Raw genomic sequence first — 115,343 nt, 5'->3', positions numbered from 1 at the left:
CTTTCACTACGGCTTTGCAGTTGCACGCGCGGCTTTTCAAAGTTGTAGTCACGCAGGGTAACCACGCTGGTACGGGTCTCCACGCGCACGTTGAAACGCTGGATCGCCGGCGCGCCTGCCGCCATGCCGCTGCCCGGCAGGTACAACGTCGGCGTTGCCAGACGCGGGAACACCGTTTGATCGTCGCCGAACACCAATACGTGGCCTTCGGGACTGTGCTGAAAGTGGTAATGAATGCCGACCTCGGCACACAGGCGCTGGATGAACGCCAGATCGCTCTCGGCGTACTGCACGCAATATTCACGCACCGGGTAGTCGCTGCCGAGGCGGAACTCGAACGCATCGCGCAGGATCGCGTGATCCTTGAGGATCCGCGCAACGATCTGCGGCACCGTTTGATGCTGGAAGATCCGCTGATTGATGCGGTGCCCGAGGTACGTCAGACGCGGGACCAGGCTCAAGTGATAGCGAGTCAGACGTTTCCCGGAGTCGCCCTGCCCGACCTGATAAATCTGACCGTGAACACCGGAACCGTCCGCGTCAAAACTCAGAAACGCCTGACGGTGCAGCAGGCTTTCGAGGTCCAGATCGGGCCGTTCACTGACCAGTTCCAGTTCGAAACGATAGGGTTGGCTGATGGCTTCCTTGCCCGTGAACTCAAGGACCTTGAGGTCAAGTTGGGCGCCTTCGAGGGTCAACGTGAAACGCGGTTGATTGGCAGGCGCGAACATCCGATGTGTCTCTGCAGAATGAGGGCGGGCGATTCTGCATGAGGGACAAGGAGGGTTGGGTGAGTGACGGGAAAATCAGATTTTCCCTACTTTTTCTGTCGAAAAAGCCTTCGAATATCGGCGCATCCAACTACAGACACAGCCCTCAAAACCACCACCACTTGTAGGAGTGAGCCTGCTCGCGATAGCGGCATATCTGTTAAAAGAATGCTGACTGGTACTCCGCTATCGCGAGCAGGCTCACTCCTACAGGGGTTTGTGGTGAATCAGAGAAATCACAGGCACAAAAAAACGGCCCGCCTCCTTTCGGAGACGGGCCGTTTTTTGTGAGCCGAAGCTCAATGCATCACTTGTTCAGGTGGAAATCTTTTTCCGCCGCTTCGAAGCGCTGCACCATGCCAGTGGTTGGCGAGCCGAACTTGCTGACGATGTAGATCGCCAGGCTGGCGAAGATGAAGCCCGGGATGATTTCGTACAGACCCATCACTTCCCAATGTTTCCACGCCACAACGGTGATCGCACCGACAAGGATACCGGCCAGTGCGCCATCGCGAGTCATGCCTTTCCAGACGACCGAGATCAGCACCACCGGACCGAACGCAGCACCGAAACCGGCCCACGCGTAGCTGACCAGACCCAGCACATGGTTTTTCGGGTTGGCTGCCAGTGCGATGGCGATCAGCGCGACCACCAACACCATGGCGCGACCGATCCAGACCAGTTCTTTCTGAGAAGCTGTCTTGCGGATGAACGCTTTGTAGAAGTCTTCAGTCAGGGCGCTCGAGCACACCAGCAACTGGCAGCTCAGGGTGCTCATCACTGCAGCCAGAATGGCCGACAGCAGAACACCGGCAATCCATGGGTTGAACAGCAGTTTGGCCAGTTCGATGAAGACGCGCTCGTGGTTTTCAGTCACCGGACCTGCAACTTCCGGGTGTGCCGAGAAGTAGGCAATACCGAAGAAGCCCACAGCCACGGTGCCGCCCAGGCACAGGATCATCCAGGTCATGGAGATGCGACGGGCATTGGCAATCGACTTCACCGAGTCAGCCGCCATGAAACGCGCCAGGATGTGCGGTTGACCGAAGTAGCCCAAGCCCCAGCCCATCAGCGAAATGACGCCAATGAAAGTGGTGCCCTTGAGCATGTCAAAGTTGCTTGGGTCCTGTGCTTCGATCGCCAGGAACGTGGTGTCGACGCCGCCAGTGGCCAACAGGACGATGATCGGCGTAAGGATCAGCGCGAAAATCATCAGGGTGGCTTGTACGGTGTCGGTCCAGCTCACTGCGAGGAAACCGCCGACGAAGGTGTAGGCAATCGTCGCCGCAGCACCGGCCCACAGCGCCGTCTCGTAGGACATGCCGAAGGTGCTTTCGAACAGACGGGCACCGGCCACGATCCCAGATGCGCAATAAACGGTGAAAAACACCAGAATCACGATCGCCGAAATGATGCGCAGCAGGCCGCTTTTGTCTTCGAAACGGCTGGAAAAGTAATCCGGCAGCGTCAGGGCGTCACCGTTGTGCTCGGTCTGCACGCGCAGACGACCGGCGACGAACAGCCAGTTCAGGTAGGCACCGACGATCAGGCCGATGGCGATCCAGCTTTCGGACAGGCCGGACATGTAGATGGCACCCGGCAGGCCCATCAGCAACCAGCCGCTCATGTCGGAAGCACCGGCAGACAGAGCCGTCACGACGCTGCCGAGGCTGCGGCCGCCAAGAATGTAGTCGGAGAGGTTGTTGGTGGAGCGATAGGCCATGAAGCCGATCAGCACCATTGCTGCGATGTAGATCACGAACGTGATCAGTGTTGGATTGCTTACGCTCATTAAGTTACGCCCTGGCTTTGTTTTTATGTAGCAGCGGTGATGAATCGCACACAAACGACGACGTTTGGCAGACGAATCGGGATCCCGCGCATTTAGGACTGATGTTTCCCCAGGAAAGCCACCAGCCGATGCATCGGGTATTCCCGGTTGCACCTTGGGCGCGAATGCTATGCAACAAAGTAAAATAGGTGCAACCAGTTTCTCGAGAATAAGTTGCACCTAGTCGGATATACCCACAAATAAGCGTTTTTTGCTCCCTTTTAACGCAGTCAGAACGCTTTGCTAGAAGCAAACGCACCAAGCAAGTGCTGCACTCGAGTACCAGAAAATAATTCCTGATGAGGCGTTTATTTTTCCGACAAAAAAGGGTTGCACCCGGTTGCACCTCTTTCGGCGCACGGCTAATCTTGCCGCCAGCTGATGCCACGCAACTGTGGCAACCATGAGGATAAAAATATGGCTACCACCACCCTTGGGGTCAAACTCGATGACCCGACCCGCGAGCGCCTGAAGGCTGCCGCGACCTCGATTGATCGCACACCGCACTGGCTGATCAAGCAGGCAATTTTCAATTACCTGGAAAAACTCGAGGGTGGTGCAACCCTGACCGAGCTGAACGGTTTGACCGCCAAGGACAGCGATGACGCCGGCGAAGTCCACACCGATCACGCCCATCAGTGTTTCCTCGAATTCGCTGAAAGCATCCTGCCGCAATCGGTGCTGCGTGCTTCGATCACTGCCGCTTACCGCCGCCCTGAGCCGGAAGTGGTGCCGATGCTGATCGAACAGGCGCGCCTGCCGGCACCGATGGCCGAAGCCACCAACAAACTCGCCGCGACCATCGCGGAAAAACTGCGTAACCAGAAAAGTGCCGGCGGTCGTGCAGGCATTGTTCAGGGTCTGCTGCAGGAATTCTCCCTGTCGTCTCAGGAAGGCGTAGCCCTGATGTGCCTGGCCGAAGCGCTGCTGCGTATCCCGGACAAAGGCACTCGTGATGCGCTGATCCGCGACAAGATCAGCACCGGCAACTGGCACCCGCATTTGGGCAACAGCCCTTCGCTGTTCGTCAACGCGGCCACTTGGGGCCTGCTGCTGACCGGCAAACTGGTGTCGACCCACAACGAAGCCGGCCTGACGTCGTCGCTGAGCCGCATCATCGGCAAGAGCGGCGAGCCGATGATCCGCAAGGGTGTCGACATGGCCATGCGCCTGATGGGCGAGCAGTTCGTCACCGGCGAAACCATCGCCGAAGCGCTGGCCAACGCGAGCAAGTTCGAAGCCAAGGGCTTCCGCTATTCCTACGACATGCTCGGTGAAGCGGCACTGACCGAGCACGACGCGCAGAAGTACCTGGCGTCGTACGAACAAGCCATCCACTCGATCGGCAAAGCCTCCCACGGCCGTGGGATTTATGAAGGCCCGGGCATTTCCATCAAGCTGTCGGCACTGCACCCGCGTTACAGCCGTGCGCAGTACGAGCGGGTGATGGACGAGCTGTACCCGCGCCTGCTGTCGCTGACCCTGCTGGCCAAGCAATACGACATCGGCCTGAACATCGACGCCGAAGAAGCCGACCGTCTCGAACTGTCGCTGGATCTGCTCGAGCGCCTGTGCTTCGAGCCGCAACTGACCGGCTGGAACGGCATCGGTTTCGTGATCCAGGCTTACCAGAAGCGTTGCCCGTACGTGATCGACTACGTGATCGACCTGGCTCGTCGCAGCCGTCATCGCCTGATGATCCGCCTGGTAAAAGGCGCGTACTGGGACAGCGAAATCAAACGCGCCCAGGTCGAAGGCCTGGAAGGCTATCCGGTCTACACCCGCAAGGTGTACACCGACGTTTCCTACATCGCTTGCGCGCGCAAACTGCTGTCGGTGCCGGAAGTCATCTACCCGCAGTTCGCCACGCATAACGCCCACACCCTGTCGGCGATTTACCACATTGCCGGTCAGAACTATTACCCGGGGCAGTACGAATTCCAGTGCCTGCACGGCATGGGCGAACCGCTCTACGAGCAGGTTGTCGGCAAAGTTTCCGAAGGCAAGCTGAACCGTCCGTGCCGTGTGTACGCACCGGTCGGCACCCACGAAACCCTGCTGGCGTACCTCGTGCGTCGTCTGCTGGAAAACGGCGCGAACACCTCGTTCGTCAACCGCATCGCCGACCAGTCGATTTCGATCCAGGAGCTGGTGGCCGATCCGGTGGCTCAGATCGAGCAGATGGCGACCGTGGAAGGTGGTTTCGGCCTGCCGCACCCACGCATTCCGTTGCCGCGTGACCTGTACGGTTCCGAGCGCGCCAACTCCTCGGGCATCGACATGGCCAACGAACACCGTCTGGCCTCGCTGTCCTGCGCCCTGCTCGCCACCGCGCACAACAACTGGAAAGCCGCACCGATGCTCGGTTGCGCCTCCAGCAACGAAGCCCCGGCCCCGGTGCTGAACCCGGCCGATCACCGCGATGTGGTCGGTCACGTGCAGGAAGCCACCGTCGCAGACGTCGACAACGCGATCCAGTGCGCCCTGAACGCCGCGCCGATCTGGCAGGCTACCCCGCCCGCCGAGCGCGCCGCGATTCTGGAACGCGCCGCGGACTTGATGGAAGGCGAGATCCAGCCGCTGATGGGCCTGCTGGCCCGTGAAGCCGGCAAGACCTTCGCCAACGCCATCGCCGAAGTCCGTGAAGCGGTCGACTTCCTGCGTTACTACGCGGTGCAGGCGCGCAACGATTTCAGCAACGACGCCCACCGCCCACTGGGCCCGGTGGTGTGCATCAGCCCGTGGAACTTCCCGCTGGCCATCTTCAGCGGCCAGGTCGCTGCCGCACTGGCTGCCGGTAACCCGGTACTGGCCAAACCGGCTGAGCAAACGCCGCTGGTTGCCGCGCAAGCCGTGCGCCTGCTGCTTGAAGCAGGTATTCCGGAAGGCGTACTGCAACTGCTGCCGGGTCGCGGTGAAACCGTCGGTGCCGGTCTGGTCGGTGATGAGCGCGTCAAAGGCGTGATGTTCACCGGTTCCACCGAAGTCGCGCGTCTGTTGCAGCGCAACATCGCTGGCCGTCTCGACAGCCAGGGCCGTCCGATTCCGCTGATCGCCGAAACCGGTGGCCAGAACGCGATGATCGTCGATTCTTCGGCCCTGACCGAACAAGTCGTGATCGACGTGGTGTCCTCGGCGTTCGACAGCGCCGGTCAGCGTTGCTCGGCTCTGCGTGTGCTGTGCCTGCAGGAAGATTCTGCTGATCGCGTCATCGAAATGCTCAAAGGTGCCATGGCTGAAAGCCGTCTCGGCAATCCTGAGCGCCTGTCCGTGGACATCGGCCCGGTGATCGACGCCGAAGCCAAGGCTGGCATCGACAAGCACATCCAGGGCATGCGCGATAAAGGTCGCAACGTGTACCAGGTGGCGATCGCCGACACTGAAGAAGTCAAACGCGGCACCTTCGTCATGCCGACCCTGATCGAACTGGAAAGCTTTGACGAGCTGCAGCGCGAGATTTTCGGCCCAGTGCTGCACGTGGTTCGTTACAAGCGCAAAGAGATCGATCAACTGATCGCTCAGATCAACGCTTCCGGCTACGGCCTGACCCTCGGCGTGCACACCCGGATCGACGAAACCATCGCCAAGGTGATCGACAACGTCAACGCCGGTAACGTCTACGTCAACCGCAACATCGTCGGTGCCGTGGTCGGCGTGCAGCCATTCGGCGGCGAAGGCCTGTCGGGTACTGGCCCGAAAGCCGGTGGCCCGCTGTACCTGTACCGCCTGCTGTCGACCCGTCCGGCCGATGCGATCGAACAATCCTTCGCTCGCGGTGATGCTGTCGTCGCCCCGGACGTGCGTCTGCGTGATGCCATGAGCAAACCGCTGAACGCCTTCAAAGCCTGGGCCGAGAGCAACAAATACGCCGATCTGAGCGCCCTGTGCGTGCAGTACGCCGCCCAGTCGCAAAGCGGTATCACCCGCGTGCTGGCCGGCCCGACCGGCGAGAAGAACAGCTACGCGATCCTGCCGCGCGAGCACGTGCTTTGCCTGGCGGACGTCGAAGGCGATCTGCTGACCCAACTGGCGGCGGTATTGGCTGTCGGCGGTTCGGCAGTGTGGCCGGAGTCCGACATCAGCAAGGCGTTGTTCGCACGACTGCCGAAGGACGTTCAGGCGCGGATCAAGCTGATCGCCGACTGGAACAAGGACGAAGTGGTGTTCGATGCAGTCCTGCACCACGGTCATTCCGATCAGCTGCGCGGCGTCTGCCAGCAGATCGCCAAGCGTGGCGGTGCAATCGTTGGCGTTCAGGGCTTGTCCCAGGGCGAAACCAACATTGCGCTGGAGCGTCTGGTGATCGAGCGGGCGTTGAGCGTTAACACGGCTGCGGCGGGTGGTAACGCCAGCCTGATGACCATCGGTTAATACCGATAATCGGGCCGCCGCAATGGCCGCCCGGTACGCAATACCCCTGTGGGAGCGGGCTTGCTCGCGAACGCGGTCGATCAGTCGACATCAATGTTGCCTGACACACCGCATTCGCGAGCAAGCCCGCTCCCACATTTGATTAGTGGCACCCCCGCCTCTCCATCACTCCCATCAATCATCCTGTTCAGCCTTTATTCGCACGCCTAGACTCGGCCCAACCCCAAATTTCAGGTAGGCCGCCATGTCCGAGACGCTGCTCAGTTCCCGCAATCTGGCTTTCGAGCTGTATGAAGTCCTCGATGCCGAAGGCCTGACCCGGCGTGAGCGCTTTTGCGAGCACAATCGCGAAACCTTCGACGCCGCCATCGGCACCGCGCGCAGCATCGCCGAGAAATACTTCGCGCCGCACAATCGCAAGGGCGACGAGAACGAGCCGCGCTACGAGAACGGCCAGGCGGTTCTGATTCCGGAAGTGAAGCCGGCCGTGGATGCTTTCCTCGAAGCCGGCTTCCTCAACGCCGCGAGAAGTTTCGAGGCTGGTGGCATGCAATTGCCGACGCTGCTGTCGCAAGCGTGCTTTGCGCACTTTCAATCGGCGAACGCGGCAACCACTTCGTACCCGTTCCTGACCATGGGCGCGGCCAACCTGATCGAAAGCTTCGGCACTGACGAGCAGAAACAGCGCTTCCTGCAGCCGATGATCGACGGCCGTTTCTTCGGCACCATGGCCCTGACCGAACCGCATGCCGGCTCTTCGCTGTCGGATATCAGGACTCGCGCGGAACCTGCGTCCGACGGCACTTATCGGCTCAAGGGCAACAAGATCTTCATTTCTGGCGGCGATCACCCGCTGTCGGAAAACATCGTGCACATGGTGCTGGCCAAGCTGCCCGACGCACCACCGGGGGTGAAGGGCATTTCGCTGTTCATCGTGCCGAAATTCCTGGTCAACGATGACGGCAGCCTCGGCGCGCGCAACGATGTGCTGCTGGCCGGGCTGTTCCACAAGATGGGCTGGCGCGGTACCACGTCCACCGCACTGAACTTCGGCGATAACGGCGAGTGTGTCGGCTATCTGGTGGGCAAGCCGCATCATGGGCTGAGCTACATGTTCCAGATGATGAACGAAGCGCGGATCGGCGTCGGTATGGGCGCGGTGATGCTCGGTTATGCCGGGTATCTGTATTCGCTGGAGTACGCTCGCGAACGTCCGCAAGGTCGTGTGCCGGACAGCAAGGACCCGAGCACAGCGCCGGTGGCGATCATTCAGCACGCGGATGTCAGACGCATGCTGCTGACGCAAAAATCCTACGTCGAAGGGGCGTTTGACCTCGGTCTGTACGCGGCGCGGCTGTTCGATGACACCACCACGCTGGCAACCGAAGCCGAGCGCAAACAGGCCCACGAGTTGCTGGATCTGCTGACGCCGATCGTCAAATCGTGGCCATCGGAGTTCTGCCTGAAGGCCAACGAACTGGCGATCCAGATTCTCGGCGGTCACGGCTACACCCGCGAATACCCGGTGGAGCAGTATTACCGTGACAACCGCCTGAATCCGATCCACGAAGGCACCCACGGCATTCAGTCGCTGGACTTGCTCGGACGCAAACTGGCGCAGAACGGCGGCGCGGGGCTCAAGCAACTGATCCGCCTGATCGCCAACACCGCCGAGCGCGCGACCGCGCACGAATCACTCACCGAGTTGCGTGAGCCGCTGGAGAAACTGGTGGCGCGTCTGCAAGTCGTGACCATTGGGCTGTTGACTGATCTGGCGCAGGGCAAGGTCAACAGCAGCCTGGCGAATTCGGCGCTGTACCTGAAGGTGTTCGGGCACACGGTGATTGGCTGGCGCTGGCTGGAGCAGGCGATTCGCGCCGAAGAAGGATTAGCCAATGGCAATGCGGCGGATGCCGACTTCTATAAGGGCAAGTTGCAGGCGGCGCGGTATTTCCTGACGTGGGAAGTGCCGGCTTGTCACCATGAACTGGCGTTGCTGGAGGCGCGGGATGATACGTGCCTGGCGATGCAGGATGCGTGGTTCTGATCAAGCCGTTGAGTTACCCACTCACACTTAAAACATTTGCGCACCTGTCAGGCTTTACAGGTGTGCAAATCAGGATCTGGCGATAGGCTGTTTTCGCCTGACATGTAGTTTGCCCGGCAAGTATGGAATTGAAGTACACCTTCCACTCCGAGAGGCAGACACATCATGAGCAGCAAAACGCTCGAAGAACGATCCATCAAGCTTCCGGGGATTGTGACCGAGGACTACTGCATTCTCGCTTCCACCTCAGCCACGTCTCTGCGCAACGGTACGGTCTGGACGAATAAGGATTCAACCGTATCCACTGTCATCAGCAAAAATCATCAACGATTATCGGATGAACAGAGCCTGATCAGTATCGTAATGGCTCCAGGCGATAACGAGCTTGGTACTACAACTACCGCAACGGCAATGTTTGAAGTGACTTCTGTGGGCGATCACTATTTATCGACACATCGCGTCACCTTCAAGGACTTCACCCACACGCAAGACAATCAATGGAATGCTACGGTGTACGGCACGCCACTGCTTAATGACACGTCAGAATCGTTAATCGACCCCTATGTCATGCTCAGCGAATATCAGTTTTTCATGGCGGCCAGAGTCAATGACAACGTGAAAGATGAGGGCAGCCAGGAGCGCGTCAGCAAAAAAACCTACACAAAGTTAGCCAACAATCTTTACATCAATGAAATTGTGACCCCTTATAAGACCTATCCCAACTCCCAGTCTTTCAACAACGACGACATGTTCAGAACATTGGCGTCAGACGATCTCTACGTTGATGAGTCAGCAGAGTGGTTGGTCAAGGAGAAACTGGTTTACTACTTGCTTACCTTGGGCGGAATCGACTTTTACGGTAGAGAACTCCGCCTGATAAAAGCTGCGCGATAATTCGCCCGACGCGCCTCAGCCGGCGCGTCGAACCGAAAAAAAACGCTATCAATTTAATCGAAACCCACCCATCTGCCGCGCCAGATCATCCGCCAGTCTCTGCAACATCTGGCAGTCTTCGCGACAAGCCCTGACCTCCCCCGCCGTCGCCCGCGCCAGGTCGGAAATCCCCTGCACATTGCGGTTGATCTCTTCAGTCACCGCCGACTGCTCTTCCGTCGCCGTCGCCACCTGATGATTCATGTCGCTGATGCGCTCGACCTGCCCGGTAATGGCCGTCAATGAAGCGCCAGTACGCTGGCTCGACTCAACCCCGGTCCCCGTCGCGGCCTGACCGGTACGCATCGACGACACGGCGTTTTCTGCGCCCTGCTTGAGGCTGCCGATCATCTGCTGAATCTCGTCGGTGGACGCTTGGGTCCTGCGCGCCAAGGTGCGCACTTCATCGGCCACCACAGCGAACCCGCGCCCCATGTCCCCGGCCCGCGCCGCTTCGATGGCGGCGTTGAGTGCCAGCAGGTTGGTCTGCTCGGACACCCCGCGAATCACCGCCAGCACCGAGTCGATTGATGCCACCTGATGCGCCAACTCACCGACCGCGCCAGCCGCCACGCCAATCTCATCGGACATGCTTTCGATATGACGGATCGAGCCACCGACCACTTCCCGCGCCTGCAGCGCTTCGTCCCGTGCGGTTTGTGAGGCAAGTGCGGCGTTGCCGGCGTTCTGTGCGATCTCCTGCACGGTCAGGCCCATTTCATGCACCGCCGTGGCGACCATATCGGTCATTTCCTGCTGACGGCCGGAACGCTCGGCGGTGTTTTCCACCACTCTGGCCACTTGGCCGACAGCGGTGCGCAGACGTTCGCTGGTGGTCAGCACCTCACCGATCATCCCGCGCTGGCTGTCGAGGAATCGGTTAAAGCCCCGGGCCAGATCGCCCAGCTCATCGGCGCGGCTGGAATCTAACCGATGGGTCAAATCTCCACCGCCGCTACCGATTGCTACCAGCGCGGCTGTTACCTGACGAATCGGCCGCACCAAACCTTGCGCCAGCCACACCACCAAGGCGAGGCACACCAGCGCCACCGCCAGACCGATGCCACCACTCATCCACATCGCTTTGCGGGCTTCGGCATAGATCTGCGACTGCGGCACTTCGGCCACCAGGGTCCAGCCAAGATCGCGCAACGGCAGGCTGAAGACGAGGAAGTCTTCGCCGTCCCTTTGGAAGCTGCTGTTCACGGCAACTTTTTGACCCAAGACGTTTTGCGCAGCGCTGGCGCCGATCTGCTCGCTCAAGGTGCGCTTGCCGCTGTATTGCGCTTCAGGATGAACCTGGATCAAACCGTCAGAACGCACGAGATAGACCTTGCCGCGCTCACCGAAGCTGAAGTTGTGGATCAGCTCCGACAGCTCTTTCATGCTCAGGCCAAGCCCTGCCACGCCGACCACTTTGCCCGCCTGCTCGACCTTCAGATCGATGAACAGCGCCAATTCTCCGGTAGCACCGTCGTTGTCGATATTCAGGGTGCGGGGCTGGTTGCTGTCGAGGAAGGAATAGAACCAGGCATCGGCCGGCTTGGCGCGGCTGAGAGTGCGGTCCAGGCCTTTTTCGGTGACGTAGTGATTGGATTCGGCGCCGATGATCAATGCGGTGAAGGCTTTATGTTCGGCGCGGATACCTTCCAGATACTGCGCGAAGGCCGCCGTTTTTCCGCTGTCTTCACCCGAGGCCAGCCAGTCGCGCACCATCGTGTTGCTGGCGATGTCCTTGGCGGCGGTCAGTGGCTGAACGAGGATGCGTTCGATGTCATTGCGCGTCGCTTCGATGCTCGACGGCAGCGCTTGTTCGACCAGATAGCTCTGGGCGAGGCGGTTGACCACCAGGGTATAAATGCCAACCACGATCAGGATGCTGAACAGCAGGGCGGTGCCCATGCTGAGAATCAGCTGCCATTGAATACTGCGTCGCCACAACTGCATGGAGCACCCCCAAAGAATAAGTGGCCGAAACAATGCAACAGCCGTGCCGATTGTATACAACTCAATCGACAATCTATTCTTTGGTTGTGCGCAACCCCATCAACCCTGATTGATGGTCTTGGCGATGGTTTCGACCGTGGCGCTGACTTGCTCTTGGTAACGGTCGAGTTCTTCCTGGTGCTGCTTCTTCATTTCGATCTGCTGCGAGCACAGATTCATGGCTGCCAGCACCAGCAAGCGGTCACCGATCAGCGTCGGGTATTTGCGTTTGGTGTCGGCCAGTGCGGCCTTGAGCATCAGTGCGGCGTCCAGCAGGGTCTGTTCTTCCCCGGCCGGTGCCTTGATCGAATAGTCCTCCCCGAGAATGGAGATGACTTTTACCCCTGCGGTGCCGTGGTTCATGCGCTGACAGGACCTGCGTTGACGCGATCAACCAGGGCCTGGATGCGCGCTGCGGTGGCGCCGTGCTTCTCTTCCTGTTCCATCAGGCTCAGTTGCAGGCTTTCGTTTTCATCCTTGGCCTGGGCCAGTTCCGTGGACAGGGTCTGGTTGGTTTGCGTGAGGGTCTGGTTCTGTTGCACCAGGTCGCTGACGAGCTGTTCCAATTGGCTGAGGGATGCTTCCAACATTTTGATCTTCCAGGCGTTTTTCAAAGGGCGCGTACGATAAAGAAAAGTCACTGCGGATGCCAGGGTTAAACCGGCGCAAGGCCTTGATTTTCCTGGCGGCCGACCGTTCTTGCGAGTTTTAAAGACTGCGATCTGCCGATCTGGTTCCTGCACTTCGTCGCCCAGGCCCTTATGCGACAAATACGCACACTGCCTCAAGACTTTAGTCGTATGACCGATAAGTCATCCATACAGCAGTCTCAGCCCGCATGGATGCGGCCCTTTTTGGTATCACGCCATGTCCCTTCGCAATATGAATATCGCCCCCCGGGCGTTCACCGGTTTCGCCCTGATCGGCGGCCTGATGCTGATCCTCGGCGTGTTCGCCTTGAACCAGATGAGCAAAATCCGCGGCGCTGCCGAGAACATCACCACCAGCAGTGTGCCGAGCATCAAGAACCTCGACGAGTTCACGCAACTGACCCTGCGCCTGCGGGTGCTGTCGTACCGTTTGCTGGTCAACCGTGAAGCGGACGTGCAGCAGAAAACCGTCGAGCTGCTGGAGATGCGCAACCAGCAGATCCGCGCCGCCCAAACCGCCTATGAGCCGCTGATCGTCAGCCCGCAGGAGCGCGCCGCGTACGATCAGTACGTGCAGTTGCTCGGCCAGTACCGCCAGATCGAAGACCGGATGAAAAGCCTGTCGCGCAACAATCAGGTGGACGAGTTGCGCAACCTGCTGAACACCCAGTTGCTCGACAACTCCGAGGCGATGAACAGCGTGCTCAACCGCCTGATGCAAATCAATGGCCAGCAGATCAGCGAAACCAACCAACAGGCCGCCGAGCAATACTCCTCGGCATTCAATCTGGTGGTCACCCTGCTGGTCGTCGCCACTGGCCTGACGTTCCTGTTCGCCTGGCTGCTGACCCTCAGCATCACCAAGCCGATCTCGAAAGCGCTGGACGCGGCGGAAACCATTGCCGAAGGCAACCTGACCCAGCCGATCCACGTTGACGGCACCGACGAAGCCGGGCGCCTGCTGGCGGCCATGGCCAAGATGCAATCGAAACTGCGCGACACCCTGCAGCGCATCTCCGGCTCCGCCACCCAGCTGGCTTCCGCTGCCGAAGAGCTGAACAGCGTCACCGACGAAAGCGCCCGTGGCCTGACCCAGCAGAACAACGAAATCGAACAGGCCGCCACCGCCGTCAACGAAATGACCAGTGCCGTGGAAGAAGTCGCACGCAATGCGGTAAGCACTTCGGAAGCCTCGAAGAACGCCACCACTTCGGCGGGCGACGGCCGTGACCTGGTACAGGAAACCGTCAGCGCCATCGAACGCATGAGCGCCGATGTGCAGAGCACTGCGACCCTGATCGGTGATCTGGCGAACGAATCCCGTGACATCGGCAAGGTGCTAGACGTGATTCGCGGCCTGGCCGATCAGACCAACCTGCTGGCCCTCAACGCAGCTATCGAAGCGGCACGTGCCGGTGAAGCCGGGCGCGGTTTTGCCGTGGTGGCGGACGAAGTCCGTGCCCTGGCACACCGCACCCAGCAGTCGACCAGCGAAATCGAGCGGATGATCGGCAGCATCCAGAGCGGCACCGAACACGCCGTGGATTCGATGCGCAACAGCACCGAGCGCGCCGAATCGACGCTGAACATCGCCCGTGGCGCCGGTCTGTCGCTGGACACCATCAACACCGCGATCGTTGAAATCAACGAGCGCAACCTGGTGATCGCCAGCGCTGCCGAAGAGCAGGCACAAGTGGCCCGCGAAGTGGATCGCAACCTGGTGAACATTCGCGACCTGTCGGTGCAGTCGGCCACCGGCGCGAATCAGACCAGTGCGGCGAGCAACGAGCTGTCGCGCCTGGCGCTGGATCTGAACAATATGGTTGGGCGGTTCAGCCTTTGATCTAAAAGCAAGATCAAGAGCGCCCCATCACCCCAACCCTCTCCCCCTAAAGGGGGCGAGGGGGAAAGGGAGCAGATCTTCGTGCTTTTCAAAACCTGAGTTCGACTCGCTATTTCAGGTCGATGTAACTCGAGAGAGCCACTCGGTCAGTCCCCTCCGCCTCCGGGAGAGGGCCAGGGTGAGGGCAGCGATCTCAAGCCGAACCCAAATCTGCATCCCCCACTGAAAAACCTTTTTGACAGCATCACATTTCAACAGGTTAGAATCGCTGGCACGCAGACTGCATGGTCAGTTTGTGCCCGTCTTTACGCTTCTGGAGTACTGCCTTTGAATGCGACGACCATCAACAGCCTGTTCTTGATCGGCGCGTTGCTGGTAGGTGCGAGCATTCTTGTCAGCTCACTTTCTTCCCGTCTCGGCATCCCCATTCTGGTGATCATTCTCGCGGTTGGCATGACCGCCGGGGTCGATGGCGGCGGGATCATTTTCGATAACTATCCCACGGCCTACCTGGTCGGCAACCTCGCACTCGCAGTGATCCTGCTCGACGGTGGCTTGCGCACCCGGGTCTCGAGTTTCCGCGTGGCCTTGTGGCCGGCGCTGTCGCTGGCGACGGTCGGGGTGCTGATCACCACCGGGCTGACCGGCATGGCCGCTGCGTGGCTGTTCGACCTGAACCTGATCCAGGGCCTGCTGATCGGCGCTATCGTCGGCTCCACCGACGCCGCAGCAGTGTTCTCGCTGCTCGGCGGCAAAGGCCTCAACGAACGGGTGACCGCCAGCCTGGAAATCGAGTCCGGCAGCAACGACCCGATGGCGGTGTTCCTCACCGTGACCCTGATCGACATGCTCGCCAGCGGCCAGACCGGCCTGCACTGGAGCCTGTTGACCCACCTGATCCGCGAGTTCGGCATCGGCGGCGTGATCGGTCTGGGCGGCGGCTGGCTGATGCTGCAACTGGTCAACCGGATCAACCTTGCCACCGGCCTCTATCCGATTCTGGTGATCGCCGGCGGCCTGGTGGTGTTCGCCCTGACCAATGCCCTGCACGGCAGCGGCTTCCTCGCCGTTTACCTGTGCGGTCTGGTGATCGGCAACCGTCCGGTGCGCAGTCGTCACGGCATCCTGCACATGCTCGACGGCATGGCGTGGCTGGCACAGATCGGCATGTTCCTCGTGCTGGGGCTGCTGGTCACCCCGCATGACCTGCTGCCGATCGCCCTGCCCGCCCTCGGCCTGGCACTGTGGATGATTCTGTTCGCCCGGCCGCTGTCGGTGATTGTCGGCCTGCTGCCGTTCAAGGCATTCCATGGCCGCGAGAAGGCGTTTATTTCCTGGGTCGGATTGCGCGGCGCGGTGCCGATCATTCTGGCGGTGTTCCCACTGATGGCCGGGCTGCCGAATGCGCAGCTGTACTTCAACCTTGCGTTCTTCATCGTGCTGGTGTCGCTGTTGGTGCAGGGCACGAGCCTGCCATGGGTCGCCAGACTGTTGAAGGTAACGGTGCCGCCAGAGCCGGCGCCGATCTCCCGTTCCGCGCTGGAAGTGCACATCACCAGTGAGTGGGAACTGTTCGTCTACAAGCTCGGCGCGGAGAAATGGTGCATCGGTTCGCCCCTGCGTGAACTGAAAATGCCCGAAGGCACGCGCATCGCCGCCCTGTTTCGCGGTCAGCAACTGCTCCATCCGTCGGGTAGTACGGTGCTGGAAGTCGATGATTTGCTGTGTGTTATCGGCCATGAACACAACCTGCCGGCCCTCGGCAAACTGTTCAGCCAGGCGCCGCAACGCGGTCTGGATCTGCGCTTCTTCGGCGACTTCGTACTCGAAGGAGACGCCCAGCTTAAAGCGGTTGCAGCGCTTTACGGGTTGCCTGCCGAGGGCATCGATCCGGACATGACCCTGGGTGCGTTCATTGCCCACAAGGTCGGTGGTGCACCGATCGTTGGCGACCAGGTAGAGTGGAACAACACCCACTGGACGGTCGCGGTCATGGACGGGAACAAGATCGGCAAAGTGGGCGTCAGATTCCCCGAAGGAAGTCGCCCGGGCCCCGGGCTCTTCCTCTAAACTGCGTCCACTATCACTTGCTTGACCGGTCTCTATGCCTACCCTGCGCTCCTTCTTTTTCGCGGCCCTGCTGGGCCTGAGTCTTTCCGTCGGCCCGCTGTACGCCGCCGAACCGCCGTCCAGCGAAGCCGTGCAGGCCAGCCTGGACAAGCTTACCGACAGCAAACTGCCCGAGGCCGACAAGAAGGCCCTACAAACAGTCCTGCAAAACACGCTGAACCAGCTCAACAACCGGCGTGACTATGAGCAGAAGCTGATCGATCTCAAGCAACAACTGGCCACCGCGCCGAAGCAGACGATCGAGAACACGCGTGAGCTGGCGCGACTCAAAGCCACTGCCGTGGTGCCGGTGGCGCAACGCTTTACCAAGGAAAACATTCAGCAGCTGGAACAGATGCTCACCGAGCGCTCGACCCAGCAAAGCGATCTGCAAAAAGCCCTGGCCGACGCCAACAGCCTGATCATCACGGCCCAGACTCGCCCGGAACGCGCCCAGGCAGAAATCGCCAGCAGCCAGACGCGCATCCAGCAGATCAACGGCATCCTCAAGACCGGCAAGGACAGCGGCAAAACCCTGAGCGGCGAGCAGCGCGACCTGCTCAATGCCGAGCTGGCGGCGCTCAATGCGCTGATCCCGTTGCGCCGCCAGGAACTGGCCGGCAACAACCAATTGCAGGATCTGGGCAACAGCCAGCATGACCTGCTCTCGGAAAAATCCGATCGCTTGGACCATGAGATCCAGGAACTGCAAACCCTGATCAACCAGAAGCGTTTGACCCTGTCTCAGGAAACCGTGACGCAGCAGTCGATCGAGGCCCAGAAATCGGGCAGCAGCACCCTGCTCGCCACTGAAAGCGCGGCCAACCTCAAGCTCTCCGACTACCTGCTCAAAAGCACTGACCGCCTCAACGAGCTGACCCAGCAGAATCTGCAGACCAAGCAGCAACTGGACAGCGTGACCCAAAGCGACTCGGCCCTCGACGAACAGATCAACGTGCTCAAGGGCAGCCTGCTGCTGTCGAAGATTCTCTATAAGCAGAAACAGGCGCTGCCGCGCCTCAAGGTCGACCGCGACCTCGCGGATCAGATCGCCGACATTCGTCTGTATCAATTCGAGATCAACCAACAGCGCGAACAGCTGAGCAATCCAACGACTTACGTCGACAACCTGCTGTCCACCCAGCCGCCAGAGCAGGTCACGCCACAGCTTCGCAAGAGTCTGCTGGAGCTGGCCAACACCCGTGTCGATCTGCTGGAGCGGCTGAGCCGCGAACTGAGCGCGATGCTCAATGAATCGATCACCCTGCAACTGAACCAGAAACAACTGCTGAGCACCGCGCAAAGCCTGCGCGCGACCCTGGACGAGCAGATGTTCTGGATTCCCAGCAACAAGCCGCTGGACACGGAATGGATTCGCAGCGTCCCAGAGCGGCTCAAGCGCCAGATCGACACGCTGCCGCTGGCGTCGAGCCTGAGCGAGCTGACCGACGGCCTGACCCAGCGCCCGCTGCTGTTCCTGCCGCTGGCCTTGCTGATCGGCGCCCTGTTGTGGCGGCGCAAGGCGCTATACGCGCGGTTGAACAAGGTTCACCAGGACATCGGTCACTTCAAGCGTGACAGCCAGTGGCACACGCCGCAGGCGATCCTGATCAACATTCTGCTGGCGATGCCGGTCGCCCTTGGCCTAGCGCTGTGCGGTCTGGCCTTGCAGATCGACGCCCGCGGGCAGAACGCCAACATGGGCGCAGCACTGCTGCAAATGGGTCAGGCGTGGCTGGTGTTCTACACCGCCTACCGGATTCTCTCGCCAGGCGGCGTGGCCGAGTTGCACTTCCGCTGGGACAAGCCGCAGGTCGAGTTCCTTCAGGGCTGGATCCGGCGCCTCGGGCTGGTGGTGATGGCGCTGGTAACCGTGGTGGCCGTCGCCGAGCTGCAACCGGCGGCGCTGGCCGACGACGTAATCGGCATGCCGGTGGTACTGACCTGCTACGCCCTGATGGCGTGGCTGCTCAGCCGCCTGCTGATCAGCAGCCCGGCCCACGAAAACACCTCATTGTTCCGCAAGGCTGTCGGTGTGATGTTCACCCTGCTGCCGATCGCCCTGTTCGTCGCGGTGTGCTTCGGCTACTACTACACCGCGCTGAAACTCAGCGACCGGCTGATCAACACCCTGTACCTGCTGATGTTCTGGCTGGTGATCGAAGCCACCTTCGTCCGTGGTCTGGCGGTCGCCGCACGCCGTCTGGCCTACCAGCGCGCGCTGGCCAAACGTCAGGCGGCCAAAGAGGCCGGCGACGGCGAAGCGGTGATCGAAGAGCCGACGCTGGACATCGAAAAGGTCAACGAACAGTCGCTGCGTCTGATCCGCCTGGCACTGCTCGGCGGCTTCATCGCCGCGCTGTACTGGGTCTGGGCCGACCTGATTTCGGTGTTCTCGTACCTCGACAACATCACCCTCTACGAATACACCAGCGGCACCGGCGCCAACATGAGCATGGTGCCGATCAGCATCGGCGACATGCTCGGTGCGCTGATCATCATCGGCATCACCTTCGCCCTGGCGCGCAACCTGCCGGGTCTGCTCGAAGTGTTCGTGCTGTCGAAACTCAACCTCGCGCAGGGCAGTGCCTACGCGACCACGACGTTGCTGTCGTATGTGATCGCCGGCGTCGGTTTCGTCTCCACCCTGTCGACCCTCGGCGTGAGCTGGGACAAGTTGCAATGGCTGGTGGCGGCGCTCTCGGTGGGCCTCGGTTTCGGCATGCAGGAGATCTTCGCGAACTTCATCTCCGGCATCATGATCCTGTTCGAACGCCCGGTGCGGATCGGTGACACCATCACCATCGGCAACCTCTCGGGCACGGTGAGCAAGATCCGCATCCGTGCCACGACCATCACCGACTTCGACCGCAAGGACATCATTGTCCCGAACAAGACGTTCATCACCGGGCAACTGATCAACTGGTCGCTGACCGACACCATCACCCGGGTGACGCTGAAACTCGGCGTGGATTACGGCTCCGATCTGGATCTGGTCAAGGAACTGCTGCTCAAGGCTGCCCGGGAAAACCCGCGTGTTCTCAAAGAGCCCGAGCCGCACGTGTACTTCCTCAACTTCGGCGAAAGCACCCTCGATCATGAGCTGCGCATGCACGTGCGTGACCTCGGTGACCGCAATCCGGTGATCGACGAAGTGAACCGCTTCATCAACCGCGAGTTCAAGAAGCAGCACATCAACATCTCGTTCCGCCAGATGGAGGTGTACCTGAAGAACCTCCACGGTCAGGAATACAAGTTGGTGCCGGTCGAGGACGACAGCAAAACCATCGTCCCGATCAGCGGCGAACAAAAACCGCTGCAAGAGCCGCCGCCAGCCAAACTCGACTAACCGGTCTAATCCCAGCAGAATGCTCGGACATTCTGCTGGAGCCGGCCCTTGAAAGCCCTCGACGAACTGACCTTCGACAATCGCTTCGCTCGCCTGGGCGATGCGTTCTCCGCCCACGTGCTGCCCGAACCGATCGACAACCCGCGTCTGGTCGTCGCCAGCCCGGCGGCCATGGCCTTGCTGGATCTCGACCCGGCGACCGCCGAAACCCAAGAGTTTGCCGAACTGTTTGGCGGCCACACGCTGTGGGCCGATGCCGAGCCACGGGCGATGGTCTATTCCGGGCACCAGTTCGGCGGCTATACGCCGCAACTGGGCGATGGCCGAGGCTTGCTGCTCGGCGAGGTCTACAACAACGCCGGCGAGCACTGGGACCTGCACCTCAAGGGCGCTGGGCAAACACCGTTTTCGCGCATGGGCGATGGCCGTGCGGTGCTGCGTTCGTCGATCCGCGAGTTCCTCGCCTCCGAAGCGCTGCACGCGCTGAACATTCCGTCTTCGCGAGCGGCCTGCGTGATCGGCTCCGACACCCCGGTGTGGCGCGAGAGGCAGGAACGCGCGGCGATGGTGCTGCGTCTGGCGCCGAGCCATATTCGCTTCGGCCACTTCGAGTATTTCTATTACACCAAGCGTCCCGAGCAGCAAAAGCAGCTCGGCGAGCACGTGCTGGCGATGCATTTCCCCGAGTGCCTGGAACAACCGGAACCGTATCTGGCGATGTTCCGCGAGATCGTCGAGCGCAATGCCGAACTGATCGCCAAGTGGCAGGCCTACGGCTTCTGCCACGGGGTGATGAACACCGACAACATGTCGATCCTCGGCATCACCTTCGACTTCGGCCCGTTCGCCTTCCTCGACGATTTCGACGCCAACTTCATCTGCAACCACTCGGACGATCAGGGCCGCTACTCATTCAGCAATCAGGTGCCGATCGGCCAGTGGAACCTCAGCGCCTTGGCCCAGGCCCTGACACCGTTCATCAGCGTGGAAGCCCTGCGCGAAACCCTCGGCCTGTACCTGCCACTGTTCCAGGCGCATTACCTGGACCTGATGCGCCGCCGCCTCGGCTTCACCACCGCCGAGGATGATGACCAACAGCTCCTGGAAAACCTGCTGCAACTGATGCAGAACAGCGGCGTCGATTACACGCTGTTCTTCCGGCGTCTCGGCGAAGAGTCAGCGGAAAAAACCGTCGCCCGACTGCGCGATGACTTCGTCGACATCAAGGGCTTCGATGCCTGGGGCGAGCGTTATGTGGCCCGGGTTGCACGCGATGGGGAGAACGATCAAGAACAACGCCGCACGCGGATGCATGCGGTCAACCCGCTGTACATCCTGCGCAACTATTTGGCGCAAAAGGCTATCGACGCCGCCGAACAAGGCGACTACTCAGAGGTCCGCCGCCTGCATGCAGTGCTGAGCAAGCCGTTCGACGAGCAGCCGGGGATGGAAGGTTATGCCGAGCGGCCGCCGGAGTGGGGCAAGCATCTGGAGATCAGTTGTTCGTCTTGAAACACCTTAGACAAATACGTCTACAGGTAGCTTGAAAAATTCGGCCAGCCAGCGAACCTGCCGCAAATTTAACTGCCGCTTGCCGCTCAGGATTTCCGAAACAACTGACTGAGTACCGACCCCGGGCAAATCGCTCTGGGTCAAACCATGCTCACGCATCAAATATCCCAACACCTCATGACCTGGTGGTTTAGGTGCCGGATGATGCGTGCGATCCCACTCTTCAATCCAGTCACCAATGATATCCACCAGACTCATCAGTGGATGGGACTCATCAACACCGGTCATCTCGAGCAATTCGTCAAGCGCCCGAACCAGCATGTCGTAATCGTCTTCGTTTTTCGGCTTGCGCAGCAACGGCGAGACGAACTCCCAGTGCTCGGCGGCTTTTTTGATCAGAACACTCATGTCTTTCCTTCCTTCCATCTGCCGCAATCGTATTCGCGGTGATCCAACAAATGTTTGATGTAGAGCTTTTGAGCTCGATATCTGACGTATGCGATCAACCTCAGCTTATTACCGCCAATATCGAAAACATGAAACTCCCCCACTTTATCGACGGCGGGGAACAGAGCCCTCATCGCCGCAAAGTCCGAAGGTTTGCCTCCTTTCGCCACCTCTAGCCAGTGATCCAGTGCGGTGCCTGCATTGGGCCACTTGTCCTTCGCTTCCCGTATTCGTTTTTCGGTGATGACATGCATGCAACATCCTTATCGCATTTTGCTATGGAGAGTTAATCACAGATCAAAATTATCGCAAGTTGCGATAGAGGCAGATAGACCAACGGGCTCGCCTGGTATGTTTCAGCCTAGGTCTCAAGTCGAAAACCGCGTCATTGAAAATATGAGCAAACGTCTCCAACTAGGGTTTATCGCCCTTCACTGGACCTCGTTCATGACCAACCCACTCCTCATCCCCTGCCCCGCCTGCAACGGCCTCAACCGCATCCCCGCCGAACGCCTGGGTGATCAGCCGAAGTGCGGGCGCTGCAAATCCACTGTGCTGCTGAGCAAGCCATTCGAACTCAAGCAAGGCGACTACATCAGTCAGATCAAGGGTGATCTGCCGCTGTTGGTGGACGTGTGGGCGGACTGGTGCGGGCCATGCAAGTCGTTCGCACCGGTGTTCGAACAGGCTGCTGCGCAGTTGGCGGGCAAGTGCCGACTGGCCAAGCTCGACAGCGAAGCCAATCAGCAGTTGTCGGCGCAGTTGGGGATTCGTTCCATTCCGAGCCTTATTCTGTTCAAAAATGGCCGCGAAGTGGCGCGCCAGAGCGGGGCGTTTCCGTTGCCACAGTTGATGGCATGGCTGCGCAGCCAAGGTATCTGACACACCCGAAAACCCACTGTGGGAGCGGGCTTGCTCGCGAAGAGGGAATGTCAGTCAGCCCATCTATCAACTGACAGAATGCCTTCGCGAGCAAGCCCGCTCCCACAGGGGGATCAGGCGCGTCTCAGAGCGTCAGGCAAAGCGTGTGCCGAGTGGGGCGTCCGTTGCCGCAGTTGATGGCGTGGCTGCGCAGCCAGGGTATCTGACACACCCCAAAACCCACTGTGGGAGCGGGCTTGCTCGCGAAGAGGGAGTGTCAGTCAGCCCATTTCTCAACTGACAGAATGCCTTCGCGAGCAAGCCCGCTCCCACAGGGGGATCAGGCGCGTCTCAGAACGTCAGGCCGAGTGGGGCGTCCGTTGCCGCAGTTGATGGCATGGCTGCGCAGCCAGGGTATCTGACACACCCCAAAACCCACTGTGGGAGCGGGCTTGCTCGCGAAGAGGGAGTGTCAGTCAGCCGATTTATCAACTGACAAAATGCCTTCGCGAGCAAGCCCGCTCCCACAGGGGGATCAGGCGCGTCTCAGAGCGCCAGGCCGAGTGGGGCGTCCGTTGCCGCAGTTGATGGCGTGGCTGCGCAGCCAGGGTATCTGACACACCCCAAAACCCACTGTGGGAGCGGGCTTGCTCGCGAAGAGGGAGTGTCAGTCAGCCCATCTATCAACTGACAGAATGCCTTCGCGAGCAAGCCCGCTCCCACAGGGGGATCAGGCGCGTCTCAGAGCGTCAGGCAAAGCGTGTGCCGAGTGGGGCGTCCGTTGCCACAGTTGATGGCGTGGCTGCGCAGCCAAGGTATCTGACACACCCGAAAACCCACTGTGGGAGCGGGCTTGCTCGCGAAGAGGGAGTGTCAGTCAGCCGATTTATCAACTGACAAAATGCCTTCGCGAGCAAGCCCGCTCCCACAGGGGGATCAGGCGCGTCTCAGAGCGTCAGGCAAAGCGTGTGCCGAGTGGGGCGTCCGTTGCCGCAGTTGATGGCGTGGCTGCGCAGCCAAGGTATCTGATACACCCCAAAAACCCACTGTGGGAGCGGGCTTGCTCGCAAAAAGGGAGTGTCAGTCAGCCGATTTATCAACTGACAGAATGCCTTCGCGAGCAAGCCCGCTCCCACAGGGGGATCAGGCGCGTCTCAGAACGTCAGGCCGAGTGGGGCGTCCGTTGCCGCAGTTGATGGCGTGGCTGCGCAGCCAGGGTATCTGACACACCCCGCTCCCACAGGGGGGCCAGGGTATCTGACACACCTGAAACCACTGTAGGAGTGAGCCTGCTCGCGAAGAGGGAGTGTCAGTCAGCCCATCTATCAACTGACAGAATGCCTTCGCGAGCAAGCCCGCTCCCACAGGGGGATCCATGCGTAATTCGAGGTATCAGGCGTCTTCGAGCAGGTTATGCAGCTCGACGAATTGCTGCGTCAGCTTGTGCCGCGGGTCGAGGTGGATCAGCGGCGTGCTGGCCTGGTGCGATTCACGCATGCGCACCGAGCTGCTCAGATACACCGGCAGCACCGGCAAGCCTTCAGCGATCAACTCATCAAGCATCTGCTGCGGCAGGCTGGCCCGAGCCTGGAACTGGTTGACCACAATGCCTTCGACTTCCAGGCCTTCGTTGTGGTCTTCCTTCAACTCTTCGATCTCCGCCAGCAACCCGTACAGCGCCTGCCGCGAGAAGCTGTCGCAATCGAAGGGAATCAACACACGATCGGCGGCAATCAATGCCGACACCGCATAAAAATTCAGTGCGGGCGGGGTGTCGAGATAGATCCGGTCGTAATCTTCTGACAACTCGTCCAGCAACTTGCGCAGCTTGTTGATCTTGTGCTTGGCCTCAAGCTTGGGCTGCAGATCAGCCAGTTCGGCGGTGGCGGTGATGATGTGCAGGTTGTCGAACGGGGTTTCGTAGATATCCGCCTGATTTTTCTTCGAGAACGGCCCTGAAGACAGGGTCTGCTTGAAGAAGTCGGCAATGCCCATCGGAATGTCATCCCCGGTGAGCCCCGTCAGATACTGAGTGGAGTTGGCCTGGGCATCGAGATCCACCAACAGCGTGCGATAGCCCTCGCTGGCGCTGACCGCCGCCAGATTGCAGGCAATGCTGGATTTGCCCACGCCACCTTTCTGATTGAACACCACGCGCCGCATGACAAAACCTCCGTGTATCAAAGAATGACCGAGTGTAGATGCGCGCAGCTCGGCTTCGCTACCTCCATGGACGCGGACTACAGAGTCAGGTGCAAATATCCCCATGGTGATGGAGCAAAAACGGCCATTGATCGTCGGGATGCCCGACAGACAAACCGCTGACGACCCGGATAATGGCCAAGTGACATTTTTTCCACGAACTATTCGGTACATTCAGCTGCGCAAAATGTAACCAGCATTTGCTACACACTCGTCGCACCGGGATAATGCGCGCCACCCGAACGTCAGGCGCCACGCTGCGTCCGGTAACGTCAGCACAGCCCGGCTGCGGCTTTGGCGACTCAACGCGTCAATAAAAGCCCGCAGGGGCGGGATAAATGTCCGTGATCAACTTCAACATCGCCCAATGGCGCGCGTGGGCTCCAGGGCTCGACAGCGTGGACGCCTGGCAGGCCTGGAGCCGACAGCCGGTTGTGCTCCAGAGCAGCGATGCCGCGCCCGATGTGTCGTTCCTCCCGGCCATGCAACGCCGGCGCCTCAGTCGCCTGGCGCGGATGGCGTTCAGTGTTGGCTGGCCGCTGGCCGACGGACGGGAAAACCTGCCGCTGGTGTTTGTTTCGCGGCACGGCGAAACCCCGCGCACCTTCGAAATCCTCAGCGATCTGGCCAAGGACGAACCGTTGTCGCCCACCCAGTTCAGCCTGTCGGTGCACAACGCGATCATCGGCCTGTGGTCGATCATGCGCGGTGAAACCAGCGAAATGACCGCCCTCGCGGCAGCCGGCGATGGCCTGGAGCACGGCATGCTTGAAGCCGCGGCCCTGCTCTACGAAGGCGCTCCGGCAGTGCTGCTGATCATCACCGAAGAACAGCCGCCCCAAGCCTACTCGCAGTGGATCGACGACGTGCCTTTTCCCTATGCGCTCGGTTTGTTGATCACCCCCGGTACCGACTGGCGGCTGACCCTGAACAGCGGCACAGAAGCAGTGTCCAAAGCGCACTGGCCGCACGCGCTGAATCTGTTGCGTACCCTGCTCGGCCAGCAACCCCATTGCCAACATGCCTGGAAAAATCGTGTATGGACCTGGCAACGCAACCCGTGACCGAGAAAAACCGCGACGCCTACTACTGGCGTCTGCTGGCCACCGCCGCGAGTTTCGCTCTGTTCGGGCTGGGCGGGCTGTGCCTGCGCCTGTTGGTGTTTCCGTTGCTCGGTTGTCTGCCCGGCGATGCGCTGAAACATCGCCAGCGCGCACGGCAGACGGTCAGTCGGCTGTTCTGGTTTTTTGTGCGGTTCATGGCCCGTACTGGCGTGCTGACCTACGACATTCAAGGGGCGGAACGCCTTGGTCGCCCGGGGCAGATGATCATCGCCAACCACCCGTCGCTGATTGATGTGGTGTTCCTGATCGGCCTGGTGCGCCAGGCCAATTGCGTGGTGAAGAAAAGCCTGTGGGAAAACCCCTTCACCCGTGGCCCGCTGCGCAGCACCGAGTACATCAGCAATGACGGCAGCATGGACATGCTCGACGCCGCCGCCGAGTCCCTGCAGAACGGCCAGACCCTGATCATTTTTCCCGAGGGCACGCGCACCCAGCCAGGGCAGGCACCGGCCTTTCATCGGGGGGCCGCGGCGATTGCCCTGCGCGGTGCGAAAATCCTGACTCCGGTGGTTATCAAGGTCAGCCCGACCACCCTGACCAAGGCCGAACCCTGGTATCGGATCCCCAGCCGCCGCGTGCACTTCAGTTTTCGTGTCGGGGCCGATATAGACCCACAGACTTTCGCCACGCAGGGGCCGGCACCGCAGGCCTCGCGCAAGCTCAACGATTATTTGCACTCTTACTTCATTAAGGAGCTCGCCGAAGATGAGCGATCTGAATAACCCGGGCCTGGTGCGCGACATCAAACTGCTGATCATCGATGCCCTGGGCCTCGAAGACATCAGCGTCGACGACATCGGCGACGAGCAGACCCTGTTTGGCGAAGGCCTGGGCCTGGATTCCGTCGACGCGCTGGAACTGGGTCTGGCGATCCAGAAAAAGTACGGCATCAAGATCGACGCCGACGCCAAAGACACCCGTAACCACTTCACCAACGTGGCGAGCCTTGCGGCGTTCGTCACGGCAAAACAGGCAGCTTGAGACCGGACCATGCAAACTCGTGACGATATTTTCAACACCCTGCGCGATGCCCTGGTCGAGCTGTTCGAACTGGATCCGGCTCGCGTGAGCCTGGAGTCAAACCTGTATCAGGATCTGGAAATCGACAGCATCGATGCGGTCGATCTGATCGATCACATCAAGCGCCAGACCGGCAAGAAAATCGCCGCCGAAGAATTCAAATCGGTGCGTACTGTCGGTGACGTAGTCGAGGCGGTCTACCGTCTGGTTCAACCGGCCGCATGAGCCGATTGATCGGCCTCGGCCTGCTGCTGGCAGGTCTGCTGTACCCCTTTGCGGTGTATTTCGGCATGGAGCACTTCGCCCCGTGGCAGTTCGGGCTGCTGCTGGGCAGCCTGTGGCTGGCGCGCGCGCTGACGGGCGAGCGCAAGCCCGGCAGCCTGTGGATGGCCTGTGTGGCAATCACGTTCTGCCTGTTGCTGGCCCTGTTCGACAGCCCGCTGTTGCTGCGTTGGTACCCGGTATTGATCAGCAGCTTCATGCTGGTGCTGTTCAGCCTGAGCCTGAAATACGGCCCGCCGATGGTCGAGCGCCTGGCGCGGATCCGCGAGCCGCAACTGCCGCCCGAGGCGATCCGCTACACCCGCCAGGTCACCGTGGCCTGGAGCGTGTTTTTCTTCTGCAACGGTTTGTGCGCCGCCCTCCTGACCCTGTGGGCGCCGCTGAATTGGTGGATGTTGTACACCGGCCTGATCTCCTACGGATTGATCGGCCTGATGTTTGCCATTGAATGGCTGATACGACAACGGGTAAGAGGCCGTAAATGAACTGGAAAAAACTTGAGCACCTGTTGCTCAAGGCCCTGCCAGGGCGAGTGATCACCGACGCTCCGGCGCTCGACCACGCGCAACTGCACGAACAGGCGTTGAGCGTCGCCGCCGGCCTGCAAGCACGCGGCGTGCAGCGCATGGCGGTGCATCTGGACGATGCCGCCGACCTCGGCATCGCACTGCTCGGTGCATGGCGCGCGGGCGTCAGTGTGTTGCTGCCGGCGGATCTGCAAGCGCAGACCCGTCAGCGCTGGTCGAGTGAAGTCGACCTGTGGCTGACCGATCAGCCCGCTGATGTGCACTTGAACGACCTGCTGCAGCCGCCCCTGCCCGGCGCTGAACTGGATCTCGAGCAGTGCCGCCTGAGCCTGTGCACCTCCGGTTCCAGCGGCGAACCCAAGCGCATCGACAAGACCCTGCGCCAACTGGCCAACGAGGTCGAGGCGCTGGAACAACTGTGGGGCGCCGATCTCGGTGAAGCGTGGATCATCGGCAGCGTCGCCACACAGCACATCTACGGTTTGTTGTTCCGCGTGCTGTGGCCGCTGTGCGCCGGGCGTCCGTTCGTGCGCAAGCAACTGGCGTTTCCGGAAGATCTGCAACGCGCCAGCCGCGAACACCCGGCCTTCGCCTGGGTCGGCAGCCCGGCCCTGCTCAAACGCATGGGCGACAATCTCGACTGGCCAGCCCTGAGTGCCGTGCGCCGGGTGTTTTCCTCCGGTGGCGCATTGCCGGCAGATGCCGCGCAAAGCCTGCAACAACGCTTGCAACAGTGGCCGACGGAAATCCTCGGCAGCTCGGAAACCGGCGGCATTGCCTGGCGTCAGGGCACAAATCTATGGCAGCCGTTCACTGGCGTCGCACTGACTCAGGACCGCGACGGTTCGCTGTTGATCGCTTCACCGTATCTACCCGCCGGACATGTCGAACACACCGCCGACGCTGCGCGCATTGCCGCCGACGGTCGTTTCGAATTGCTGGGTCGGCTGGACCGCATCGTCAAACTCGAAGAAAAACGTATTTCCCTGCCCATGCTTGAACAAGCCCTCGTCGCCCACGACTGGGTCGCCGAAGCACGGCTGGGCGTGGTCCAGGAAAACCGCGCAGTCCTCGGTGCCCTGTTGGTGCTCAGCGAGAACGGCTTGTTCGCCTTGCGTGAACACGGCCGCCGCAGTCTCACCGAAGCCCTGCGCAAACACCTGAGCCAACATTGCGAAGCCCTGGCCCTGCCGCGTCGCTGGCGTCTGCTGCGGCAATTGCCGATGAACGCGCAAGGCAAACTGCCTCAGGCCGAAGTCGATGCCCTGCTGCTGGCGCCACGGCCCAAGACCCCAGAAGTGCTGGAGCAGGTCGAAACCGACGGCGAATGGAGTCTGCAACTGAGCGTGCCGCCGGATCTGGCCTACTTCAGCGGCCACTTCCCCAAGGCCCCGGTCTTGCCCGGCGTCGTGCAAGTGGAGTGGGCGTTGAACCTCGGCCGCCAATTGCTGAACCTGCCCGGCGCATTTGCCGGCATGGAAGTGCTGAAATTCCAGCAACTGGTGCGCCCCGGCGATGAAATCCAGCTGCACCTGCGCTTCGATTCTGAGCGCAGCAAGTTGTATTTCGCTTATCGCAATGACACGGCGACGTGCTCAAGTGGGCGGATTCTTTTGGATGTAGAGCATGATTGACCCTGGTGAGTGCTGCGCACTCAATCGCGAGCAGGCTCACTCCCACAGAAACCGCGATCTCATGTGGGAACGAGCCTGCTCGCGAAGCGGTCATTGCAGTCTTCCTGTGGAGAATCGGTATGCATAACCCTTGCGCCGTAATCCCGGTCTACAACCACGAAACCGCGATCGGCACTGTCGTCGACGCCCTGCTCGCGCAACACCTGCCGTGCATTCTGGTGGACGACGCCAGCACACCCTCCTGCGCAAAGGTGCTCGATGCGCTGGCCGAGCGCGACAATGTGCACCTGGTGCGCCTGACCCTCAATCAGGGCAAGGGCGGCGCGGTGATGACCGGTTTGCGCGAAGCGGCGCGCCTGGGGTTCAGCCATGCCTTGCAGGTCGACGCCGACGGTCAGCACGACTTGCACGACGTCGCGCGTTTCATCGAGGAGTCCCGCGCTCATCCGGACGCGATGATCTGCGGCTATCCACTGTTCGACGAAAGCGTGCCCAAGGGCCGTCTGTACGCGCGTTATCTGACCCACGTGATGGTCTGGATCAACACGCTGTCGCTGCAGATCCGCGATTCGATGTGTGGTTTTCGCGTGTATCCGCTGGCCCCGACACTGGCGGTGATCGACTCGGCTCGGGTCGGCAAGCGGATGGATTTCGACTCGGACATTCTGGTGCGCCTGTCGTGGCGCAATCAGCCGATGCGTTGGCTGCAGACCAGCGTGCATTACCCGCTGGACGGCGTTTCGCACTTCCGTCTGTTCCACGACAACGCGCTGATTTCCAGTATGCATACCCGGTTGTTCTTCGGCATGGTGCTGCGCCTGCCGCTGATCCTCTGGCGCCGGTGGCGGACATGAGCATCGAGACCGACAAGAAGCACTGGGCCGACCGCGAGGAGCGCGGCAGTTTCCTGCTGATGAAATTCACCGCGCTGGCCGCCAAAGTGCTTGGCCGGCGCCTGCTCAGTCCGTTGCTGTATGGCATCGTCCTGTACTTTTTTCTGTTCGGCCGTATCGCCCGACGCAGTGCCTGGCAATACCAGCAGCGTCTGGCCGACTGGAGCCAGCGCGACGATCTGCGCCCGAGCCACTGGCGGGTATTCGGCCAGTTCATGGCGTTCGCCGATTCGTTGCTCGACAAGCTCGACGTGTGGAACGGCAAGATCCGCATCGAGCAGATCGAAATCATCGACCCGGCACTGCTGCGCAATCAGTTGCGCGGCAGTCGCGGGCAATTGCTGGTCGGCGCGCACCTGGGCAACCTCGAAGTCTGTCGGGCGCTGGCAGAGATCGGCGAAAAGGTCACCATGAACGTGCTGGTGCACACCAAGCACGCCGAGCAGTTCAACCGCTTGCTGGGCGAGGCCGGGGCGACCAATCTGCGCCTGATTCAGGTCAGCGAACTGGACCCGGTGATCATGCTGCAACTGCACGAACGCCTGGAGCGTGGCGAATGGCTGGCGATTGCCGGCGACCGCGTGCCGCTGCACGGCGGGCGCAGCGTCACCGTCGACTTTCTCGGCCACCCGGCCCCCTTCCCGCAGGGGCCGTGGCTGCTGGCCGGATTGCTCAAATGCCCGGTCAATTTGCTGATGTGCCTGAAACAACCGGACGGCCACTATCGCCTGACCCTCGAACCGTTCGCCGACAGCGTGGTGTGGACACGCCGCGAGCGCGAGCAGGTCATTCATCAGTGGGCCACCCGCTATGCGCAGCGCCTGAGTCACTATTGCCTCGAAGCCCCGCACCAATGGTTCAACTTTTACCCTTTCTGGAAGACCGATGACGACGCCAACCCATGAGCCGGTAACCTTCGGCGAACGCCCTTTGCGCATCGAAGACGTGCTGGCCCTGGCCAACCGTCAGGCGCCCGTGCAGTTGCAGAGCGACGCCGCTTACCGCGAACGCATCGCCAAGGGTGCGCGGTTTCTCGATTCGCTGCTGGACAAGGAAGGCGTGATCTACGGCGTGACCACCGGTTACGGCGATTCCTGTGTGGTCGCAGTGCCGCTGCATCACGTCGAGGCGCTGCCCCGTCATCTGTACACCTTCCACGGTTGCGGGCTGGGCAAACTGCTCGACGCCCAGGCCACCCGTGCCGTACTGGCCGCGCGTTTGCAGTCGTTGTGCCACGGCGTGTCCGGAGTGCGAATCGAACTGCTGGAGCGCCTGCACGCGTTTCTTGAACATGACGTCCTGCCGCTGATTCCGGAAGAAGGTTCGGTGGGTGCCAGCGGCGATCTGACGCCGCTGTCCTACGTCGCCGCGACCCTGTCCGGTGAGCGTGAAGTGATGTTCCGTGGCGAGCGCCGCCAGTCCGCCGATGTGCACCGCGAGCTCGGCTGGACGCCATTGGTGCTGCGCCCGAAAGAAGCGCTGGCCTTGATGAACGGCACCGCGGTGATGACCGGCCTTGCCTGCCTGGCCTTCGCCCGCGCCGACTATCTGCTGCAACTGGCCACACGCATCACCGCGCTCAACGTGGTCGCGCTACAAGGCAACCCGGAACACTTCGACGAGCGTCTGTTCGCCGCCAAACCGCATCCGGGACAGATGCAGGTCGCCGCATGGCTGCGCAAGGATCTGGCGATCGACGCCCCGACTGCGCCGCTGCACCGCCTGCAGGATCGCTACTCGCTGCGCTGCGCCCCGCATGTGCTCGGCGTGCTGGCCGACAGCCTGAACTGGCTGCGTTCGTTCATCGAAACCGAACTCAACAGCGCCAATGACAACCCGATCATCGACGCCGAAGCCGAGCGTGTGCTGCACGGTGGGCACTTCTATGGCGGGCACATCGCCTTCGCCATGGACAGCCTGAAAAACCTGGTGGCCAACGTTGCCGACCTGCTCGACCGGCAACTCGCCTTGCTGGTCGATGAACGTTACAACCACGGTTTGCCGAGCAACCTGTCCGGCGCCCCGGCGGATCGCGCGATGATCAACCATGGCTTCAAGGCCGTGCAGATCGGCACCAGCGCCTGGACCGCCGAAGCGTTGAAAAACACCATGCCGGCCAGCGTGTTCTCACGCTCCACCGAGTGCCACAACCAGGACAAGGTGAGCATGGGCACCATCGCCGCCCGCGACGCAATTCGCGTACTGGAGCTGACCGAACAGGTGGCTGCCGCCACGTTGCTCGCGGCCAATCAGGGCGTCTGGTTGCGGGGTCGCGATGAAGACGCACGTGCGCTGCCACCTTCTCTGGCCGCCATGCACGAAGAGCTTGCCAGGGACTTCCCGCCGGTCATCGAGGACCGCGCACTGGAAGGCGAACTGCGCCTGTGCCTGCAACGCATTGCCGAGCAACACTGGAGGCTGCATGCGTAGCGCCGGAGTGCTGCACGCCGACACGGAAATCCTCGTGCCGTTCTTCGACATCGACACCATGCACGTGGTCTGGCACGGGCATTACGTCAAATACCTGGAGGTGGCGCGTTGCGCGCTGCTCGACCGGATCGGCCACAACTACACGCAGATGTCCGAGTCCGGCTATGCCTGGCCGATCATCGACTTGCAACTGCGTTACGTGCGTGGCGCGGTGTTCGGCCAGCGCTTGAACGTGCGCGCCAGTCTGGTGGAGTGGGAGAACCGGTTGAAGATCAATTACCTGATCACCGACCTGCAGAGCGGCGAACGCCTGACTCGCGCCAGCTCGGTGCAAGTGGCGGTCGAGATCAGCAGCCGCGAGATGCAACTGGCCTCACCCAAAGTGTTCACCGATGCGGTGCAAAGGATGCTGCGATGAACCTGATCTGCAAATGCCTGGGTGCGATGGCACTGCTCGCGGTATCGAGCCTGGCCAGCGCCTTCGACCTGCAACAGCTAAGTGAGCAACTGGCGAAACCGGACGTGATTCACGGCCGGTTCATCCAGGAAAAACACCTGCGTGCCCTGCCCCAGCCGTTGATCAGCAAGGGCAGCTTCGTCCTGGCGAAAAGTCACGGCCTGCTCTGGTTGCTCAAGACCCCGCTGCAACAGGACTACCGCATCACCGGCAACGGCATCGCTCGCCGTGACGGCAACCGTTGGCAGATGTTGCCGAACAAGAGCGCCGGGGCCGAGCAGAACCGCTTGTTCCTCGCGGTACTGCAAGGTGACAGCAGCGGCCTGCAACGGGATTTCGAACTGGCCCTGAGCGGCGACGCACAGCAGTGGAAACTGACCCTGACCCCGCGCTCGTTGCTGCTCAAGCAAGTGTTCAACCGGATCAACATCGACGGCGGTGAGCTGGTGCAGACCATCGAACTGCTGGAAACCCAGGGCGACAGCACCGTGTTGCGCATGCAGGACAGCACCGCAAGCCAACCGTTGAGCGATACGGAGCAACATGACTTTGCCGAGTGAACGCAGGCTGCCGTGGCTGTTTCTGATCCTGCTGCTGGCGGTCGTCGCGCTGGCCGGGTGGCAGTGGCGCGACGGTGCGCCGCTGTCGGCCAACCTCATGGAACTGGTGCCCGGCACCCACCCTGACGCCCTCGAACTGCGTGCCGAACAGCGCATGCAGGAACCGCTCAACCGGGAAATGCTGGTGCTGGTCGGCCACGCCGATCGCCAGCAGGCGGTCGCCATGGCACAAACCCTGGGCGAGCAGTGGCAAGCCAGCGGTCTGTTCGAAAAGGTCCAGTGGAACCTGCAAGCCGACCTCCCGGCCCTGCGCACGCAACTGCTGCAAGGACGTCTGGCGATGCTCTCGGCGGATGACCGGCAACTGCTGAGCGAACATCCTGACGCGTTTATTCAGCAACGGGTGCAGGCCCTGTTCGACCCGTTCACCGGTTTCAGTCTGGTGCCGAGCCAGGATGACTGGCTGGGCCTCACCGGACGCATCCAGAACAGCCAGCCGAAGCACGGCGCGGTGCAGCTGGACATCGGCAGCGGCGTACTGGTCGCCGACGCCGACGGCAAGAGTTGGGTGCTGTTGCGCGCGCGCACCACCGGCAATGCCTTCGACATGAACCTGCCGCTGAAAGTCGCGGACTTGCTCCAGCACAGTCGCGAGCAGGCGGCGAAAGCCGACGTGCAACTGCTGGCCGCCAGCGGCCTGCTCTACGCCGCCAACGGTCAGCAACAAGCCACTCGCGAAATGACCTGGGTCGGCGGCGGCGCCACCCTTGGCATTCTGTTGCTGCTGCTGTTGGTGTTTCGTCGCTGGCGGGTGTTGCTGGCGTTTGTGCCGGTGCTGGTGGGCATGTTGTTCGGTGCGGTGGCCTGCGTGGCGCTGTTCGGCCACATGCATGTGATGACGCTGGTGCTGGGTTCCAGCCTGATCGGCGTAGCAGTCGACTACCCGCTGCACTATCTGTCGAAGAGCTGGAGCCTCAAACCGTGGCGCAGTTGGCCGGCCTTGCGCCTGACGCTCTGCGGGCTGACCTTGAGCCTGATCACCAGCGCCATCGGTTATCTGGCGTTGGCCTGGACGCCATTCCCGGCCCTGACGCAGATCGCGGTGTTCTCTGCCGCCGGATTGCTCGGCGCTTACCTGTCGGCGGTGTGCCTGCTGCCGGCCCTGCTGAAAAACGTCGAGCTGCTTCCCGCGCAATGGCCGCTACGCCTGGCCGAACGCCTGGTGAAACTGCGCGAAACCCTGCTCGAACACGTGCGCACGCCGGTGCTGCTGGCGCTATTGATCGCCTTCTGCGCCGGCGGTCTGGTGCAACTGCAAAGCAAGAACGACATTCGTCAGTGGGTCGGCGCGCCGCAACGCCTGACTGACGAAGCGCAAACCATCGCGCGCATCACCGGCTATCAACCGACCAGCCAGTTCTTCCTGGTGCGCGGGGCCAATCAGCAGGAATTACTGGAGCGTCAGGCCGCGTTGAGCGAGCGCCTGCAACAACTGGTCAACCTCGACAAACTGCAAGGTTATCTGGCCCTCGATCAACTGCTCAGCCCGCCGAGCCAGCAACAGCAGGTTCGCGAAGCACTGCGCAAACTGCCGCAATACTGGCAGCCATTGCAGGACCTCGGCGTACCGCTCGCCGAGCTGCAAAGCGAGCTGCAACAATTGCAGAATCTGCCCGCCGAGGACATCGACGCGGCACTGGCCGGCCCTCTGGGCGAGCCTTACCGCACGCTATGGCTCGGTCCGACCGCTGACGGCGTGGCGGCGATGACCAGCCTGCAAGGCCTGAACAACCCGGCGCTGCTGCGGGTGCAGGCACTCGACTTGCCGGGGGTGATGCTGGTTGACCGCCTTGGCGAGTTGAACGAGGTGTTCGCCGCGACTCAGATCAGCGCCGCCGAATTGAAACTCGCCTCCTGCGTGTTGATCGTGCTGGTACTGATCGTGCCATTCGGCTTCGGCGGCGCGCTGCGCATCGTCGCCCTGCCGCTGCTGGCGGCGCTGTGCAGCCTCGCCAGTCTCGGCTGGCTCGGCCAGCCGCTGACCCTGTTCAGCCTGTTCGGCCTGCTGCTGGTGACGGCCATCAGCGTCGATTACGCGATCCTCATGCGCGAGCAGGTCGGCGGTGCCGCTGTCAGCCTGCTAGGCACCTTGCTGGCGGCGCTGACGACGTGGCTGTCGTTCGGTCTGCTGGCAGTGTCCAGCACACCGGCGGTGAGCAATTTCGGTCTGGCGGTCAGCCTCGGGCTGGCCTTCAGCTTCATCCTCGCGCCGTGGGCCGGGCGTCACGCCCACAGCGCCGTCGTCGCGGAGCCCACAGCGTGATGGTCGCCGGCTTCTGGCTGATGGCCCTGGCGCTGTTCGCCGTGGCGACCCGCATCGGCCGGCATTTCGGCCTGATCCCGATCGTCAGCCAGTTGCTGCTGGCAAGCTTCGGTTTGCCGCTGTTGATGTACTTCTGGATCGAACCGGGCTGGCAACTCAGTGGCCCCGCGCTGATTGCACCGGTGTGGCTGAAAGACCTCTACAGCCTGAGTTTCGCGCTGTTGCTGGGGCACATCCTCAGCGATGTGATCGACCTGCGCCTGGATCGCCAGAGCGTGAAAATCGCCGTGCCGAGTTTTGCCGTGCCGTTCACCTGTGGGCTGGTGGTCGCCTGGTGGCTGCTGCCGGCACAACCGTGGCTGAATTCACTGGCGATCGGTCTGGTGTTCGCGATTACCGCAATCCCGGTGCTGTACCTGTACCTGCGCCACATCGACTACCCACCTGCCGCCACGCGGCGTCTGGTGCAGACCGCGATCCTGATCGACCTGACCTGCTGGACACTGTTCGGCCTCGCTCAGGGCAGCCTGCATTTGAACAGCCTGTTGCTGCCGCTGGGGTTGGCGTGTGTGCCGGTGCTGCTGCACTTGTTGCGCGTGCGTCGACCGCTGACCTACAGCCTCGGCTTCTTCGCGCTGCTGGTGCTGGCCGAGCACTACAAGCTCAACGCACTGATTGTTGGCATCGGCTACCTGTTGTGCATGGCGTTGTTGAAAGTGCCATTGGTGCTGCCATTGCCGGCGCTGTGGATGAGCCGTTTGCAGACGTGGATCGCGATCCCGCTGATCCTCACGTTCGGCATCGTGCAGATCGACGTGCACAGTGCCCTCGCCAGCCTCGGCGCGGTGCAATGGGCCGCCCTGCTACTGTTGCCGATCGCCAGTAAACTGCTCGGTAACTGGCTCGGTCTGGGCTGGGCCGGTGCATCGTTCGAAGGTGCCAGCCGCTGGCGCGAAAGCGTGCTGCTGAACATCCGTGGCCTGAGCGAAATCGTCTTTCTCAACCTGTTGCTGCAACAACAGCTGATCAGCCCGGCGCTGTACTTCGCGCTAATGCTGATGGGCCTGATCGCGACGCTGTTGCCGGCCCTGATCGGCCTGCATCGCGCGCCCCTGAAACACACCGCCACCGCGCCCGGGAGTTCACGTGCCAACCGTTGAAATGCAACGTCGTCAGGTAGTGATCATCGGTGCCGGCCCGTCCGGCGCCATCGCCGCCGCCCTGCTCCAGCGCAAGGGCCACGATGTGCTGGTGATCGAGCGCCAGCACTTCCCGCGCTTTTCCATCGGCGAAAGCCTGCTGTGTCATTGCCTGGACTTCGTCGAAGAGGCCGGCATGCTCGACGCCGTCAACGCCGCCGGGTTCCAGCGCAAGACCGGCGCTGCGTTCGCCTGGGGCGAGCGCTACAGCGCGTTCGATTTCAGCGACACCTTCAGCGGTGGCAAGCCGACCACTTTCCAGGTGCAGCGCGCCGATTTCGACACGCTGCTGGCTGATCAGGCGGCGCTGCAAGGTGTCGAGATCCGTTATGGCGAGGTCATCGTCCGCGTCGATTTCAACCGGGCCAAACCGCAGCTCGACGTGCGGCGCGAAGACGGCAGTGAATACCGCGTCGAAGCGGATTTTGTGCTCGACGCCAGCGGTTACGGTCGCGTGTTGTCGCGCTTGCTCGATCTTGAAGCACCGTCGAATTTCCCGCTGCGCCAGGCAGTGTTCACCCACGTCGAAGATCACATCGACAACCCGGCCTTCGACCGCGAGAAAATCCTCGTCACCACCCATCCAGAGCACCGCGACATCTGGTTCTGGACGATCCCGTTCAGCAACGGTCGCTGCTCAGTGGGCGTAGTGGCTGCCGCTGAGCACTTCAACGGCCGTGATAGCGATCTGGACGCTTGTCTGCGCGGCTTCATCGCCCAAACCCCAAGCCTCGCCGGCGTGCTGAACAACGCCGTGTGGGACACCCCGGCGCGCACCCTCGGCGGTTATGCGGCCAACGTCAAAACCCTGCACGGCCCGGGCTTCGCCCTGCTCGGCAACGCGGCGGAATTTCTCGACCCGGTGTTTTCCTCCGGCGTGACCATCGCCATGCGCTCGGCGAGCATGGCCGCCGCGGTGTTGCACCGTCAGTTGCAAGGCGAAGCTGTTGATTGGCAGCACGAGTTCGCCGCGCCGCTCAAACGCGGGGTCGACACTTTTCGCTGCTACGTCGAGGGCTGGTACGCCGGCACCTTCCAGGACGTGATTTTTCATGAAGACAGCCAGGCGGACATCCGCCGGATGATCTGCTCGATCCTCGCCGGTTACGCGTGGGATGAACGCAACCCGTTCGTCAGCGAAGCGCGCCGCCGGCTGAAGATGATTTCCGAACTCTGTGCAAAGGACGCCCCATGAATTACTTGAGCGACAGCTACGTCGAGGAAACCCGCTTCGGTTTCTGGTTCCTGCGCAGCCACACCTGGCAGCACCATGTGTTGCGCGTGGCGATCAACGACCTGCGCGGGCTGTTCAGCGAGTCACTGCCCGCCAATCCGGTACTGCTGGATGCCGGCTGTGGCCAGGGCAAGTCGTTCCGGCATCTGCGCCAGACCTTCGCCCCACAGCGTTTGATTGGCATCGATGCGGACCCACACAGCCTTGAATTGAGCGCTGCAGAAGCGGCGCGCCAAGGTTTCGACGTCGAGCTGATCGGCAGCGACTGCGCCACGCTCAACGTGGCGGACGCCAGTGTCGATCTGCTGTTCTGCCACCAGACCTTTCATCATCTGGTCGAACAGGAAAAGGCCCTCGCCGAGTTCTATCGTGTGCTCAAACCGGGTGGTTACCTGCTGTTCGCCGAGTCCACCGAGGCCTACATTGATACTTGGGTGATCCGCTGGCTGTTCCGCCATCCAATGCATGTGCAAAAGAGCGCGGCGCAGTATCTGGAGATGATTCGCCAGCAGGGTTTCGAGTTCGCCGAGCGCAATGTCTCGTACCCGTATCTGTGGTGGAGCCGGTCGAAAGATTTCGGCTTGCTGGAGCGGTTTGGATTGCGCCGGCCAAAACCGTTCGGCGAGCGCGAAGAAACGCTGGTGAACGTCGTCGCGCGTAAACCGCTTGAAGGTGGTCTCTGATGTACCACAATCGATCAGCACACATTCACACCTGTGGGAGCGGGCTTGCTCGCGAAAGCGGTGGGTCAGCTTGCATTGATGCCGGACGTGCCGACGCCTTCGCGAGCAAGCCCGCTCCCACAGGGTTTGGGGTGTGGCTGGTAATGGTGATATCTGCCCTGTTGCTCAGTGCCTGCGCCAGCCAGGCTCCGCTACCCGCGAGCAGTCCGACTCTACCGCTGCCGCTGCAGTTGCACATCGAACGGCAACAAGCCGACCAACGTCAGGACTGGCTTCTGGTGATTCAGCGCGAAGGCCCCGGCATCCGCTGGTCGATGATGGACCCGCTGGGCATTCCCCAGGCCCGTCAGCAACTGGTCGATGGGCACTGGCAGGCCGACGGGCTGCTGCCGCCCAATCCGGAAGCCCGGGAGCTGTTTGCCGCTTTGCTGTTCGCCCTGACGCCGTCCGGCGAGCTGCTGCGCAATTATCCCGCCGCGCAGCAACAGGCCGGGCAACGCTCGCTGCCGCCGCGCTGGGCCATTCGTTATGCACAACCGTTGAGCTTCGAATTGAACCTGCCCCAAGGCCCGCACTATCGGGTTTCTCCCCTCGGTGAGCCGACGCCATGACTGCCTACCTCAATGCCCTCGGCGTGATCTGCGCGCTGGGCCGCGACAAGCAACAAGTCGCGCACAACCTGTTTGCCGGTGATTGCTCGGGCATGCGCCACGAGTGCGGCTGGGTCGCCGGGCGTGAGTTGCCCGTGGCGGCGGTGCACGCTGAGCTGGCGGCCATTCCAGCCGAACTGGCCGACCAGAGCAGCCGCAACAATCAACTGCTGCTGGAAGCCGCGCTGCAGATTCGCGCTGACATCGACCAAGCGATCCAGACCTTTGGTCGCGAGCGCATCGGCGTGGTGCTCGGCACCAGCACTTCGGGCATCGACGAAGCCAGCCGTGGTCTGGCGCACTACCTTCGCGAACAGCAGTTCCCCGCCGAATACGATTACCGTCAGCAGGAACTCGGCGCCCCGGCGAATTTTCTGGCCGACTGGCTGCAACTCAGCGGCCCGGCCTACGTGATCTCCACCGCCTGCACCTCCAGCGCCCGGGCGCTGATGAGCGCGCAGCGCCTGCTCGATCTGGGCCTGTGCGATGCCGTGCTGTGCGGCGGGGTCGACAGCCTGTGCAAGCTGACACTCAACGGTTTCAGCGCGCTGGAGGCGGTGTCCGACGAGCGCTGCAATCCGTTCTCGGCCAACCGCAACGGCATCAACATCGGCGAAGCGGCGGTGCTGTTCCTGATGAGCAAGCAGCGCGGCGAGGGGCCGGCCATCGCCCTGCTCGGCGCTGGGGCCAGCTCCGACGCGCACCATATTTCCGCCCCGGAACCGAGCGGCCGCGGCGCCCTGCAAGCGATGCACAAAGCCCTGAGCCGCGCACAGCTGCACGCTGCGCAAATCCATTACCTGAACCTGCACGGCACGGCGACCCAGCACAACGACGCGATGGAAAGTCTGGCGGTCGCCACGCTGTTCCCCGACGGCGTGGCCTGCTCGTTGACCAAGCCGATGACCGGCCATACCCTCGGCGCTGCCGGTGCACTGGAAGCGGCGTTCTGCTGGCTGAGCCTGAGCGCCGACAATCCGCAACAGGCCTTGCCGCCGCACGTCTGGGACGCTCAGCCCGATCCCGACCTGCCAGCCCTGAACTGGGTGACCGCGAACACACACCTGTCGTCCATTGCACCGCGCTACCTGATGAGCAACTCGTTTGCCTTCGGGGGCAACAACGTCAGCCTGATTATCGGAGACGCCCCATGACTGACTGGCCGCTCGCCGAATTGCTGCCCCACGCTGGCGACATGATTCTGATCGACCGCGTCCTCGGTTTCGACGAAGAACAGATCCACACCTGTCTCACGGTCAAGCCCAACGGCTTGTTCAACCTGCCCGACGGCAGCCTGCCGGCGTGGGTCGGCGTAGAGCTGATGGCGCAAAGCGTCGCCGCGTTCGCCGGTTGCCACGCGCGGCACAAAGGCAATCCGGTGGAGCTGGGTTTCCTGCTCGGCACACGTAAATTCGAGTGCAACGTCGAGGCTTTCCCCGCCGGCAGCGAACTGACCATCCATGGCATCCGCTCGCTGGAAGACGACAACGGCATGGGCGTGTTCGAATGCCACATCCACGGGCCCGGCATCGAAGCCAGTGCGCGCTTGAATGTGTTCCGCCCGCCCCAGCCATCCCAATATCTTGAACAAAACCGGGAGTCGAACGATGACTGAATCCGTACTGGTCACCGGCTCCAGCCGTGGCATCGGCCGCGCCATTGCCCTACGCCTGGCACAGGCCGGGCACGACATCGTCCTGCATTGCCGCAGCGGCGTGGCCGAAGCCCAAGCGGTGCAGACCGAGATCGAAGCGTTGGGCCGCAACGCGCGCATTCTGCAATTTGATGTCGCCGACCGCGAAACCTGCAAAACCATCCTCGAAGCCGACGTTGAAACCCACGGCGCCTATTACGGCGTGGTGCTCAACGCCGGGCTGACCCGCGACGGTGCCTTTCCGGCGCTGAGCGATGACGATTGGGACGTGGTGCTGCGCACCAACCTTGACGGTTTCTACAACGTCCTGCACCCGGTGATGATGCCGATGATCCGTCGTCGCGCCGCCGGTCGGATCGTCTGCATCACCTCGGTATCGGGCTTGATCGGCAATCGAGGCCAGGTCAACTACAGCGCCTCAAAGGCCGGTGTGATTGGCGCTGCGAAAGCGTTGGCGATCGAGCTGGGCAAGCGCAAAATCACGGTTAACTGCGTCGCGCCGGGCCTGATCGACACGGCGATGCTGGATGAAAACGTGCCGGTGGAAGAACTGATGAAGATGATCCCCGCACAACGCATGGGCACCCCGGAAGAGGTGGCCTCTGCGGTGAATTTCCTGATGTCGGCGGAAGCCTCGTACATCACCCGCCAGGTGCTGGCGGTCAACGGAGGCTTGTGCTGATGAAGCGCGTCGTCGTCACCGGCATGGCCGGCATCACCTCGCTGGGCAGCGACTGGCAGACCATCGCCGGCAACTTCGCGGCCAACCGCAGCGGCATCCGCCGGATGGACGAGTGGGATCGCTTCAGCGAACTCAACACCCGTCTGGCCGGCCCGATCGATGACTTCGTCGTACCCGCGCACTGGACACGCAAGCAATTGCGCAGCATGGGCCGCGTGTCGCGCCTGGCAGTCGGCGCGGCAGAACAGGCACTGGCGGATGCCGGCCTGCTTGGCGACGAAACGATCAAGGACGGGCGCATGGGCGTGGCCTGCGGCTCGTCCACCGGCAGCACCGACGAGATCAAGGCGTTCGGCAACATGCTGCTCAACTCGGTGGCCGAGGGCCTCAACGCCAACTCCTACGTGCGGATGATGCCGCACACCACCGCCGCCAACATCAGCATTTTCTTCGGCCTCACCGGGCGCCTGATCCCGACGTCCAGCGCCTGCACCAGTGGCAGCCAGGGCATCGGCTACGCCTACGAGGCGATCAAGTTCGGACGCCTGCCGCTAATGCTCGCCGGCGGCGCCGAAGAACTGTGCCCGACCGAGGCGATGGTCTTCGACGCACTCTACGCCACCAGCCTGAAAAACGACGCGCCGCAGACCAGCCCACGCCCGTACGACAAGGGCCGCGACGGCCTGGTGATCGGTGAGGGCGGCGGCATGCTGGTGCTTGAAGAGCTGGAACACGCCTTGGCGCGCGGTGCGCGGATCCATGCCGAAATCGTCGGTTTCGGCAGCAACGCCGACGGCCAGCACACCACCCGCCCCGAGCAGATCACCATGCGCCGTGCCATGGAACTGGCGCTGGAAGACGCCGGGCTCACCCCGGATGCAATCGGTTACGTAAATGGTCACGGCACCGCTACAGAACAGGGCGACATTGCCGAAACACTGGCAACCAGCAGCTTGTTCGGCGAACGCATGCCGATCAGCTCGCAGAAGAGTTTCCTCGGCCACACGCTCGGGGCCTGCGGCGCGCTGGAGTCGTGGTTCAGCATCGAAATGCTCAACCGCGATGTGTACGTGCACACGCTCAACCTCGACGAGGTCGATCCGCACTGCGGCAAACTCGACTACCTGCGCGGCGAATTCCGCCAGATGCATCACGAGTACGTGATGAACAACAATTTCGCTTTTGGTGGCGTCAACACCTCGTTGATTTTCCGCCGCTGGCACTGACCGCAATACGTTTGGAGTGAAGGGAATGACTCAGTTTCACCGCATCGCCGCCCTGTTGGCCCTGGCCTTTGTGCTCGGCGGTTGCACCAGCAAACCGGTGTACAACGCCAAGGAACAATTCTCGCCCAACCTCGGCTTTACCCAGCAACAGATGAGCCGCGCCATCGTCACTGCGCTCAACGACCGCCAGTGGGTCGTGCAATCGGTGCGCCCGGGCATGATCAAGGCAGCGATCACCGTACGCGGCCGTCACCACGCCGAAGTCGACATCCCGTTCAGCCCGACCTCGTTCGAAATCGACTACCGCAGCAGCTATGGCCTGGACGCCAAGGACGGCAAGATCCACGGCAACTACAACCGCTGGGTCAACCGCCTGCGTGACAACGTGCTCAAGGAACTGTCGATCAACCCGGATATCGAGTTCGTCAACGACCTGGGCATCGTCAAGCAAGGCGCCGACGAGCCGACCTACCTGAGCTTTCGCGAAGGCGTCAAACGCGCCACCGACGCCGGCCTGCTGGACGGCAGCGTGAAGTTCTACCTGGCCGGCGAAACCCTGCCCAAACAGGTGCGCACACTCGACACCGTGAGCAGCAGCCGCAAGACCAACGGCTCGAACAAATCCGATGCCGACGCCTGCTACTGGGCCCTGCAATCGGCCCTCGCGACCCTGCAGAACGCCGCGAAAAAAGCCGACGCCAACGCCGTGATCAATATCGCCAGCGTCGACCAGCGCGACCTGTACAAAGACACCGAAAAGTTTCAGTGCCGTGCCGGGCTGGTGGTGTCGAGCGTAGCGTTGCGAGGTGACCTCGCTCACGTCGACTGAACGGCTTGACCTGCATCCTGCAGCCATAAAAAGGGCGCCATTTGGCGCCCTTTTTTCATTCGGCACTACACTGGCTCATACAGCCCTTCACGCTACGCCTGTCAGAACGGCGAGCCCCATCGCTCGAGCACTCGCGGTTCTCTTTCACCGTCAAGGAGATGACCATGCACGTGAAAGCCATGATTGCCGCCACACTCCTTGGGCTTTTGCCCAGCGCCAGCCACGCCACCAATCTGATGTACATGCCGTTCGAGACCGTACTCTCGGACGCGATTCGCGCCGGTCGGCTGGATGGCAGTGTGAAGTTCTATCTGGTCGGCAATGGGCCGCAGGGCACGCAGCGCTTGTTGCGCCGGGACGTGGTCAGCGATCTGAGCACCAACGGCTTCAACAAGAGCGACCACGATTCCTGCGAGCGGGTGTTGCAGTCGAACCTGATCAAGTTGCAGGCCGATGCCAAACGGGTCGGAGCGAATGCGGTGGTCAATATCGTCAGTTATTACGACCAGCATGTGCGCAAGGATTTGAATACCTATGAGTGCCGGGCGGGGATATTCGTGACGCGGGTGGCGTTGAAAGGGGATCTGGTGCGGTTGCCCTGAAAATGTGGTGCTTGAGCGGACACCTTCGCGAGCAAGCCCGCTCCCACCCTGAAATGCATTCCCCTGTGGGAGCGAGCCTGCTCGCGATTTGACTGCGCAGCAGTCACGCCTTTGAGGGTTCGACCTTGCGCGTGAGCAACTCGACAAACGCCTTGGCCATCGGCGATTTCTGATCCTTGCGCTGCACCAGCCACACCGCCGTCACCGCTTCGGGATCCAGCAACGGCCGATAGACCACGCCGTCGATGCGCATCCGCTGATACGAGGCCGGCATCACCGAAACACCCAAACCCGCCGCCACCAGACCGATGATGGTCATCGCCTCCCCAGCCTCCTGGGCAAAGTGCGGGCTGAACCCGGCATCACGCGCCAGGCTCAGCAATTGCGCATACAAACCGCTGCCGTAGCTGCGCGGGAAGAACACAAATGGCTCGTGGGCCAGCGCCGCAAGGAACAGGCCCTCCTCCGAGCCCTGCGCCAGCGGATGCTTGGCACTGAGCACAGCGACCAGCGGCTCGCGCATCAACTCGACCACGCTGAGCGAATCCGGCAAGCCCAGCGGACGCATGATGCCGACTTCGATCGACTCATCCACCAATGCATCCGCCACCATGGTGCTGCTCATTTCGCGCAGGTTCAGGTGCACCGCCGGGAAACGCTGGCGAAAGGCAAAGATCGCCTGGGGAATGGTCGAGTTGAACGGCGCCGACGAGGTGAAGCCAATCTTCAATTCGCCCAGCTCACCCAGTTGCGCACGCCGGGCGACATCTGCAGCCTTGTCGACCTGCGCCAGCACCAGCCGCGCCTCTTCCAGAAACAATCGGCCGGCCTCGCTCAGTTCAACCCGACGATTGGTACGTTCAAACAACCGTGCGCCCACCTCTTGCTCCAGTGCCTGAATCTGCTGGCTCAACGGTGGCTGGGAGATGCCCAGCACCTGTGCGGCGCGGCCGAAATGCAGTTCTTCGGCGACGGCGATGAAGTAGCGCAAGTGACGCAATTCCATGGACACCCCATTAGGTCGTTAAAGCTATCAAACAGGTCGAACAATATATTGGATAGAAACATTAGCCAGCTATATGATTTTTTCATTGCCTGCCTGGCCGTGCCCCCCGAGGTCTGAAGTGAAAACAGCTGTCGCGCCCCTTGCCCATGAAGTCCCGCCTGCTGCTGCGGACGATGTGATCGCCGAGCTGCAAGAGATCTACATCGAAAAAGGCACGCCGATGTTCATGCGCACAGTGCTGGCCTTGTTCAGCGGCGGCTTCGCGACCTTTGCCCTGTTGTACTGCGTGCAGCCGATGATGCCGCTGCTGTCTCACGAATACGGGATCAACGCGGCGCAGAGCAGCCTGATCCTCTCCGTGGCAACCGGCATGCTGGCCTTCGGGCTGTTGATCACCGGGCCGATTTCCGACCGCATCGGGCGCAAACCGGTGATGGTCGCGGCGCTGTTCGCTGCGGCCCTGTGCACCATCGCCAGTACGATGATGCCGAGCTGGCACGGTGTGCTGATCATGCGCGCGTTGATCGGGCTGTCGTTGAGTGGCCTGGCGGCGGTGGCAATGACTTATTTGAGCGAGGAGATCCACCCGCAGCACATCGGTCTGGCGATGGGCCTGTACATCGGCGGCAACGCCATTGGCGGGATGAGCGGGCGCTTGATCACCGGCGTGCTGATCGACTTTGTCAGCTGGCACACGGCGATGCTGGTGATCGGCGGTCTGGCGCTGATCGCGGCAGCGGTGTTCTGGAAGATCCTTCCCGAGTCGCGCAATTTCCGCTCGCGCTCGCTGCACCCGCGCAGCCTGCTCGATGGCTTCACCATGCACTTTCGCGATGCCGGTCTGCCGCTGCTGTTTCTTGAAGCGTTCGTGCTGATGGGAGCGTTCGTCACCTTGTTCAACTACATCGGTTATCGCCTGCTGGCGGCGCCGTACAACCTTGATCAGGTGTTTGTCGGCCTGCTGTCGGTGGTGTACCTGTCGGGTATCTACAGTTCGGCGAAGATCGGTTCGCTGGCGGACAAACTGGGGCGACGCAAGGTGTTGTGGGCCACCATTGCACTGATGTTTGCCGGCCTTGCGCTGACGATGTTTACGCCGCTGCTGCTGGTGATCGTCGGCATGCTGATCTTCACCTTCGGCTTCTTTGGTGCACATTCGGTAGCGAGCAGCTGGATCGGCCGGCGCGCGACCAAGGCCAAGGGGCAGGCCTCATCGTTGTATCTGTTCAGCTATTACGCAGGTTCCAGTATTGCCGGTACGGCGGGTGGAGTGTTCTGGCATCTGGGCGGCTGGAACGGGATTGGCCTGTTCATTGGAGCGCTGTTGCTGGTGGCGCTGCTGGTGGCATTGAAACTGGCGAAGTTACCGCCGCTCGGCGGAGTCAAAGCCTGACAAAAATCCCCTGTGGGAGGGGGCTTGCTCCCGAATGCGGTGAGACAGTCAATGAAGATGGTGCTGAACCACCGCCTTCGGGAGCAAGCCCTCTCCCACAGTTGATCTGTTTTCGGCCCCAGATCGTGCAAACAAAAACGCCCGGCATAGCCGGGCGTTTTTCATTGTGTGGCGATCACTCGTGATACTGCGCCGACAACTCGTGCACCGCACGCAGGAACGCGCCGGCGTGTTCCGGATCAACCTCAGGGGTGATGCCGTGGCCAAGGTTGAACACGTGGCCGCTGCCCTTGCCGTAGCTGGCCAGAATGCGACCCACTTCAGTGCGGATCGCTTCAGGTTTGGCGTAGAGCACGGTCGGGTCCATGTTGCCTTGCAGCGCCACCTTGTCGCCAACGCGGGCGCGGGCGTTGCCGATGTCGCAGGTCCAGTCCAGGCCCAGTGCGTCGGCGCCAGCCTCGGCGATGCTTTCCAGCCACAGGCCGCCGTTTTTGGTGAACAGGATCACCGGCACCTTGCGCCCGTCGTGCTCGCGGATCAGGCCGCTGACGATTTTCTTCATGTAGGCCAGCGAGAATTCCTGATACGCCGCCGCCGACAGGTTGCCGCCCCAGGTATCGAAAATCTGCACCGCTTGTGCGCCAGCCATGATCTGGCCGTTGAGGTACGAGGTCACCGACTGCGCCAGCTTGTCCAGCAGCAGGTGCATGGCTTGCGGGTTGTCGTAGAGCATCGCCTTGGTCTTGCGGAAGTCTTTCGACGAACCGCCTTCGACCATGTACGTCGCCAGAGTCCATGGACTGCCGGAGAAACCGATCAGCGGCACACGACCGTTCAGCTCGCGGCGGATGGTGCTGACCGCGTCCATCACGTAACCCAGATCCTTGTGCGGATCAGGGATCGGCAGGGCTTCGATATCCGCCAGAGTGCTGACGACTTTCTTGAAGCGCGGACCTTCACCGGTCTCGAAGTACAGGCCCTGGCCCATGGCATCGGGAATGGTGAGGATGTCGGAAAACAGGATCGCCGCGTCCAGTTGCGGATAGCGGTCGAGCGGTTGCAACGTGACTTCGCAGGCGAACTCCGGATTCATGCACAGGCTCATGAAATCACCGGCGTGGGCACGGCTGGCGCGGTATTCCGGCAAGTAGCGGCCGGCCTGGCGCATCATCCACACCGGGGTGACGTCAACGGGTTGCTTGAGCAGGGCGCGAAGGAAACGGTCGTTCTTCAGGGCAGTCATGTCGGCATCCGGAAAAAAAGTGCGGGCATTTTCTCAGAGCGCGAGGCAAAAGGCACGGATACAGGTCAGCCTTTTGTCTATCGGGTCAATTTATCGCAATGAACACGCGGATTTCAGCAACACCCGGAAACCAATGTGGGAGCGGGCTTGCTCGCGAAGGCAGTGTGTCAGTCAATACATCAGGTGACTGATACAAAGCATTCGCGAGCAAGCCCGCTCCCACAGTTTTATCGCATTCCAAGGCCGGAAAGTGATCAGACCCCCAGGTAATCGAGGATCCCTTCAGCCGCATTGCGGCCTTCGAAGATCGCCGTCACCACCAGGTCGGAACCGCGCACCATGTCACCACCGGCGAAGATTTTCGGGTTGCTGGTCTGGTGCTTGTACTGACCTTGCTCAGGCGCCACGACACGGCCCTGGCTGTCGGTCTGGATCTCGAACTGTTCGAACCACGGCGCCGGGCTCGGACGGAAACCGAACGCGATAACCACGGCGTCAGCCGGGATGATCTCTTCGGAACCCGGGATCGGCTCGGGGCTGCGACGGCCACGGGCGTCCGGTTCGCCGAGACGGGTCTCGACCACCTTCACGCCTTCGACCTTGTCTTCACCGACGATCGCGATCGGCTGGCGGTTGTAGAGGAATTTCACGCCTTCTTCCTTGGCGTTCTTCACCTCTTTGCGCGAGCCGGGCATGTTCGCTTCGTCACGACGATAAGCGCAGGTCACCGACTTGGCGCCCTGGCGAATCGAGGTGCGGTTGCAGTCCATCGCCGTGTCGCCGCCGCCGAGTACCACAACCTTTTTGCCTTTCATGTCGACGAAATCTTCCGGCGACTTTTCAAAGCCCAGGTTGCGATTGACGTTGGCGATCAGGAAGTCCAGCGCGTCATAAACGCCCGGCAAGTCCTCACCGGCAAAACCGCCCTTCATGTAGGTGTAAGTGCCCATGCCCATGAACACGGCATCGTATTCGGCAAGCAGTTGCTCCATGGTCACATCTTTGCCGACTTCGGTATTGAGACGGAACTCGATACCCATGCCGGTGAAGACTTCGCGACGATTGCTCAGCACGGTCTTTTCCAGCTTGAACTCGGGAATGCCGAAGGTCAGCAGACCGCCGATTTCCGGGTTCTTGTCGAACACCACCGGGGTCACGCCGCCGCGCACCAGCACGTCGGCACAACCGAGGCCCGCCGGGCCTGCGCCGATGATCGCGACACGCTTGCCAGTCGGTTTGACCTTGGACATGTCCGGGCGCCAGCCCATGGCGAACGCGGTGTCGGTGATGTACTTCTCGACCGAACCGATGGTCACCGCGCCGAAGCCGTCGTTAAGGGTGCAGGCACCCTCGCACAGACGATCCTGCGGGCACACCCGGCCGCAGACTTCCGGCAGGGTATTGGTCTGGTGCGACAGCTCGGCGGCCTGGAGGATGTTGCCCTCGGCCACCAGCTTCAGCCAGTTGGGAATGAAGTTGTGCACCGGGCACTTCCATTCGCAATACGGGTTGCCGCAACCCAGGCAGCGGTGGGCCTGATCGGCCGACTGCTGGGGTTTGAACGGTTCGTAGATTTCGACGAACTCTTTCTTGCGTTGACGCAACAGTTTCTTCTTCGGATCCTTGCGCCCGACATCGATGAACTGGAAGTCGTTATTCAGACGTTCAGCCATTGTTAAAACCTCATCAAACTCTTCAGGCGCATATCACTGCGGGTTGGCACGAGTGCTGGAAAGCAACGATTTCAGGTTGGCAGCCTTGGGCTTGACCAGCCAGAAACGGCGCAGATAGTCATCGAGGTTTTCGGCGAGTTCACGCCCCCACTCGCTGTCGGTTTCCGCGACGTACTCGTTCAGCACGTTTTGCAGGTGGCTGCGATAGGCTTCCATCGCCTCGCCGCTGATCCGCTGGATTTCCACCAGTTCGTGGTTGACCCGGTCAACGAAGGTGTTGTCCTGATCGAGCACGTAGGCAAAACCACCGGTCATGCCAGAGCCGAAGTTGTAACCGGTCTTGCCCAGAACGCAGACGAAACCACCGGTCATGTACTCGCAGCAGTGATCGCCAGTGCCTTCCACCACCGTGTGGGCACCGGAGTTACGCACGGCGAAACGCTCACCTGCGGTGCCGGCGGCGAACAGCTTGCCGCCCGTCGCGCCATACAGGCAGGTGTTGCCGATGATGGCGCTTTCCTGAGTTTTATAAACGCTGCCTTTCGGCGGCACGATGGTCAGCTTGCCACCGGTCATGCCCTTGCCGACGTAGTCGTTGGCGTCGCCTTCCAGGTACATGTTCAGACCGCCGGCGTTCCACACGCCGAAGCTCTGACCGGCAGTGCCCTTGAACCGGAAGGTGATCGGCGCTTTCGCCATACCCTGGTTGCCGTGCTTGCGCGCGATTTCGCCAGAGATCCGTGCGCCGATCGAGCGGTCGCAGTTGCAGATGTCCAGGTCGAACTCGGCGCCACTGAGGTCGTTGATCGCCGAGGTCGCCATGTCGACCATTTTCTCGGCCAGCAGGCCCTGGTCGAACGGCGGGTTGCGCTCGACACCGCAGAATTGCGGTTTGTCCGCCGGGATGTGATCGCTGCCCAGCAGCGGGGTCAGATCCAGGTGATTCTGCTTGGCGGTCTGGCCTTCGAGGATTTCCAGCAGATCGGTACGACCGATCAGTTCTTCGAGGGAACGCACGCCGAGCTTGGCCAGCCACTCGCGGGTTTCTTCGGCGACGTAGGTGAAGAAATTCACCACCATGTCGACGGTACCGATGTAGTGATCCTTGCGCAGCTTCTCGTTCTGAGTCGCGACGCCAGTGGCGCAGTTGTTCAGGTGGCAGATACGCAGGTATTTGCAGCCCAGCGCGATCATTGGTGCGGTACCGAAACCGAAGCTTTCAGCGCCGAGGATGGCTGCCTTGATCACGTCGAGGCCGGTTTTCAGGCCGCCGTCGGTCTGCACCCGGACTTTGCCGCGCAGGTCGTTGCCGCGCAGGGTCTGGTGGGTTTCGGCGAGGCCGAGTTCCCACGGTGCACCCGCGTATTTGATCGAGGTCAGCGGCGAAGCACCGGTACCACCGTCGTAGCCGGAGATAGTGATCAAGTCCGCATAGGCCTTGGCCACACCGGCGGCGATGGTGCCGACGCCTGCTTCTGCAACCAGCTTCACCGAAACCAGCGCCTTCGGGTTGACTTGTTTCAGATCGAAAATCAGCTGCGACAAGTCTTCGATCGAGTAGATGTCGTGGTGCGGCGGTGGCGAAATCAGGGTCACGCCCGGCACTGCATAACGCAGCTTGGCGATCAGCCCGTTGACTTTACCGCCTGGCAGTTGCCCGCCCTCGCCCGGCTTGGCGCCTTGCGCGACCTTGATCTGCAGCACTTCGGCATTGACCAGGTATTCCGGGGTCACCCCGAAACGGCCAGTCGCGACCTGCTTGATTTTCGAGCTCTTGATGGTGCCGTAACGCGCCGGGTCTTCACCCCCTTCGCCGGAGTTGGAACGCGCACCGAGGCGGTTCATGGCTTCGGCCAAGGCTTCGTGAGCTTCCGGCGACAGTGCGCCCAGCGAGATACCGGCGGAGTCGAAACGCTTGAGCACCGATTCCAGCGGTTCGATTTCACTGATGTCCAGCGGCTTGTCGAGGGTCTTGACCTTGAACAGGTCGCGGATCATCGACACCGGACGGTTGTCCACCAGCGAGGTGTATTCCTTGAACTTGGCGTAGTCGCCCTGCTGCACGGCGGCTTGCAGGGTGTTGACCACGTCCGGGTTGTAGGCGTGATATTCGCCACCGTGGACGAACTTCAGCAGACCGCCCTGCTGGATCGGCTTGCGCGGACTCCAGGCTTCGCTAGCCAGTGCTTTCTGTTCGGCTTCGATGTCGACAAAACGCGCACCCTTGATGCGGCTCGGCACACCACGGAAGCTCAGGTCGCAGACTTCTTCGGACAGGCCGATCGCTTCGAACAGTTGTGCACCGCGGTACGAGGCGATGGTCGAAATACCCATCTTCGACAGGATCTTCAGCAGACCCTTGGTGATGCCTTTTCGGTAGTTCTTGAACACCTCGTAGAGGTCGCCCAGCACTTCACCGGTACGGATCAGGTCGCCCAGCACTTCGTAGGCCAGGAACGGATACACCGCCGAGGCGCCGAAACCGATCAGCACCGCGAAGTGATGAGGGTCACGGGCGGTCGCGGTTTCAACGAGGATGTTGGAATCGCAACGCAGGCCTTTTTCGGTCAGGCGGTGGTGCACCGCACCGGTGGCCAGGGATGCGTGGATCGGCAGTTTGCCCGGGGCGATATGGCGGTCGCTCAGGACGATCTGGGTCCGACCGGCACGCACGGCCTCTTCAGCCTGATCGGCGACGTTGCGGATCGCCGCTTCCAGACCAACACTTTCCTCGTAGTTGAGGTCGATGATCTGCCGCTCGAAACCCGGGCGGTCGAGGTTCATCAGCGAACGCCACTTGGCCGGGGAAATGACCGGCGAGCTGAGGATCACGCGCGAGGCATGTTCCGGCGACTCCTGGAAGATGTTGCGCTCGGCACCGAGGCAGATTTCCAGCGACATCACGATCGCTTCACGCAACGGGTCGATCGGCGGGTTGGTGACCTGCGCGAACTGCTGGCGGAAGTAGTCGTACGGCGTGCGCACACGCTGGGACAACACGGCCATCGGCGTGTCGTCGCCCATCGAGCCCACGGCCTCGTAGCCTTGCTCGCCGAGCGGACGCAGTACCTGATCGCGCTCTTCGAACGTGACCTGATACATCTTCATGTATTGCTTGAGCTGATCGACGTCGTAAAACGCCGAACCGTGGTCGTTGTCTTCCATGGTCGCCTGGATGCGCAGGGCATTCTTGCGCAGCCATTGCTTGTACGGATGACGGGACTTCAGGCGGTTGTCGATCGCATCGGTGTCGAGGATCTGCCCGGTTTCGGTGTCCACGGCGAAGATCTGGCCAGGGCCGACGCGGCCTTTGGCAATCACGTCCTCGGGTTTGTAGTCCCATACGCCGATTTCCGACGCAAGGGTGATGAAACCGTTGGTGGTGGTGACCCAGCGCGCCGGACGCAGACCGTTACGGTCGAGCAGGCACACCGCGTAGCGACCATCGGTCATGACCACGCCGGCCGGGCCGTCCCACGGCTCCATGTGCATCGAGTTGTACTCGTAGAACGCACGCAGATCCGGGTCCATGGTTTCGACGTTCTGCCATGCCGGCGGAATGATCATCCGCACACCGCGGAACAGGTCGATGCCACCGGTGACCATCAATTCGAGCATGTTGTCCATGCTCGAGGAGTCGGAACCGACACGGTTGACCAGCGGGCCGAGTTCTTCCAGATCCATCAGATCGTTGGTGAACTTGGTCCGGCGGGCCTGCGCCCAGTTGCGGTTGCCAGTGATGGTGTTGATCTCGCCGTTGTGGGCGAGGAAGCGGAATGGCTGAGCCAGCGGCCATTTCGGCAGGGTGTTGGTGGAGAAGCGCTGGTGAAACACGCAGATCGCGGTTTGCAGGCGCTCGTCACTCAGGTCCGGATAGAACGCGGCCAGATCGGCCGGCATCATCAGGCCTTTATAGATGATGGTCTTGTGCGAAAAGCTGCAGATGTAGTGGTCGGTATCGGCGGCGTTCGCCACCGACGAACGACGACGGGCGCTGAACAGCTTGACCGCCATGTCCTGATCGCTCAGGCCTTCACCGCCGATGTACACCTGCTCGATTTGCGGCAGGCGCTCAAGCGCCAGGCGGCCGAGAACACTGGTGTCGATTGGCACTTTGCGCCAGCCGATCAATTGCAGGCCTTCAGCAAGGATCTCGCGGTTCATGTTCTCGCGAGCGGCTTCGGCCTTGGCCGGATCCTGGTTGAAGAAGACCATGCCCACCGCATATTGCTTGGGCAGCTCGACGCTGAAGGTTTCCTGGGCAATGGCGCGCAGGAAGGCATCAGGCTTTTGAATCAGCAGACCGCAACCGTCACCGGTCTTGCCGTCGGCATTAATCCCACCGCGGTGGGTCATGCAGGTCAGGGCCTCAATGGCCGTTTGCAATAGGGTATGACTGGGTTCGCCCTGCATATGGGCTATCAGGCCGAAACCGCAGTTATCCTTGAATTCATCTGGTTGGTACAGACCTGCTTTCATAGACACTTTCTCACCAGGCTGCCTCTTTTCGAGGCAAATTTCTTTTCAATTCAACCACTTGCATCTCGCGCCGAACGTACGCCGGCTTAGCGGGGGCAAAAGGGTGGTCATTGTACACAGCGACACAGACGCTCACAAATTTGACGACGAAATGTCGCAAATCTATGTCGCATTTGTGAAAGGTTTAAAGCGATATGCTGTGCTAGTCAAAACTTTTTTAATTCTGACTGCAACGACTCAAAGACTACTGTGACGCAGACACCACAAGGCACGCGGCCCGTAGGGGCGGCGCGCACTTGTAGAAATTTTGAGGTGCTTGGAGAGGCGGCCTGGGTAAGGCCGCCGAATCTTCAGCGAGTTGTTGCCAGTTCCTGTTGGACGCTGGCGACAGTGCGAGGCCAAGGTTTACCAGCCTGAACCTTCGCTGGCAAGGCCTTGATGGCAGAAACGGCTGCATCACGATTGGCGAAGTTGCCGTAGGTGATCACGTAGAGAGGCTTGCCGTTGAGGACTTTCTTGAAATAACGGTACTCACCGCCCTGCTCCTTGACGAAGTTCTGCGCGGTCGCTTCGGAGCTGGTGCCAAGGATCTGCACCACGTAGTTACTGGTCGGCTGACCGGCGTACCAGCTGCCACCGGCGGCTTTGGCGACGGTAACCGGCTTCTCGGCCGGTTTGGCTGCTACAGCGGGCTTGGCCGGCGCAGGAGCAGGTTTTGCCACTGGAGCCGGCGCAGGTTTGGCGGTAGCGATCTGGGTAGGCGCTGGCGTCGGCTTGGCGGCAGGCACCGGAACCGGGGTCGGCGCCGGGCCGGCCGGAACACCTGCCGGCGGTGCGGAGGTGGTGACGGTCGGCGGCGTAGCGCTGGAGCCTTCCAGCGGCACCCCATCGTCGCCCTCGGTGATGCCACCGGCCGCTTCAGCCAACGGGCCACGCATGACTGGCTGCGAGTTGCCGACCAGCGGCAGCGGCATTGGCTGGGTATTGCCGGCGAACTCGACGTTTGGCGCGCCACCCTTGGCGCCCTGACCCAATGGCAGTTGTGCCTGTTCGTTGGCAGGTGCGCCGGTGGTTGGTGCCTTGTTGCGACCCGGCATCAGCCAGGCGGCGGCGACCGCGACCACAACGACGGCGGAAATCGCCAATACGTGTTTCTTCGGCATGTTGAACCCCATACTTGGACGCTTCACCGCAGAGCGGCTGGCAATCATGACTTCGATCAGAGCATCGCGAGCGACCTGGTTGATGTTGCCAGGCCAACCCTCGGCACTTTCGTGAATATCAGAGATCTGATCCGCGGTGAAAAGTTCTACACCCCGGCCCGCACCTTCGAGCCGTTGGTCGAGGTATTCGCGGGTCTCTTCTTCGGTGTACGGCTGCAATTCGATGACGTGGAAGCGTTCTTCCTCGAGGTGCAGCGCCTCCAGTTGAGCGATCAGCGACGACTCACCGAACAGGAACACGTGCGGACGACCTTCCGGTGCACCGGCGCCCAGCGCCATCAGCGCTTCGAGGGCGGACTCGTCGAGCTGCTCGGCGTCGTCCACCAGCAGATAGACTTCCTGACCGGTGAGAGCAAGTTGCACCACCTGCGCCAGAATCGCGCCGACCTCGGCCTGCGCCACGTCCAGCGCCTGGGCGACCTGACGCAGGATGCCAGCAGCATCGCCTGCACCGCGAGCCGACACCACAACGCTCTGTACCGATTGTTTGTTGGTGCTGGCCACCAGCGCCTGGCGCAGCAGGGTCTTGCCGCTGCCTTGCGGACCGGTGACCACCAGCAGCAACTGGCTGTAACGCGCCAGGTGATGCAGTTGCCCCAGCACCGGCTTGCGCTGGGCCGGGAAGAATTTGAAGCCCGGCACCCGCGGAGCGAAAGGGTCGTGACTTAACTGGAAATGGCCGAGGAACGCCTCGTCGGCATGCAAACTAGTCATCGGAATCTTATTAACCTTTAAGCTGAGCCAGAGCGCGGTAATCCGCTCCCAGCGTGGCCTGTAGAACCTCTTTCGGATAATCGGCGGTCACCACCGCTTCGCCCATCCGGCGCAGCAGCACCAGGCGCAGACGACCGTCGATCACTTTTTTATCAATTGCCATATGTTCGAGAAAATCGGCTTCGGTCATCTCTTCCGGCGGAATTACCGGTAGACCGGCACGCTGGAACAGACGAATGCCGCGATCACGCTCCTGCTCGCTGATCCAGCCCAGACGCGCGGACATTTCCAACGCCATCACGGTGCCAGCCGCGACTGCCTCACCATGCAACCAGACACCATAGCCCATGTGGGTCTCGATGGCGTGGCCGAAGGTGTGGCCCAGATTGAGCGTGGCGCGTACGCCGGTTTCCTTCTCATCGGCGCCGACCACCGCAGCCTTGGCTGCGCAGGAGCGCTCGATGGCGTAAGTCAGGGCTTTCTGGTCCAGCGCACGCAGGGCATCGACGTTGTCTTCGAGCCAGCTCAGGAACGGCTCATCGCAGATCAGGCCGTACTTGATGACCTCCGCCAGACCGGCCGACAGCTCACGCTCCGGCAGGGTTTTCAGGGACGCGGTATCGATCAGCACCACGTTCGGCTGATAGAACGCGCCGACCATGTTCTTGCCCAGCGGATGGTTGATGCCGGTCTTGCCGCCCACTGACGAATCGACCTGGGACAGCAGCGTGGTCGGAATCTGGATGAAATCGACACCGCGCTGATAGCACGCGGCGGCGAAACCGGCCATGTCACCGATGACCCCGCCACCGAGGGCGATGATCGTGGTGCGGCGGTCATGACGGGCTGTCAGCAGGCCGTCGAAGATCAGTTGCAGGGTTTCCCAGTTCTTGAAGGCTTCGCCGTCCGGCAGCACCACGGAAATCACCGAGAACGGCGCAAGACTCTTGGTCAGACGTTCGAGATAGAGCGGCGCAACGGTCTCGTTGGAGATGATTGCCACCTGCCGCCCGTGGATATGCGGCGCCAGCAGCTCAGGCTGATCCAACAAACCTTCGCCAATATGAATCGGGTAGCTGCGCTCGCCTAGATCGACCTTGAGTGTCTGCATGTGTCCCCACAGTGAAGATGGAAGCAGGCGTCCTGCCTTGAATTATTGGATGTCCGCGACCTTTAGCTGATGTGACGCCGCTCGCACGCCATCCGCCACAACCTCGACGGCTGCGACAGGACGCCGAGGATAGCGCATTTCGGGCGGCGCTTTAACGGGGTGGAAGCTGTGCCAGACGGTCGAGAATGTCGAGCACCACCATGCGCGGCGGCCGTTCGTCGGTTTCCACCACCAGATCGGCGATTTCCCGATAGAGCGGATCACGGATCGCGAGCAGGTCGCGCAGGGTTTTCTCGGGATTGGCGGTGCGCAGCAACGGTCGGTTGCGGTCGCGGGCAGTGCGGCCGACCTGCTGCTCGACGGAAGCGTGCAGATACACCACCCGCCCGCCTTCGTGCAGGGCCTTGCGATTGGCATCGCGCATCACCGCGCCGCCGCCGGTCGCCAGCACCACGCCGTCGAACGCGCACAGCTCGGCGATCATCGCCTGCTCACGGTCTCGAAAGCCGGGCTCGCCTTCCTTGTCGAAGATCCACGGGATATTGGCGCCCGTGCGCAGTTCAATTTCCTTGTCGGAATCTTTGAACGGCAGGCGCAGCTCTTTGGCCAGCAACCGGCCGATGGTGCTTTTTCCAGCGCCCATCGGTCCTACAAGAATCAAATTTCGCACAGAATCAACGACTCACAGCAATCGCCTGGTTATTCATGATACGCGGAGTGAGAAATACCAGCAGCTCGGATTTTTTCTCCGAAACCACATCACGCCGGAAAAGGCGGCCAAGATACGGCACATCGCCAAGAAATGGCACCTTATCTACGACCTTGCTTTGAGTATTTGAGAAAACGCCCCCGATCACGATGGTCTCGCCGTCGTTCACCAGCACTTTGGCGTTGACCTCGTTCTTCTTGATCGGCGGTACATCCTGCACCTTGTTCAGGTAGTCCGGCTCGTCCTTGGTGACCTTGACCTCCATGATGATGCGGTTGTCGGGCGTGATCTGCGGCGTCACTTCCAGCGACAGCGACGCCTCCTTGAATGACACCGAAGTCGCGCCGCTGGAGCTGGCTTCCTGATACGGAATCTCGGTGCCCTTGAGGATCTTCGCGGTCTCCTTGTCAGAGGTGACCACTTTCGGCTGGGAGACGATTTCGCCGTTACCGGTTTTCTCCATGGCGGTCAGCTCAAGATCGAGCAGCACGTTGTCGGTGATGAAAGCGATGCCGATCCCGGACGTGTTACCGACCGTGCCCATGTCGACGAACGGCGAGTTGGTGCTGGTGTTGCCCGGTGTGCCAATGGTGGTCGAGGTGCCGTTACTGACCCCGGACGTGTTCCAGTTGCCCTTGTTCTGAATCGAACCGCCCCAGCGCACGCCCAGGCTCTTGTCGTAATCGACGTTGGCCTCGACGATCCGCGCCTCGATCATCACCTGACGCACCGGAATATCCAGTTGCGCCACGATCCGCCGCAGCTCGTCGAGGCGGTCCTGGGTCTGGTAGGCAATGATGTTGTTGGTGCGCTCATCGACCGTGATCGAGCCGCGTTCGTCGATTTTCGCTTCGGCGCTGGTCACCGACTGGAACAACTTGGCGATGTCCGCCGCCTTGGCGTAGTTGACTTGCAGCAGTTCGCGGCGCAGCGGCGCCAGTTCGGCGATCTGTTTCTGCGACTCCAGTTCCTGACGCTCGCGGGCGGCGATTTCGTCGGCCGGCGCTACCAGCAACACGTTGCCGATCTTGCGTTTGTCCAGCCCTTTGGTTTTCAGCACCAGATCCAGCGCCTGATCCCACGGCACGTTCTGCAGGCGCAAGGTGATCCCGCCCTGCACGGTGTCGCTGGCCACGAGATTGAGGTTGGTGAAATCGGCGATCAGTTGCAGCACCGAGCGCACATCGATGTCCTGGAAATTCAGCGAGAGCTTTTCGCCGCTGTAGCTGTTGCGATCGGCGTTGCGCTTTTGCAGATCGTCGACCGTCATCGGACGAATACTGACGGTCAGCTTGTTATCGGTCTGGTAGGTCGAATAGTCGAAAGTGCCACTGGGCTCGACGGTGATGACCGCACGATCACCGGTCGCGGCACTGTTGACGAACTGCACCGGGGTGGCGAAGTCCTTGACGTCGAGGCGAACCCGCAACCGGTCGGGCAACTGGGTGCGGGCAAAACTGAGGATGATCTTGCCGTCATGCTCCTGGATGTCCGGGGCGATGGTCGGGTCCGACAGATCGATGACCACATTGCCCTCGCCCGCCGTGCCGCGCTGAAAATCGACGCCACGAATGGCCTTGGCGACGGGAGCGTAAGCCTTCGCCGGAGCGGCGGCTGGCCGTGACGCAACAGCGGCCGGACGGGATGCAGCAGGCTTGGTGCCCTGCCCGACCACCACGAACAGATTGTTGCCCTCGACCCGAGAGGTGTAAGGGCTCAGTTGCGTCAGGTTGATGATCAATCGCGTGCGATCGTTGGCCTCGACCACCGTGGCGCTTCGTGCATTGCCACTGCCCAGGTCGCGGGTCTTGCTCGTCAGCTGGCTGGCCACACCCGGCAGATCCAGCGCAATTCGTGCCGGTGATTCGGTGGTGTAGCCCTTGGGCTGCGGGGGCGGGCCGTCGAACGACAGCTTCAACTCGACGCGGTCACCGGGCAACGCCGCCACATCCAGCGCCTTCAGGCTGGCCGCCTGAACCATCGGTGAAAGCAGCGCTATCCATAGCGAAAAACCGAGGGTGGAGAAAATCCTGTTCATTGTTCGACTTCCACTATGAGTGCTCTTTCAAAGGAATGGTGCGCGGACGCTCCAGCCAGGCGCCTTCGCCATCGGGCACGATTTCGACCACATCGACCTGCGTGGCACTGATTGCAACGATGCGACCGTCGTTGCGCCCCAGGTAGTCGCCGACTTTCAACCGATGCACCCCGCCAGCTCCGCGCAGCAGGGCAAAGGAGCCGGTGGCATTGGAGATTGTGCCGACCATTTCAAACTGCTCGATGTTGAAGCCTTCGAGGTATTGCTTGACCCGGCTGGGGTCGGGTTTGACGTTGCGCGCACCGCGCTGCTGAGCGGCCAGATCGACCCGCACCTGACGCGAGAACGGGCTGCGCAAGTTGGCCGCGCTGTAGGTAAACGTGGGGTAGGAGTGGAAAGTCGGCGTCGGCTCAATCCGGCCCGCCGGTCGCAGACGCACTTCGTTCATGTAGGCATCGAGGTCGCTGAACTCATCATTGCTGCCGCAGCCGCTCAGGCCCAGCAACACCATGGATAAGGCGAAATAACGCATCGGGGTCATTTTTCCAGCCCCTTGTCGTTATAGCGGTAAGTCTTGGCGAGGATGCTCATGCGCAGCTTCGTCCCGCCTTCCGGGTTGGCGGGCGCCAGCTCGAAATCGTGCAGCGTGACGATCCGTGGCAACCCGGCGACGCCGCTGACGAAGGTAGCGAGGTCGTGGTAGGCACCGGTGACGGTGATCTGGATCGGCAGTTCGATGTAGAACGGCTGGGTGACTTCCGGCAGCAGCTTGATTTCTTCGAATTCCAGACCGCTGCCCAGACCGGTGCGGGTGATGTCCTCCAGCAACCCCGGAACTTCGGTGTCGTTGGGCAATTGCCGCAGGAGCACGCCGAAGGAGTTCTCCATTTCCTTCATCTGCTGGGTGTACAGCTCCAGGTTGGCGGCCATGTGCGCCTTGCTGGCGAATTGTTCCTTCAAGGTGTCTTCTTCCTGACGCTTGGCTTCAAGCTGGTTTTCCATGTCGCTGATGAAAAAGTTATAGCCAAGCGCCAACACCAGCACTGCCAACAATGCCCCGGCGATGGTTTTCACTGCGGCCGGCCAGGAGCCGATGTTGCTGGTGTCCAGGTCGTTGAAATCGATGTTGCGCAAACCCTGCAGCCATTCGGACGGTTTCATTTGTCGCCCTCCACGGCTGCTGGCTGAGTCTGCCGGACGGTCAACTGAAAGACGTTGGCCTGATCCACCTGTCCGGCGGTAGTCGCCTTCACTTCATTGAGACTCGGCGCATCGAACCAATCGGAGGCATCCAGATTGCGCATCAATTCGGAGACGCGATTGTTCGATTCCGCCGCGCCGCTGATCGAGAGCGTCTTGCCAACCAGCTTCACGCTGGTGAAATACACGCCGTCCGGCAGGGTGCGCGCCAGTTGATCGAAGATCCGTCCGCTGATCTGCCGGTTACCCTGCAGGTCTTGGATGATGCGCATGCGCTCGACCAGTTGCTGGCGCCGCGCCTTGAGCTCGCTGATCTGCCTGATCCGTTCGTCGACCACGGCAATCTGCTTGCCGATGTAGGCATTGCGTGCCTCCTGCCGCTCGATCGCGGCACTGAAGACCTGATCGACGATGAACACCGCGCCCACCGATCCGACCAGAACCCCGATCAGGATCAGCAGGAAGCGTTTACGCCGCTCTTCGCGGCGCTCTTCACGCCAGGGGAGAAGGTTGATCCGCGCCATCAGTCGAAGCTCCTGAGCGCGAGCCCGCAGGCAATCATCAGGGCCGGCGCGTCACTGGCCAGGGCCCCGGCATTGACCTTGCTGCTCAAGGCCATGTCGGAAAACGGGTTGGCGACCTGGGTCGGAGTGCCCAGGCGTTGCTCGATCAGGCGATCCAGCCCCGGCACCGACGCTGTGCCACCGGCCAACAGGATGTGATCGACGGCGTTGTACTGCCCGGAGGCAAAGAAGAACTGCAATGAGCGCGACACCTGCTGCACCAACGCATCCCGGAACGGCTGCAAGACCTCGCTGACGTAGTCATCCGGCAGACCGCCCTGTTTTTTCGCCAGCCCGGCCTGTTCGACGGTCAAGCCATAGCGGCGCTGGATTTCCTCGGTCAGTTGCCGGCCACCGAACAGTTGCTCGCGGGTATAAATGATGCGGCCGTTGTGCAGCACGCTCAGGGTGGTCATGGTCGCGCCGATGTCGACTACCGCCACCGTCAGGCGCTCCTGCGAGGCCGCCAATTGGGTGGCGAGCAGACCGAAGGAGCGCTCCAGCGCGTAGGCCTCGACATCGACCACCCGCGCGGTCAGCCCGGCCAGCGCCAGCGCCGCCTCGCGGACTTCGACGTTTTCCTTGCGACAGGCGGCCAGCAGCACATTGACCCGCTCCGGGTTGCGCGGCGACACACCCTGGACTTCAAAATCGATGGCGACTTCGTCCAGCGGATAGGGGATGTATTGGTCGGCTTCGATCTTGAGCTGGTTTTCCAGCTCGTCATCAGTCAGCCCGGCGTCCATCTCGATGATCTTGGTGATCACCGCAGAACCGGCCACCGCCACGGCCACGCTCTTGAGCCCGGTACGTGCCTTGACCAGCACCCGGGACAAGGCGTGGCCCACGCCTTCGAGCTCGGCGATGTTCTTTTCGACCACGGCGTTGGGCGGCAGCGGTTCTACCGCGTAGGCCTCGACCCGGTAGCGGTCGCCCTGGCGGCTCAGCTCCAGCAGCTTCACCGAAGTGGAGCTGATGTCGATCCCCAGTAACGTATTGGTCTTTTTATTGAAGAGTCCCAGCACTACCAATTCCCTATGACTTTCCGTGAGTTACGGACTCTGTAATACGCATTGCGTTCCTTCACCCCGTCTTGACAGAAGCGCAAATGACGCCCCCCAGCAGAAAAGTGCTTATAATGCCCAGCGTTTTTTTCCGCTTTTACTGCCGGCCCAGGCTGTTCTGTGTGTTACCGGAACCCTGCCGCCCAATTCATTCTTTGCCCTGGATGTCCAAAAGCCTTGATTCGTCTGCTGAAATTTTTCGGTTGGTCCATCGTCGCCGTTTTCTGCGGACTGCTTTTAGGTCTCAGCGGCGCGTTTCTTTACCTTAGTCCGGGTTTGCCGTCTGTGGAGGCCCTGAGAAGCATTCAGTTGCAGATTCCGCTGCGGGTCTACAGCAGCGACAACAAGTTGATCGCAGAATTTGGCGAAATGCGCCGTACTCCGATCCGTTTCGCCGACATTCCGCCCAATTTCATTAATGCGTTACTAAGTGCTGAAGACGACAACTTTGCCAACCACTATGGCGTCGACCCGAGCAGCCTGATGCGTGCGGCGACCCAACTGGTCAAGAGCGGGCACATCCAGTCCGGCGGCAGCACCATTACCATGCAGGTGGCGAAGAACTTCTTCCTGACCAGCGAACGCAGCTTCTCGCGCAAAACCACGGAAATTCTCCTGGCACTGCAGATCGAACGGCAGCTGACCAAGGACGAGATCCTCGAGCTGTACGTAAACAAGATCTATCTGGGTAATCGCGCCTATGGCATCGAGGCGGCGGCGCAGGTGTATTACGGCAAGTCGATCCGTGACATCAGCCTGGCGCAAATGGCGATGATCGCCGGCCTGCCGAAGGCCCCGTCGCGCTTCAACCCGCTGGCCAACCCGGCACGCAGCAAGGAACGTCGCGACTGGATCCTCGGCCGCATGTACAAGCTCGGCAAGATTTCCGAGGCCGACTACACCGCCGCGATTAACGAGCCGCTGAACGCCAGCTATCACGTGCCGACCCCGGAAGTGAACGCGCCGTACATTGCTGAAATGGCCCGTGCCGAAATGGTCGGCCGCTACGGCAGCGACGCCTATACAGAAGGCTTCCGCGTCACCACCACGGTGCCGAGCAACCTGCAGGAAATGGCCAACACCGCCCTGCACGAAGGCTTGATGACCTACGACCAGCGTCACGGCTACCGTGGCCCCGAGTCACGCCTGCCGGGCAAGACTCACGAGGCCTGGGTCAGCGAGCTGACCAAGCAGCGCACCATCAGCAGCCTGGAGCCGGCCATCGTCACCCAGGTCGACAAGAATGGCTTGCAGGTGCTGACCCGCACCGGCGAAGAACACGTCGCCTGGGACACCATGAAATGGGCACGTCCGTTCCTCAACACCAACAGCATGGGCGCCGCACCGCGTCAGCCGTCGGATGTGGCCCAGGTCGGCGATCTGATTCGCGTACAGCGTCAGCCAAACAACTCGCTGAAGTTCAGCCAGATCCCGCAGGCGCAAGGCGCGCTGGTCTCGCTGGATCCGCAGAACGGCGCGATCCGCTCGCTGGTCGGCGGCTTCGCTTTCGAGCAGAGCAACTACAACCGCGCCCTGCAGGCCAAACGTCAGCCGGGCTCGAGCTTCAAGCCGTTCGTCTACAGTGCTGCGCTGGACAGCGGCTACACCGCCGCAACCCTGGTCAACGACGCCCCGATCGTGTTCGTCGACGAGTACCTCGATAAAGTCTGGCGACCGAAGAACGACACCAACACCTTCCTCGGGCCGATCCGTCTGCGCGAAGCGCTGTACAAGTCGCGTAACCTGGTGTCGATCCGCCTGCTGCAGGCGATGGGCGTGGGCAAGACCATCGACTACATCACCCGCTTCGGCTTCAACAAGCAGGATCTGCCGCCGAACCTGTCGCTGGCACTGGGTACCGCAACCCTGACCCCGATGGAAATCGCCACCGGCTGGAGCGCCTTCGCCAACGGCGGCTTCAAGATCACCCCGTACATCATCGACAAGATCGAAAGCCGGAACGGCGACACGCTGTTCGTCGCCAACCCGCCGACCGTGCCCCAGGGTATCTCGGCCACTGATGGCTTTGCCGCGCCGGCGTCCCAGCCGATCACCGTCAACGCCGCGCCAGTACCGGGTGAAGCCCCGGGCCCTACTGCAGCGCCACAAGCGCCGGCCGTGGCCGAGCGGATTGTCGATGGCCGCACCACGTACATCCTCAACAGCATGTTGCAGGACGTGATCAAGCTCGGCACAGGTCGCCGCGCGCTGGCCATGGGTCGCAGCGACATCGCCGGCAAGACCGGTACCACCAACGAATCGAAGGATGCGTGGTTCTCCGGTTACAACGCCGATTACGTGACCACCGTGTGGACCGGTTTCGATCAGCCGGAAAGCCTCGGTCGCCGCGAGTTCGGGGGTACCGTGGCGCTGCCGATCTGGATGAACTACATGTCGGCTGCACTGAAGGACAAGCCGCCGCACGTGCAGCCTGAGCCGGAAGGCATCCTCAGCCTGCGGGTAGATCCGGTCAGCGGTCGTGCGGCGACGCCAAGCACGCCTGGCGCCTATTTCGAACTGTTCAAGTCCGAAGACACGCCGCCGTCGGTGAACGAGCTGGGTAACGGCACTGCGCCGGGCAGCCCGCTGCCGGCGGATGAGCAGGCGCCGATCGATCTGTTCTGATCCCGCCCCAGCAAAAAAGCCCCGCCTTCGTGAGAAGTGCGGGGCTTTTTATTGCCTGTCGGTTTTGTATGGCCTGGGCCGGCCTCTTCGCGAGCAAGCCCGCTCCCACAGGGTTTTGCAGTGTTCACACACTTCATGTACACCCCCCGATTCCTGTGGGAGCAGGCGCCGATCGATCTGTTCTGATCCCGCCCCAGCAAAAAAGCCCCGTCTTCGTGAGAAGTGCGGGGCTTTTTATTGCCTACCGGTTTTGTATGGCCCGTGCCGGCCTCTTCGCGAGCAAGCCCGCTCCCACAGGGTTTTGCAGTGTTCACACACTTCATGTACACCCCCAGATTCCTGTGGGAGCGGGCTTGCTCGCGAAGGGGCACTGAAGAACACCACAAATCACACAGGCACAAAAAAGCCCCGACTCTCACGAGCCGGGGCTTTCGGTTGAAGCGCTACAACGACTTAGCCGTTGAACACGTCATCCACGCTTTTCAGCGGGTAGTTCTTCGGATACGGCAGGGTGGCCACGCCGGTCTCGATTGCGGCCTTGGCCACAGCGTCGGAGATCAGGGTGATCAGGCGCTTGTCCATTGGCTTCGGAATGATGTACTCACGACCGAATTCCAGTGGCGCACCACCGTAGGCATCGCACACGTCCTGTGGAACAGGCAGCTTGGCCAGTTCACGCAGAGCGTTGGCGGCAGCCACTTTCATTTCTTCGTTGATGCGCTTGGCGCGAACGTCCAGGGCACCACGGAAAATGAACGGGAAGCCCAGTACGTTGTTGACCTGGTTCGGGTAGTCGGAACGACCGGTGGCCATGATCACGTCGCTACGGGTGGCGTGCGCCAGTTCCGGGGAGATTTCCGGATCCGGGTTCGAGCAGGCGAAGACGATCGGGTTGGCCGCCATCGACAGCAGGCCTTCAGCGCTCAGCAGGTTCGGGCCGGATAGACCGACGAACACGTCAGCACCTTTCAGAGCGTCAGCCAGGCTGCGCTTGTCGGTCGCGTGGGCGAACACGGCTTTGTACTGGTTCAGGTCGTCACGGCCGGAGTGGATCACGCCGGTACGGTCAACCATGAAGATGTTTTCGATCTTCGCGCCCATGCTCACCAGCAACTTCATGCAGGAGATGGCCGCAGCGCCAGCGCCGAGGCAGACGATCTTGGCTTCCGGCAGGGTTTTGCCAGCGATTTCCAGAGCGTTGATCATGCCCGCAGCGGTCACGATCGCAGTGCCGTGCTGGTCATCGTGGAATACCGGGATGTCGCACTGCTCGATCAGAGCGCGTTCGATCTCAAAGCACTCAGGTGCCTTGATGTCTTCCAGGTTGATACCACCGAAGGTGATGGAGATGCGTTTCACGGTGTCGATGAAGGCTTGCGGGCTTTCGGAATCGACTTCGATGTCGAACACGTCGATGCCGGCGAAGCGCTTGAACAGCACGCCTTTACCTTCCATCACTGGCTTGGAAGCCAATGGGCCGAGGTTACCCAGGCCCAGAATCGCGGTGCCATCGGAAATGACTGCAACCAGGTTGCCCTTGCCGGTGTATTTGTAGGCCAGTTCAGGATCGCGGGCGATCTCACGTACTGGTTCAGCTACGCCGGGGCTGTAGGCCAGCGACAGGTCGCGGGCGGTAGCAGTGGCCTTGGTGAGCTCGACACTCAGCTTCCCTGGACGAGGATTGGCATGATATTCGAGAGCGGCAGTTTTCAGATCAGACATTTTGGCATTCCGCTTTTTACTGTTGGACAGACTGGTCAGCGAGGATACGCGCCTCGCAAAGTCCCCACAAGACTGAGCAGTCACCCCTGTCAAGCGCCCTGTCCTACGACTTTGGGCCAAGAGCCACGGCGCACAAGGGCTGGACTGTTCACAATCGACAGAAAAAATGTCTACAATTTTTATTCAGCGAGCGCTTTGCAGCATCGATGGATCGGTCAGTGGCAGCAACCAGCGCGACTGCCCCGGTTTCAAGCCGCCCCGGCGCGAACGATCGACGATCCACCCGCGAGCCTCGATCCGCCTGCCCTTCAGCGCCTGCAACCGCGCACTGTCAAATTGTCCGACCAGATTGGGCGCAACACGCAGTACAAGCGAGCCCTGCAACTCGATCCAGATTGCGCCACGATTGCGCTGAACCTTGCTCACACGCCCGCTGATCACCGCGAAACCGGAATCAGCAATCTGCTCCGCTTTCAATACAGGCGACTGGCGCCATAAGCCTCGACCGGCCTGCCGGGCACTGCGTTCGGCAACCTGCTGACAGGCGACAAGATCGACGTTCGGCGCCACCGCCACCTGGAAACCGAGACCGTCGGCGAGCATTTGCGCTTCAAGATTGGCGCCACTGGCACTGTAGACATGCGCGAGGGTGCGACCGTAATGGTCCTTGGCTTGCTTGCCGGGCAGCAAACCGATCCGTCCGCCACTGCCTGCTACCAAAGCCTCCAGGCGTTTGCGCGCCGCCGTGGCGAATGGCTGGTCGCTGCGGCCCTGCTTGCCCAGTTCCGGCGTGTTGAGGCCGATCATGCGCACACTGCGCCCGTCGCTCAGGCGCAAAGTGTCGCCATCGACCACGCGCTGGACGCTGACGCTGGTCAGGCCGGCAGGCGCCGGGCAAAACGCCTGGGCAGCGGACAGCCAAATCGCGGACACAAAAAAGGCGCCCGCGAGGGACGCCTTTTTCATCAGACCGGAAAAGCCGTAGAAGCTTTCCAGAATGAAGAGCCTTAGGCTTTTTTGCCGAAAGCGCCGAAACGGTCTGCGAACTTCTGAACGCGACCACCGGTGTCCAGAGTCTTCTGCTTACCGGTGTAGAACGGGTGGCATTCGTTGCAAACGTCGATTGGCAGAGCTTTGCCGAAAGTCGAACGAGTTTCGAACTTGTTGCCACAGCTGCAGGTAACAGCAATGACTGGGTAATTCGGGTGGATATCAGCTTTCATGATGTCTTCCTCAGCTAGCGTGCCGCCACCCAACACTATTGTTGAATACCGCACGTAATTAGGCCGCGGATTCTACCAGACAATGTCAATCGCGCAAGCTGTCCCTGAGACCGACCGTCTGCTAGGCTCCCGGCCTTGAACACATTCTCCTGTGGGGCGGGCTTGCTCGCGAATGCGGTGTGTCAGCCAGCACTACGGTGCCTGACACACCGCATTCGCGAGCAAGCCCGCTCCCACAATTGATCTGCGCTCGCCCTCCTTTTGTGTTGAAAGAGACCCCCCGCGTGCCCGACGCCATACTGCGCCTCGCCCTGCCTTCGCCCCTGCGCCGCCTGTTCGACTATCGGGCGCCGGCCGGGGTGCTGCGCGCCCAGCTGCAGCCAGGCATGCGCCTGCGGGTGCCGTTCGGGCGGCGGGAGATGATCGGGATTCTGGTCGAAGTCACAGACACCAGCGAAGTGCCGCTGGAAAAACTCAAACCGGCGCTGGCCCTGCTCGATACCGAGCCGCCGCTGCCGCCAGCGCTGTTCAAGCTGTGCCTGTGGACATCGCAGTATTACCAGCACAGCCTCGGCGACACATTGAGCTGGGCGCTGCCGGTGCTGCTGCGCCAGGGCGAACTGGCCGAGGCCCGTCAGGAACGTTTCTGGTGGATTACGCCCGGGGCCAGCCTGGATGATCCGCGCATCGCCCGCGCCCCGCGGCAACGTGAAGCACTGGCGACGCTGGCGCAGCACCCGCACGGCGTCGCCCATCAGTTGTTGAGCAAGCTGATGCTGAGCAAAGACAGCCTCGACCTGCTGTTGGCCAAGAATCTGGTGCAAGTGGAGATCCGGCGGCACGCCCCCGGCGTGCGCCATGAACACTGGCTGGCGCAACCGGAACTGCCGCTCAATACCGAGCAACGCGCCGCTTACGAAGCGATTCGCGCCGGGTTCGACAGTTATCACGCCTTTCTGCTGGCCGGGATTACCGGCAGCGGCAAGACCGAAGTCTATTTGCAACTGATCCGCGAAACCCTCGAAGCCGGCAAGCAGGCACTGGTGCTGATCCCGGAGATCAACCTCGGCCCGCAGACCCTGGCGCGTTTCGAGCAACGCTTCAACGCACGCATCGCCCTGCTGCATTCGGCGGTCAACGACCGCGAGCGCCTCGACGCCTGGCTCGCCGCCCGGGACGGTGAGGCCGACATTATTATCGGCACCCGCTCGGCGCTGTTCACCCCGATGAAGAACCCGGGGCTGATCATCATCGATGAGGAACACGACGGCTCCTATAAACAGCAGGAAGGCCTGCGTTACCACGCCCGCGATCTGGCGCTGGTGCGTGCGCGCCAGGAAAACATCCCGATCGTCCTCGGCTCCGCCACGCCTTCGCTGGAAAGCCTGCACAACGCTTACACCGGCCGCTATGGCCTGCTGCGCCTCAACGAGCGCGCAGGCGGTGCCAAGCAACCACGCTTCTTGCGTCTGGATGTGAAAAGCCGTCCGCTGGACAGCGGCATTTCCGGGCCGATGCAGCAAGCCATCGGCCAGACCCTTGCCGCCGGCCAGCAGGTGCTGGTGTTTCTCAACCGTCGCGGTTTTGCGCCGACCCTGCTGTGCCACGATTGCGGCTGGATGTCCGAGTGCTCGCGTTGCGATGCGCGGATGACCGTGCACCAGCGCTATGGCGAGTTGCGCTGCCACCATTGTGGCTACGTCGAACGCGTACCGCGCCAGTGCCCCAAGTGCAACAAGGTCGATCTGCGCCCGGTGGGGGCCGGCACCGAGCGCGCTGAGGAACGGCTGGCGATTCTGTTCCCGGATTACCCGGTATTGCGCGTCGACCGCGACAGCACTTCGCGCAAGGATGCGATGAATCAGTTGTTCGCGACGATTCAGAAGGGTCAGCCGTGCATTCTGGTCGGCACGCAGATGTTGGCGAAGGGGCACCACTTCCCCCGGGTCACGCTGGTGTCGATTCTGGATGCCGACGGCGGGCTGTTCTCCGGCGACTTCCGCGCCAGCGAGCGCATGGCGCAATTGATTGTGCAGGTGGCCGGGCGTGCCGGACGCGCTGAAGAGCCGGGCAAGGTGATCATCCAGACGCACCTGGCCGACCATCCTTTATTGGTGCAGTTGACCGAGCAGGGCTACTTCGCGTTCGCCGAGCAGGCATTGAGCGAGCGCCGTGCAGCAGGGCTGCCGCCGTTCTCGCACCTGGCCTTGTTGCGCGCCGAAGCGCACAAGCCGGGACAGGCCGAAGGCTTTCTCGATGAAGCGTGCAGCGCGGCCGAGCGTTTGCTGGCCGAGCAGAATCTGACCGGTATCGAGCTGCTCGGGCCGGTGCCGGCGCCAATGGAACGCCGTGCCGGGCGCTATCGCGCGCAACTGTTGTTGCAGGCGACGGCGCGGGCGCCGCTGCATCGGTTGCTTGCCAGTTGGCTGCTTGAGCTTGAGCAGATGCCGAGCGGACGGGCGGTACGCTGGTCGCTGGATGTTGATCCCGTGGATTTGTATTGATCTGAACATCGCCTTCGCGAGCAAGCCCGCTCCCACATTGGATCTGCGGTGTTCATACAATCCCTTGTGGGAGCGGGCTTGCTCGCGAAAAGGCCCGAATTGTCACCACATATCCATAAGCTGCCTGCTAAGGTTGGCAAGCCCGTCTTCGCAACGGATAATGCCCAGTTTTTCCACCCGCGCATCGATGCGCCGCCGCGCTTGCGGTCGAAAGAGAAGACCATGAAAGACACCATTCGCCAGCTGATCCAACAAGCCCTCACCCAACTCGTCAACGAAGGTGTGTTGCCTGAAGGCCTGTCGCCGGCGATTCAGGTGGAGAACGCCCGTGACAAGACCCACGGCGACTTCGCCAGCAACATCGCCATGATGCTGGCCAAGCCTGCGGGCATGAAGCCGCGCGATCTGGCGGAGAAAATCATTGCCGCGCTGCCGGCCGACGAAAACGTCACCAAGGCCGAAATCGCCGGCCCGGGCTTCATCAATTTCTTCCAGAACACCCAGGCCCTGGCCTCGCGCCTTGACGCCGCCCTGGCCGACGCGCACGTCGGCGTGCGCAAGGCCGGTCCTGCGCAACGCACCGTGGTCGACCTGTCGGCACCGAACCTGGCCAAAGAGATGCACGTCGGCCACTTGCGCTCGACCATCATCGGCGACGGCGTGGCCCGTGTTCTCGAGTTCCTCGGCGACGAAGTGATCCGCCAGAACCACGTGGGCGATTGGGGCACCCAGTTCGGCATGTTGATGGCGTATCTGCAGGAAAACCCGATCACCAGCGACGAGCTGTCGGACCTGGAAAACTTCTACCGCGCCGCCAAACAGCGCTTCGACGAGTCCGAAGAGTTCGCCGACCGCGCCCGTGGCCTGGTGGTCAAACTGCAGGCTGGCGACGCCGAGTGCCTGGCGCTATGGACCAAGTTCAAGGACATCTCGCTGTCGCACTGCCAGAAGATCTACGAACTGCTCAACGTCAAACTGACCATGGCCGACGTAATGGGCGAAAGCGCCTACAACGATGACCTGATCAACGTGGTCAACGACCTGAAAGCCGCCGGCATGCTGGTCGAAAGCAACGGCGCCCAGTGCGTGTTCCTCGACGAGTTCAAGAACGCCGACGGCGACCCGCTGCCGGTGATCATCGTCAAGGCTGACGGCGGCTACCTGTACGCCACCACCGACCTGGCAGCCGTGCGCTATCGCAGTGGCAAGCTCAAGGCCGACCGCGCGCTGTACTTCGTCGACCAGCGTCAGGCCCTGCACTTCCAGCAAGTGTTCGCCGTGGCGCGCAAGGCCGGCTTTGTGACCCATCCGATGGAGATGGAGCACATGGGCTTCGGCACCATGAACGGCGCCGATGGCCGTCCGTTCAAGACCCGTGACGGCGGCACCGTGAAGCTGATCGACCTGCTGACCGAAGCGCAGGAGCGCGCCTACAACCTGGTGAAAGAGAAGAATCCGGAGCTTGCCGAAGACGAACTGCGCAACATCGCCAAGGTCGTCGGCATCGGTGCGGTGAAATACGCCGACCTGTCCAAGCACCGCACCAGCGATTACAGCTTCAACTTCGACCTGATGCTGAATTTCGAAGGCAACACCGCGCCGTACCTGCTGTACGCCTACACCCGTGTGGCCGGTGTGTTCCGCAAACTGGGCAAGGACTTCAGCGAAGTCGATGGCCAGATCGTCCTCGAAGCCGCGCACGAGCAAGAGCTGGCGGCGAAGCTGGCGCAGTTCGGCGAAGTGCTGAACAGCGTCGCGGAAAAAGGCACCCCGCACATCCTCTGCACCTACCTGTATGACGTCGCCGGCCTGTTCTCCAGCTTCTACGAGAACTGCCCGATCCTCGCCGCCGAAACGCCGGCCCAGATGCAGAGCCGTCTGCGTCTGGCCGCGCTGACCGGTCGTACTCTCAAGCAAGGCCTGGAACTGTTGGGCCTGGAAACTCTGGAGCGCATGTAAGTTGGCTGCCAAGAAAAAACCTGCACCCAAGCGTGGCGCCAGCCGTTACCAAGCTCCTGCAAAGCAACCGATCCCGGGTTGGCTGTGGATGGCCATCGGCCTGACGGTCGGTGCATTCATCGTGTTCCTGATGAAACTGGAGCCGGGCAAGGGCAGCGACACGGTCAAGCGCGAGAAGGTCGAGCAAGCGCAACAGCAGAAAGCGTCGAAGATCGCCGAGGCCAACAAGACCCCGCCGAGCCCGACGCAACCGGTGAAGCCGAAGTACGATTTCTACACGCTGCTGCCGGAATCGGAAGTGATCGTGCCGCCGGACGCCGTGCCGGAGAAAACCCTGCCGACACCACAAGTGCCGACCATTCCGACCACGCCGGTCACGCCTGCGGAAGCGGCGAAGATCGACACCGCGCGCGCTCAGGCGGCCCTGGCTGGTATCACCCCGCCGCCAGCCCCCCCGGTGAGCAAGGCCGCACCTGTGACCAAGTTCTTCCTCCAGGCCGGCTCGTTCCGCAAAGAGGCGGATGCGGACAAGGTTCGGGCGCAGATCATTCTGCTCGGCCAGGCCGTTTCGGTTGAGTCGGGCACGGTCAAGGACGAAACCTGGTACCGCGTCCTGGTCGGCCCGTTCAGCAACCGCGAACAACTGACCACCGCGCAGAAGCAACTGGCGGGCAGCGGCTTCAGCAATCTGTTGTTACAACAACGCCAAAGCCGCTGATTTCGCCAGAATCACCGCGTCATCGTTCTTCGTCGGAACGCCGCCCGGAGCAAGCTCGCTCCCACAGGATTTACGCAGTCCCTGTGGGAGCGAGCCTGCTCGCGAAGGCAATGATTGCAACACCACATTTTCCTGATCAGTCCCCGCCGTTCGTCCCTCTACACCCTCCCCGGTTGAAATTCTCTCCAGCACCCCCATATGAATGGGCATAAGGCACTTTCGCCCCGCTGTGTGGAGACTCTTCCCTTGACCACCATCGTTTCAGTCCGCCGCCACGGCAAAGTCGTCATGGGCGGCGACGGCCAGGTTTCTCTCGGCAATACCGTGATGAAAGGCAACGCGAAGAAAGTTCGCCGCCTGTACCACGGCCAGGTCATCGCCGGTTTTGCCGGTGCCACTGCCGATGCCTTTACGCTCTTCGAACGTTTCGAAGGCCAGCTCGAGAAACATCAGGGCCACCTGATCCGCGCCGCTGTCGAACTCGCCAAAGAATGGCGCACCGACCGCTCGCTGAGCCGCCTCGAAGCCATGCTCGCGGTAGCCAACAAGGACGCCTCGCTGATCATCACTGGCAACGGTGACGTGGTCGAACCCGAAGACGGCCTGATTGCCATGGGTTCCGGCGGCGCCTACGCGCAAGCTGCAGCCAGCGCGCTGCTGAAAAAGACCGACCTGTCGGCTCGCGAGATCGTCGAAACCGCGCTCGGCATCGCCGCCGATATCTGTGTATTCACCAACCACACTCAGACCATTGAGGAGCAGGATCTCGCTGAATAAGCCTGACGCGGCCTGTGTGCCACGGCTTGTTTCTGCTTGAGGACCGCCAATTATTATGTCCATGACTCCCCGCGAAATCGTCCACGAACTCAACCGCCACATCATCGGCCAGGACGATGCCAAGCGCGCCGTCGCGATCGCCCTGCGCAACCGCTGGCGCCGCATGCAGCTCCCTGAAGAGCTGCGTGTTGAAGTGACCCCGAAGAACATCCTGATGATCGGCCCGACCGGTGTCGGTAAAACCGAAATCGCCCGTCGCCTGGCGAAACTGGCCAACGCGCCGTTCATCAAGGTCGAAGCGACCAAGTTCACTGAAGTCGGCTACGTGGGCCGTGACGTCGAATCGATCATCCGTGATCTGGCCGACGCCGCGATCAAGATGCTCCGTGAGCAGGAAATGACCCGCGTGCGCCACCGTGCCGAAGACGCCGCCGAGGACCGCATCCTCGACGCGCTGCTGCCACCGGCGCGCATGGGCTTCAGCAACGAGGAGCCGGCTCAGGATTCCAACACCCGCCAACTGTTCCGCAAGCGCCTGCGCGAAGGTCAGCTGGACGACAAGGAAATCGAGATCGAAGTCGCCGAAGTGTCCGGCATCGAGATCGCCACGCCACCCGGCATGGAAGAGATGACCAACCAGCTGCAGTCGCTGTTCGCCAACATGGGCAAGGGCAAGAAAAAAGCCCGCAAGCTCAAGGTCAAGGAAGCGCTGAAGCTGGTGCGCGACGAAGAGGCTGGCCGTCTGGTCAACGAAGAAGAGCTGAAGGCCAAGGCGCTGGAAGCGGTCGAACAGCACGGCATCGTGTTCATCGACGAGATCGACAAGGTCGCCAAGCGCGGCAATGTCGGCGGTGCCGATGTGTCCCGTGAAGGCGTACAGCGCGACCTGCTGCCGCTGATCGAGGGCTGCACCGTCAACACCAAGCTGGGCATGGTCAAGACCGACCACATCCTGTTCATCGCTTCCGGTGCGTTCCACCTGAGCAAGCCGAGCGATCTGGTGCCGGAGCTGCAAGGCCGCCTGCCGATCCGCGTCGAACTCAAGGCCCTGAGCCCGGAAGACTTCGAGCGCATCCTCAGCGAACCGCACGCCTCGCTCACCGAGCAATATTGCGCGTTGCTGAAGACCGAAGGCCTGAACATCCAGTTCCAGCCTGAAGGTATCAAGCGCATTGCCGAGATAGCCTGGCAGGTCAACGAGAAGACCGAGAACATCGGCGCCCGTCGCCTGCACACGCTGCTTGAGCGTCTGCTGGAAGAGGTGTCGTTCAGTGCCGGCGACCTGGCCAGCACGCACGATGAGAAGCCGATCCTGATCGACGCCGAATACGTCAACAGCCACTTGGGCGAATTGGCGCAGAACGAAGATCTGTCCCGTTATATCCTGTAAGCAACTCTTACAGATGTAATGGAACTGTGGGAGCGAGCCTGCTCGCGAAGACGGCAGTACATTCAACCCTTGTGTTGACTGAACCACCGCATTCGCGAGCAGGCTCGCTCCCACAAGGTTCCGCACCAGACGGATACCTGATCATGATCCCTACCGACATCAAACTGCACAAAGCCTCGAAAACCCTGACGCTCACTTACGCGTCCGGCGAGGAATACACCCTGCCCGCAGAATTCCTGCGCGTGCATTCCCCTTCCGCCGAGGTCCAGGGCCACGGCAAACCGATCCTGCAATTCGGCAAGCTCAACGTCGGTCTGAGCAAGCTGGAACCGGCCGGTCACTACGCACTGAAACTGACCTTCGACGACGGCCACGACAGCGGCCTGTTCACCTGGGATTATCTCTACGAGCTGGGGCGACGTTATGACGCACTCTGGGCCGATTATCTGGCTGAGCTCAAAGCGGCCGGGAAAACCCGCGATCCGGACGAGTCGATCGTCAAGCTGATGCTCTAGTCCGAGCCTCTTGCTCTTTAGAGGGCATTTTCTAAATTCATCTGTTTGAATGCTCTGCTGTGTGGCCGAGGATCGGCCTGCTTGCGAAAAAAATTAAACTCGGGTAACCAATGGAGCTGGCAAGTTCCCTGCAGTGCTCTATGAACTGTAAAGCAGCTATGCAGAATTAACGGTCACCCGAGCAGTAGTACCTGGCATTGGCTGTGGAACTGCACAGCAGAAAACCGGGTACTCGTCTCAGGACAATGGAGCGTCGTAGATGAGTAACAAGAATAACGATGACCTGAAGTACCAAGCCTCGGAAAACACCCTGGGGCTTAATCCCGTCGTTGGGCTGCGCGGAAAGGATCTGCTGGCCTCTGCTCGTATGGTGCTGACCCAGGCCATCAAACAACCGATCCATAGCGTCAAGCACGTGACCCATTTCGGTCTCGAACTGAAGAACGTGCTGTTCGGCAAATCCGAACTGCAACCGGCCAGCGATGACCGTCGCTTCGCTGATCCGGCCTGGAGCCAGAACCCGCTCTACAAACGTTATCTGCAAACCTACCTGGCGTGGCGCAAGGAGCTCCATTCCTGGATCGACGACAGCAGCCTGTCACCCAAAGACATCGCCCGCGGCCACTTCGTGATCAACCTGATGACCGAAGCCATGGCCCCGACCAACACGGCGGCCAACCCCGCGGCGGTCAAACGTTTCTTCGAGACCGGCGGCAAAAGCCTGCTCGACGGCCTTTCGCATCTGGCCAAGGATCTGGTGCACAACGGCGGCATGCCGAGCCAGGTCAACATGGGCGCGTTCGAGGTCGGCAAGAGCCTGGGCGTGACCGAAGGCGCAGTGGTGTTTCGCAACGACGTGCTGGAGCTGATCCAGTACAAGCCGATCACCGAACAGGTCCACGAGCGCCCGTTGCTCGTCGTTCCGCCACAGATCAACAAGTTCTACGTATTCGATTTGAGCCCGGACAAAAGTCTGGCGCGTTTCTGCCTGCGCAATAACGTGCAGACGTTCATCGTCAGCTGGCGCAATCCGACCAAGGCCCAGCGCGAGTGGGGCCTGTCGACCTACATCGATGCGCTCAAGGAAGCGGTCGACGTGGTCACGGCGATCACCGGCAGCAAAGACGTGAACATGCTCGGCGCCTGCTCCGGCGGCATCACCTGCACCGCCCTGCTCGGCCACTACGCCGCCCTCGGCGAAAAGAAGGTCAACGCCCTGACCCTGCTGGTCAGCGTGCTCGACACCACCCTGGACAGCGACGTCGCCCTGTTCGTCGACGAGCAGACCCTGGAGACCGCCAAGCGCCACTCGTATCAGGCCGGCGTGCTCGAAGGCAAAGACATGGCCAAGGTCTTCGCGTGGATGCGCCCCAACGACCTGATCTGGAACTACTGGGTCAACAACTACCTGCTCGGCAACGAGCCGCCGGTCTTCGACATTCTGTTCTGGAACAACGACACCACCCGGTTGCCGGCAGCGTTCCACGGCGACCTGATCGAGATGTTCAAAAACAACCCACTGATTCGCCCCAATGCACTGGAAGTGTGCGGCACACCGATCGACCTCAAGCAGGTCACGGCCGACATTTTCTCGCTGGCTGGCACCAACGACCACATCACCCCGTGGAAGTCCTGCTACAAGTCGGCGCAGCTGTTTGGCGGCAAGGTTGAATTCGTGCTGTCGAGCAGCGGGCATATCCAGAGCATTCTGAATCCGCCGGGCAACCCGAAATCGCGTTACATGACCAGTGAAGGCACGGCCGCCAATGCCGATGACTGGCAAGAGAACTCAACCAAGCACACTGATTCCTGGTGGTTGTACTGGCAGGCGTGGCAGGCCGAGCGCTCGGGCGAGCTGAAAAAAGCGCCACTGAAACTGGGCAACAAGGCGTATCCGGCAGGCGAAGCTTCGCCGGGCACTTACGTACATGAAAGATAGCGGCAAGCCATAAGTTACAAGCCGCAAGCTGAGCAGGTTCTGCTTGAAGCTTGCGGCTTGTAACTGCTCCACTCTAACCCGAAGGGCCTGAAGCATGCCGCAACCGTTCATTTTCCGTACCGTCGATCTGGATGGGCAGACCCTCCGCACCGCGGTACGCCCCGGCAAGCCTCATTTGACGCCCTTGCTGATATTCAACGGCATCGGCGCCAACCTGGAGCTGGTGTTTCCGTTCGTCGCGGCGCTGGACCCGGATCTGGAAGTGATCGCCTTCGACGTGCCCGGTGTCGGCGGCTCGTCGACGCCGAGTCGGCCATATCGCTTTCCCGGGCTGGCGAAACTGACCTCACGGATGCTCGATTACCTCGACTACGGTCAGGTCAACGTGATCGGCGTGTCCTGGGGCGGAGCGCTGGCGCAGCAGTTCGCCCACGACTACCCCGAACGCTGCAAGAAACTGGTGCTGGCGGCGACCGCAGCGGGTGCCTTCATGGTGCCGGGCAAGCCGAAGGTGCTGTGGATGATGGCCAGCCCGCGACGCTACATCCAGCCATCGCACGTGATCCGCATCGCGCCGCTGATCTACGGCGGCTCGTTCCGCCGCGACCCGACGCTGGCCGCCAGCCATGCGGCCAAGGTGCGTTCGGCGGGCAAGCTCGGTTACTACTGGCAACTGTTCGCGGGCCTGGGCTGGACCAGCATTCACTGGCTGCACAAGATCCATCAGCCGACGCTGGTACTGGCCGGCGACGACGATCCACTGATCCCGCTGATCAACATGCGCATGCTCGCCTGGCGAATTCCCAACGCCCAGCTGCACATCATCGACGACGGTCATCTGTTCCTGATCACCCGCGCCGAAGCGGTGGCGCCGATCATCATGAAATTCCTTGAGGAGGAGCGGCAGCGCGCCGTGATGCACCCGCATCCGACACCGCTGGGCGGATAAACCGCCACGGCAGGCTTTATGCAGGGTTTTATACAAAATGCGTGGCAGGACGCCGCGCAGGCAACAACCCGTAACAGCGACTATGGTGTTCTGGTTCGGTGAGTTTGTTTTTGACCTGAAGACGAAGGAGTGTTGAGTCATGCGCGACAAACCTGCGACGGGCGTAGTGCCCAGTCCCGCCGTGTTCATCAATGCACAAAGTGCAATGACCGGCCTGCGTGGCCGCGACCTGATCTCGACGCTGCGCAGTGTCGCAGCCCACGGCCTGCGCAACCCGCTCCACAGTGCCAGGCACGCCTTGAAACTCGGCGGCCAGCTCGGTCGCGTGTTGCTCGGTGAAACCCTGCACCCGACCAACCCGCAGGACACGCGGTTCACCGACCCGGCATGGAGCCTCAACCCCTTCTACCGACGCAGCCTGCAGGCGTATCTGGCCTGGCAGAAACAGGTCAAGAGCTGGATTGACGAAAGCAGCATGAGCGAGGACGACCGCGCCCGCGCGCACTTCGCGTTCACGCTGCTCAACGACGCCGTGGCGCCCTCCAACACCTTGCTCAATCCGCTGGCGATCAAGGAGCTTTTCAACTCCGGCGGTCACAGCCTGGTGCGCGGCCTGAGCCATCTGTTCGACGATCTGCTGCACAACGACGGCCTGCCGCGCCAGGTGACCAAGCAGGCATTCGAAGTCGGCAAGACTGTCGCCACGACCACCGGCTCAGTGGTATTTCGCAACGAGATGCTCGAGCTGATCCAGTACAGGCCGATGAGCGAAAAACAGTACGCCAAGCCGCTGCTGGTGGTGCCGCCGCAAATCAACAAGTACTACATTTTCGACCTCAGCCCTCAAAACAGCTTCGTCCAGTACGCACTGAAAAACGGTTTGCAGACCTTCATGATCAGTTGGCGCAACCCGGATGTGCGCCATCGCGAATGGGGTCTGTCGACCTATGTCGAGGCGGTGGAAGAAGCGATGAACATCTGCCGGGCCATCACCGGCGCCCGTGACGTCAACCTGATGGGCGCCTGCGCCGGTGGCCTGACCATCGCCGCGCTGCAAGGTCATCTGCAAGCCAAACGCCAACTGCGGCGGATCTCCAGCGCGACCTATCTGGTTAGCCTGCTCGACAGTCAGATCGAAACCCCGACCACGCTGTTCGCCGACGAACAGACCATCGAAGCGGCCAAGCGCCGCTCCTATCAGAAAGGCGTGCTGGACGGTCGCGACATGGCCAAGGTGTTCGCCTGGATGCGGCCCAACGATTTGATCTGGAGCTACTTCGTCAACAACTACCTGTTGGGTAAAGAGCCGCCGGCCTTCGACATCCTCTACTGGAACAACGACAACACGCGCCTGCCCGCCGCGTTCCATGGCGACCTGCTGGACTTTTTCAAGCACAACCCGCTGACCCACCCGGGCGGCCTGGAAGTCTGCGGTACGCCGATCGACCTGCAGAAAGTCACCGTCGACAGCTTCAGCGTGGCCGGCATGAACGACCACATCACGCCGTGGGATGCGGTGTATCGCTCAACCCTGTTGCTCGGTGGCGAACGGCGCTTCGTGTTGTCCAGCAGCGGCCATGTGCAAAGCATCCTCAATCCGCCAAGCAACCCCAAAGCCAGTTACGTCGAAAACGGCAAGCTGAGCAGCGACCCACGCGCCTGGTATTACGACGCCAAACGCGTCGACGGCAGTTGGTGGCCACAGTGGCTGGAATGGATTCAGCAACGCTCCGGCGCCCAGCACGAGACCCTGATGACCCTCGGCAACCCGAACTATCCACCGATGGAGGCGGCACCCGGCACCTACGTGCATGTGCGCTGACGCTTAACTGAACTTTTCTAAGAAGACTGGATGAAAACCCGCGACCGGATCCTCGAATGTGCCCTGCAACTGTTCAACGAAAAGGGTGAGCCCAACGTCTCCACCATGGAAGTTGCCAATGAAATGGGGATCAGCCCCGGCAACCTCTACTACCACTTCCACGGCAAGGAGCCGTTGATTCTCGGCCTGTTCGAACGCTTCCAGAATGAACTGGCGCCGCTGCTCGACCCACCGTCGGATGTCGAGTTGGCGCCGGAGGATTACTGGCTGTTTCTGCATCTGATCGTCGAGCGCCTGGCGCAGTACCGCTTTCTGTTCCAGGACCTGTCGAACCTCGCCGGGCGCCTGCCGAAACTGGCCAAGGGCATTCGCAACCTGCTCAACGCCCTCAAGCGCACGCTCGCGGCCTTGCTCGCACGGTTGAAAGCGTCGGGGCAGTTGGTCAGTGATACCCAGGCGCTGGGGCAACTGGTCGAGCAGATCACCATGACCCTGCTGTTCTCGCTGGACTATCAGCGGATTCTGGATCGGGAGGGTGAGGTCAGACTCGTCGTGTACCAGATCATGATGCTGGTGGCGCCGCATCTGTTGCCGCCGGTGAAGGTGGCGACTGAGCGAATGGCCCTGCAGTACCTCGAAGATCACGACTGACCCGGATCTCTGCAGCAACGAATATCCCCTGTGGGAGCGAGCCTGCTCGCGAAAGCGGTGTGTCAGTCGATATCTGCCTGACTGACAGTCTGCATTCGTGAGCAGGCTCGCTCCCACCGGGAGATTGGGGGGTGTGCTGACGAGTGTCTACACCAACAAAAAACGCCCGACCTTCACAGGCCGGGCGTTTTGTTTTGCCCTGAAGAATCAGGACTGACTGGTTGGCGTCGACGGGGTCGATGCAGCAGTCGGGGTTGCCACCGGAGTCGGAGCAGCGGCCGAATTCGACGCGCTGACCGGCGCTGCCGGGGTAGCTGGCTTGGCTGCAGCAGCTACTGGCGGTTTCGCTGCAGCGGCTTTCGGTGCGGCCGGTTTTTTCACTGCAGGCTTTTTCGCCGCCGCCGGTTTGGCCGCAGGCTTGGCAGCCGGTTTGGCGGCAGCGGTTTTCGCTGCTGGCTTGGCGGCTGGTTTTGCTGCAGGTTTCGCAGCTGCTTTGGCGGCTGCCGGTTTGGCTGCAGCTTTTGCTGCTGGCTTGGCGGCGGCAGGTTTGGCGGCTGCGGTCTTGGCAGCAGGCTTGGCTGCAGGTTTAGCAGCCGCCTTGGCCAGCGGCTTGGCAGCGGTTTTAGCCGCAGGTTTGGCTGCAGCAGTCTTGGCAGCCGGTTTGGCCGCAGCGGTTTTCGCCGCTACAGGCTGGGCTTTCAGACCGGTGAGTTTCTCGATCTGCTTGGTCAGGGTTTCAACCTTGCTGTGCAGCGCTTTCACTTCATTGCGGCTTGGCACACCCAGGCGCGAAATCGCGCTGTTCAGGCGCTTGTCGAAAGCCCCTTCCAACTCGTCCCACTTGCCCAGTGCGCGATCTTTCACGCCGCTGATGCGCGACTTGGCCGAAGAAGCGGAGTCCTTGGCGGCATCGACTTTCTTGCCGACTGCAGACTTGGTGAGCTTCTCGGCTTTCTCGCCGTCTTTGACCAGTGTCTCGAAGAGCTTGCTGCCGTCAGTGTCGATCTTCGAGTACACGCCTAAACCAGCCAGCCAGATTTTGCGGGAGTAGTCTTCGACTTTCCCGATCCACGAGCTGCCTTCTTTATCGGTGTTCTTTTTACCAGCCATCCCGTTCTCCTTAAGATTTACGCGCGACGCGTTCGAGCAATGCCGTCAGCTCATCGAGCTTAGCAGAGAGTGTCTCAACGTCATGTTTAGACGGAATGCCGATACGATTCAAGGCGCTTGCTACGCGGGAGTCGAACGCCTTCTCGACCTTGTCGAGCTGAACTTCGACCCGGCCTTTGAATGAGCTCACTTCGCTCTTGGCTTCATCGATCTCGGCATTGGCCGCTTCGAGTTTTTCAGTGACGGCTTTTTTGCCTTTCTTTTCAACAGTTTGACCAGCCTTGATCAACTCCTGAAAGTACTCGCTGCCCTCTTGGCCAACCTTGGCGTAGGCACCCAGGCCTGCCAGCCAGATCTTGCGGGCATAGGATTTGACGTCGCTCAGAGCAGAAGTCGAAGCTTCGATTTTTTTCTTCAGAATTACTTTGGCCATGGTGCACCTCACGCGCAGAAGGTTTGAGGAACTGCCCGCAGATGTGTCGGGCTCAGGCACAAAGTAGGGAGAAAAATTAGAAACGGCACCCTAACAACTGACATAAACAGGTGGGCACACCCCAAAACAAATGTGGGAGCGGGCTTGCTCGCGAATACGGTGGAACAGTCAATTTTCGAGTCGACTGACACACCGCTTTCGCGAGCAGGCCCGCTCCCACAGGGGATCTCGGGTTACCGAAAAATCGCGATCAGACCAGCGCTTTATCCAGCGCCTTCTCGATCTCGGCTTTGATCATGCCGCTCATGGCCGACATCATGATGCCCAGCTCGACATCGACCTTGATCGAATCGTCGGCCACGTGCACCGCGCCTTTCACGCCCGAGCGCTTGAGGTTGAGGGTGTCGCCCGACCATTGCGGCTCCAGGCCATATTGATCGGAGAGTTTTTGCGCCAGCTTGTCAGCCTTCTCGCGGGCGGCTTCCTTGCCCAGGTTGTGTGCACGCTCAACACTGATTTTGGCCATTGAATGACTCCTGCTTTTTGAATGGGGCTGTGAATACGTGTCGGTAAATCTTGACCACCTCTGCGGCAAATCGTCCCGAAGGTTGCCCATCTTACCTTTAGCCATTCCAAGACAAAGCATGGCTTGGGGATTAGAATGTCGCGCATTCTCTTTTGGTGACAGCGATATGACTGATCAGCGCAAAGGCAGCGATGCCGAACCCACCACACATTTCGGCTTCAAAAACGTTCCGGAAAGCCAGAAAGCGGAAAAAGTCGCTGAGGTTTTCCACTCGGTAGCCGCCAAATACGATCTGATGAACGACCTTCTGTCGGGCGGCATGCACCGTCTGTGGAAGCGTTTTGCGATCGAACTGTCGGGCGTTCGCAGCGGCAACCGCGTGCTGGACATCGCCGGCGGTACCGGTGACCTGACCAAGAAATTCTCGCACCTGGTCGGCCCGACCGGTCAGGTGGTGCTGGCCGACATCAACGAATCGATGCTCAAGGTCGGTCGTGACCGCCTGCTGGACCTGGGTGTGTCGGGCAACGTCGAATTCGTTCAGGCGGACGCGGAAAAACTGCCGTTCCCGGACAACCACTTCGACTGCGTAACCATCGCCTTCGGCCTGCGCAACGTGACGCATAAAGAAGACGCCCTGCGCTCGATGCTGCGCGTGCTCAAGCCGGGCGGCCGTCTGCTGGTGCTGGAGTTCTCCAAGCCGACCAATGCGCTGATGTCCAAGGCCTACGACGCCTACTCGTTCGCCTTCATGCCGCTGATGGGCAAGCTGATCACCAACGACTCGGAAAGCTATCGCTACCTGGCCGAATCGATCCGCATGCACCCGAATCAGGAAACCCTGAAGTCGATGATGGTCGACGCCGGTTTCGACCGTGTGACCTATCACAACATGACCGCAGGCATTGTTGCTCTGCACCGCGGCATCAAGCCCTGATGCTGCTCACCGGGCTGCTCGCCAGCGTCGAACTCGGCCTCAACCGAGTGCTGCGTCTCGACAGCACGGCGCTGCCGCGGCTGGCGCATCTGACCGGCAAGGTAATCGCCGTAGATTGCCGCAGCCCGGCGCTGCAGCTGTTCATCCTGCCGAGCGACGAAGGCCTGATGCTCGCCTCGCACTGGGAGACCGGTGTCGACTGCACCCTGCGCGCCCCGGCTTCAAGCCTGGTGAAACTGGCCGTGAGCAAGGACAAGACCGCGGTGCTGCATGCCCCGGAAGTCGAACTCGATGGCGACAGCGGCGTGCTGCTGGAACTGGCCGGCGTGCTGCAGGATCTTGAGCTGGACTGGGAGTACGAACTCTCGCGCTGGCTCGGCCCGGTCGCCACGCAACTGGTCGGCGGTCATCTGCGCAGCCGCGCACGCTGGTATCAACAAGGATTTGCCAGCCTCAACCAGAACCTCGCCGAGTACCTCGCCGAAGAATCACGCACCCTTGTCGGGCAGCGCGAAGCCGAAGCTCGGTTCAGCGAACTGGACCGGATCAAACTTGATCTGGAACGTCTCGAGGCGCGTTTCGAGCGCCTTTCCCGATCCCTCGACCCAAGCGATAACGCATGAAGCTGCTTGCCGTCCGCCGTCTGTTGCGCATCCAGCGCGTCGTGATCCGCTACCGCCTCGATGACCTGCTGTTCGATCTGCCGCTGCCCTGGTTTCTCCTGGCGCTGCGCTATGTGCTGCCGTGGCGCTGGTTCCCGCGCAAGCCGCTGGACCTGAGCCGTGGCGCGCGCCTGCGTCTGGCCCTGCAGGATCTGGGGCCGATTTTCATCAAGTTCGGGCAGATTCTCTCGACCCGCCGCGACCTGCTGCCGGAAGACATCGCCGATGAGCTGATGCTGTTGCAGGACCGCGTGCCGCCGTTCGATTCGCAGCTGTCAGTCAAACTGATCGAAGAGCAGCTGGGCAAGAAGATCAGCGAAGTGTTCAGCCGCTTTGACGTCGAGCCGCTGGCCTCGGCCTCGGTGGCGCAGGTGCATGCCGCGCAGCTGAAAACCGGCGAAGAAGTGGTGGTCAAGGTGATCCGCCCAGGCCTGAAGCCAATCATCGCGCAGGATCTCGCGTGGCTGTTCATCCTCGCCCGCGCCGCCGAAAAAGTCTCGGCCGACGCGCGCCTGCTGCACCCGGTCGACGTGGTGCAGGACTACGAAAAAACCATCTACGACGAGCTCGACCTGCTGCGCGAGGCGGCCAACGCCAGCCAGTTGAAGCGCAACTTCGAGGGCTCGCCACTGCTTTATGTGCCGCAAGTCTATTGGGACTGGTGCCGGCCGAAAGTGCTGGTGATGGAGCGCATCTACGGAATCCAGGTCACTGATCTGGCGACCCTCGCCGATCAGCGCACCGACATGAAAATGCTCGCCGAGCGTGGCGTGGAGATCTTCTTCACCCAGGTGTTCCGCGACAGTTTCTTCCACGCCGACATGCACCCGGGCAACATCTTCGTCAGTACCGTCAACCCGTGGAGCCCGCAGTACATCGCGATCGACTGCGGCATCGTCGGCAGCCTGACCCCGGAAGACCAGGACTATCTGGCGCGCAACCTGTTTGCCTTCTTCAAGCGCGACTATCGCCGCGTGGCGCAGTTGCACATCGATTCGGGCTGGGTGCCGGCAGAAACCAAACTCAACGAGTTCGAAGCGGCAATCCGTACTGTGTGCGAGCCGATCTTCGAAAAACCGTTAAAAGATATTTCATTTGGCCAGGTGCTGATGCGCCTGTTCCAAACCGCGCGACGCTTCAACATGGAAGTCCAGCCGCAGCTGGTGCTGCTGCAAAAGACCCTGCTGAACATCGAAGGCCTCGGCCGTCAGCTGTACCCGGACCTGGATCTGTGGAACACCGCGCAGCCGTTCCTCGAACGCTGGATGCGCGAGCGCGTCAGCCCGAAAGCCTTGATCGGCAACGTGCAGAGCCAGTTCGAACAGCTGCCGCACCTGGCCAACATGGCCCGCGACCTGCTCGAACGCATGTCCCAGCCACACGCCAACGACCCGCCACCGCCGTGGCACAAGCGCAAGGACGACTGGTTCCTGCGTCTGCTCGGCAGTGCTCATCTGGCGGGCGGCACCATTCTCGCCGCCGGTGGCCCGATGCACGAACTGGGGCATTGGCCCGCCGGAATCATGGTGGCAGTCGGCTTGTATCTGGTCGTTCGCCGATAGCCAGTTGCGTGATCGGCTGGCACACTGTTTCAACGCCTGAACCCGACTATTGAAGTGTGGGTTCGCTGTCGGAGTCGAAGATGAAAAACTGGCTGGACGAGATCAAGTGGGACGCCGATGGCCTGGTGCCGGCGATTGCCCAGGATCACAAGACCGGACGCGTGCTGATGATGGCCTGGATGAACCGCGAAGCCCTGGAGCTGACCGCATCCGAAAACCGTGCCATCTACTGGTCACGTTCCCGTGGCAAGCTGTGGCGCAAGGGCGAAGAGTCCGGCCACGTACAGACCCTGCATGAAATGCGTCTGGACTGTGACGCCGACGTGATCATCCTGATGGTCGAACAGATCGGCGACATCGCTTGCCATACCGGCCGTCAAAGCTGCTTTTACCGTGTCTTCGAAAACGGCGACTGGAAAACGGTCGATCCGGTTCTGAAAGACCCGCACGCAATCTACTCCGCAGGACACAAACATGAGTGACACCCTGACTCGTCTGGCCGAAGTGCTCGAAGAGCGCAAAGGCGCAGCGGCCGACAGCTCATATGTAGCTAGTCTGTATCACAAGGGCCTGAACAAGATTCTGGAGAAAGTCGGCGAAGAGTCGGTCGAAACCATTATCGCCGCCAAGGACGCTGCCATCAGCGGCGACTGCAGCGACGTGATCTACGAGACCGCCGACCTGTGGTTCCACAGCATGGTCATGCTCGCCCAACTGGGGCAGCATCCACAGGCTGTGCTGGATGAACTGGATCGCCGCTTCGGCCTGTCGGGACACGTCGAGAAAGCCTCGCGTCCATCCGCCTGAACAATTTTTAGAGAGGAACAGCAACATGGGCATTTTTGACTGGAAACACTGGATCGTCATTCTGGTTGTCGTGGTGCTGGTGTTCGGCACCAAGAAACTGAAAAACCTCGGCACCGACGTCGGTGAGTCGATCAAGGGCTTCCGTAAAGCCATGAACGACGACGAGAAAGCGGCCGCCGATCCGACCGTAACGCCTGCGCAACCGGTACCACCGGTGCAGCCGCAAGCCACCGCTCAGGCCAATCCGCCGCACACCATCGACGTGCAGGCGCAGAAAGTCGAAGAGCCGATCCGCAAAGACGTGTGAGCACTGACTAATGTTTGGTATCAGCTTCTCTGAACTGCTGCTCGTCGGCCTCGTTGCCCTGCTGGTTCTGGGCCCCGAGCGTCTGCCGGGCGCTGCGCGCACCGCTGGCCTGTGGGTCGGGCGGCTGAAGCGCAGCTTCAACGCGATCAAACAGGAAGTTGAGCGTGAAATCGGTGCCGACGAGATCCGTCGGCAACTGCACAACGAGCACATTCTGTCGCTGGAGCAGGAGGCGCGGAAGATTTTCACGCCACCGGTTCAGCAGGAGCCGACGCCGGTTGAACACGTGGGTGAGCAGACGATTCATGCGCCAAGCGCGCCTGTCGCGCCGACACCTGCACCTGCATCCGTTGTAGCGCCGACAGAACCTGTGTCCGCAGTTGCAGAACATTCGGTTGAACACGTAGCTGCACCCGCCGCGCCGACAACACCGGCCCCTCACGACCCAACACTGCCGCCGCGAGCCCCATGAGCGATCTCCCCGAAAACGACCAGCACATGCCGCTGGTATCGCACCTCACCGAGTTGCGCACCCGCCTGCTGCGTTGTGTGGCGGCAGTCTTCATCATCTTCGCCGGGTTGTTCGCCTTCACCCAGCAGATCTACACCTTCGTCTCGACGCCGCTGCGCCAGTACCTGCCGGTCGGCGCGACGATGATCGCCACTGATGTGTCGTCGCCCTTCCTGACGCCGCTGAAGCTGACGATGATGGTTTCGCTGTTTCTCGCGATCCCGGTGATCCTGCATCAGATCTGGGGCTTCATCGCGCCGGGCTTGTACAAGCACGAGAAGCGCATCGCGGTGCCGCTGCTGGTGTCGAGCATCCTGCTGTTCTACACCGGCATGGCGTTCGCCTATTACTTCGTGTTTCCGCTGATCTTCAAGTTCTTCGCCGCCGCCACCCCGGCCGGCGTGGAAATGATGACCGACATCACCAGTTACCTCGACTTTGTGATGACGCTGTTCTTCGCCTTCGGCGTCGCGTTCGAAATCCCGGTGGCCGTGGTGCTGCTGGTGTGGATCGGCGTGGTCGACGTCAAATACCTGAAGAAGATCCGCCCGTACGTGATCATCGGCTGCTTCGTGGTCGGCATGATCCTCACGCCGCCGGACATCTTCTCCCAGACCCTGCTGGCCGTGCCGATGTGGATGCTGTTTGAAATCGGCATCCTGTTCGGCAGCCTGGTCAGCAAGCGCGAGCGCCCGGACGAAACCGTCGACGACCATAACGACCAGCCGCCAGCGACGCAGCCATGAACCTGTTGTTGCTCGAAGAGGCCGATTTCATTGCGGCCGACCGCGTCGTGCTGCGTGATCGGCGCCTGACGCACATGCAGGAGGTCCACCGCTCGGAAGTCGGCGACAGCCTGCGGGTCGGGCGCATCGGCGGGTTGATGGGCTCGGCCGAGCTGCTGCGTCTGGAAGCGGGCGAAGCCGAACTGCGGGTCACCCTCGATCAGCCACCCCCGGCCAAGCTGCCGCTCACTCTGGTATTGGCCCTGCCGCGCCCGAAGATGCTGCGGCGGGTGTTCCAGACCGTGGCGACCATGGGCGTGTCGAAGGTGATTCTGGTCAACAGCTACCGCGTCGAAAAGAGCTTCTGGCAGACGCCGTTTCTGGAGCCGGAAGCGATTCGCGAGAATTTGATCCTCGGTCTCGAACAGGCTCGCGATACGGTCCTGCCGGAGATCATCATCGAGAAGCGCTTCAAGCCGTTCGTCGAAGACCGTCTGCCGGCGATCAGCGAAGGCACCCTCGGTCTGGTTGGCCACCCCGGCAACTACCCGCCCTGCCCGCGCGCCCTGAGCGAACCGGTGACCCTGGCGATCGGCCCTGAAGGCGGCTGGATCCCCTACGAAATCGATCTGCTGGGCAAGTCCGGCCTGCAACCGGTGCAATTGGGCGAGCGCATCCTGCGCGTCGAAACCGCCGTCACCGCCCTCCTCGCCCGCCTGTTCTAACCCGACAAATCGGGTTACAGATTGCCATCACCCAGCCGATACAGTTCCCATAAGTCCAATTAGTGGTCCGAGGGGAGTCGTCGCATGTACCGTTGGTTAGCCGAGAATCTTGGGAACGTCAGCGTCAAACGCAAGCTGGGGATCGGTTTCGGCCTGGTGCTGTTGCTGACGCTGTTGATCACCTTCACCGGCTGGACCGGCATGAGCGGCATCATCAGCCGTGGCGACAAGCTGGGTTTCATCTCCAGCCTCAACGAACTGACCAAGGACCTGCGCCTGGCGCGTCTGGACTATGAAGCGCGCCGTGGCGAGCAAGGCCCGGGCGCGGTCAACGACCTGCTGGGCAAACTCGACAGCGGCCTGCAAACCGCACGTGGCCTGATCGAACAACCGGCCGACGCCGCGAAGGTCGACCAACAACTGGCCGCCGTCGCCGAATACAAGCGCGCTTTCGCCGACATGGTGCAGGCCGGCGCCAACCGCGAAGACGCCCGCAGCAAACTCGGCGCCACCGCCGACAATGCCGTGGCCAAGGTCGCCGAGGTGGAGAAATCCATGCTCCAGGGCGACAGCGTTGCGCAGTTCAACGCAGTGATCGACCTGAGCAAACTGATCCAGCAAGCGCGCTTCCAGGTGCGCGGCTACACCTACAGCGGCAAGACCGAAGCCGAGCAGCCTGCGCTCGACGCCATCGACAATGCTCTGAAGAACCTCGACACCCTGCCCGCCAAACTGCCTGAGCAGCACATCGCCAACCTGCAGCAGGCCACCGACTCGCTCAAGGCCTACCGCGCGGCGGTCAGCCAGTTCCGCGATTCGCAGGTCGCCAGTGCCAAGGCCCTGGCCCGCATGTCGACCCAGGGCGACATCCTGCTCGACGTCAGCAGGCAACTCACCGAATCGCAGACCGTGGTGCGCGACACCGACGCCGCCAGTGCCAAGAACCAGTTGATCATCGCCACTCTGCTGGCCGTGGCCTTCGGCTTGCTGGCTGCATGGGCGATCACCCGGCAGATCATCATTCCGCTGAACCAGACCCTGAAAGTTGCCGAGCGCGTCGCCGCCGGCGACCTGACCCACAACCTGGTGTCGCAGCGCCGCGACGAACTGGGCCAGTTGCAGCGCTCGATGCAGAGCATGACTCAGGGCCTGCGCGACCTGATCGGCGGCATCAGCGATGGCGTCACGCAGATCGCCAGCGCTGCCGAGGAACTGTCGGCGGTCACCGAACAGACCAGCGCCGGGGTCAACAATCAAAAGATCGAGACCGATCAGGTCGCCACCGCCATGAACGAAATGGCCGCCACCGTGCAGGAAGTCGCGCGCAACGCCGAGGAGGCTTCCGAAGCCGCCGTGGCCGCCGACCAGCAGGCCCGCGAAGGCGACAAGGTGGTCGGTGAAGCCATTGCGCAGATCGAGCGTCTGGCGGTCGAAGTCGGCCACTCCACCGAGGCCATGGGCGAACTCAAGCGCGAAAGCGACAAGATCGGCAGCGTGCTCGACGTGATCAAGTCCGTGGCCCAGCAAACCAACCTGCTGGCGCTCAACGCGGCGATCGAAGCGGCGCGTGCCGGTGAGGCCGGACGTGGTTTCGCGGTGGTCGCCGATGAAGTGCGCAGCCTCGCCCAGCGCACGCAGAAGTCCACCGAAGAGATCGAAGAGCTGATCGTCGGCCTGCAGAGCGGCACCCAGCAAGTAGCGACGATCATGGACAACAGCCGCAGCCTGACCGACAGCAGTGTGGAGCTGACCCGTCGTGCTGGCGGTTCGCTGGAAAGCATTACACGCACGGTCTCTGCGATTCAGGCGATGAACCAGCAGATTGCCGCAGCAGCCGAGCAGCAGAGTGCCGTGGCCGAGGAGATCAACCGTAGCGTGCTGAATGTGCGGGATGTGTCGGATCAGACCTCGGCCGCGAGTGAAGAGACGGCGGCGTCGAGTGTTGAGCTGGCGCGGTTGGGGACGCATCTGCAGATGCTGGTGGGGCGGTTCAAAGTCTGAGGTGATGCTTTCGCGAGCAAGCCCGCTCCCACAGGGGAACGCATTCCAACGGCGGGAGCGGGCTTGCTCGCGAAGGCTTACTGACAGGCGCTGAAATTACAGGACCTGACGCAGAAAGGCCTGAGCGCGCGGGTCCTTCGGTGCATCGAAGAACTGCGCCGGCGACGCATCTTCCAGCAGTTTGCCGTGATCGAAGAACAGCACCCGATCCGCCACTTCCCGGGCAAAGCCCATTTCGTGGGTGACGCAGACCATGGTCATGCCTTCCACGGCCAGGTTCTTCATCACATCCAGTACTTCACCGACCATTTCCGGATCGAGGGCCGAAGTCGGTTCGTCGAACAGCATCACTTTCGGGTCCATCGCCAGCGCCCGGGCAATCGCCACGCGCTGTTGCTGACCGCCGGACAGACGCGACGGATATTCGCGAGCCTTCTGCGCAATACCGACCTTCTCCAGCAACGCCAGAGCCTTGGCCTCGCTTTCCTTCTGCCCGCGCTTGCGCACGACTTTCTGCGCCAGACAGAGGTTTTCCAGCACGGTCATGTGCGGGAACAGGTTGAAATGCTGGAACACCATGCCGACTTCGCGGCGGTAGGCGTTGACGTCGGTTTTCGGATCGGCCAGTTGCAGGCCGTCGATGCTCACCGAGCCCGAGTCGAACGCTTCCAGGCCATTGAGGCAACGCAAGAAGGTCGACTTGCCGGAACCGGACGGGCCGATCACCACCAGCACTTCGCCCTTGGCGACGGAAGTGGTGACGTTATCCACAGCCCGTACTACCTGGCCACGGGTGTCGAAGACTTTTACCAGATCGCGGACTTCAATCACTTTGCGCGAGCCTCCGCTCAAGCCGGCTGGCGATTTTCGACAGCGGCAGGTTGATCAACAGGTACAGGCCGGCGACGCAGAACAGGATTTCGAACGGCGAGAACGAGGTGGTGATGACTTCGCGGCCACTTTTCAGCAACTCGGTAATCGCAATCACCGACACCAGCGAGGTGTCCTTGACCAGACTGATGAACTGTCCGGCCAACGGCGGCAGCACACGCTTTAACGCTTGCGGCAGCACCACGTGGCGCATCGACTGGCCGGCGCTCAGACCGAGCGAGCGCGCCGCTTCGTTCTGCCCACGGGCGATCGACTGCACGCCGGAACGGATGATCTCGGCCACATAAGCGCCCGTGAACAGCGACAGCGCGGCGATCCCGGCGAACTCCCGGGACAGGTTCATCACCGTGCCGATGAAGAAGTAGAAAATGAAGATCTGCACCAGCAGCGGCGTGCCGCGCACCAGCTCAACGTAGATGCTCGACAGGTCGCGCAGGGTCGGATTGCTCGACAGGCGGCACAGCCCGGTGACCAGACCGATCAGCAGACCGAGTACGCCGGACACCACCGACAGCCACAACGTGGTCCACAGCCCCCACAACAGCGGCCCTGCCGCCCAATGCCGGGTCACACCCACGACGTCGCCTTCGGCCACATCGTCGCCCTGAGCGAATTGCAGGCTATTCTCGTCGACGGTCAGGTGCTGCTCGTCACCGGCGTCGTTGCGCAGGGTGACTTGCGCGCTGCCGCCCTTGCGTACCAGTTCGGTGACGGTGGAGATGTCGGTCGCGCGCTGGGTTTCTTCGGCCTGGTAGGCGAAGTACTGCGGCACGCGGTTCCAGCGCCATTCGTAGGACATCAGCGACGTGGCGTAATACAACGCGCCCGCCAGGCCGACCAGCACCAGCACGGTCAGGACGTGCCAGGGCCATTGGGCTTTTTTCTGTTTCATTGCAGGTTCCGGATTTTGTGTTGCCTTGGAGGCCCTCTTCGCGAGCAAGCCCGCTCCCACAGTGGATTTGTGGTGTTCACACAATCCCTGTGGGAGCGGGCTTGCTCGCGAATGGGGCGACTCGGTCTGACTGACCCAGTGTTATTCCATGTCCTTGAGCCAATCGGTGCTCTTGAACCACTTGTCATGGATGCGATCGTAGGTGCCGTCTTCGTGGATCTGGTGCAGGAAGTTGTTGATGAAGTTGATGCTGTCGTAGTCACCCTTCTTCAGGCCGAAGGCCAGCGGCTCATAGGTGAACGGCTTGTCGAGGAACACCAGTTTGCCGGCGCCGACCTTGCTCACCGCGACCACGTTGTATGGTGCGTCGTAGATGAAGGCGTCAGCCTTGCCATTGACCACGTCGAGCACCGCTTCCTGCTCGTTGTCGTAGCCGTGGTATTTGGCTTTGGCAATCAACTTCTTGGCGACCATTTCACCAGTGGTACCGAGCTTGGAGGTGATGCGGTAGTCGGCGGTGTTCAGGTCTTTATAGGACTTGATGGTGCCTTCCAGCTCCTTGCGGATCAGCAGGGTCTGGCCGACAACGATGAACGGTTCGCTGAAGTTCAGGCGCAGGTTACGCTCCTGGGTCAGGGTCATGCCGCTGCCGATCATGTCGAACTTGTCCGTCATCAAGGCCGGGATAATGCCGTCGTAACCGGTGGAGACCAGCTCCAGCTTGACGCCCATGGCCTTGGACATGGCTTTGAGGATGTCCACTTCGAAGCCGATGATCTCGCCGCGCTTGTTGGTCATTTCGAACGGCATGTAGGTCGGATCCATACCGACTTTCAGCGTGCCGCGTTTGACCGCGTCATCGATTGCACCGGCGTGCGCCGCATTGACTGCAACCAGTGCCGTGACGCCGACCAGCAGCATCGACAGATACTTCTTCATCTTCAAGTCCCCAAAACCATTGCATGTGCGGCGCGAAAACCAGCAGTGATGGGCAAAAATGCCCGGGTGCGCCAATTCGGGGACGGATGCTAACGCACTCGTTCTTTTGCACAAGGGTTATGGACGATTTGTTTAACAATAAAAAAGCCCCGCTGGAGGGCGGGGCTTCTCTTTCAGGCCGGCTGAGCCTGCATGCTCACCGGCCGCAGCGGCAGTAACGGCGCATGCGGATCGGCTTTCACCGACGCACGCCAGGCATCCAGCCACTCGTTGTGACCTTCGGCCCAGACCAGTTCGTGCAGACGCGCCAGGGCTACCGGATCGCTCAGCAGTTGCAGGCGATCATGGTTGCTCAGCGCCGCCGGACCCGCCTTCAAGGCGTGGCGTACACGCTCCTGACGCAGCCACTCGATCGGTTCGGCCTGACCGTGACGGGCCGTCGCCAGCGAGCACGCCAGAGCGTTCTGCTGCGGATCGACCACGGCGCGAATGAAGCCGTCGTTCAGCGCGTGCCAGCGGTTCTCGTGGGTGTACTGGTCGGTCGCCAGCAATGCCTGCGGCGGATTGTATTCCTCAGGGATGAGGAACAGGCTCTCGTCACGGGACTTGAGGCCCAGACCGACACGGCTGGAAATCACCGAGACCGGGATCGACAGCATCAGCGAACCAACGATCGGCACCAGCCACCACAGGAAGCTCGGGTTCAACCAGATCACCAGCAGCGCCCAGCAGAAGCCCAGCAGGGTCTGCGGACCATGGCGCTTGACTGCCTCGCTCCATGGCGTGGAGTCGTCGTCACGCTGCGGCGAGTTCCAGGTCGCGGCCCAGCCGAGGAACGCGGCGAGCACGAAACGGGTGTGGAAAATCATCCGCACCGGCGCCAGCAGCATGGAGAACAGCATCTCCAGCAGCATCGACAGGGTCACCTTGAACTTGCCGCCGAACTCTTTCGCGCCTTTGGCCCAGATCAGGATGATGCTCAACAGTTTCGGCAGGAACAGCAGCACGATGGTCGTCGAGAACAGCGCGATCGCCTTGTCCGGGTGCCATTGTGGCCACAGCGGATAGAGCTGACGCGGTTCAAGGAAGTACTGCGGCTCCATCAACGTGTTCACCGCCAGCAGCGCGGTCGACAGCACCAGGAAGAAGAACCACAGCGGCGCCGACAGGTACGACATCACGCCGGTCAGGAACACCGCGCGGTGCACCGGGTGCATGCCTTTGACCAGGAACAGGCGGAAGTTCATCAGGTTGCCGTGGCACCAGCGACGGTCACGCTTGAGTTCGTCGAGCAGGTTCGGCGGCAGTTCTTCGTAGCTGCCCGGCAGGTCGTAGGCAATCCACACGCCCCAACCGGCACGGCGCATCAGCGCGGCTTCAACAAAGTCGTGAGACAGGATCGCACCCGAGAACGCACCTTTACCCGGCAACGGCGCCAGGGCGCAGTGGTCGATAAACGGCTTCATGCGGATGATCGCGTTGTGACCCCAGTAGTGAGATTCACCCAACTGCCAGAAGTGCAGACCGGCGGTAAACAGCGGGCCATAAACGCGGGTCGCAAACTGCTGCATGCGCGCATAGAGAGTGTCCATGCCCGACGCACGCGGCGCGGTCTGGATGATCCCGGCGTCCGGCGTGGCTTCCATCAAGCGCACCAGACTGGTCAGGCACTCGCCACTCATTACCGAGTCGGCGTCGAGCACGACCATGTACTTGTAGTCACCGCCCCAGCGACGGCAGAAGTCGTCGAGGTTGCCGCTTTTACGTTTCACACGACGGCGACGACGGCGATAGAAGATCTTGCCGAAGCCTTTGGCTTCGCGGCAAACATCCAGCCAGGCCTGTTGCTCAGCAACGCAGATATCGGTGTCGTTACTGTCGCTGAGAACGAAGAAGTCAAAGCGATCCAGATCACCCGTGGCTGCGACCGACTCGAACGTCGCCCGCAGACCGGCAAACACGCGCGGTACGTCTTCGTTGCAGATCGGCATCACCAGGGCGGTGCGTGCGTCTTTGGCAATCGGCTCGTTGCCGGCGCTTTTGCCGGAGATACGGTATTTGTCATGGCCGGTGAGCAACTCGAGGAAGCCCATCAGCGCCGTCCAGAAACCGGCCGAGACCCAGCAGAACAGAATCCCGAACAGGATCAGGATGCTGGTTTGCAGCGCATAGGGCAGCACTTGCGTGGCGGTTTGCAGCAGCGGCTGGTGCAGGACTTCTTCCAGATCGACGAACGACCAGCCCTGGTACGGCATGATGCCTTTCATGTACCAGCCGGCGACGATGGTCTGACCCAGCATCAGCAGCAACAGGATGTAGCGACGGATCGAACCGACGGTGCGCCAGCGCGCGGCCGGCAACACGTTCTCGTCCTTTGGCGGCTGTGGCGGGTTGGTGCGCCCGGTCAGACGACGCCAGCCACGCACCAGAATGTTGGTGCGCCATGGTTCCGGCACGACTTTGGTCCGACGGATCGGCGGCGTCGCCTTCATCGCGACCCGGCCGCTGGCGTCGAGCACCAGCATTTCCGCATCTTCCAGCTCTTCGGCGGTGCTCAGGGTCAGGCGCTTGCCCACCGAAGCCTGAGCGGCTTCGGCAGGGGCGTCGAACGTCGGCGACGACAAGCGCTGGTGCAGTTCGCTGAAGGACTGGCAGCCCGCGAGTTCCGCGCGCTGCTCGTCGGTCATCGGCAGATGCGCCAGATACTCGGACAGAGTCTCTGGCTGTACTTGAGAGTTACTCATCGGCAGGCAACTGATAGCTCCAGGTCTCGGTCAGGACTTCTTCAGTCGGTGCCGATTCCGGTGTGGCTGGGGCCGCGTCTGCAGCCGCTGGCTGCTTGGCGTCTTTGTTGGCCTTGTCCTTGGCATCAGCTACAGGCTTGGCGTCAGCCTGTTTGGCCTCGGCGGCCTTGGCTTCCTTGTCGAGTTTCTCTTGTTGCTTGGCAGCGACCTTGTCGGCCTTGGCGACGGACGAATTGGACGCCGGCACCGATTTCGCCAGATCAGCGGTCACGACTGGCTGTACCAGCGCGGCACGCATCTCGGTCGACTTGCTCGCGTCTTTGATTTTCATCCGCAGGGTCAAACGCCAGCCCTTGGTTTCAGGGTTGTAGCGCACACTGTTCTCAACCAGTTCGGCGTTGTCGCCAACACTGACCTGGCTGCGCACGTCGGCGTCCGGGGTCAGAGCGGCCAGCGATGGACCTTCGAAGTCGACCAGGTAGGCAACGCTGCCATCCGGCTGACGGATCAGGTTCGATTGCTTGACGTCACCGGTCGAACGCAGTGTCTGCGAAACCCAGGCGCTGTCCGGCGCGTGAATCGCCGCTTCGTCCATGGTCCAGTGCAGGCGGTAGGCGAAGTCCAGAGGCTTGCCTGGCTCTGGCATGGTTTCCGGGCTCCAGAACGCAACGATGTTGTCGTTGGTTTCGTCGGCGGTCGGAATCTCTACCAGATCAACAGTGCCCTTGCCCCACTCGCCCTTCGGCTCGATCCAGGCGCTTGGGCGCTTGTCGTAGCGGTCGTCGAGGTCTTCGTAGTGGCTGAAGTCGCGGCCACGTTGCAGCAGACCAAAACCACGCGGGTTCTCGACGCTGAAGTTGCTCACGGCCAGGTGTTTCGGGTTGTTCAGCGGACGCCAGATCCACTCGCCGTTGCCGGCATGGATCGACAGACCGCTGGAGTCGTGCAGTTCACGACGGTAGTTGAGGACTTTCGATGGCTGGTTGGCGCCGAACAGGAACATGCTGGTCAGCGGCGCGATGCCCAGTTTGCCGACCTTGTCACGCAGGAACACCTGCGCCTTGACGTCAACAATGGTGTCGCTGCCCGGACGCAGGATCAGACGATAGGCACCGGTGGCCCGCGGCGAGTCGAGCAGCGCGAAAATCACCAGATGCTTGTCACCCGGCTTCGGCTGTTGAATCCAGAACTCGCGAAAACGCGGGAACTCTTCGCCCGACGGCAGCGCAGTATCAATCGCCAGACCACGCGCCGAGAGGCCGTAGGTGTGGCCCTTGCCGACAACGCGGAAGTAACTCGCGCCGAGCATGGTCATGATTTCGTCTTGCTTGTCGGCCTTGTTGATCGGGTACAGCACACGGAAACCGGCGTAGCCGAGTTGCTCAGTGGCCTTCGGATCGAACTTGAGGTCGCCAAAATCAAAGCGGGTCGGATCGTATTTGATCTCTTCGACGGTGTTCGCGGTGATTTCGTTGATTTTCACCGGCGTATCGAAGTGCATACCCTGGTGATAGAAGGACAGCTTGAACGGGGTCTTCTGATCAGCCCACTCAGCCTTCTCGGTGAGGAAGCGGATTTTCTGATAGTCCGCGAATTTCATCTCACGAAATTCTGTCGGCAGGTTGCTGCGCGGGGCTTCGAACTTCTGCCCGGCCAGCTCTTTAGCCTTGGCCGATACATCGTCAAGATTGAACGCCCAAAGCTGGCCGGCGCTAAGCAGGCACAGGAGCGCCGAGCCCGCTACCAGGGCACTTCGCATGCGTTTGGCAGACATTTTTGCTGCATTACAGGGACTAACAATCACGAGCAACCCTCGCCGAAAACAGATCAAAAAACCAACGGCCAGCTATCTATATGCCAGGTTGGCGAGCATTGTTCCGACTCCGCTGGGGCAAAATGATTCCCCAATCGGATCCAGACAAGTCTCTACCTAAGTCAAAAATGGACCAACGAACGCTGATCCCCATAGCGCGCGATTATCTAGTAGCCCGCGTGACAACGCATCAGGGGTAACAAAGTATTTATCGCGAAAAACGCCTGTTTTCAGTCGAAAAGCCCTTGAAAAGATGTTTCAAGCGCTTTCATGTCTGTAACAGGAAGGTTACCGGGCCATCGTTGACCAGGTGCACCTGCATATCCGCGCCGAATCTACCTGATGCCACAGTGCCATGCATCTGTTTCGCTTTGCTTAATAGATAGTCGAACAATTCCTCGCCCAATGCCGGAGGGGCCGCGCTCGAGAAACTCGGACGCAACCCGCTCTTGGTGTCGGCAGCCAGGGTGAACTGAGAGACCAGCAGCAACCCGCCGCCCACATCCGCCAGGGACAGATTCATCTTGCCCTCGGCGTCACTGAATACCCGATAGTTAAGCAGCTTATGCAGAAGTTTGTCGGCGCTGGTACGCGTGTCGTCGGGTTCGACTGCCACCAGCACCAGCAAACCTTGATCTACCGCGCCGACGATCTCTCCCGCGACTTCGACGCGTGCTCCGCGCACGCGCTGTAAAAGCCCCTTCATGCTTCTTCGGGCGGCAGGTCGAGCAGGCGTCGGGCCATGTTGCTCGCAGCACGCACCAGCGCATCGGTGATACCCGGTTCGGAGGCGGCGTGACCGGCATCGCGGATCACCTGCAGCTCGCTGTTCGGCCAGGCTTGATGCAATTCCCAGGCATTGTCCAGCGGACAGATCACGTCGTAGCGACCATGAATGATCACCCCTGGCAGATGGGCGATCTTGCCCATGTCGCGGATCAGTTGATTCGGTTCCAGGAACGCGTTGTTGGTGAAGTAGTGACATTCGATCCGCGCAATCGACAGTGCGCGCTGCGGTTCGGAGAAGCGATCAACCACCAGCGGGTTCGGGCGCAGCGTTGCCGTGCGCCCTTCCCATGTCGACCAGGCCTTGGCCGCGTGCATCTGGGCGATCTGGTCGTTGCCCACCAGGCGCTTGTGGAAAGCGCTGAGCAGATCGTCGCGTTCATCCAGCGGGATCGGCGCAATGTAGTCCTGCCAGTAATCGGGGAACAGACGGCTGGCACCGGCCTGGTAGAACCACTCGATTTCCTGCGGACGGCAGAGAAAGATCCCGCGCAGGATCAGACCGTGCACGCGCTCCGGGTGGGTTTGCGCATAAGCCAGCGCCAGGGTCGAGCCCCACGAGCCGCCGAACAGCACCCATTTGTCGATGCCCAGTTGCTTGCGGATGCGCTCAAGGTCGGCGACCAGATCCCAGGTGGTGTTGTTTTCCAGGCTGGCATGCGGTGTGGAGCGTCCGCAGCCGCGCTGGTCGAAGGTGACAATGCGATACAGGTTCGGGTCGAAATAGCGACGGCTCTGGGCGTCGCAACCGGCGCCGGGACCACCGTGGATGAACACCACCGGCAGGCCTTCCGGCGAACCGCTTTCGTCGACGTACAGCGTGTGGGTGTCATCGACAGCCAGATCGTGCCGGGCATGGGGTTTGATCTGCGGAAACAATGTCTGCATTGCGCGCTCCGTAAGGGGTCGAGGTCATCCCTGGGGGGACTTCTATTATTCTGCCGTCCGGCATCATAAACCCGATTTACGTCAATGAGCATGCCCGTACGCAGTCACAATTTGTCAGCCATGAACCTCAGCAGGTTTTCGTAGAGCCGCTCGACCTCGGCGACCTGGCCACGCGCGCGCAAACAACCGTGCACCAGCCCTTCGCCGTAATAAAGCGAGGCGTCCGTACCGGCGGCGGACAGATGCTCAACGTAGCGCACGCCGTCGTCGCGCAGCGGATCGAATTGCGCCACGGCGATCCAGGCCGGTGGCAAGCCGCTGAAATCGTCAGCGAGCAGCGGCATGGCATAAGCGTCCGGCTGATGGCTGCCACGCAGGTACAGCGCGCGGTAGTACTCAACGTCAGTGCTGCCGAGCAAGGGCGCATCGGCGCACTCGCTGCGCGACGGCAAGTGATCGCCACCACCCAACCCCGGGTAGATCAGCACTTGGGCCGCCGGCATCGACTCGCCGGCATCACGCAACGCCAGGCACAACGCGGCGGCGAGATTGCCACCGGCGCTGTCGCCGGCCACCAACTGTTTCTGCGGGTCAAACCAGAACGGCCCGCTGCGCAACGCCCGCCAGACACTCAGGCAATCCTCGAACCCGGCCGGGTATGAATGCTCCGGCGCCAGCCGATAATCCACCGCCACCACCATCGCGCCCAACGCCATGGCCAGTTCGAAACAGATGAAGTCGTGGGAGTCGAGCCCACCGACCACCCAACCGCCGCCGTGCAGGTACAGCACGCAGGGCCAGCCGCTGGCCGGTGGGGTAACCGGCGGACGGTACGAACGCACGGGTACGCCGCTCAACTGGAAGTCGACGACCTCCAGCCCTGCCGGCCGCTCAGGCGTGAAAGCCCGACACATGGCGTCATAGGCGAGACGCAGTCCCGCAAGGCCAGTGTCATCACTGACGTAGCCTTCAGTTCTCGCGACGAAGGCTGCCATCGCCGGAGAAAGCGGATAACGACTGATCATTTTTTCAGGCTGGCCTGAACCGCGCCCGCGCCATCCTTGCCCTCGAAACTGCTGACCCCGGCCAGCCAGCGCTGCAGATCCTCGGGGTGTTCACGCAGCCAGTTCTTCGCCACTTCCTGCGGGGTCTTGCGCTCCATGATCGGCACCATCAACTGGCTTTCCTGGGCGGCAGTGAAGGTCAGGTTTTCCAGCAGCCGATGCACGTTCGGGCAACGCTGGGCGTAATCCGGCGCGGTGACGGTGGACACGGTCGCGGCGCCTTCGTTGGGGCCGTAGACGTCTTCACTGCCGGTCAGGTAGGTGATTTTCATGTTGATGTTCATCGGGTGCGGGGTCCAGCCGACGAACACCACGAACTCCTTGCGGTTCACCGCGCGCTGCACGGCGGCGAGCATGCCGGCCTCGCCGGACTCGATGATCTTGAAGTCCTTCAAGCCGAAGTGGTTGGTCTCGATCATGGTTTTGATGGTGGTGTTGGCACCGCTGCCCGGTTCGATGCCGTAAATCTTGCCGCCGAGCTGATCCTTGAACTTCGCGATGTCGGCAAAGGTTTTCAGCCCGGCCGCCGCCACGTAATCCGGCACCGCCAGCGTCGCCTGCGCATCCGAAAGGCTCGGCTTGCCCATGACCTTGATTTGGTTGGCAGCGACGAACGGCGCGATGTTGTTGTCCATCGCCGGTTTCCAGTAGCCGAGGAAGATGTCCAGGCGCTTGTCGCGAATGCCGGCAAAGATGATCTGCTGCACCGCGCTGGTCTGCTTGCTCTCATAGCCGAGGCCATTGAGCAACACGTCGGCCATGCCGCTGGTGGCGATCACATCGGTCCAGTTGACCACGCCCATGCGCACGGTTTTGCAGGACGCGTCGTCATTGGCCATGACGCCGGCGCTCAGCAGCGCGCTGCCGGTGAGGATTAACGCACAACGAGTGAAGAGTTTTTTCATTCGGGAGTTCTCGTGCGGCAGCGGATTATTGTCAGGTCGGTGTCTGTGCACCGTGGCCGCAACATTACGCAGGCGACGAGAGGGAAAGATGAACTGTGGCGACCGGGACTTGCACAGCGGCGACCCTGTTGGAACGCGGAACCTTTGAAAACCCAAGCCCTTGTGGGAGCGGGCTTGCTCGCGAAGGGGTCGTGTCAGTCACCCTTTGAGGCTGACCCATCGCCTTCGCAAGCAAGCCCGCTGCCACCATTGGTCAGGCGGTATAGCGGGATTTGCCCCACGCGAGGAACCCTTGCAACAACTCCTGCAACACCACCCGCGTCGGCTCCGCCAGATCGGCGCGGTAGCGGAACGGTTCGAACTCTTCCATGTAGGTGCACTGGCCCAGCTCCAGTTGCACGGCGTGGATGTTCTCGGCCGGGTTGCCGTAATGGCGGGTGATGTGGCCGCCCTTGAAGCGTCCGTTGAGCACGTGGCTGTAATTGCCGTGGCGCGCACAGATGGCTTCCAGTTGCGTCGCAAGCTGCGGATCGCAACTGGCACCGTTGAAGGTACCGAGGTTGAAGTCCGGCAGTTTGCCGTCGAACAGGTGCGGGATGATCGAGCGAATCGAGTGCGCGTCGAACAACAGCGCGTAACCGAATTCAGCCTTCAAGCGCGCCAGCTCTTGCTGCAAGGTGCGGTGATACGGCGTCCAGACCTGTTCCAGATAGGTCGCACGTTCTGCTTTCGAGGGCTCGTGTCCCTCGCGAAACAGAGGAATGCCATCGAACAGCGTTGCCGGGTACAGGCCGGTGGTGGCGCCGACGTACAACGGCTTGTCGTCGGACGGACGGTTCAGGTCGATGACGAACCGCGAGTACTCGGCAGCCAGGGTACTGGCGCCCAGTTCCTCGGCAAAATCGTAGAGCTGCGGTATGTGCCAGTCGGTGTCCGGCAGGCTTTTCGCGTCCGGGATCAGCCCGGCCTCCACCGCAGGTGTCAGGCGCACGCCGGCATGCGGCATGCTGATCAGCAGTGGCACGCGACCTTGTTTAAAACTCAGAACCTTATCCACAACCGCCCTCCTAGAGACTTGATTCAACGCCGTGACGCACGACGCGTTTGTCCAGATCACCACCGAGCCAGTAAGCCAGGTCCGCCGGACGATCGATGTGCCAGGCGACGAAATCCGCCACCTTGCCGACTTCCAGCGAGCCATGAGTGTCGGCCATGCCCAGCGCTTGCGCGGCATGAATGGTTGCACCGGCCAGGGCTTCTTCCGGAGTCATGCGGAAACAGGTGCAGGCCATGTTCAGCATCAGGCGCAACGACAGCGCCGGTGAGGTACCGGGGTTGAGGTCGCTGGCGATGGCGATTTTCACCTTGTGTTTGCGCAAGGCGTCCATCGGCGGCAACTGGGTTTCGCGCAGGAAGTAGAACGCGCCCGGCAACAGCACGGCGACGGTGTCGGATTTGGCCATGGCGATGGCGTCGTCTTCGTCCATGAACTCCAGATGATCGGCGGACAAAGCCTTGTAGCGCGCGGCAAGACTGGAGCCATGCAGTGACGATAATTGCTCGGCGTGCAGCTTCACCGGTAGACCGAGTTTTTGCGCGGTGATGAACACCCGCTCGACCTGTTCCGGCGAGAACGCCAGGTATTCGCAGAACGCATCCACGGCATCGACCAGCCCTTCGGCAGCCAGCGACGGGAGCATTTCAGCGCAGATGTGATCGATGTAAGCGTCAGCGCGATCCTTGTATTCCGGCGGCAACGCGTGGGCGGCCAGACAGGTGCTGCGCACGCTGATCGGCAGCTCATTGGCGAGGCGACGAATGACCCGCAGGATCTTGCGTTCGCTGGCCAGGTCCAGACCGTAGCCGGACTTCATTTCGACCGTGGTCACGCCGTCGCGCATCAGGCTTTTCAGGCGCTTGGCGGCGCTGGCGAACAGCTCGTCTTCAGTCGCTTCACGGGTGGCGCGTACCGTGCTGGCGATGCCGCCGCCCTGCGCGGCGATCTCGGCGTAGCTGACGCCTTGCAGACGTTTCTCGAATTCGCCGCTGCGGTTGCCGCCAAACACCGTGTGGGTGTGGCAGTCGATCAGGCCGGGGGTGACCCACGCGCCTTGCAGGTCGTTGACCGCCGGGTATTCGCCGGAGGGCAATTGATTACGCGGGCCGATCCACTCGATGTGTGCACCGGACGTCACGATGGCCGCATCCTCGATGATCGAGTAGACGCCCTGCGCCATGGTTGCGACGTGGCAGTGTTGCCAGAGGGTTTTCATCCCAAGTCCTCGTCTTGTTCAAAATCGATTCGCGAGCAGGCTCGTTCCCACAGAGGTACACATTCCTACTGTGGGAGCAGGCTTGCTCGCGAAGAGGCCATCACAGGCTAGGCAAAAGCTTGCCTGGAACCAGCTCGTTCAGACACCGCGAAGCCAGCAGCTCGGTCGCCGCATTGATGTCCGGGGCAAAGAAGCGGTCCTTCTCGTAGAACGGCACTTCGCGACGCAGAATCGCCCGGGCCTGTTCCAGTTTGGTCGAAGTCTTCAGGCCGTTGCGCAGGTCCAGACCTTGCGCCGCCGCCAGCCATTCCACCGCGAGAATCCCGCGGGTGTTTTCGGCCATTTCCCACAGCCGCTTGCCGGCCGCCGGGGCCATCGACACGTGGTCTTCCTGGTTGGCCGAGGTCGGCAGGCTGTCCACCGAATGCGGATGGGACAGTGCCTTGTTCTCGCTGGCCAGTGCCGCCGCGGTCACCTGGGCAATCATGAAACCGGAGTTCACGCCGCCATTGGCCACCAGGAACGGCGGCAGTTGCGACATGTGCTTGTCCATCATCAGCGAGATACGACGTTCGCTCAGGGAACCGATTTCAGCGATGGCCAGCGCCATGTTGTCAGCGGCCATGGCCACTGGTTCGGCGTGGAAGTTGCCGCCGGAAATCACATCGCCTTCAGCGGCGAATACCAATGGGTTATCCGACACGGCGTTGGCTTCGACCACCAGCACTTCGGCAGCCTGACGGAACTGGGTCAGGCAGGCGCCCATGACTTGCGGCTGGCAGCGCAGCGAGTACGGGTCCTGGACCTTTTCGCAGTTCTGGTGCGAATCGGAGACTTCGCTGCGCTCACCCAGCAGATCGCGATAGGCAGCAGCGGTGTCGATCTGGCCTTTCTGACCACGGGCGGCGTGGATGCGCGCATCGAACGGCGAGCGCGAGCCCAAAACGGCTTCAACGGTCAGGCCGCCCAGCGCCAGCGCGCCGGCAAACAGATCTTCACCTTCGAACAGACCGCGCAGCGCGAATGCGGTGGACACCTGCGTGCCGTTGAGCAGCGCCAGACCTTCCTTCGCCGCGAGGGTCAGCGGGGTCAGACCGGCGACTTTCAGCGCTTCGGTCGCTTCCATCCACTCGCCCTTGTAACGCGCCTTGCCTTCGCCCAGCAGCACCAGCGACATGTGCGCCAGCGGTGCCAAGTCACCGGATGCGCCGACCGAACCTTTCAGCGGAATGTGCGGGTAAACCTCGGCATTGATCAGGGCGATCAGCGCGTCGATCACCACGCGACGAATGCCGGAGAAACCACGGCTGAGGCTGTTGACCTTGAGCACCATGATCAGGCGCACCAGCTCATCGCTGATCGGCTGGCCGACGCCGGCAGCGTGGGACAGCACCAGCGAACGCTGGAGGTTTTCCAGGTCTTCACTGGCGATGCGGGTCGAGGCCAGCAGGCCGAAACCGGTGTTGATGCCGTAGGCGGTGCGGTTCTCGGCGAGAATTTGTTCGACGCAGGCGACGCTGGCTTCGATCTGCGCCGAGGCGCTGTTGTCGAGGGTCAACTTGACCGGGTGCTGGTAGACGTCACGCAGTTGCGCCAGGCTCAGTTGGCCGGGAATCAGGTTCAGCGCAGTCATTAAAATGCTCCTGTTTAGGCATTGTTATTAACTACCAGTCGCTCCGGAGCATTCCGTTATCCGTCGCTTCTCGTCTTGTGGACGATCCGCGCCTTGGCACGCTGGTATGGGTATTGTCAGTGCAGATTCGGTAACACGTTGTGCAGCGAATTCGAGTCTTTCAAGACGCTCGCGGCGGCGGCGATATCCGGCGCCAGCCAGCGATCCTGATCGTAAGCCGGGACGGTTTCGCGCAGCAGTCGCCACGCCCGGTCAGTGCCCGCGCCAAAGCGCTGCTCCTTGAGGAATTCAAAGGCCTGCGCCGCCAGCAGGTACTCGATGGCGAGGATCTGCGTGCAGTTTTCCAGGGCACGGTGCAGCTTCAGCGCGGCGCTGGTGCCCATGCTCAGGTGGTCTTCCTGCAGGCCCGAGGTGACGTAGTTGTCGAGCACGGCTGGTTGCGCCAGCTGGCGGTTTTCCGCACACAGCGAGGCGGCGACGTATTGCACGATCATCATCCCCGAGTTCACCCCCGGGTTGGCCACCAGAAAAGCTGGCAGACCGCTGACATGCGGATTCACCAGACGATCAAGGCGACGCTCGGCGATCGAGCCGATTTCGGCCATGGCAATCGCCAGCACGTCCGCTGCCATCGCCACGGATTGGCCGTGCGGGTTGGCTTGCGACATCACCCGGAAGCTATCTGGTGTGCCCAGCAGCAACGGGTTGTCGGTGCAGCCGTTAAGTTCGGCTTCGACCTGCTTGATCGCGTGATCCAGTTGATCGCGCGCGGCGCCATGCACCTGCGGGATCGAGCGGATGCTCAGCGCATCCTGAGTGCGAATGCCTTTGCTCGCCGCGATCACTTCACTGCCATCAAGCAATGCGCGCAGATTGATACCGACCTGTTGCATGCCCGGGTGCGGCTTGAGCGCGATGATCTCGGCGTCGAATGCGGCGATCTGGCCGCGCTGGGCTTCGAAGCTCATCGCGCCGATCACATCGGCCCATTGCACCAGCCGCGTCGCATCGGCAATCGCCAGACAGCTGAGGCCGGTCATGCACGGTGTGCCGTTGACCAGGCACAAACCATCTTTCGCACCGAGTTGCACCGGTTGCAGACCCGCTTCGGCCAGCGCCTGTTGCGCCGAGGTGATTTGTCCGCGATAGCTGACATTACCCACACCCAGCAACGCGATGCCGATGTGCGCCATGTGGGTCAGGTAACCCACCGAACCCTGCGACGGAACCTGCGGGGTGATGCCGCGATTGAGCAACGCCAGCAGCCCTTCGACCACGCGGCGATGAATGCCGGATTTGCCGTGGCTGTAGTTGTGGATCGCGGCGCAGATGATCGCGCGGGTCTGCTCATCGGGCAGCACCGGGCCGACGCCGCAGGCGTGGCTGAGCAAGGTGTTGCGCGACAACTGGCTGAGTTGTTCGTCTTTGAGCGAGACGTTGGACAGACCACCCAGACCGGTGTTGACGCCATAAGCACGCTCGCCGCTTTCGACGATGCGCTGGACGATGCCCTGAGCGTTTTCGATGCGCGCCCAGGTCTGGGCCGACAGCTCGAGCTGCGCGCCGTGACGGGCTACCGCGACCACATCCTGCCAACGCATCGGGGCGTCGGCGATAACGATTTTTTCAGCCTGGGACATCATTGACCTCTTACCCGAATATTGATGCAGCTCTGCCGACGCCTTCGCGAGCAAGTCCGCTCCCACATTGGATCTGTGCCGAACACAAATTTTAAATACACCAACTATCCAATGTGGGAGCAGGCTTGCTCGCGAAAAGGTCGGCACAAACGCCGCGAATCTCTTAAACCACCGCCGCCCGCCGCTGCACGAATCGGTCGACATACTCATCCGCCGGCGAATGCAGGATCTCGCGCGGCGTGCCGACCTGAATCAGACGGCCGTCCTTGAGGATCGCGATGCGGTTGCCGATGCGCACGGCCTCGTCGAGGTCGTGGGTGATGAAGACGATGGTCTTGTGCAGGGTCTTTTGCAGCTCCAGCAACTGGTCCTGCATCTCGGCGCGGATCAGCGGGTCGAGTGCACTGAACGCTTCGTCCATCAGGATGATGTCGGTGTCTGCCGCCAGTGCCCGGGCCAGGCCCACACGCTGACGCATGCCGCCGGAGAGCTGATGCGGGTATTTGTTTTCGTAGCCCTTGAGGCCCACGGTGTTGATCCAGTGCAGCGCGCGTTCCGAGCACATCTGCTTGCTCTCGCCGCGCACTTTCAGGCCGTAGGCGACGTTCTCCTGCACGGTTTTGTGCGGCAGCAGGCCGAAGCTCTGGAACACCATGCTGATCTTGTGCCGGCGAAATTCGCGCAGGGCCTCCATGTCGTATTGCAGGATGTCCACGCCGTCGACCAGGATTGCGCCACTGGTCGGGTCGATCAGACGGTTGAAGTGACGCACAAGGGTCGATTTGCCGGAGCCGGACAGGCCCATGATCACGAAGATCTCACCGGTACCGATGCTCAGCGACAGGTCGTTGACCCCGACCACGCAACCGGTCTCGTTCAGCACCTGATCCTTGGTCTTGCCCTGGCCGACCATCGCCAGTGCGTCCTTGGCGCGGTTGCCGAAAATCTTGAAGACGTTTTTGACTTCGATCTTGCTCACGGTTGCGTTGCTCATTTGCTCACCTCATGCCGTGGCCGACCGTACGCCTGAGTAATGCGGTCGATGACCACTGCGAGAATCACGATCGCCAGACCGGCCTCGAGACCGCGTCCGACGTTGAGGGTCTGAATCCCCACCAGCACATCTTCACCCAGACCGCGGGCGCCGATCATCGAGGCGATCACCACCATCGACAGGGCCATCATGGTGGTCTGGTTGATCCCAGCCATGATGCTTGGCAGCGCCAGCGGCAGTTGCACGCCGAACAGTTGCTGCCAGCGGTTGGCACCGAACGCGTTGATCGCTTCCATGACTTCGCCGTCGACCTGGCGAATACCCAGATCGGTCAGGCGAATCAGCGGTGGCGCGGCGTAAATGACGGTGGCGAAAATCGCCGGGACCTTGCCCAGGCCGAACAGCATCAGCACCGGAATCAGGTACACGAAGCTGGGCATGGTCTGCATGATGTCGAGCAGCGGCATCAGCACCGAACGCAGGCGATTGCTGCGTGCCGAGAGAATCCCCAGCGGAATGCCGATCAGCACCGAAATGATCGTCGCGACCATCATCAGCGCCAGGGTCTGCATGAGCTTGTCCCACAGGCCGACAGCACCCACGAGGAACAGCAGACCGACGATAACGGCGGTGGTCAGCACTTTGCGCGTGGCGTGCCAGGCCACGACGCCGACGATCGCCAGCATCAACCACCACGGCGCTGCACGCAGCAGGCCTTCGAGGTTGACGATGGCCCATAGCAGGGTGTCCGAGATGTGGCGGAACACATCACCGTAGTTGGTGACCAGCGAATCGACCCAACCGTTGACCCAGTCGGCGATGGAAAAGGTAAAGCTTTCGGGAAACATAAGAGACTCTCAATCAAGGGGTTGCGATCAAGCACCCGGCTGCCGTTGCCGACAGCCGGAGAAGCTCAACCTACAAGGCCGCGTCGATTTTCTTGGCTGCGTCGTCGCTCACCCATGCGTGCCAGACTTCAGGATGTTCCTTGAGGAAGATTTTCGCCAGTTTTGGCGACTCGATACGTTCCTTCGCCATGCGTCCCAGGTTCTGGTTCAGCAGGTCGATCGGCAGGTTGACCTTCTCCAGCACGGCCACCAGCTCCGGGGCTTGCTCGTGGAAAGTTTTCGACAGGCCGACCTTGATGCTCACGGTCTTGTCGACGCCTGGTTTCTCTTCGAGTTTGACCGCGTCGATCTGGCCCATCAGCGGGGTTGGCGACCAGTAGTAGAACAGGATCGGCTCACCACGCTTGTAGCTCGACAGTACCGCCGCATCCAGCGCAGGGCCGGTGCCCGGGCGGAAGTTGGTGTAGGTGTTTTCCAGACCGTAGCTTTTGAGCATTTCGCTGTTGTCCAGCTCACAGGTCCAGCCGGCCGGGCAGTTGTAGAAACGGCCCTTGGACGGCTCTTCAGCGTCTTTGAAAATGGCCGCGTATTTGCCCAGGTCGGCAATGTTTTTCAGCTCTGGCGCTTTCGGCTCAAGCTTGCGCTTGGCGTCGCCTTCGATCACGTAGCGCGGCACGTACCAGCCTTCGACCGCGCCGACGATCGGCGCACCGACACCGACGACCTTGCCGGCCTTCTCGGCCTTGTTCCAGACCTCGCTGCGGCCGACCCATTCTTCGGCGAACACTTGAATATCGTTGCTGCTCAGGGCGTTCTCCATGGTGATGGAGTTGCCCGGCAGGCTGTCGGTCTTGCAGTCGTAACCTTTCTCCAGCACCACTTGCAGCACGTCGGTCAGCAGCATGGCGCTTTCCCAGTTCAGCCCGGCGAATTTCACCGGTTTGCCCGATTCGCACCAGCCGGCGGCTTGCGTCGCACCGGCACTGGCCAACAGGCCCATGGACAGCAGTGTGGTCAGCAGGGTCTTGTTCGATTTCATTGTTGTGACGCTCCTAATCATGAGTTGGCTTACGGCAGTCAAGAGGCATCCAGCCCTGTCCACGTCCAATCAGGCCTGCGCCGCAGCGCGACCGGCCCCACTTGCTTTAGGTTGTACAACGCTGTTCTGCTCGACCGGCAGAATCAGTTGATCGGGCACCGAGCCGTGCCATTTTTTTGCGCACACGTAATACAGGGCGGCAGGCAGCACCAGACCGATGATCCAGGAGATGTCCACGTCACCGAGGGCCGCTACGAGCGGGCCGGTATAGAACTTGGTGGAGATGAACGGCAGCTGCACCAGCACGCCGAACACATAGACGCTGATCCCGAGCAGGTTCCAGCGGCCATAACGACCGTTCGGGTCGGCCAGCGCCGGTACGTCATAGCGCTCACGGGTGATGCAGTAGTAGTCCACCAGGTTGATCGCGCTCCACGGCGTGAAGAACGCCAGCAGGAACAGGATGAAAGACTTGAACGCACCGAGGAACGAGTGCTGGCCGAGCAACGCGATCAGGGTCGCCGCACTGACGATCCCCAGTACGAACACCAGGCGCTGCATGCGCGAGACCGTCAGGTGGCCACGAAAACCGCTGATGATGGTGGCGATGCACATGAAGCTGCCGTAGGAGTTCAGCGTCGAGATGGTCACCTTGCCGAACGCGATGCTGAAGTACAGCAGCGCCGCGGTGGCACCGGTGCCGCCCAGTCCTACGATGTAAGCCACTTCATGCCCGGCGAACTGGCCGTTGGCCGAAGCCGCCGCGAACACGCCGAGAACCATCGCCACCTGGGCACCGATGACCGAGCCTGCGCCAGCGGCGAAGAAGGTTTTCACCGAGGAAATCTTGCTTGGCAGGTAGCGCGAATAGTCAGCCACATACGGGCCAAAGGCGATCTGCCAGGACGCTGCGAGCGACACGGCCAGCAAGAAGCTGCTCCAGCTGAAGTGGCGGATCTGCAACAGCGCGCCAACGTCAACCTGGCTCAGCAGACGACTGAACAGGTAAACGAAAGCGATCACGCCGATGACGCTGGCAACGCGGCCAATCCAATGGATCACCCGGTAACCGAGCACCGTGACCACCACGATGACACTGGCGAAAAGAAGGATGCCGACAGTGTCGCTGACGCCGAACAACTGGCCCAGCGCCTGACCCGACAACACCGTACCGGTCGCGGTGAAACCGAGGTACATCAGGCACACCAGTACGATCGGTATCGCTGCACCATAAACCCCGAACTGCACGCGGCTGGAGATCATCTGCGGCAGGCCCAGCTTCGGCCCTTGCGCCGCGTGCAGCGCCATGACGCCGCCGCCCAGCAGTTGACCGATCAACAAACCGATCAACGACCAGAACACATCACCGCCCAGCACCACGGCCAAAGCCCCGGTGACAATCGCGGTGATTTGCAGGTTGGCACCCATCCACAGGGTGAACTGACTGAATAGACGACCGTGTCTTTCCGCTTCCGGGATGTAGTCGATCGAACGCCTTTCGATCAACGGTTTGTTGCCTGCACGATCGGGGTTAACAGCCATGATTCAACCTCTGTGGATTGTTATTCGAGTTCACTGAGCGTCTTGCGCGGGCTGCTGTTGGTGGGAGCGGGCTTGCTCGCGAAGGGGTCGACACATTCAAAACATGTGCTGACTGATCCAACGCATTCGTGAGCAAGCCCACTCCCACCAACAGCAATTCCCACGACTTTTACGTTTATTTACCGGTAATCATTGGCAGGTTCAGGCCCTGCTCCCTGGCGCAGTCGATGGCGATCTGGTAACCGGCGTCGGCGTGGCGCATGACGCCAGTGGCCGGGTCGTTGTGCAGCACGCGCGCAATACGCTCGGCCGCTTCGTCAGTACCGTCGCAGACGATCACCATGCCCGAGTGCTGGGAGAAACCCATGCCCACGCCACCGCCGTGGTGCAGCGAGACCCAGGTCGCGCCGCTCGCGGTGTTCAGCAGGGCGTTGAGCAGTGGCCAGTCGGAGACGGCATCGGAGCCGTCCTGCATCGATTCGGTTTCGCGGTTCGGGCTGGAGACCGAGCCGGAGTCGAGGTGGTCGCGACCGATCACGATCGGCGCCGACAGCTCGCCGCTACGGACCATTTCGTTGAACGCCAGACCGAGCTTGGCGCGCAGGCCCAGGCCGACCCAGCAGATACGTGCCGGCAAACCCTGGAAGCTGATGCGCTCGCGGGCCATGTCCAGCCAGTTGTGCAGGTGGGCGTCGTCCGGGATCAGTTCCTTGACCTTGGCGTCGGTCTTGTAGATGTCCTGCGGATCACCCGACAGCGCCGCCCAGCGGAACGGGCCGATGCCACGGCAGAACAGCGGACGGATGTAGGCCGGGACGAAACCCGGGAAGTCGAAAGCGTTCTCGACGCCCTCTTCCTGGGCCATCTGACGGATGTTGTTGCCGTAGTCGAAGGTCGGGATGCCTTGTTTCTGGAACGCCAGCATGGCTTTGACGTGCACCGCCATCGACTGCTTGGCGGCTTTGATCACGGCGGCCGGTTCGGTCTTGGCGCGGGCGCGGTATTCGTCCCAGGTCCAGCCCGCCGGCAGGTAGCCGTTGAGTGGGTCGTGGGCGCTGGTCTGGTCGGTGACCATGTCCGGACGCACGCCGCGCTTGACCAGTTCCGGCAGGATTTCAGCAGCGTTGCCCAGCAGCGCGATGGAGATCGCCTTGCCTTCTTGGGTGTATTTGGCGATGCGCGCCAGGGCGTCGTCGAGGTCTTTGGCCTGCTCGTCGACGTAGCGGCTTTTCAGGCGGAAATCGATGCTCACCTGCTGGCATTCGATGTTCAGCGAGCAGGCACCGGCCAATGTTGCAGCCAGTGGCTGGGCGCCGCCCATGCCGCCGAGGCCGGCAGTCAGCACCCATTTGCCGGTGAGGTTGTCGTTGTAGTGCTGGCGACCGGCTTCAACGAAGGTTTCGTAGGTGCCCTGGACGATGCCCTGGCTGCCGATGTAGATCCAGCTGCCGGCGGTCATCTGGCCGTACATGGCCAGGCCTTTGGCGTCGAGTTCGTTGAAGTGTTCCCAACTCGCCCAGTGCGGCACCAGGTTGGAGTTGGCGATCAGCACGCGTGGGGCGTTGGCGTGGGTCTTGAACACGCCGACCGGCTTGCCGGACTGCACCAGCAGGGTCTCGTCGTCGTTCAGATGGGTCAGGCTTTCGACGATCTTGTCGTAGCACTCCCAGTTGCGCGCCGCGCGACCGATACCACCGTAGACCACCAGCTCTTTCGGGTTCTCGGCCACTTCCGGGTCGAGGTTGTTCATCAGCATGCGCAGCGGGGCTTCGGTCAGCCAGCTCTTGGCGGTCAGCGTGTTGCCGCGCGATGCACGAATTTCGACGTCACGATACTTCGTAGGTTTCTGGGTATTGTCAGTCACGAAAAAGACTCCTCAGCGATCAATTCAAACCAACCCTGGCGGTGGGCAAGCGGCTTGTGCACTTCAATGCGCGACAAGCGAATCAGGGACGCTGCGGAGAACCTCTAACGACTCATACGCATACGTCTTTACTTGTACATACAAGCATATGC

The 115,343-nt window shown here is 61.4% G+C and carries 95 protein-coding genes and 2 pseudogenes (1 of these 97 running past the window's edge); 53 read left to right on the top strand and 44 right to left on the bottom strand.

The features are described 5' to 3' along the window. Both AC0J41_RS00485 and putP read right to left on the bottom strand, forming a co-directional pair. Window positions 1-731: pseudogene (locus AC0J41_RS00485) on the bottom strand (type VI secretion system Vgr family protein); its annotated part reaches 1,282 nt to the left of the window's first position; the annotation flags it as partial. Between the two features lie 346 nt (window positions 732-1,077). After that, on the bottom strand, window positions 1,078-2,562 hold the full coding sequence (gene putP, locus AC0J41_RS00480) for a sodium/proline symporter PutP (protein ID WP_473014274.1): 1,485 nt from the start codon (window positions 2,560-2,562) through the stop codon (window positions 1,078-1,080). A gap of 456 nt (window positions 2,563-3,018) precedes the next feature. Here putP and putA point away from each other — a divergent pair, with 456 nt between their 5' ends. From putA to AC0J41_RS00465, 3 genes are all read left to right on the top strand, one after another. Next, a complete protein-coding gene (gene putA / locus AC0J41_RS00475; RefSeq protein WP_025110224.1) occupies window positions 3,019-6,972 on the top strand; it encodes a trifunctional transcriptional regulator/proline dehydrogenase/L-glutamate gamma-semialdehyde dehydrogenase in 3,954 nt (1,317 codons plus the stop codon). 244 nt (window positions 6,973-7,216) lie between these two features. Continuing rightward, window positions 7,217-9,019, top strand: a complete 1,803-nt coding sequence (locus tag AC0J41_RS00470) for an acyl-CoA dehydrogenase (protein ID WP_473014273.1) — start codon at window positions 7,217-7,219, stop codon at window positions 9,017-9,019. A 165-nt stretch (window positions 9,020-9,184) separates the two neighbouring features. Next, window positions 9,185-9,913, top strand: a complete 729-nt coding sequence (locus AC0J41_RS00465) for a hypothetical protein (protein ID WP_473014272.1) — start codon at window positions 9,185-9,187, stop codon at window positions 9,911-9,913. Between the two features lie 48 nt (window positions 9,914-9,961). Here AC0J41_RS00465 and AC0J41_RS00460 read toward each other — a convergent pair whose 3' ends face one another. The 3 genes from AC0J41_RS00460 to AC0J41_RS00450 form a co-directional block, all read right to left on the bottom strand. Next, a complete protein-coding gene (locus AC0J41_RS00460) occupies window positions 9,962-11,899 on the bottom strand; it encodes a methyl-accepting chemotaxis protein (RefSeq protein ID WP_473014271.1) in 1,938 nt (645 codons plus the stop codon). Between the two features lie 99 nt (window positions 11,900-11,998). Further along, a complete protein-coding gene (locus AC0J41_RS00455) occupies window positions 11,999-12,301 on the bottom strand; it encodes a cell division protein ZapA (protein ID WP_003220971.1) in 303 nt (100 codons plus the stop codon). Continuing rightward, complete coding sequence (locus tag AC0J41_RS00450) at window positions 12,298-12,528, bottom strand: hypothetical protein (protein ID WP_003220969.1); 231 nt, start codon at window positions 12,526-12,528, stop codon at window positions 12,298-12,300. The genes AC0J41_RS00455 and AC0J41_RS00450 overlap by 4 nt, the downstream gene beginning before the upstream one ends. A 277-nt stretch (window positions 12,529-12,805) precedes the next feature. Between AC0J41_RS00450 and AC0J41_RS00445 the strand changes: the two genes are divergently transcribed. The 4 genes from AC0J41_RS00445 to selO all read left to right on the top strand — a co-directional run bounded on the left by AC0J41_RS00445 (window position 12,806) and on the right by selO (window position 21,401). After that, window positions 12,806-14,431 carry a methyl-accepting chemotaxis protein gene (locus tag AC0J41_RS00445; RefSeq protein ID WP_025110228.1) on the top strand — a complete coding sequence of 542 codons (1,626 nt, stop codon included), beginning with the start codon at window positions 12,806-12,808 and terminating at the stop codon, window positions 14,429-14,431. A 327-nt stretch (window positions 14,432-14,758) separates the two neighbouring features. Then, the gene (locus AC0J41_RS00440; protein ID WP_025110229.1) at window positions 14,759-16,501 is read left to right on the top strand and encodes a potassium/proton antiporter; all 1,743 of its coding nucleotides are present in this window, start codon (window positions 14,759-14,761) and stop codon (window positions 16,499-16,501) included. Between the two features lie 34 nt (window positions 16,502-16,535). After that, a complete protein-coding gene (gene mscK / locus AC0J41_RS00435) occupies window positions 16,536-19,889 on the top strand; it encodes a mechanosensitive channel MscK (RefSeq protein ID WP_025110230.1) in 3,354 nt (1,117 codons plus the stop codon). 48 nt (window positions 19,890-19,937) lie between these two features. Next, on the top strand, window positions 19,938-21,401 hold the full coding sequence (selO, locus tag AC0J41_RS00430; RefSeq protein ID WP_473014270.1) for a protein adenylyltransferase SelO: 1,464 nt from the start codon (window positions 19,938-19,940) through the stop codon (window positions 21,399-21,401). A gap of 6 nt (window positions 21,402-21,407) precedes the next feature. Here selO and AC0J41_RS00425 read toward each other — a convergent pair whose 3' ends face one another. Together AC0J41_RS00425 and AC0J41_RS00420 are read right to left on the bottom strand one after the other, a co-directional pair. Continuing rightward, entirely contained in the window at window positions 21,408-21,809 is a 402-nt protein-coding gene (locus AC0J41_RS00425) for a helix-turn-helix domain-containing protein (protein ID WP_473014269.1), read from the bottom strand. After that, window positions 21,806-22,102: a type II toxin-antitoxin system HigB family toxin gene (locus AC0J41_RS00420; protein WP_473014268.1), complete on the bottom strand. Its 297-nt coding sequence runs from the start codon at window positions 22,100-22,102 to the stop codon at window positions 21,806-21,808. The genes AC0J41_RS00425 and AC0J41_RS00420 overlap by 4 nt, the downstream gene beginning before the upstream one ends. Before the next feature lie 193 nt (window positions 22,103-22,295). On the opposite strand from AC0J41_RS00420, the gene trxC reads away from it, so the two are divergent. After that, a complete protein-coding gene (trxC, locus tag AC0J41_RS00415) occupies window positions 22,296-22,730 on the top strand; it encodes a thioredoxin TrxC (protein WP_473014267.1) in 435 nt (144 codons plus the stop codon). 1,371 nt (window positions 22,731-24,101) lie between these two features. Here trxC and AC0J41_RS00410 read toward each other — a convergent pair. Next, the gene (locus AC0J41_RS00410; protein ID WP_025110233.1) at window positions 24,102-24,872 is read right to left on the bottom strand and encodes a ParA family protein; all 771 of its coding nucleotides are present in this window, start codon (window positions 24,870-24,872) and stop codon (window positions 24,102-24,104) included. Window positions 24,873-25,249: 377 nt separating this feature from the next. Between AC0J41_RS00410 and AC0J41_RS00405 the strand changes: the two genes are divergently transcribed. The 22 genes from AC0J41_RS00405 (at window position 25,250) to AC0J41_RS00300 (ending at window position 44,920) form a co-directional block, all read left to right on the top strand. Further along, window positions 25,250-25,975, top strand: a complete 726-nt coding sequence (locus AC0J41_RS00405) for a beta-ketoacyl synthase chain length factor (protein ID WP_473014266.1) — start codon at window positions 25,250-25,252, stop codon at window positions 25,973-25,975. Beyond that, a complete protein-coding gene (locus tag AC0J41_RS00400; RefSeq protein ID WP_473014265.1) occupies window positions 25,951-26,757 on the top strand; it encodes a lysophospholipid acyltransferase family protein in 807 nt (268 codons plus the stop codon). Before AC0J41_RS00405 ends, AC0J41_RS00400 begins: the two co-directional genes overlap by 25 nt. Continuing rightward, a complete protein-coding gene (locus AC0J41_RS00395) occupies window positions 26,741-27,016 on the top strand; it encodes a phosphopantetheine-binding protein (RefSeq protein WP_127648661.1) in 276 nt (91 codons plus the stop codon). The genes AC0J41_RS00400 and AC0J41_RS00395 overlap by 17 nt, the downstream gene beginning before the upstream one ends. A gap of 9 nt (window positions 27,017-27,025) precedes the next feature. Continuing rightward, window positions 27,026-27,280 (top strand): acyl carrier protein, encoded by a 255-nt coding sequence (locus AC0J41_RS00390; protein ID WP_007909503.1) that lies wholly within the window; start codon window positions 27,026-27,028, stop codon window positions 27,278-27,280. Next, a complete protein-coding gene (locus AC0J41_RS00385; protein ID WP_473014264.1) occupies window positions 27,277-27,822 on the top strand; it encodes a COG4648 family protein in 546 nt (181 codons plus the stop codon). Before AC0J41_RS00390 ends, AC0J41_RS00385 begins: the two co-directional genes overlap by 4 nt. Continuing rightward, on the top strand, window positions 27,819-29,498 hold the full coding sequence (locus AC0J41_RS00380; RefSeq protein WP_473014263.1) for an ApeI family dehydratase: 1,680 nt from the start codon (window positions 27,819-27,821) through the stop codon (window positions 29,496-29,498). The genes AC0J41_RS00385 and AC0J41_RS00380 overlap by 4 nt, the downstream gene beginning before the upstream one ends. A 119-nt stretch (window positions 29,499-29,617) precedes the next feature. Next, window positions 29,618-30,352 (top strand): glycosyltransferase family 2 protein, encoded by a 735-nt coding sequence (locus AC0J41_RS00375; RefSeq protein WP_025110239.1) that lies wholly within the window; start codon window positions 29,618-29,620, stop codon window positions 30,350-30,352. Beyond that, window positions 30,349-31,296 (top strand): LpxL/LpxP family acyltransferase, encoded by a 948-nt coding sequence (locus AC0J41_RS00370; protein ID WP_473014262.1) that lies wholly within the window; start codon window positions 30,349-30,351, stop codon window positions 31,294-31,296. The genes AC0J41_RS00375 and AC0J41_RS00370 overlap by 4 nt, the downstream gene beginning before the upstream one ends. Then, window positions 31,277-32,821, top strand: coding sequence for an HAL/PAL/TAL family ammonia-lyase (locus AC0J41_RS00365; RefSeq protein ID WP_473014261.1), 1,545 nt, complete (start codon window positions 31,277-31,279; stop codon window positions 32,819-32,821). Before AC0J41_RS00370 ends, AC0J41_RS00365 begins: the two co-directional genes overlap by 20 nt. Beyond that, window positions 32,814-33,239 carry an acyl-CoA thioesterase gene (locus AC0J41_RS00360; RefSeq protein WP_025110242.1) on the top strand — a complete coding sequence of 142 codons (426 nt, stop codon included), beginning with the start codon at window positions 32,814-32,816 and terminating at the stop codon, window positions 33,237-33,239. The genes AC0J41_RS00365 and AC0J41_RS00360 overlap by 8 nt, the downstream gene beginning before the upstream one ends. After that, window positions 33,236-33,838 (top strand): outer membrane lipoprotein carrier protein LolA, encoded by a 603-nt coding sequence (locus tag AC0J41_RS00355; RefSeq protein WP_025110243.1) that lies wholly within the window; start codon window positions 33,236-33,238, stop codon window positions 33,836-33,838. Before AC0J41_RS00360 ends, AC0J41_RS00355 begins: the two co-directional genes overlap by 4 nt. Further along, a complete protein-coding gene (locus tag AC0J41_RS00350; RefSeq protein WP_473014260.1) occupies window positions 33,822-36,161 on the top strand; it encodes an MMPL family transporter in 2,340 nt (779 codons plus the stop codon). The genes AC0J41_RS00355 and AC0J41_RS00350 overlap by 17 nt, the downstream gene beginning before the upstream one ends. Beyond that, a complete protein-coding gene (locus AC0J41_RS00345; RefSeq protein WP_473014259.1) occupies window positions 36,158-37,321 on the top strand; it encodes a cation:proton antiporter in 1,164 nt (387 codons plus the stop codon). Before AC0J41_RS00350 ends, AC0J41_RS00345 begins: the two co-directional genes overlap by 4 nt. Continuing rightward, window positions 37,308-38,555 (top strand): NAD(P)/FAD-dependent oxidoreductase, encoded by a 1,248-nt coding sequence (locus tag AC0J41_RS00340; RefSeq protein WP_473014258.1) that lies wholly within the window; start codon window positions 37,308-37,310, stop codon window positions 38,553-38,555. Before AC0J41_RS00345 ends, AC0J41_RS00340 begins: the two co-directional genes overlap by 14 nt. Continuing rightward, a complete protein-coding gene (locus AC0J41_RS00335; RefSeq protein ID WP_473014257.1) occupies window positions 38,552-39,277 on the top strand; it encodes a class I SAM-dependent methyltransferase in 726 nt (241 codons plus the stop codon). The genes AC0J41_RS00340 and AC0J41_RS00335 overlap by 4 nt, the downstream gene beginning before the upstream one ends. A gap of 143 nt (window positions 39,278-39,420) precedes the next feature. Next, on the top strand, window positions 39,421-39,888 hold the full coding sequence (locus AC0J41_RS00330) for a hypothetical protein (protein WP_473014256.1): 468 nt from the start codon (window positions 39,421-39,423) through the stop codon (window positions 39,886-39,888). Continuing rightward, window positions 39,885-41,081 (top strand): beta-ketoacyl-[acyl-carrier-protein] synthase family protein, encoded by a 1,197-nt coding sequence (locus AC0J41_RS00325; protein WP_473014255.1) that lies wholly within the window; start codon window positions 39,885-39,887, stop codon window positions 41,079-41,081. Before AC0J41_RS00330 ends, AC0J41_RS00325 begins: the two co-directional genes overlap by 4 nt. Beyond that, window positions 41,078-41,542 (top strand): hotdog family protein, encoded by a 465-nt coding sequence (locus AC0J41_RS00320; protein WP_473014254.1) that lies wholly within the window; start codon window positions 41,078-41,080, stop codon window positions 41,540-41,542. The genes AC0J41_RS00325 and AC0J41_RS00320 overlap by 4 nt, the downstream gene beginning before the upstream one ends. Next, window positions 41,535-42,263 (top strand): 3-oxoacyl-ACP reductase FabG, encoded by a 729-nt coding sequence (gene fabG, locus AC0J41_RS00315; protein WP_025110251.1) that lies wholly within the window; start codon window positions 41,535-41,537, stop codon window positions 42,261-42,263. The genes AC0J41_RS00320 and fabG overlap by 8 nt, the downstream gene beginning before the upstream one ends. Next, entirely contained in the window at window positions 42,263-43,489 is a 1,227-nt protein-coding gene (locus AC0J41_RS00310) for a beta-ketoacyl-ACP synthase (protein ID WP_025110252.1), read from the top strand. Before fabG ends, AC0J41_RS00310 begins: the two co-directional genes overlap by 1 nt. Window positions 43,490-43,514: 25 nt before the next feature. Further along, window positions 43,515-44,318 carry a hypothetical protein gene (locus AC0J41_RS00305; protein ID WP_025110253.1) on the top strand — a complete coding sequence of 268 codons (804 nt, stop codon included), beginning with the start codon at window positions 43,515-43,517 and terminating at the stop codon, window positions 44,316-44,318. Window positions 44,319-44,482: 164 nt separating this feature from the next. Further along, window positions 44,483-44,920: an excinuclease gene (locus AC0J41_RS00300; RefSeq protein ID WP_473014253.1), complete on the top strand. Its 438-nt coding sequence runs from the start codon at window positions 44,483-44,485 to the stop codon at window positions 44,918-44,920. A gap of 103 nt (window positions 44,921-45,023) precedes the next feature. On the opposite strand, the gene AC0J41_RS00295 is transcribed toward AC0J41_RS00300, so the two are convergent. Continuing rightward, a complete protein-coding gene (locus tag AC0J41_RS00295; protein WP_025110255.1) occupies window positions 45,024-45,926 on the bottom strand; it encodes a LysR family transcriptional regulator in 903 nt (300 codons plus the stop codon). 118 nt (window positions 45,927-46,044) lie between these two features. Here AC0J41_RS00295 and AC0J41_RS00290 point away from each other — a divergent pair, with 118 nt between their 5' ends. After that, complete coding sequence (locus AC0J41_RS00290; protein ID WP_473014252.1) at window positions 46,045-47,319, top strand: MFS transporter; 1,275 nt, start codon at window positions 46,045-46,047, stop codon at window positions 47,317-47,319. A 175-nt stretch (window positions 47,320-47,494) separates the two neighbouring features. Here the strand turns inward: AC0J41_RS00290 and hemE are convergent, their stop codons facing one another. The 11 genes from hemE to AC0J41_RS00235 form a co-directional block, all read right to left on the bottom strand. After that, a complete protein-coding gene (hemE, locus tag AC0J41_RS00285) occupies window positions 47,495-48,562 on the bottom strand; it encodes a uroporphyrinogen decarboxylase (RefSeq protein WP_083367241.1) in 1,068 nt (355 codons plus the stop codon). Between the two features lie 254 nt (window positions 48,563-48,816). Beyond that, a complete protein-coding gene (locus AC0J41_RS00280; RefSeq protein ID WP_007909438.1) occupies window positions 48,817-50,235 on the bottom strand; it encodes an FAD-dependent oxidoreductase in 1,419 nt (472 codons plus the stop codon). A gap of 33 nt (window positions 50,236-50,268) precedes the next feature. Next, the gene (gene gltB, locus AC0J41_RS00275; protein ID WP_473014251.1) at window positions 50,269-54,714 is read right to left on the bottom strand and encodes a glutamate synthase large subunit; all 4,446 of its coding nucleotides are present in this window, start codon (window positions 54,712-54,714) and stop codon (window positions 50,269-50,271) included. A 350-nt stretch (window positions 54,715-55,064) separates the two neighbouring features. After that, window positions 55,065-56,651, bottom strand: a complete 1,587-nt coding sequence (locus AC0J41_RS00270; RefSeq protein ID WP_025110259.1) for an AAA family ATPase — start codon at window positions 56,649-56,651, stop codon at window positions 55,065-55,067. 10 nt (window positions 56,652-56,661) lie between these two features. Continuing rightward, the gene (gene aroB / locus AC0J41_RS00265) at window positions 56,662-57,762 is read right to left on the bottom strand and encodes a 3-dehydroquinate synthase (RefSeq protein ID WP_473014250.1); all 1,101 of its coding nucleotides are present in this window, start codon (window positions 57,760-57,762) and stop codon (window positions 56,662-56,664) included. A 151-nt stretch (window positions 57,763-57,913) separates the two neighbouring features. Next, on the bottom strand, window positions 57,914-58,432 hold the full coding sequence (gene aroK, locus AC0J41_RS00260; protein WP_025110261.1) for a shikimate kinase AroK: 519 nt from the start codon (window positions 58,430-58,432) through the stop codon (window positions 57,914-57,916). Between the two features lie 4 nt (window positions 58,433-58,436). Further along, window positions 58,437-60,509, bottom strand: coding sequence for a type IV pilus secretin PilQ (locus tag AC0J41_RS00255; protein ID WP_473014249.1), 2,073 nt, complete (start codon window positions 60,507-60,509; stop codon window positions 58,437-58,439). A gap of 13 nt (window positions 60,510-60,522) precedes the next feature. Further along, the gene (locus AC0J41_RS00250; protein WP_025110263.1) at window positions 60,523-61,050 is read right to left on the bottom strand and encodes a pilus assembly protein PilP; all 528 of its coding nucleotides are present in this window, start codon (window positions 61,048-61,050) and stop codon (window positions 60,523-60,525) included. Next, window positions 61,047-61,670 (bottom strand): type 4a pilus biogenesis protein PilO, encoded by a 624-nt coding sequence (gene pilO / locus AC0J41_RS00245; RefSeq protein ID WP_473014248.1) that lies wholly within the window; start codon window positions 61,668-61,670, stop codon window positions 61,047-61,049. The genes AC0J41_RS00250 and pilO overlap by 4 nt, the downstream gene beginning before the upstream one ends. Further along, window positions 61,667-62,233: a PilN domain-containing protein gene (locus AC0J41_RS00240; protein WP_473014247.1), complete on the bottom strand. Its 567-nt coding sequence runs from the start codon at window positions 62,231-62,233 to the stop codon at window positions 61,667-61,669. The genes pilO and AC0J41_RS00240 overlap by 4 nt, the downstream gene beginning before the upstream one ends. Further along, entirely contained in the window at window positions 62,233-63,297 is a 1,065-nt protein-coding gene (locus AC0J41_RS00235; RefSeq protein ID WP_473014246.1) for a pilus assembly protein PilM, read from the bottom strand. The genes AC0J41_RS00240 and AC0J41_RS00235 overlap by 1 nt, the downstream gene beginning before the upstream one ends. Window positions 63,298-63,516: 219 nt before the next feature. Here AC0J41_RS00235 and AC0J41_RS00230 point away from each other — a divergent pair, with 219 nt between their 5' ends. After that, window positions 63,517-65,961, top strand: coding sequence for a penicillin-binding protein 1A (locus AC0J41_RS00230; RefSeq protein ID WP_473016045.1), 2,445 nt, complete (start codon window positions 63,517-63,519; stop codon window positions 65,959-65,961). Between the two features lie 453 nt (window positions 65,962-66,414). On the opposite strand, the gene AC0J41_RS00225 is transcribed toward AC0J41_RS00230, so the two are convergent. From AC0J41_RS00225 to rpmE, 3 genes are all read right to left on the bottom strand, one after another. Beyond that, window positions 66,415-67,683, bottom strand: coding sequence for a malic enzyme-like NAD(P)-binding protein (locus AC0J41_RS00225; RefSeq protein ID WP_003220889.1), 1,269 nt, complete (start codon window positions 67,681-67,683; stop codon window positions 66,415-66,417). A gap of 183 nt (window positions 67,684-67,866) precedes the next feature. Next, complete coding sequence (locus AC0J41_RS00220; protein WP_473014245.1) at window positions 67,867-68,649, bottom strand: thermonuclease family protein; 783 nt, start codon at window positions 68,647-68,649, stop codon at window positions 67,867-67,869. A 41-nt stretch (window positions 68,650-68,690) separates the two neighbouring features. After that, window positions 68,691-68,906, bottom strand: coding sequence for a 50S ribosomal protein L31 (rpmE, locus tag AC0J41_RS00215; protein WP_025110269.1), 216 nt, complete (start codon window positions 68,904-68,906; stop codon window positions 68,691-68,693). A 284-nt stretch (window positions 68,907-69,190) separates the two neighbouring features. On the opposite strand from rpmE, the gene AC0J41_RS00210 reads away from it, so the two are divergent. From AC0J41_RS00210 to AC0J41_RS00165, 10 genes are all read left to right on the top strand, one after another. Continuing rightward, window positions 69,191-71,410, top strand: a complete 2,220-nt coding sequence (locus tag AC0J41_RS00210) for a primosomal protein N' (RefSeq protein ID WP_473014244.1) — start codon at window positions 69,191-69,193, stop codon at window positions 71,408-71,410. A gap of 222 nt (window positions 71,411-71,632) precedes the next feature. Then, entirely contained in the window at window positions 71,633-73,369 is a 1,737-nt protein-coding gene (gene argS, locus AC0J41_RS00205; protein ID WP_473014243.1) for an arginine--tRNA ligase, read from the top strand. A gap of 1 nt (window position 73,370) precedes the next feature. Next, the gene (locus tag AC0J41_RS00200) at window positions 73,371-74,087 is read left to right on the top strand and encodes an SPOR domain-containing protein (RefSeq protein ID WP_473014242.1); all 717 of its coding nucleotides are present in this window, start codon (window positions 73,371-73,373) and stop codon (window positions 74,085-74,087) included. Window positions 74,088-74,333: 246 nt separating this feature from the next. Continuing rightward, the gene (gene hslV / locus AC0J41_RS00195; RefSeq protein ID WP_025110273.1) at window positions 74,334-74,864 is read left to right on the top strand and encodes an ATP-dependent protease subunit HslV; all 531 of its coding nucleotides are present in this window, start codon (window positions 74,334-74,336) and stop codon (window positions 74,862-74,864) included. Window positions 74,865-74,919: 55 nt separating this feature from the next. Further along, on the top strand, window positions 74,920-76,254 hold the full coding sequence (hslU, locus tag AC0J41_RS00190) for an ATP-dependent protease ATPase subunit HslU (RefSeq protein ID WP_025110274.1): 1,335 nt from the start codon (window positions 74,920-74,922) through the stop codon (window positions 76,252-76,254). Between the two features lie 140 nt (window positions 76,255-76,394). After that, the gene (locus AC0J41_RS00185) at window positions 76,395-76,769 is read left to right on the top strand and encodes a gamma-butyrobetaine hydroxylase family protein (RefSeq protein WP_177327328.1); all 375 of its coding nucleotides are present in this window, start codon (window positions 76,395-76,397) and stop codon (window positions 76,767-76,769) included. 259 nt (window positions 76,770-77,028) lie between these two features. Then, complete coding sequence (gene phaC, locus AC0J41_RS00180) at window positions 77,029-78,708, top strand: class II poly(R)-hydroxyalkanoic acid synthase (protein ID WP_473014241.1); 1,680 nt, start codon at window positions 77,029-77,031, stop codon at window positions 78,706-78,708. A 94-nt stretch (window positions 78,709-78,802) separates the two neighbouring features. After that, window positions 78,803-79,657, top strand: coding sequence for a poly(3-hydroxyalkanoate) depolymerase (gene phaZ, locus AC0J41_RS00175; RefSeq protein ID WP_025110277.1), 855 nt, complete (start codon window positions 78,803-78,805; stop codon window positions 79,655-79,657). Between the two features lie 139 nt (window positions 79,658-79,796). Next, a complete protein-coding gene (phaC, locus tag AC0J41_RS00170) occupies window positions 79,797-81,479 on the top strand; it encodes a class II poly(R)-hydroxyalkanoic acid synthase (protein ID WP_473014240.1) in 1,683 nt (560 codons plus the stop codon). Window positions 81,480-81,509: 30 nt separating this feature from the next. Next, window positions 81,510-82,130, top strand: coding sequence for a TetR/AcrR family transcriptional regulator (locus AC0J41_RS00165; protein ID WP_473014239.1), 621 nt, complete (start codon window positions 81,510-81,512; stop codon window positions 82,128-82,130). A gap of 207 nt (window positions 82,131-82,337) precedes the next feature. On the opposite strand, the gene AC0J41_RS00160 is transcribed toward AC0J41_RS00165, so the two are convergent. The 3 genes from AC0J41_RS00160 to AC0J41_RS00150 all read right to left on the bottom strand — a co-directional run bounded on the left by AC0J41_RS00160 (window position 82,338) and on the right by AC0J41_RS00150 (window position 84,199). Beyond that, a complete protein-coding gene (locus AC0J41_RS00160) occupies window positions 82,338-83,240 on the bottom strand; it encodes a phasin family protein (RefSeq protein WP_473014238.1) in 903 nt (300 codons plus the stop codon). A 10-nt stretch (window positions 83,241-83,250) separates the two neighbouring features. Beyond that, the gene (locus AC0J41_RS00155) at window positions 83,251-83,673 is read right to left on the bottom strand and encodes a phasin family protein (RefSeq protein ID WP_473014237.1); all 423 of its coding nucleotides are present in this window, start codon (window positions 83,671-83,673) and stop codon (window positions 83,251-83,253) included. Between the two features lie 250 nt (window positions 83,674-83,923). Then, window positions 83,924-84,199, bottom strand: a complete 276-nt coding sequence (locus AC0J41_RS00150; RefSeq protein ID WP_025110282.1) for a polyhydroxyalkanoic acid system family protein — start codon at window positions 84,197-84,199, stop codon at window positions 83,924-83,926. Between the two features lie 166 nt (window positions 84,200-84,365). On the opposite strand from AC0J41_RS00150, the gene ubiE reads away from it, so the two are divergent. From ubiE to AC0J41_RS00095, 11 genes and pseudogenes are all read left to right on the top strand, one after another. Further along, window positions 84,366-85,136 carry a bifunctional demethylmenaquinone methyltransferase/2-methoxy-6-polyprenyl-1,4-benzoquinol methylase UbiE gene (gene ubiE, locus AC0J41_RS00145; protein WP_003220857.1) on the top strand — a complete coding sequence of 257 codons (771 nt, stop codon included), beginning with the start codon at window positions 84,366-84,368 and terminating at the stop codon, window positions 85,134-85,136. After that, a complete protein-coding gene (locus AC0J41_RS00140; RefSeq protein ID WP_086793910.1) occupies window positions 85,136-85,759 on the top strand; it encodes a ubiquinone biosynthesis accessory factor UbiJ in 624 nt (207 codons plus the stop codon). Before ubiE ends, AC0J41_RS00140 begins: the two co-directional genes overlap by 1 nt. Further along, window positions 85,756-87,360 (top strand): ubiquinone biosynthesis regulatory protein kinase UbiB, encoded by a 1,605-nt coding sequence (gene ubiB, locus AC0J41_RS00135; protein WP_025110284.1) that lies wholly within the window; start codon window positions 85,756-85,758, stop codon window positions 87,358-87,360. Before AC0J41_RS00140 ends, ubiB begins: the two co-directional genes overlap by 4 nt. A gap of 80 nt (window positions 87,361-87,440) precedes the next feature. Continuing rightward, complete coding sequence (hisI, locus tag AC0J41_RS00130) at window positions 87,441-87,842, top strand: phosphoribosyl-AMP cyclohydrolase (protein ID WP_025110285.1); 402 nt, start codon at window positions 87,441-87,443, stop codon at window positions 87,840-87,842. Continuing rightward, window positions 87,835-88,167: a phosphoribosyl-ATP diphosphatase gene (locus AC0J41_RS00125; RefSeq protein ID WP_007909355.1), complete on the top strand. Its 333-nt coding sequence runs from the start codon at window positions 87,835-87,837 to the stop codon at window positions 88,165-88,167. The genes hisI and AC0J41_RS00125 overlap by 8 nt, the downstream gene beginning before the upstream one ends. Window positions 88,168-88,192: 25 nt before the next feature. Further along, on the top strand, window positions 88,193-88,474 hold the full coding sequence (locus AC0J41_RS00120) for a twin-arginine translocase TatA/TatE family subunit (RefSeq protein ID WP_025110286.1): 282 nt from the start codon (window positions 88,193-88,195) through the stop codon (window positions 88,472-88,474). 10 nt (window positions 88,475-88,484) lie between these two features. Beyond that, window positions 88,485-88,946 (top strand): Sec-independent protein translocase protein TatB, encoded by a 462-nt coding sequence (tatB, locus tag AC0J41_RS00115; protein WP_473014236.1) that lies wholly within the window; start codon window positions 88,485-88,487, stop codon window positions 88,944-88,946. After that, the gene (tatC, locus tag AC0J41_RS00110; RefSeq protein WP_025110288.1) at window positions 88,943-89,731 is read left to right on the top strand and encodes a twin-arginine translocase subunit TatC; all 789 of its coding nucleotides are present in this window, start codon (window positions 88,943-88,945) and stop codon (window positions 89,729-89,731) included. Before tatB ends, tatC begins: the two co-directional genes overlap by 4 nt. Beyond that, the gene (locus AC0J41_RS00105) at window positions 89,728-90,435 is read left to right on the top strand and encodes a 16S rRNA (uracil(1498)-N(3))-methyltransferase (protein WP_473014235.1); all 708 of its coding nucleotides are present in this window, start codon (window positions 89,728-89,730) and stop codon (window positions 90,433-90,435) included. Before tatC ends, AC0J41_RS00105 begins: the two co-directional genes overlap by 4 nt. Window positions 90,436-90,519: 84 nt before the next feature. After that, a pseudogene (locus AC0J41_RS00100) lies at window positions 90,520-91,581 on the top strand (methyl-accepting chemotaxis protein); the annotation flags it as partial. Continuing rightward, window positions 91,564-92,436 (top strand): methyl-accepting chemotaxis protein, encoded by an 873-nt coding sequence (locus AC0J41_RS00095; protein ID WP_473016044.1) that lies wholly within the window; start codon window positions 91,564-91,566, stop codon window positions 92,434-92,436. The pseudogene AC0J41_RS00100 and the gene AC0J41_RS00095, both read left to right, overlap by 18 nt. Before the next feature lie 96 nt (window positions 92,437-92,532). Here AC0J41_RS00095 and AC0J41_RS00090 read toward each other — a convergent pair whose 3' ends face one another. The 18 genes from AC0J41_RS00090 to hutU all read right to left on the bottom strand — a co-directional run bounded on the left by AC0J41_RS00090 (window position 92,533) and on the right by hutU (window position 115,191). Further along, window positions 92,533-93,267, bottom strand: coding sequence for an amino acid ABC transporter ATP-binding protein (locus AC0J41_RS00090; RefSeq protein WP_025110291.1), 735 nt, complete (start codon window positions 93,265-93,267; stop codon window positions 92,533-92,535). Next, window positions 93,260-94,219, bottom strand: coding sequence for an amino acid ABC transporter permease (locus AC0J41_RS00085; RefSeq protein WP_473014234.1), 960 nt, complete (start codon window positions 94,217-94,219; stop codon window positions 93,260-93,262). The genes AC0J41_RS00090 and AC0J41_RS00085 overlap by 8 nt, the downstream gene beginning before the upstream one ends. A 141-nt stretch (window positions 94,220-94,360) precedes the next feature. After that, the gene (locus AC0J41_RS00080) at window positions 94,361-95,158 is read right to left on the bottom strand and encodes a transporter substrate-binding domain-containing protein (RefSeq protein WP_473014233.1); all 798 of its coding nucleotides are present in this window, start codon (window positions 95,156-95,158) and stop codon (window positions 94,361-94,363) included. 173 nt (window positions 95,159-95,331) lie between these two features. Continuing rightward, window positions 95,332-97,902: a glucans biosynthesis glucosyltransferase MdoH gene (gene mdoH / locus AC0J41_RS00075; RefSeq protein WP_025110294.1), complete on the bottom strand. Its 2,571-nt coding sequence runs from the start codon at window positions 97,900-97,902 to the stop codon at window positions 95,332-95,334. Continuing rightward, window positions 97,895-99,676, bottom strand: a complete 1,782-nt coding sequence (locus tag AC0J41_RS00070; protein ID WP_177327326.1) for a glucan biosynthesis protein G — start codon at window positions 99,674-99,676, stop codon at window positions 97,895-97,897. The genes mdoH and AC0J41_RS00070 overlap by 8 nt, the downstream gene beginning before the upstream one ends. A gap of 307 nt (window positions 99,677-99,983) precedes the next feature. Continuing rightward, window positions 99,984-100,421, bottom strand: coding sequence for a D-aminoacyl-tRNA deacylase (gene dtd, locus AC0J41_RS00065; protein WP_102358787.1), 438 nt, complete (start codon window positions 100,419-100,421; stop codon window positions 99,984-99,986). After that, complete coding sequence (pip, locus tag AC0J41_RS00060) at window positions 100,418-101,389, bottom strand: prolyl aminopeptidase (protein WP_473014232.1); 972 nt, start codon at window positions 101,387-101,389, stop codon at window positions 100,418-100,420. The genes dtd and pip overlap by 4 nt, the downstream gene beginning before the upstream one ends. A gap of 104 nt (window positions 101,390-101,493) precedes the next feature. Continuing rightward, complete coding sequence (locus tag AC0J41_RS00055; RefSeq protein ID WP_473016043.1) at window positions 101,494-102,411, bottom strand: alpha/beta hydrolase; 918 nt, start codon at window positions 102,409-102,411, stop codon at window positions 101,494-101,496. Then, on the bottom strand, window positions 102,411-103,358 hold the full coding sequence (locus AC0J41_RS00050) for a choline ABC transporter substrate-binding protein (RefSeq protein WP_473014231.1): 948 nt from the start codon (window positions 103,356-103,358) through the stop codon (window positions 102,411-102,413). The genes AC0J41_RS00055 and AC0J41_RS00050 overlap by 1 nt, the downstream gene beginning before the upstream one ends. Window positions 103,359-103,611: 253 nt before the next feature. Continuing rightward, entirely contained in the window at window positions 103,612-104,415 is an 804-nt protein-coding gene (hutG, locus tag AC0J41_RS00045) for an N-formylglutamate deformylase (RefSeq protein WP_473014230.1), read from the bottom strand. Window positions 104,416-104,425: 10 nt separating this feature from the next. After that, window positions 104,426-105,631 carry an imidazolonepropionase gene (gene hutI, locus AC0J41_RS00040; RefSeq protein WP_025110301.1) on the bottom strand — a complete coding sequence of 402 codons (1,206 nt, stop codon included), beginning with the start codon at window positions 105,629-105,631 and terminating at the stop codon, window positions 104,426-104,428. Between the two features lie 100 nt (window positions 105,632-105,731). Then, window positions 105,732-107,264, bottom strand: coding sequence for a histidine ammonia-lyase (gene hutH / locus AC0J41_RS00035; protein ID WP_473014229.1), 1,533 nt, complete (start codon window positions 107,262-107,264; stop codon window positions 105,732-105,734). Between the two features lie 116 nt (window positions 107,265-107,380). Next, window positions 107,381-108,904, bottom strand: a complete 1,524-nt coding sequence (gene hutH, locus AC0J41_RS00030; protein ID WP_473014228.1) for a histidine ammonia-lyase — start codon at window positions 108,902-108,904, stop codon at window positions 107,381-107,383. Window positions 108,905-109,067: 163 nt separating this feature from the next. Next, window positions 109,068-109,898, bottom strand: a complete 831-nt coding sequence (locus AC0J41_RS00025; RefSeq protein ID WP_473014227.1) for a quaternary amine ABC transporter ATP-binding protein — start codon at window positions 109,896-109,898, stop codon at window positions 109,068-109,070. Then, complete coding sequence (locus AC0J41_RS00020) at window positions 109,895-110,746, bottom strand: ABC transporter permease (RefSeq protein ID WP_027611284.1); 852 nt, start codon at window positions 110,744-110,746, stop codon at window positions 109,895-109,897. The genes AC0J41_RS00025 and AC0J41_RS00020 overlap by 4 nt, the downstream gene beginning before the upstream one ends. Before the next feature lie 70 nt (window positions 110,747-110,816). Next, window positions 110,817-111,785: an ABC transporter substrate-binding protein gene (locus AC0J41_RS00015; protein WP_473014226.1), complete on the bottom strand. Its 969-nt coding sequence runs from the start codon at window positions 111,783-111,785 to the stop codon at window positions 110,817-110,819. Between the two features lie 69 nt (window positions 111,786-111,854). After that, window positions 111,855-113,327 (bottom strand): purine-cytosine permease family protein, encoded by a 1,473-nt coding sequence (locus AC0J41_RS00010; protein ID WP_473014225.1) that lies wholly within the window; start codon window positions 113,325-113,327, stop codon window positions 111,855-111,857. Between the two features lie 175 nt (window positions 113,328-113,502). Further along, entirely contained in the window at window positions 113,503-115,191 is a 1,689-nt protein-coding gene (hutU, locus tag AC0J41_RS00005) for a urocanate hydratase (protein WP_473014224.1), read from the bottom strand. Window positions 115,192-115,343 lie beyond the last annotated feature (152 nt).

The sequence above is a fragment of the Pseudomonas sp. Arb-4-2C genome (assembly GCF_055755015.1).
This window is presented reverse-complemented; position numbering and strand designations above follow the sequence as displayed.

Bases quoted from the DNA above. Each gene is read 5' to 3' on its own strand.
- phaC (WP_473014241.1), top strand. From the start codon at position 77,029: ATGAGTAACAAGAATAACGATGACCTGAAGTACCAAGCCTCGGAAAAC.
- AC0J41_RS00405 (WP_473014266.1), top strand. From the start codon at position 25,250: ATGTCCGTGATCAACTTCAACATCGCCCAATGGCGCGCGTGGGCTCCA.
- AC0J41_RS00425 (WP_473014269.1), bottom strand. From the start codon at position 21,809: ATGAGTGTTCTGATCAAAAAAGCCGCCGAGCACTGGGAGTTCGTCTCG.
- AC0J41_RS00455 (WP_003220971.1), bottom strand. From the start codon at position 12,301: ATGAACCACGGCACCGCAGGGGTAAAAGTCATCTCCATTCTCGGGGAG.
- hutI (WP_025110301.1), bottom strand. From the start codon at position 105,631: ATGAAAACCCTCTGGCAACACTGCCACGTCGCAACCATGGCGCAGGGC.
- hutH (WP_473014229.1), bottom strand. From the start codon at position 107,264: ATGACTGCGCTGAACCTGATTCCCGGCCAACTGAGCCTGGCGCAACTG.
- AC0J41_RS00165 (WP_473014239.1), top strand. From the start codon at position 81,510: ATGAAAACCCGCGACCGGATCCTCGAATGTGCCCTGCAACTGTTCAAC.
- AC0J41_RS00410 (WP_025110233.1), bottom strand. From the start codon at position 24,872: ATGCGGCGCGTGGTGTTCAATCAGAAAGGTGGCGTGGGCAAATCCAGC.
- AC0J41_RS00380 (WP_473014263.1), top strand. From the start codon at position 27,819: ATGAACTGGAAAAAACTTGAGCACCTGTTGCTCAAGGCCCTGCCAGGG.
- AC0J41_RS00120 (WP_025110286.1), top strand. From the start codon at position 88,193: ATGGGCATTTTTGACTGGAAACACTGGATCGTCATTCTGGTTGTCGTG.
- AC0J41_RS00390 (WP_007909503.1), top strand. From the start codon at position 27,026: ATGCAAACTCGTGACGATATTTTCAACACCCTGCGCGATGCCCTGGTC.
- pilO (WP_473014248.1), bottom strand. From the start codon at position 61,670: ATGAAACCGTCCGAATGGCTGCAGGGTTTGCGCAACATCGATTTCAAC.
- AC0J41_RS00420 (WP_473014268.1), bottom strand. From the start codon at position 22,102: ATGCATGTCATCACCGAAAAACGAATACGGGAAGCGAAGGACAAGTGG.
- trxC (WP_473014267.1), top strand. From the start codon at position 22,296: ATGACCAACCCACTCCTCATCCCCTGCCCCGCCTGCAACGGCCTCAAC.
- argS (WP_473014243.1), top strand. From the start codon at position 71,633: ATGAAAGACACCATTCGCCAGCTGATCCAACAAGCCCTCACCCAACTC.
- AC0J41_RS00300 (WP_473014253.1), top strand. From the start codon at position 44,483: ATGCACGTGAAAGCCATGATTGCCGCCACACTCCTTGGGCTTTTGCCC.
- AC0J41_RS00280 (WP_007909438.1), bottom strand. From the start codon at position 50,235: ATGGCTGAACGTCTGAATAACGACTTCCAGTTCATCGATGTCGGGCGC.
- AC0J41_RS00385 (WP_473014264.1), top strand. From the start codon at position 27,277: ATGAGCCGATTGATCGGCCTCGGCCTGCTGCTGGCAGGTCTGCTGTAC.
- phaZ (WP_025110277.1), top strand. From the start codon at position 78,803: ATGCCGCAACCGTTCATTTTCCGTACCGTCGATCTGGATGGGCAGACC.
- AC0J41_RS00010 (WP_473014225.1), bottom strand. From the start codon at position 113,327: ATGGCTGTTAACCCCGATCGTGCAGGCAACAAACCGTTGATCGAAAGG.
- fabG (WP_025110251.1), top strand. From the start codon at position 41,535: ATGACTGAATCCGTACTGGTCACCGGCTCCAGCCGTGGCATCGGCCGC.
- AC0J41_RS00375 (WP_025110239.1), top strand. From the start codon at position 29,618: ATGCATAACCCTTGCGCCGTAATCCCGGTCTACAACCACGAAACCGCG.
- AC0J41_RS00460 (WP_473014271.1), bottom strand. From the start codon at position 11,899: ATGCAGTTGTGGCGACGCAGTATTCAATGGCAGCTGATTCTCAGCATG.
- pip (WP_473014232.1), bottom strand. From the start codon at position 101,389: ATGCAGACATTGTTTCCGCAGATCAAACCCCATGCCCGGCACGATCTG.
- AC0J41_RS00160 (WP_473014238.1), bottom strand. From the start codon at position 83,240: ATGGCTGGTAAAAAGAACACCGATAAAGAAGGCAGCTCGTGGATCGGG.
- putP (WP_473014274.1), bottom strand. From the start codon at position 2,562: ATGAGCGTAAGCAATCCAACACTGATCACGTTCGTGATCTACATCGCA.
- AC0J41_RS00025 (WP_473014227.1), bottom strand. From the start codon at position 109,898: ATGAGCAACGCAACCGTGAGCAAGATCGAAGTCAAAAACGTCTTCAAG.
- AC0J41_RS00335 (WP_473014257.1), top strand. From the start codon at position 38,552: ATGAATTACTTGAGCGACAGCTACGTCGAGGAAACCCGCTTCGGTTTC.
- AC0J41_RS00155 (WP_473014237.1), bottom strand. From the start codon at position 83,673: ATGGCCAAAGTAATTCTGAAGAAAAAAATCGAAGCTTCGACTTCTGCT.
- AC0J41_RS00295 (WP_025110255.1), bottom strand. From the start codon at position 45,926: ATGGAATTGCGTCACTTGCGCTACTTCATCGCCGTCGCCGAAGAACTG.
- AC0J41_RS00225 (WP_003220889.1), bottom strand. From the start codon at position 67,683: ATGTCTGATCTGAAAACTGCCGCTCTCGAATATCATGCCAATCCTCGT.
- AC0J41_RS00270 (WP_025110259.1), bottom strand. From the start codon at position 56,651: ATGACTAGTTTGCATGCCGACGAGGCGTTCCTCGGCCATTTCCAGTTA.
- aroB (WP_473014250.1), bottom strand. From the start codon at position 57,762: ATGCAGACACTCAAGGTCGATCTAGGCGAGCGCAGCTACCCGATTCAT.
- tatC (WP_025110288.1), top strand. From the start codon at position 88,943: ATGAGCGATCTCCCCGAAAACGACCAGCACATGCCGCTGGTATCGCAC.
- AC0J41_RS00140 (WP_086793910.1), top strand. From the start codon at position 85,136: ATGCTGCTCACCGGGCTGCTCGCCAGCGTCGAACTCGGCCTCAACCGA.
- AC0J41_RS00400 (WP_473014265.1), top strand. From the start codon at position 25,951: ATGGACCTGGCAACGCAACCCGTGACCGAGAAAAACCGCGACGCCTAC.
- hslU (WP_025110274.1), top strand. From the start codon at position 74,920: ATGTCCATGACTCCCCGCGAAATCGTCCACGAACTCAACCGCCACATC.
- AC0J41_RS00105 (WP_473014235.1), top strand. From the start codon at position 89,728: ATGAACCTGTTGTTGCTCGAAGAGGCCGATTTCATTGCGGCCGACCGC.
- ubiB (WP_025110284.1), top strand. From the start codon at position 85,756: ATGAAGCTGCTTGCCGTCCGCCGTCTGTTGCGCATCCAGCGCGTCGTG.
- AC0J41_RS00355 (WP_025110243.1), top strand. From the start codon at position 33,236: ATGAACCTGATCTGCAAATGCCTGGGTGCGATGGCACTGCTCGCGGTA.
- AC0J41_RS00370 (WP_473014262.1), top strand. From the start codon at position 30,349: ATGAGCATCGAGACCGACAAGAAGCACTGGGCCGACCGCGAGGAGCGC.
- AC0J41_RS00250 (WP_025110263.1), bottom strand. From the start codon at position 61,050: ATGACCCCGATGCGTTATTTCGCCTTATCCATGGTGTTGCTGGGCCTG.
- AC0J41_RS00240 (WP_473014247.1), bottom strand. From the start codon at position 62,233: ATGGCGCGGATCAACCTTCTCCCCTGGCGTGAAGAGCGCCGCGAAGAG.
- tatB (WP_473014236.1), top strand. From the start codon at position 88,485: ATGTTTGGTATCAGCTTCTCTGAACTGCTGCTCGTCGGCCTCGTTGCC.
- AC0J41_RS00150 (WP_025110282.1), bottom strand. From the start codon at position 84,199: ATGGCCAAAATCAGTGTTGAGCGTGCACACAACCTGGGCAAGGAAGCC.
- phaC (WP_473014240.1), top strand. From the start codon at position 79,797: ATGCGCGACAAACCTGCGACGGGCGTAGTGCCCAGTCCCGCCGTGTTC.
- AC0J41_RS00255 (WP_473014249.1), bottom strand. From the start codon at position 60,509: ATGAACAGGATTTTCTCCACCCTCGGTTTTTCGCTATGGATAGCGCTG.
- mdoH (WP_025110294.1), bottom strand. From the start codon at position 97,902: ATGAGTAACTCTCAAGTACAGCCAGAGACTCTGTCCGAGTATCTGGCG.
- AC0J41_RS00445 (WP_025110228.1), top strand. From the start codon at position 12,806: ATGTCCCTTCGCAATATGAATATCGCCCCCCGGGCGTTCACCGGTTTC.
- AC0J41_RS00070 (WP_177327326.1), bottom strand. From the start codon at position 99,676: ATGTCTGCCAAACGCATGCGAAGTGCCCTGGTAGCGGGCTCGGCGCTC.
- AC0J41_RS00015 (WP_473014226.1), bottom strand. From the start codon at position 111,785: ATGAAATCGAACAAGACCCTGCTGACCACACTGCTGTCCATGGGCCTG.
- AC0J41_RS00395 (WP_127648661.1), top strand. From the start codon at position 26,741: ATGAGCGATCTGAATAACCCGGGCCTGGTGCGCGACATCAAACTGCTG.
- AC0J41_RS00095 (WP_473016044.1), top strand. From the start codon at position 91,564: ATGCAGAGCATGACTCAGGGCCTGCGCGACCTGATCGGCGGCATCAGC.
- AC0J41_RS00330 (WP_473014256.1), top strand. From the start codon at position 39,421: ATGGTGATATCTGCCCTGTTGCTCAGTGCCTGCGCCAGCCAGGCTCCG.
- AC0J41_RS00305 (WP_025110253.1), top strand. From the start codon at position 43,515: ATGACTCAGTTTCACCGCATCGCCGCCCTGTTGGCCCTGGCCTTTGTG.
- AC0J41_RS00470 (WP_473014273.1), top strand. From the start codon at position 7,217: ATGTCCGAGACGCTGCTCAGTTCCCGCAATCTGGCTTTCGAGCTGTAT.
- AC0J41_RS00360 (WP_025110242.1), top strand. From the start codon at position 32,814: ATGCGTAGCGCCGGAGTGCTGCACGCCGACACGGAAATCCTCGTGCCG.
- hutH (WP_473014228.1), bottom strand. From the start codon at position 108,904: ATGTCCCAGGCTGAAAAAATCGTTATCGCCGACGCCCCGATGCGTTGG.
- hisI (WP_025110285.1), top strand. From the start codon at position 87,441: ATGAAAAACTGGCTGGACGAGATCAAGTGGGACGCCGATGGCCTGGTG.
- AC0J41_RS00365 (WP_473014261.1), top strand. From the start codon at position 31,277: ATGACGACGCCAACCCATGAGCCGGTAACCTTCGGCGAACGCCCTTTG.
- AC0J41_RS00350 (WP_473014260.1), top strand. From the start codon at position 33,822: ATGACTTTGCCGAGTGAACGCAGGCTGCCGTGGCTGTTTCTGATCCTG.
- AC0J41_RS00220 (WP_473014245.1), bottom strand. From the start codon at position 68,649: ATGAAAAAGGCGTCCCTCGCGGGCGCCTTTTTTGTGTCCGCGATTTGG.
- AC0J41_RS00450 (WP_003220969.1), bottom strand. From the start codon at position 12,528: ATGTTGGAAGCATCCCTCAGCCAATTGGAACAGCTCGTCAGCGACCTG.
- rpmE (WP_025110269.1), bottom strand. From the start codon at position 68,906: ATGAAAGCTGATATCCACCCGAATTACCCAGTCATTGCTGTTACCTGC.
- hemE (WP_083367241.1), bottom strand. From the start codon at position 48,562: ATGACTGCCCTGAAGAACGACCGTTTCCTTCGCGCCCTGCTCAAGCAA.
- ubiE (WP_003220857.1), top strand. From the start codon at position 84,366: ATGACTGATCAGCGCAAAGGCAGCGATGCCGAACCCACCACACATTTC.
- AC0J41_RS00320 (WP_473014254.1), top strand. From the start codon at position 41,078: ATGACTGACTGGCCGCTCGCCGAATTGCTGCCCCACGCTGGCGACATG.
- AC0J41_RS00020 (WP_027611284.1), bottom strand. From the start codon at position 110,746: ATGTTTCCCGAAAGCTTTACCTTTTCCATCGCCGACTGGGTCAACGGT.
- AC0J41_RS00310 (WP_025110252.1), top strand. From the start codon at position 42,263: ATGAAGCGCGTCGTCGTCACCGGCATGGCCGGCATCACCTCGCTGGGC.
- mscK (WP_025110230.1), top strand. From the start codon at position 16,536: ATGCCTACCCTGCGCTCCTTCTTTTTCGCGGCCCTGCTGGGCCTGAGT.
- gltB (WP_473014251.1), bottom strand. From the start codon at position 54,714: ATGAAAGCAGGTCTGTACCAACCAGATGAATTCAAGGATAACTGCGGT.
- AC0J41_RS00050 (WP_473014231.1), bottom strand. From the start codon at position 103,358: ATGAAAAAACTCTTCACTCGTTGTGCGTTAATCCTCACCGGCAGCGCG.
- AC0J41_RS00080 (WP_473014233.1), bottom strand. From the start codon at position 95,158: ATGAAGAAGTATCTGTCGATGCTGCTGGTCGGCGTCACGGCACTGGTT.
- AC0J41_RS00125 (WP_007909355.1), top strand. From the start codon at position 87,835: ATGAGTGACACCCTGACTCGTCTGGCCGAAGTGCTCGAAGAGCGCAAA.
- AC0J41_RS00085 (WP_473014234.1), bottom strand. From the start codon at position 94,219: ATGAAACAGAAAAAAGCCCAATGGCCCTGGCACGTCCTGACCGTGCTG.
- dtd (WP_102358787.1), bottom strand. From the start codon at position 100,421: ATGAAGGGGCTTTTACAGCGCGTGCGCGGAGCACGCGTCGAAGTCGCG.
- AC0J41_RS00465 (WP_473014272.1), top strand. From the start codon at position 9,185: ATGAGCAGCAAAACGCTCGAAGAACGATCCATCAAGCTTCCGGGGATT.
- AC0J41_RS00325 (WP_473014255.1), top strand. From the start codon at position 39,885: ATGACTGCCTACCTCAATGCCCTCGGCGTGATCTGCGCGCTGGGCCGC.
- putA (WP_025110224.1), top strand. From the start codon at position 3,019: ATGGCTACCACCACCCTTGGGGTCAAACTCGATGACCCGACCCGCGAG.